The sequence below is a fragment of the Dactylosporangium salmoneum genome, from assembly GCF_039532525.1.
GTDB lineage: Bacteria > Actinomycetota > Actinomycetes > Mycobacteriales > Micromonosporaceae > Dactylosporangium > Dactylosporangium salmoneum.
Window position 1 is genome coordinate 56,812 of record NZ_BAAARV010000040.1, and the last position, 94,009, is coordinate 150,820.

The 94,009-nt window shown below is 73.0% G+C and carries 80 protein-coding genes and 1 pseudogene (1 of these 81 cut by a window edge); 38 read left to right on the forward strand and 43 right to left on the reverse strand.

The window, feature by feature from the left end; translation table 11 throughout:
* The 4 genes from ABD352_RS25375 to ABD352_RS25390 all read left to right on the forward strand — a co-directional run.
* Positions 1-617 carry the 3' portion of a universal stress protein gene (locus ABD352_RS25375; RefSeq protein ID WP_344614976.1) on the forward strand. 202 nt of this gene lie to the left of the window's left edge, so only the last 617 of its 819 coding nucleotides appear in the window; its start codon lies off the left edge, out of view; the stop codon is at positions 615-617.
* Between the two features lie 78 nt (positions 618-695).
* On the forward strand, positions 696-1,343 hold the full coding sequence (locus ABD352_RS25380; protein WP_344614977.1) for a hypothetical protein: 648 nt from the start codon (positions 696-698) through the stop codon (positions 1,341-1,343).
* Between the two features lie 97 nt (positions 1,344-1,440).
* Entirely contained in the window at positions 1,441-5,049 is a 3,609-nt protein-coding gene (locus tag ABD352_RS25385) for a hydantoinase B/oxoprolinase family protein (protein ID WP_344614978.1), read from the forward strand.
* A gap of 155 nt (positions 5,050-5,204) precedes the next feature.
* Positions 5,205-6,170 (forward strand): Acg family FMN-binding oxidoreductase, encoded by a 966-nt coding sequence (locus tag ABD352_RS25390; protein WP_344614979.1) that lies wholly within the window; start codon positions 5,205-5,207, stop codon positions 6,168-6,170.
* A 535-nt stretch (positions 6,171-6,705) separates the two neighbouring features.
* Here ABD352_RS25390 and adhE read toward each other — a convergent pair.
* A complete protein-coding gene (gene adhE / locus ABD352_RS25395; protein WP_344614980.1) occupies positions 6,706-9,360 on the reverse strand; it encodes a bifunctional acetaldehyde-CoA/alcohol dehydrogenase in 2,655 nt (884 codons plus the stop codon).
* Between the two features lie 287 nt (positions 9,361-9,647).
* Here adhE and ABD352_RS25400 point away from each other — a divergent pair, with 287 nt between their 5' ends.
* The 3 genes from ABD352_RS25400 (at position 9,648) to gap (ending at position 12,523) form a co-directional block, all read left to right on the forward strand.
* On the forward strand, positions 9,648-10,481 hold the full coding sequence (locus ABD352_RS25400; RefSeq protein WP_344614981.1) for a universal stress protein: 834 nt from the start codon (positions 9,648-9,650) through the stop codon (positions 10,479-10,481).
* A 194-nt stretch (positions 10,482-10,675) separates the two neighbouring features.
* A complete protein-coding gene (locus ABD352_RS25405) occupies positions 10,676-11,320 on the forward strand; it encodes a hypothetical protein (protein ID WP_344614982.1) in 645 nt (214 codons plus the stop codon).
* A 180-nt stretch (positions 11,321-11,500) separates the two neighbouring features.
* Positions 11,501-12,523 (forward strand): type I glyceraldehyde-3-phosphate dehydrogenase, encoded by a 1,023-nt coding sequence (gap, locus tag ABD352_RS25410; protein ID WP_344614983.1) that lies wholly within the window; start codon positions 11,501-11,503, stop codon positions 12,521-12,523.
* Between the two features lie 27 nt (positions 12,524-12,550).
* On the opposite strand, the gene ABD352_RS25415 is transcribed toward gap, so the two are convergent.
* On the reverse strand, positions 12,551-13,495 hold the full coding sequence (locus ABD352_RS25415; RefSeq protein ID WP_344614984.1) for an NmrA/HSCARG family protein: 945 nt from the start codon (positions 13,493-13,495) through the stop codon (positions 12,551-12,553).
* 105 nt (positions 13,496-13,600) lie between these two features.
* On the opposite strand from ABD352_RS25415, the gene ABD352_RS25420 reads away from it, so the two are divergent.
* The 10 genes from ABD352_RS25420 to ABD352_RS25465 all read left to right on the forward strand — a co-directional run bounded on the left by ABD352_RS25420 (position 13,601) and on the right by ABD352_RS25465 (position 23,816).
* Complete coding sequence (locus tag ABD352_RS25420) at positions 13,601-14,164, forward strand: TetR/AcrR family transcriptional regulator (protein ID WP_344614985.1); 564 nt, start codon at positions 13,601-13,603, stop codon at positions 14,162-14,164.
* Between the two features lie 62 nt (positions 14,165-14,226).
* Positions 14,227-15,420 (forward strand): LLM class flavin-dependent oxidoreductase, encoded by a 1,194-nt coding sequence (locus tag ABD352_RS25425; RefSeq protein ID WP_344614986.1) that lies wholly within the window; start codon positions 14,227-14,229, stop codon positions 15,418-15,420.
* A 166-nt stretch (positions 15,421-15,586) separates the two neighbouring features.
* Positions 15,587-15,874: a hypothetical protein gene (locus ABD352_RS57690; protein WP_425553633.1), complete on the forward strand. Its 288-nt coding sequence runs from the start codon at positions 15,587-15,589 to the stop codon at positions 15,872-15,874.
* Positions 15,875-16,050: 176 nt separating this feature from the next.
* Positions 16,051-16,680, forward strand: a complete 630-nt coding sequence (locus ABD352_RS25435; RefSeq protein ID WP_344614987.1) for a GntR family transcriptional regulator — start codon at positions 16,051-16,053, stop codon at positions 16,678-16,680.
* A gap of 108 nt (positions 16,681-16,788) precedes the next feature.
* The gene (locus tag ABD352_RS25440; RefSeq protein ID WP_344614988.1) at positions 16,789-18,423 is read left to right on the forward strand and encodes an ABC transporter substrate-binding protein; all 1,635 of its coding nucleotides are present in this window, start codon (positions 16,789-16,791) and stop codon (positions 18,421-18,423) included.
* Complete coding sequence (locus ABD352_RS25445) at positions 18,420-19,178, forward strand: DUF1684 domain-containing protein (RefSeq protein ID WP_344614989.1); 759 nt, start codon at positions 18,420-18,422, stop codon at positions 19,176-19,178. The genes ABD352_RS25440 and ABD352_RS25445 overlap by 4 nt, the downstream gene beginning before the upstream one ends.
* Positions 19,162-20,106, forward strand: a complete 945-nt coding sequence (locus ABD352_RS25450; protein ID WP_344614990.1) for an ABC transporter permease — start codon at positions 19,162-19,164, stop codon at positions 20,104-20,106. Before ABD352_RS25445 ends, ABD352_RS25450 begins: the two co-directional genes overlap by 17 nt.
* Positions 20,096-20,908: an ABC transporter permease gene (locus ABD352_RS25455; protein WP_344614991.1), complete on the forward strand. Its 813-nt coding sequence runs from the start codon at positions 20,096-20,098 to the stop codon at positions 20,906-20,908. Before ABD352_RS25450 ends, ABD352_RS25455 begins: the two co-directional genes overlap by 11 nt.
* 20 nt (positions 20,909-20,928) lie before the next feature.
* The gene (locus ABD352_RS25460) at positions 20,929-22,230 is read left to right on the forward strand and encodes a hypothetical protein (RefSeq protein WP_344614992.1); all 1,302 of its coding nucleotides are present in this window, start codon (positions 20,929-20,931) and stop codon (positions 22,228-22,230) included.
* Positions 22,227-23,816: a dipeptide ABC transporter ATP-binding protein gene (locus tag ABD352_RS25465; RefSeq protein WP_344614993.1), complete on the forward strand. Its 1,590-nt coding sequence runs from the start codon at positions 22,227-22,229 to the stop codon at positions 23,814-23,816. Before ABD352_RS25460 ends, ABD352_RS25465 begins: the two co-directional genes overlap by 4 nt.
* Here the strand turns inward: ABD352_RS25465 and ABD352_RS25470 are convergent.
* The 3 genes from ABD352_RS25470 to ABD352_RS25480 are packed head-to-tail and all read right to left on the reverse strand — an operon-like array spanning position 23,813 to position 27,801.
* Positions 23,813-24,247 carry a MerR family transcriptional regulator gene (locus ABD352_RS25470; RefSeq protein WP_344614994.1) on the reverse strand — a complete coding sequence of 145 codons (435 nt, stop codon included), beginning with the start codon at positions 24,245-24,247 and terminating at the stop codon, positions 23,813-23,815. The genes ABD352_RS25465 and ABD352_RS25470 overlap by 4 nt on opposite strands.
* A gap of 7 nt (positions 24,248-24,254) precedes the next feature.
* On the reverse strand, positions 24,255-25,196 hold the full coding sequence (locus ABD352_RS25475; RefSeq protein ID WP_344614995.1) for a zinc-binding dehydrogenase: 942 nt from the start codon (positions 25,194-25,196) through the stop codon (positions 24,255-24,257).
* 58 nt (positions 25,197-25,254) lie between these two features.
* Positions 25,255-27,801 (reverse strand): FAD/NAD(P)-binding protein, encoded by a 2,547-nt coding sequence (locus tag ABD352_RS25480; RefSeq protein ID WP_344614996.1) that lies wholly within the window; start codon positions 27,799-27,801, stop codon positions 25,255-25,257.
* Between the two features lie 161 nt (positions 27,802-27,962).
* Here ABD352_RS25480 and ABD352_RS25485 point away from each other — a divergent pair, with 161 nt between their 5' ends.
* From ABD352_RS25485 to ABD352_RS25495, 3 genes are read left to right on the forward strand one after another with little or no spacing between them, the layout of a single operon-like run.
* Positions 27,963-28,925 (forward strand): MetQ/NlpA family ABC transporter substrate-binding protein, encoded by a 963-nt coding sequence (locus ABD352_RS25485; RefSeq protein ID WP_344614997.1) that lies wholly within the window; start codon positions 27,963-27,965, stop codon positions 28,923-28,925.
* A gap of 2 nt (positions 28,926-28,927) precedes the next feature.
* Positions 28,928-29,956 carry a methionine ABC transporter ATP-binding protein gene (locus ABD352_RS25490; RefSeq protein WP_344614998.1) on the forward strand — a complete coding sequence of 343 codons (1,029 nt, stop codon included), beginning with the start codon at positions 28,928-28,930 and terminating at the stop codon, positions 29,954-29,956.
* Positions 29,957-29,958: 2 nt separating this feature from the next.
* Positions 29,959-30,618, forward strand: a complete 660-nt coding sequence (locus ABD352_RS25495) for a methionine ABC transporter permease (RefSeq protein ID WP_344614999.1) — start codon at positions 29,959-29,961, stop codon at positions 30,616-30,618.
* 175 nt (positions 30,619-30,793) lie between these two features.
* Here ABD352_RS25495 and ABD352_RS25500 read toward each other — a convergent pair whose 3' ends face one another.
* Complete coding sequence (locus tag ABD352_RS25500; protein ID WP_344615000.1) at positions 30,794-31,243, reverse strand: Lrp/AsnC family transcriptional regulator; 450 nt, start codon at positions 31,241-31,243, stop codon at positions 30,794-30,796.
* Between the two features lie 93 nt (positions 31,244-31,336).
* Between ABD352_RS25500 and ABD352_RS25505 the strand changes: the two genes are divergently transcribed.
* Positions 31,337-32,281 (forward strand): PhzF family phenazine biosynthesis protein, encoded by a 945-nt coding sequence (locus tag ABD352_RS25505; protein ID WP_344615001.1) that lies wholly within the window; start codon positions 31,337-31,339, stop codon positions 32,279-32,281.
* Positions 32,278-32,703, forward strand: coding sequence for a nucleoside deaminase (locus tag ABD352_RS25510; RefSeq protein ID WP_344615002.1), 426 nt, complete (start codon positions 32,278-32,280; stop codon positions 32,701-32,703). The genes ABD352_RS25505 and ABD352_RS25510 overlap by 4 nt, the downstream gene beginning before the upstream one ends.
* A gap of 7 nt (positions 32,704-32,710) precedes the next feature.
* Here ABD352_RS25510 and ABD352_RS25515 read toward each other — a convergent pair whose 3' ends face one another.
* Positions 32,711-34,024 carry a M20/M25/M40 family metallo-hydrolase gene (locus ABD352_RS25515; RefSeq protein ID WP_344615003.1) on the reverse strand — a complete coding sequence of 438 codons (1,314 nt, stop codon included), beginning with the start codon at positions 34,022-34,024 and terminating at the stop codon, positions 32,711-32,713.
* A gap of 59 nt (positions 34,025-34,083) precedes the next feature.
* Between ABD352_RS25515 and ABD352_RS25520 the strand changes: the two genes are divergently transcribed.
* The 7 genes from ABD352_RS25520 to ABD352_RS25550 all read left to right on the forward strand — a co-directional run bounded on the left by ABD352_RS25520 (position 34,084) and on the right by ABD352_RS25550 (position 40,024).
* A complete protein-coding gene (locus tag ABD352_RS25520; RefSeq protein ID WP_344615004.1) occupies positions 34,084-34,608 on the forward strand; it encodes a nitroreductase family protein in 525 nt (174 codons plus the stop codon).
* A complete protein-coding gene (locus ABD352_RS25525; protein ID WP_344615005.1) occupies positions 34,605-35,645 on the forward strand; it encodes an LLM class flavin-dependent oxidoreductase in 1,041 nt (346 codons plus the stop codon). The genes ABD352_RS25520 and ABD352_RS25525 overlap by 4 nt, the downstream gene beginning before the upstream one ends.
* 4 nt (positions 35,646-35,649) lie before the next feature.
* Positions 35,650-36,762, forward strand: a complete 1,113-nt coding sequence (locus ABD352_RS25530) for an FAD-dependent oxidoreductase (protein WP_344615006.1) — start codon at positions 35,650-35,652, stop codon at positions 36,760-36,762.
* 179 nt (positions 36,763-36,941) lie between these two features.
* Positions 36,942-37,193, forward strand: a complete 252-nt coding sequence (locus tag ABD352_RS25535; RefSeq protein WP_344615007.1) for a hypothetical protein — start codon at positions 36,942-36,944, stop codon at positions 37,191-37,193.
* Between the two features lie 213 nt (positions 37,194-37,406).
* The gene (locus ABD352_RS25540; protein WP_344615008.1) at positions 37,407-38,660 is read left to right on the forward strand and encodes a condensation domain-containing protein; all 1,254 of its coding nucleotides are present in this window, start codon (positions 37,407-37,409) and stop codon (positions 38,658-38,660) included.
* A gap of 50 nt (positions 38,661-38,710) precedes the next feature.
* Entirely contained in the window at positions 38,711-39,703 is a 993-nt protein-coding gene (locus ABD352_RS25545; RefSeq protein ID WP_425553637.1) for an aldo/keto reductase family protein, read from the forward strand.
* Between the two features lie 9 nt (positions 39,704-39,712).
* A complete protein-coding gene (locus ABD352_RS25550; protein ID WP_344615010.1) occupies positions 39,713-40,024 on the forward strand; it encodes a hypothetical protein in 312 nt (103 codons plus the stop codon).
* Between the two features lie 80 nt (positions 40,025-40,104).
* Here the strand turns inward: ABD352_RS25550 and ABD352_RS25555 are convergent, their stop codons facing one another.
* From ABD352_RS25555 to selA, 3 genes are read right to left on the reverse strand one after another with little or no spacing between them, the layout of a single operon-like run.
* Positions 40,105-40,578: a VOC family protein gene (locus ABD352_RS25555; RefSeq protein ID WP_344615011.1), complete on the reverse strand. Its 474-nt coding sequence runs from the start codon at positions 40,576-40,578 to the stop codon at positions 40,105-40,107.
* A 10-nt stretch (positions 40,579-40,588) separates the two neighbouring features.
* A complete protein-coding gene (gene selB, locus ABD352_RS25560; RefSeq protein WP_344615012.1) occupies positions 40,589-42,322 on the reverse strand; it encodes a selenocysteine-specific translation elongation factor in 1,734 nt (577 codons plus the stop codon).
* A 6-nt stretch (positions 42,323-42,328) separates the two neighbouring features.
* Entirely contained in the window at positions 42,329-43,600 is a 1,272-nt protein-coding gene (selA, locus tag ABD352_RS25565) for an L-seryl-tRNA(Sec) selenium transferase (protein WP_344615013.1), read from the reverse strand.
* Positions 43,601-43,780: 180 nt separating this feature from the next.
* Here selA and ABD352_RS25570 point away from each other — a divergent pair, with 180 nt between their 5' ends.
* On the forward strand, positions 43,781-43,912 hold the full coding sequence (locus ABD352_RS25570; protein ID WP_344615014.1) for a hypothetical protein: 132 nt from the start codon (positions 43,781-43,783) through the stop codon (positions 43,910-43,912).
* A 72-nt stretch (positions 43,913-43,984) separates the two neighbouring features.
* Here ABD352_RS25570 and ABD352_RS25575 read toward each other — a convergent pair whose 3' ends face one another.
* From ABD352_RS25575 to ABD352_RS25675, 21 genes are all read right to left on the reverse strand, one after another.
* Complete coding sequence (locus tag ABD352_RS25575; RefSeq protein WP_344615015.1) at positions 43,985-45,955, reverse strand: oxidoreductase; 1,971 nt, start codon at positions 45,953-45,955, stop codon at positions 43,985-43,987.
* 41 nt (positions 45,956-45,996) lie between these two features.
* Positions 45,997-46,830, reverse strand: coding sequence for an SDR family oxidoreductase (locus ABD352_RS25580; RefSeq protein WP_344615016.1), 834 nt, complete (start codon positions 46,828-46,830; stop codon positions 45,997-45,999).
* 37 nt (positions 46,831-46,867) lie between these two features.
* Entirely contained in the window at positions 46,868-47,629 is a 762-nt protein-coding gene (locus ABD352_RS25585; RefSeq protein ID WP_344615017.1) for an SDR family NAD(P)-dependent oxidoreductase, read from the reverse strand.
* A gap of 1 nt (position 47,630) precedes the next feature.
* Positions 47,631-48,419 carry an SDR family oxidoreductase gene (locus tag ABD352_RS25590; RefSeq protein WP_344615018.1) on the reverse strand — a complete coding sequence of 263 codons (789 nt, stop codon included), beginning with the start codon at positions 48,417-48,419 and terminating at the stop codon, positions 47,631-47,633.
* 29 nt (positions 48,420-48,448) lie between these two features.
* On the reverse strand, positions 48,449-49,201 hold the full coding sequence (locus ABD352_RS25595) for a maleate cis-trans isomerase family protein (protein WP_344615019.1): 753 nt from the start codon (positions 49,199-49,201) through the stop codon (positions 48,449-48,451).
* Between the two features lie 115 nt (positions 49,202-49,316).
* Complete coding sequence (locus ABD352_RS25600) at positions 49,317-50,129, reverse strand: GntR family transcriptional regulator (protein ID WP_344615020.1); 813 nt, start codon at positions 50,127-50,129, stop codon at positions 49,317-49,319.
* 2 nt (positions 50,130-50,131) lie between these two features.
* Positions 50,132-50,449: a hypothetical protein gene (locus tag ABD352_RS25605; RefSeq protein WP_344615021.1), complete on the reverse strand. Its 318-nt coding sequence runs from the start codon at positions 50,447-50,449 to the stop codon at positions 50,132-50,134.
* Positions 50,446-51,330 carry a nitrilase-related carbon-nitrogen hydrolase gene (locus ABD352_RS25610; protein WP_344615022.1) on the reverse strand — a complete coding sequence of 295 codons (885 nt, stop codon included), beginning with the start codon at positions 51,328-51,330 and terminating at the stop codon, positions 50,446-50,448. Before ABD352_RS25610 ends, ABD352_RS25605 begins: the two co-directional genes overlap by 4 nt.
* Positions 51,331-51,332: 2 nt before the next feature.
* Positions 51,333-52,475 carry a DODA-type extradiol aromatic ring-opening family dioxygenase gene (locus ABD352_RS25615; protein ID WP_344615023.1) on the reverse strand — a complete coding sequence of 381 codons (1,143 nt, stop codon included), beginning with the start codon at positions 52,473-52,475 and terminating at the stop codon, positions 51,333-51,335.
* A gap of 1 nt (position 52,476) precedes the next feature.
* On the reverse strand, positions 52,477-53,490 hold the full coding sequence (locus tag ABD352_RS25620; RefSeq protein WP_344615024.1) for a 2,5-dihydroxypyridine 5,6-dioxygenase NicX family protein: 1,014 nt from the start codon (positions 53,488-53,490) through the stop codon (positions 52,477-52,479).
* Between the two features lie 28 nt (positions 53,491-53,518).
* A complete protein-coding gene (locus tag ABD352_RS25625) occupies positions 53,519-54,292 on the reverse strand; it encodes an SDR family oxidoreductase (RefSeq protein WP_344615025.1) in 774 nt (257 codons plus the stop codon).
* 44 nt (positions 54,293-54,336) lie between these two features.
* A complete protein-coding gene (locus tag ABD352_RS25630) occupies positions 54,337-54,531 on the reverse strand; it encodes a ferredoxin (protein WP_344615026.1) in 195 nt (64 codons plus the stop codon).
* Between the two features lie 13 nt (positions 54,532-54,544).
* The gene (locus tag ABD352_RS25635; RefSeq protein WP_344615027.1) at positions 54,545-55,795 is read right to left on the reverse strand and encodes an NADH-ubiquinone oxidoreductase-F iron-sulfur binding region domain-containing protein; all 1,251 of its coding nucleotides are present in this window, start codon (positions 55,793-55,795) and stop codon (positions 54,545-54,547) included.
* A complete protein-coding gene (locus ABD352_RS25640; RefSeq protein WP_344615028.1) occupies positions 55,792-56,448 on the reverse strand; it encodes an isochorismatase family protein in 657 nt (218 codons plus the stop codon). Before ABD352_RS25640 ends, ABD352_RS25635 begins: the two co-directional genes overlap by 4 nt.
* Positions 56,449-56,497: 49 nt before the next feature.
* Complete coding sequence (locus tag ABD352_RS25645) at positions 56,498-57,904, reverse strand: aromatic ring-hydroxylating oxygenase subunit alpha (RefSeq protein WP_344615029.1); 1,407 nt, start codon at positions 57,902-57,904, stop codon at positions 56,498-56,500.
* Between the two features lie 47 nt (positions 57,905-57,951).
* A complete protein-coding gene (locus ABD352_RS25650) occupies positions 57,952-58,500 on the reverse strand; it encodes an aromatic-ring-hydroxylating dioxygenase subunit beta (RefSeq protein ID WP_344615030.1) in 549 nt (182 codons plus the stop codon).
* Between the two features lie 134 nt (positions 58,501-58,634).
* The gene (locus ABD352_RS25655) at positions 58,635-60,206 is read right to left on the reverse strand and encodes a purine-cytosine permease family protein (RefSeq protein WP_344615031.1); all 1,572 of its coding nucleotides are present in this window, start codon (positions 60,204-60,206) and stop codon (positions 58,635-58,637) included.
* Between the two features lie 181 nt (positions 60,207-60,387).
* Positions 60,388-61,221 carry a VOC family protein gene (locus ABD352_RS25660; RefSeq protein WP_344615032.1) on the reverse strand — a complete coding sequence of 278 codons (834 nt, stop codon included), beginning with the start codon at positions 61,219-61,221 and terminating at the stop codon, positions 60,388-60,390.
* Positions 61,222-61,322: 101 nt separating this feature from the next.
* Positions 61,323-61,697, reverse strand: a complete 375-nt coding sequence (locus ABD352_RS25665; RefSeq protein ID WP_344615033.1) for a hypothetical protein — start codon at positions 61,695-61,697, stop codon at positions 61,323-61,325.
* A gap of 206 nt (positions 61,698-61,903) precedes the next feature.
* Positions 61,904-63,493, reverse strand: a complete 1,590-nt coding sequence (locus ABD352_RS25670) for a DUF1593 domain-containing protein (RefSeq protein ID WP_344615034.1) — start codon at positions 63,491-63,493, stop codon at positions 61,904-61,906.
* Between the two features lie 469 nt (positions 63,494-63,962).
* Positions 63,963-64,964: a hypothetical protein gene (locus ABD352_RS25675; protein ID WP_344615035.1), complete on the reverse strand. Its 1,002-nt coding sequence runs from the start codon at positions 64,962-64,964 to the stop codon at positions 63,963-63,965.
* Between the two features lie 19 nt (positions 64,965-64,983).
* On the opposite strand from ABD352_RS25675, the gene ABD352_RS25680 reads away from it, so the two are divergent.
* Positions 64,984-66,069, forward strand: coding sequence for a cellulose-binding domain-containing protein (locus ABD352_RS25680; protein ID WP_344615036.1), 1,086 nt, complete (start codon positions 64,984-64,986; stop codon positions 66,067-66,069).
* A gap of 64 nt (positions 66,070-66,133) precedes the next feature.
* Here ABD352_RS25680 and ABD352_RS25685 read toward each other — a convergent pair whose 3' ends face one another.
* From ABD352_RS25685 to ABD352_RS25695, 3 genes are read right to left on the reverse strand one after another with little or no spacing between them, the layout of a single operon-like run.
* Positions 66,134-67,159: a hypothetical protein gene (locus tag ABD352_RS25685; protein ID WP_344615037.1), complete on the reverse strand. Its 1,026-nt coding sequence runs from the start codon at positions 67,157-67,159 to the stop codon at positions 66,134-66,136.
* An 11-nt stretch (positions 67,160-67,170) separates the two neighbouring features.
* A complete protein-coding gene (locus ABD352_RS25690; protein WP_344615038.1) occupies positions 67,171-67,674 on the reverse strand; it encodes a SigE family RNA polymerase sigma factor in 504 nt (167 codons plus the stop codon).
* Between the two features lie 54 nt (positions 67,675-67,728).
* Complete coding sequence (locus tag ABD352_RS25695; RefSeq protein WP_344615039.1) at positions 67,729-68,454, reverse strand: DUF899 family protein; 726 nt, start codon at positions 68,452-68,454, stop codon at positions 67,729-67,731.
* Positions 68,455-68,533: 79 nt separating this feature from the next.
* On the opposite strand from ABD352_RS25695, the gene ABD352_RS25700 reads away from it, so the two are divergent.
* Positions 68,534-69,187 (forward strand): winged helix-turn-helix transcriptional regulator, encoded by a 654-nt coding sequence (locus ABD352_RS25700; protein ID WP_344615040.1) that lies wholly within the window; start codon positions 68,534-68,536, stop codon positions 69,185-69,187.
* Here the strand turns inward: ABD352_RS25700 and ABD352_RS25705 are convergent.
* Positions 69,178-70,260 (reverse strand): M48 family metalloprotease, encoded by a 1,083-nt coding sequence (locus tag ABD352_RS25705; RefSeq protein WP_344615041.1) that lies wholly within the window; start codon positions 70,258-70,260, stop codon positions 69,178-69,180. The genes ABD352_RS25700 and ABD352_RS25705 overlap by 10 nt on opposite strands.
* 155 nt (positions 70,261-70,415) lie before the next feature.
* Between ABD352_RS25705 and ABD352_RS25710 the strand changes: the two genes are divergently transcribed.
* On the forward strand, positions 70,416-70,835 hold the full coding sequence (locus ABD352_RS25710; RefSeq protein WP_344615042.1) for a helix-turn-helix transcriptional regulator: 420 nt from the start codon (positions 70,416-70,418) through the stop codon (positions 70,833-70,835).
* Positions 70,836-70,844: 9 nt separating this feature from the next.
* Positions 70,845-71,255 carry a VOC family protein gene (locus ABD352_RS25715; protein ID WP_344615043.1) on the forward strand — a complete coding sequence of 137 codons (411 nt, stop codon included), beginning with the start codon at positions 70,845-70,847 and terminating at the stop codon, positions 71,253-71,255.
* Here ABD352_RS25715 and ABD352_RS25720 read toward each other — a convergent pair.
* Positions 71,233-73,536 carry a putative bifunctional diguanylate cyclase/phosphodiesterase gene (locus ABD352_RS25720; protein WP_344615044.1) on the reverse strand — a complete coding sequence of 768 codons (2,304 nt, stop codon included), beginning with the start codon at positions 73,534-73,536 and terminating at the stop codon, positions 71,233-71,235. The genes ABD352_RS25715 and ABD352_RS25720 overlap by 23 nt on opposite strands.
* A 146-nt stretch (positions 73,537-73,682) precedes the next feature.
* On the opposite strand from ABD352_RS25720, the gene ABD352_RS25725 reads away from it, so the two are divergent.
* Positions 73,683-74,342, forward strand: a complete 660-nt coding sequence (locus tag ABD352_RS25725) for an alpha/beta fold hydrolase (RefSeq protein WP_344615045.1) — start codon at positions 73,683-73,685, stop codon at positions 74,340-74,342.
* Here ABD352_RS25725 and ABD352_RS25730 read toward each other — a convergent pair.
* Positions 74,339-74,965 (reverse strand): FMN-dependent NADH-azoreductase, encoded by a 627-nt coding sequence (locus ABD352_RS25730; RefSeq protein WP_344615046.1) that lies wholly within the window; start codon positions 74,963-74,965, stop codon positions 74,339-74,341. The two genes, ABD352_RS25725 and ABD352_RS25730, sit on opposite strands and share 4 nt — an antisense overlap.
* A 227-nt stretch (positions 74,966-75,192) precedes the next feature.
* Positions 75,193-75,852, reverse strand: coding sequence for a hypothetical protein (locus ABD352_RS25735; RefSeq protein ID WP_344615047.1), 660 nt, complete (start codon positions 75,850-75,852; stop codon positions 75,193-75,195).
* Between the two features lie 22 nt (positions 75,853-75,874).
* On the opposite strand from ABD352_RS25735, the gene ABD352_RS25740 reads away from it, so the two are divergent.
* Positions 75,875-76,336, forward strand: a complete 462-nt coding sequence (locus ABD352_RS25740) for a MarR family winged helix-turn-helix transcriptional regulator (RefSeq protein WP_344615048.1) — start codon at positions 75,875-75,877, stop codon at positions 76,334-76,336.
* A gap of 44 nt (positions 76,337-76,380) precedes the next feature.
* Positions 76,381-76,857: a hypothetical protein gene (locus ABD352_RS25745; RefSeq protein WP_344615049.1), complete on the forward strand. Its 477-nt coding sequence runs from the start codon at positions 76,381-76,383 to the stop codon at positions 76,855-76,857.
* On the opposite strand, the gene ABD352_RS25750 is transcribed toward ABD352_RS25745, so the two are convergent.
* The 3 genes from ABD352_RS25750 to ABD352_RS25760 form a co-directional block, all read right to left on the reverse strand.
* A complete protein-coding gene (locus ABD352_RS25750; RefSeq protein WP_344615050.1) occupies positions 76,838-77,305 on the reverse strand; it encodes a hypothetical protein in 468 nt (155 codons plus the stop codon). The two genes, ABD352_RS25745 and ABD352_RS25750, sit on opposite strands and share 20 nt — an antisense overlap.
* A gap of 65 nt (positions 77,306-77,370) precedes the next feature.
* Positions 77,371-80,718 carry a LamG-like jellyroll fold domain-containing protein gene (locus ABD352_RS25755; RefSeq protein ID WP_344615051.1) on the reverse strand — a complete coding sequence of 1,116 codons (3,348 nt, stop codon included), beginning with the start codon at positions 80,716-80,718 and terminating at the stop codon, positions 77,371-77,373.
* Entirely contained in the window at positions 80,715-91,238 is a 10,524-nt protein-coding gene (locus ABD352_RS25760; RefSeq protein WP_344615052.1) for a LamG-like jellyroll fold domain-containing protein, read from the reverse strand. The genes ABD352_RS25755 and ABD352_RS25760 overlap by 4 nt, the downstream gene beginning before the upstream one ends.
* A 260-nt stretch (positions 91,239-91,498) precedes the next feature.
* On the opposite strand from ABD352_RS25760, the gene ABD352_RS25765 reads away from it, so the two are divergent.
* Entirely contained in the window at positions 91,499-91,873 is a 375-nt protein-coding gene (locus tag ABD352_RS25765; protein WP_344615053.1) for a hypothetical protein, read from the forward strand.
* A 12-nt stretch (positions 91,874-91,885) separates the two neighbouring features.
* On the opposite strand, the gene ABD352_RS25770 is transcribed toward ABD352_RS25765, so the two are convergent.
* Positions 91,886-92,449 carry a hypothetical protein gene (locus ABD352_RS25770; RefSeq protein WP_344615054.1) on the reverse strand — a complete coding sequence of 188 codons (564 nt, stop codon included), beginning with the start codon at positions 92,447-92,449 and terminating at the stop codon, positions 91,886-91,888.
* Between the two features lie 101 nt (positions 92,450-92,550).
* Positions 92,551-94,009 (reverse strand): annotated as a pseudogene (locus ABD352_RS25775) (FtsX-like permease family protein); the annotation flags it as partial.

Here is a 94,009-nt window from a genome sequence, read left to right on the forward strand (position 1 = left end):
GCGAGGTTCACCCCGAGCTGTCAGGCCACGTCAGGCTCGAGGCCGGCGACCTCCCCGATGTGATGATCGACGCGTCCCGCCGGGCCGACCTGGTGGTGATCGGCAACGCCGGCGCGCACGCGGCCTGCGAGCGCGTCGCCGCGCATGCCGCCGCACCGGTGCTCATCGCGGGCGCCGATCCCGGCACGCCCGGCGGACCCGTCCTGGTCGGCGTCGACGGCGCCAACCCGTGGCCGGCGGCGCTGACGTTCGCGTTCGAGGAGGCGGAGCGCCGTGGCGCCACGCTCATACCCTTGTACGCCTGGGGCGGCCTTCCGGACACCGCGCTGACCGAGCTCGACCCGTTCGCCTACGACGTCGGGCAGGCGGCGGACGAGGCCGACCGGGTGCTCGCAGAAGCGCTGGCCGGTTGGAACGGGAAGTATCCGCAGGTGCCGGTGCTGCGGCGGGCGGTACTGCACAGCGATCCCGCCGAGGCGCTCGCGCAGGCCTCACGGGAGGCGGCAATGCTCGTCGTGTCGGCCTGCTCGCACGTCGGCCGCAGCGAGCAGCTGCTCGGCACGGTGACCCGGCAGGTAATGCACCGGGCCGCCTGCCCGGTCGCGGTCGTGCACTGACCGGGTGGTTGGTGCCCGGTGCTCGGGGTAGTCGGCGCCATACGACATGGTGCCGCGACCATCCAGCGGGAGCCCGGTGTGTGGAATCCTCAGGAAACGGGCGGGCTCGGCGGTCACCTGGCCGAGGTGACCGAGCGCTCGCGAATCGCGTTGGACCACGTCACCGAAGCGCTGTCCGACCCCGGTCCCTTCGCCGAGGACGCGCTCGCGGCTGCCGAGAAGGCGCTGTACGCGCTGCGCCGGGCCGTCGACGACCAGGCGCTGGCGATCGAGGAGACCCGCGACGGGTCGCCCGCCGCCACGGTGCGGGCGATCCTCGTCGCCGCGCTGGTCAACGCCGACGCGGAGTGCGTCGAAGGACTGGCCGAGCGGCTGGCCGGGATCGCCAGGTCGCGGCCCGCGCGGCCGGCGATACCGGCCGACGTGCACGCCGTCGTGAGCCGCATGGGCCGGGTCTGCGTCGACATGATGGCCACCGCGGGCCGCGCCGGGACTACGCCGCCCGCCGACACGGAGGCGCGGATCGAAGCGGCCGACGCCGACGTACGCCGGCTGCGGCAACGGCTCGACCACCTGCTGCTGCACGCCTCGGATCCGATCGATGCGGACGCCGCGCTGGACGCCTCGTTGGCCTGCCGGTACTACACGCATTGCACTGAGCTCGCGGTTTCCATGGCGCGGCACGCGATGCTGGGCGCGCACTCGTCAGGGCGCGCCCGCCAGTGAGAACTCGTCCAGGCGGCGGCTTCGTGGCCCGCCGGTCCACGGCCGATGACCAGTACCCGCGCGGGCCGGCCCGTGCCGCCGCGAAGGAGGGGGACTCGTGGCGGTAGATGGGCGGTGGCAGTTCTGGATCGACCGTGGCGGCACGTTCACCGACATCGTCGCCAGGAGGCCGGACGGCCGCCTGGTGACCCGCAAGCTGTTGTCGAACAACCCGGCACGCTACGCCGACGCGGCGGTCGCCGGAATCCGGGCGCTGCTCGGCGTTGCCGATGCGGCGCCGATACCGGTGGACCGGATCGAGGCGGTGCGGATGGGGACCACGGTCGCCACGAACGCGCTGCTGGAGCGCCGGGGCGAGCGCACCGCGCTGGTCATCACCGAAGGCTTCGGCGACGCGCTGCGCATCGGCTACCAGAACCGGCCACGGATCTTCGACCGGCACATCGTGCCGCCGGAAGTGCTGTACGAGCGCGTGATCGAGGTGGGCGAACGGATGTCGGCCGACGGCACCGTGCTGCACTCGCCGGATCTCGATCGGCTCGCCGGCGACCTGCGGCGTGCGCATGACAGCGGCATCAACGCGGCCGCGGTGGTCTGCCTGCACAGCCACCTCCACCCAGCCCACGAACGGGACATCGGGACGCTGGCGGAGCGGATCGGCTTCGGCCAGGTCTCGTGCTCCAGCGAGGTGAGCCCGTTGATGAAGCTGGTGCCGCGCGGCGACACCACCGTCGTCGACGCATACCTGTCGCCGGTGCTGCGCCGGTACGTCGAAGCGGTGGCGGAGCAGCTGCGCGGCGTACGGCTGATGTTCCTGCAGTCCAACGGGGGCCTGGCCGAGGCGGGGCACTTCCGCGGCAAGGACGCGATCCTGTCCGGGCCGGCCGGTGGCATCGTCGGCATGGCGCGCATGTCGCAGCTGGCCGGCTTCGACAAGGTGATCGGCTTCGACATGGGCGGCACCTCCACGGACGTGTCGCACTACGCCGGCCAGTACGAGCGGGTCTTCCACACCCAGATCGCCGGGGTACGGCTGCGCGCCCCCATGATCGACATTCACACCGTCGCCGCGGGAGGCGGGTCGGTCCTGCACTTCGACGGCGCCCGCTACCGCGTCGGGCCCGACTCGGCAGGCGCCGACCCGGGGCCGGCCTGCTACCGCAACGGCGGGCCGCTCACCATCACCGACGCCAACGTGATGCTCGGCCGGATCCAGCCCGCGACGTTTCCCCGGGTCTTCGGTCCGGGCGGCGATCAGCCGCTGGATGCCGACGTGGTGCGACGGCGGTTCGCCGACCTGACCGCGGCCATCGCCGGGCAGACCGGCGACGAGCGCACGCCGGAGCAGGTCGCGGAGGGGTACCGGCAGATCGCGGTCGCGAACATGGCCAACGCGGTGAAGCGGATCTCGGTACAGCAGGGCCGTGACGTCACCGGGTACGTGCTCACGACGTTCGGCGGCGCCGGCGGGCAGCACGCGTGCTCGGTGGCCGACTCGCTGGGTATCCGCGCCGTGCTCGTGCCGCCGATGGCCGGTGTGCTGTCCGCGCTCGGCATCGGCCTCGCCGACACCACCGCGATGCGCGAACAGTCGGTGGAGCGCCGCCTGGAGCCCGCGGTCATGCGACGGCTGACCGATGTCGCGGACGCCCTGGAGGCGGCGGCGCGCTCGCAGCTGCTCGACGAGGACGTGCCGGCCCGGCGGATCCGGGTGCACCGGCGCGCACACCTGCGCTTCGAGGGCACCGACACCGCGCTGCCGGTCGAGCTCGCCGGGCTCGACACGATGATGGCGGCGTTCCGGACGGCGTACCGGCGCATGTACGCGTTCCTCATGGACCGGCCGCTGATCGTCGAGGCGGTCTCGGTCGAGGCCGTCGGGCTGACCGAACCCCCGGACCTCTCCCGGCTCGGTGAGCCCGCCGGCGCGCCGGAACGCGCCGCCGCGCAGCCGCTCACGACGACCCGCCTGTACACCGGCGGAGCCTGGCGGGAGGTGCCGCTGTACGAGCGGGAACGCCTGCGCCCCGGCGACACCGTCGGCGGCCCGGCCATCGTGGCCGAGGCGGACGCGACCACGGTGGTGGACGACGGCTGGCGGGCGGCGGTGACGAAGCTCGGCCACCTGCTCCTGGAACGGATACGGTCGAGCGACAAGGCATCCGAGGCGACCACCCAGGTCGACCCGGTACTGCTGGAGATCTTCAACAACCTCTTCATGTCGATCGCCGAGCAGATGGGCGCCCGGCTGGAGTCGACCGCGCAGTCGGTGAACATCCGGGAGCGGCTGGACTTCTCGTGCGCGCTGTTCGACCCGGACGGCAATCTCATCGCCAACGCGCCGCACATCCCCGTACACCTCGGCTCGATGGGCGCCAGCGTCAAGGAGGTCATCCGTCGCCGCCCCGGCATGCGGCCCGGCGACGTGTACGCGATCAACGACCCGTACCACGGCGGCACCCATCTGCCCGACATCACCGTCGTCACCCCGGTCTTCGACCCGGAGCGGCCCGAGGTGCTGTTCTACGTGGCGTCCCGGGGCCACCACGCGGAGATCGGCGGGCTCACGCCCGGCTCCATGCCCGCGACCAGCCGGGACGTCCACGAGGAGGGCGTGCTGTTCGACACCTGGCCGCTGGTCGAGGACGGCCGCTTCCGCGAGGAGGAGACGCTCCGGCTGCTCACGGAGGCGCCGTACCCGTCCCGGAACCCGGCGACCAACCTCGCCGACCTGCGCGCCCAGATCGCCGCGAACGCCAAGGGTGTCGAGGAGGTGCGGCGGATGATCGACCATTTCGGCCTCGACGTGGTGCAGGCGTACATGCGGCACGTCCAGGACAACGCCGAGGAGGCGGTACGGCGCGTCATCGACGCGCTCGGCGACGGCGAGTACCGCTACGAGATGGACTCGGGGGCGACGATCGCGGTACGGATCACGGTGGACCGCGCCGGCCGCGGCGCGACGATCGACTTCAGCGGCACGTCACCGCAGCTGGCAACGAACTTCAACGCACCGTCGTCGGTCGTCACCGCGGCGGTGCTGTACGTCTTCCGGACGCTGGTCACCGACGAGATCCCGCTCAACGACGGCTGCCTGCGCCCGCTGCGCATCGTGGTGCCCGCCGGTTCGATGCTCGCGCCCACCTACCCCGCGGCCGTGGTCGCCGGAAACGTGGAGACGTCACAGGCGATCGTCGGCGCGCTCTACGCCGCGCTCGGCGTGCAGGCCGAAGGCTCCGGGACGATGAACAACGTCACCTTCGGCAGCGACCGGCACCAGTACTACGAGACCGTCGCCTCCGGATCGGGCGCCGGCGACGGCTTCGACGGGGCCTCGGTGGTGCAGACCCACATGACGAACTCCCGGCTGACCGACCCCGAGGTCCTCGAATGGCGCTTCCCGGTGCTCGTGGACGAGTTCGCCGTCCGGCACGGCAGCGGCGGCGCCGGCCGGTGGCGGGGCGGGGACGGCGCGGTGCGCCGTATCCGGTTCCGCGAGCCGATGACCGTCAGCACCCTGTCGGGCCACCGGCGCGTGCCGCCGTACGGCCTTGCCGGCGGCTCGCCCGGCGCGCTCGGCGCCAACCGGGTGGAACGCGCCGACGGCAGTGTCGTCGGCCTCGCCGGCTGCGGCTCCATCGACGTCCAGCCGGGCGACGTACTGGTCGTCGAGACGCCCGGCGGCGGCGGGTACGGCATCCCGTGAGCACGCATGGACGCCAGCCGCCTGGCGCATGACCAGGTTCACGAGGCCGCCCGCAGTGTCGCATGGCGGGTGATTCGGGACGTTCGTCTCTTACCGGCGGCGCCGCCGCGCGGGCAGGGTAGAGAGAGCGGCTCCGTCCGACTGGAGGTGCGGTCATGACGACGATGGCGACGCCGCAAACCTGGAGCCCCGAGGTGTTCACCGATGCGGTCGGTGACGCCGTCTGGGCGCCGTCGATACACAACTGTCAACCGTGGCGGTTCCGGCACACCGGCGACGGTGTGGACGTCCTGCTCGACGAGCACCGCGTCCTCGCCGCCTGCGACCGCTACGGCCGGATGGCCCGGATGTCGTGCGGTGCCGCCGCGTACAACCTGCGGCTGGCCCTGGCCATGGCTGGTCTGCCGGCCCAGTACCGGTTCGGGGCGGGGCGGACACTGCTCCATCTGTGGCCGGATCGGCCGCGGCGGCCGGCACCGCTGGAGAGCCGGCTGTACCAGCAGATCCACCACCGGCACACCAACCGCGGCCCGTTCGCCGACACTGCGGTGGACACCGCCGCGTCGCACCGGCTGTCCGAGGCAGCCCGCCGGGAAGGCGGCTGGCTCGACTTCGTGACCGACGACGCGCCACTCGACGTGGTGGCGGGGCTCGTCCGGGCCGCGGACGCGCAGCTGCGCGCCGACCCGGCCTACACCGCGGAGCTGCGGGCCTGGAGCATCGCGGCGGATGACCGTGTCGAAGGGGTCGGGCCGGCCGCGGCCGGTGCCGCGCCACATCCGGGTGAGCTGCTGACCCGCCGCGACTTCGGCGGCCCGGTCCTCGAAATGACCCGGGATCCGGCGCGGCGGCCGGCGGTGGCCGTGCTGGGCGTGCTCGGTGACGGGTTCGACGACGCCGTCCGGGCCGGGATGGCGCTGCAGCGTGTGCTGCTCACAGCCGCCGACCTCGGCCTGACCACGGCGCTGTACTCGCAGCCGACCGAGGTGCCGGCCCTGCGCGAGCGGTTGCGCCGCACGGTCGACCGCCTGCACGACCCGCAGCTCGTGCTGCGGTTCGGCTACGCGCCGCGGACCTGCTACACCAACCGGCGGCCCATCGCCGACGTCATCGAACCCTGAACCGCAACCGCGTCCGCACCACGCCTGAGGTCCCGGCGATGACGGGACCTCAGTCCTGCACAGCCACCGTCGAAGCCCGGGAGACAGCCAGCGGCTGCCTCCCGGGCTTCAGCGCATGGACGGTCTTCCCGACTCGGCCGCGGGTGCCGGTGGCCATCACCAATCTCGCCCTCCGGGTGATCCGGTATCGGCGAGACCGGCAAGCCCGCCAGGCCGAGGCCGAGCGGGAACGCCGGGCCAAGGTCATCAATGCCACCGGCGAGCACGAAGCCGCCCAGACGCTGCACGACGCGCCAGCCCCTCGGGACTGCACCTGCGCTACCTGCAGACCCTGCTCGAACTCGGCGGGGACCAGCGAACCACCGTCGTGTTCCCCCTGCCGATGGACCTCGTCGAGCCGTTCCTGCACCGCCTGCGCCCCGCGGATCTGGATCTGATCGACGCCGGAGACGGCGCGCCGGCCGAACGGCCGGCCGGAGCCGAACCGCCAGCGGCGGGCGCCCGGGAGCGGGCGCCCGCCGCGGCGTCGTTCCAGTCAGCGCTCGCTCACGACATCGTGGCCGGCTCCGGACGCGGCGCCGTAGTAGGCGGTGCGCATGATCTCGCGTAGGTCGGCCAGCATGGGCATGCGCGGGTTCGCCGGGGCGCACTGGTCGAGGTACGCGTTCATCGCCTGCTGCGGCAGCGCCTCGAGGAACGTGCGCTCGTCGACGCCGGCCGCCTGGAACGAGGACGGGATGCCGACCTCGTCGCGCAGGCGTTCCACCGCCCGGGCGTAGGACTCCACGCCCTGCTCGGGGGTTTCGGCCGGCAGGCCGAGCACCCGGGCGATGTCCTGGAACCGCTGCGGGGCCACGTACCGCTCGTACTTCGGCCAGGCGTTCAGCTTCGCCGGCACCATCCCGTTGTGCCGGATGACGTGCGGCAACAGGATCGCGTTGGTGCGTCCGTGCGCGATGTGGAAGGTCGCGCCGAGGGTGTGCGCCAGGGCATGCACGATGCCGAGGAAGGCGTTGCCGAACGCCATGCCCGCGATCGAGCCGGCGTTGTGCATCTTCTCCCGGGCGACCGGGTCGGCGGCACCGCGGTGCACCGCGGCCGGCAGGTTCTCGAACACCAGCCGGATCGCGTGCAGTGCCAGGCCGTCGGTGTAGTCGCTGGCGTACACCGACACGTACGCCTCGGTGGCATGGGTGAGCGCGTCGAACCCGCTGTCGGCGGTGACGTTCGGCGGCAGGTCGGCGGTCAGCACCGGGTCCACGATCGCGACGCTCGGGGTGAGCGCGTAGTCGGCGAGCGGATACTTCATGCCGGTGGCCGTGTCGGTGATGACCGCGAACGGGGTGATCTCCGCACCGGTGCCCGACGTCGTCGGGATGCACACCAGGCGGGCGAGCTGCCCGAGTGCCGGGAAGGTGAATGCCCGCTTGCGGATGTCGAAGAACTTCTCCCGCATGTCGGCGAACTCGGTCCCGGGGTGCTCGTAGAGCAGCCACATCACCTTCGCGGCGTCCATCGGCGAGCCGCCGCCGAGCGCGATGATGGTGTCCGGCCGGAACTCCCGCATGAGCTCGGCGCCCCGTTCCACGGTGGCCATCGTCGGTTCCGGCTCGATGTTGTCGATGATCTGCACCGTGACCGGGTTGGCGCCGTGGCGCAGGGCCTCCCGGATGCGGTCGACGTAACCCAGGCGGGTCATCGTCGCATCCGTGACGATGCTGACGCGGTGTACGTCGGGCATGTCGGCGAGGTACCGGATCGCGTTGGGCTCGAAGTAGATCTTCGGCGGCACCTTGAACCACTGCAGGTTGTTGGTACGCCGGCCGACCCGCTTGATGTTGAGCAGGTTCGGCGCGGACACGTTGCCCGACACCGAGTTGCGCCCGTAACTGCCGCAGCCCAGGGTGAGCGACGGGACGAACGCGTTGTACACGTCGCCGATGCCGCCCTGCGACGACGGCGAGTTCCAGATGATCCGGACCGCCTTCACCTGCCGGCCGTACGCCTCGGCGACGTCCGGCTCGGCGGCGTGGATGACCGCGCTGTGGCCCAGGCCGTCGAGCTCCACCATCTGCTGGGCCAGGCGGAAGCCCTCCTCCCGGGAGCCGGCGCGCAGCACGGCCAGCACCGGGCACAGCTTCTCCCGGGTGAGCGGCTCGTGCGGCCCGACACCCTCGACCGGCACCAGGATGACCGAGGTGTCGTCCGGGACCGCGAACCCGGCGGCGGCCGCGATCCAGGCCGCCGGACGGCCGACGACGTCGGCGTTGAGCCGCGACCCGTCACCGAAGACCAGCCGCTCCAGCAGACGCTTCTCCTCCGTCGTCGCCACGTGGGCGTGCAGCCGTTCGAACTGGGCAATCGCCTGGCCGGCGATCTCCTCGTCGAGGATGACGGCCTGCTCGGAGGCGCAGATCATGCCGTTGTCGAACGACTTCGACACCACGATGTCGTGCACCGCGCGCTCCACGTCGGCGGTCCGGTCGATGAAGGCGGGCACGTTGCCGGGGCCGACGCCGAGCGCCGGCTTGCCGGCCGAGTAGGCCGCGCGGACCATCGCGGCGCCGCCGGTGGCCAGGATGACGGCCACGCCGGGGTGGGCCATGAGCGCCTGCGTCGCCTCGATGGACGGCTCCTCGATCCACTGGATGCAATGCCGCGGCGCGCCGGCCGCCACGGCGGCGTCGCGCACGATGCGGGCCGCCTCGGCGCTGCAGCGCTGGGCCGACGGGTGGAAGGCGAACACGACCGGGTTGCGCGTCTTGAGCGCGATGAGCGCCTTGAACACGGTGGTGGACGTCGGGTTGGTCACCGGCGTCACGGCGCAGACGACGCCGACCGGCTCGGCGATCTCGACGATCCCGTTGATCTCGTCGCGGGCCACCACACCCACGGTGCGCAGATTGGCCAGGCTGTGCGCGATGTGCTCGGAGGCGAAGACGTTCTTGACCGCCTTGTCCTCGAAGACCCCGCGCCCGGTCTCCGCGACCGCGAGCTCGGCGAGGTCGCCGTGCCGGCTGAGCGCGGCGACGGAGGCCTTCTTGACGATGTGGTCGATGCGCTGCTGGTCCAGCGCCGCGTACTCGTCCAGCGCGCGGAGCCCCTGACGTACGAGGCGATCGATCGACGCGGCGGCGTCCTCGACGGTCACGTCGAGCTCTGCGGGCGACGGGGCGAGAGTCCCGGTCACCGTCATCACATCCCTTCCCAGGGCCGACACGGACCGGATCGGTCCATCTCGCATCCTGGCCGGGACCGGCGGCCGCTCCCAGTGCCCAGGGTCCCGGCCCGGGGTGCTGAAGGTCCCGGTCCCTCGCCGCGAGGGGTCCCACCGCACGGCACAGGGCCCATCGGCACGTCCGCGGGGGGCCGTTGGACACCACGGCACGGCGCCTCCGGCCCTGTCCGCGGGTCCGCGCCGGCGCCTAGCGTCCGAAGTGAACCATCAGGCAGCGACTACGGCGAGGAGGAGCGGCCATGAAGGGCACAGACGTGGTAGTTGGCATTGACGGCACGCCGGCCTGCGGTGCCGCGCTGCAGTGGGCCGCGGACGAGGCCGCGCGCAGCGACGCGCGGCTGCGTGTCGTGGTGGCCTTTCCCCGCGGTGACGAGGACGACCGGCGCGCGGCGGTCGCGGCGGCGCAGGCCGCGGCGGCCGTGGTCCGCGCGAACCGGCCCGGGCTCGACGCGACCGGGTCCGCGGTGCCCGGCGACCCGGCCACGGTGCTGGAGGCCATGGCGGCCGAGGCGGCGCTCGTCGTGGTCGGCAGCCGCGGGCATACCGCGCTGTCCGCCGCGCTCGGCGGCGGGAGCGGCACGCGGGTCGCCCTGCACGCCCGCGGTGGCGTCGCGGTCGTGCGCGGCCGAGCCGGCGCCGCCGGGCCGGTCGTCGTCGGCGTCGACGGCTCGCACCACGACAACCGGCTGCTGGCGACCGCCTTCGAGCACGCGGCCCGGCGTGGCTGCGAGGTCGTCGCCGTCCGCGTGCTCACCCCGCCGGTCACGCCGTGGGGCGATGGCATCCCGGCCCTGATGCCCACGGCCCGCGACCGGGCAACCGTCCTGGCGGAGCTGACCGACGACGTGGGGCGCTGGCACGAGAAGTACCCCACCGTGCCCGCCACGGCCCGGGTCCCCATCGGCGAGCCGGCCAGCGCCCTGCTCGACGCGTCCGGCGAGGCGCAGTTGCTGGTGCTCGGCGGCCGCGCGCACGGCCCTGCCGCCGCGCTGCTGGCCGGCTCCGTGGTCCAGCGGCTGCTGTTCCACGCGGACTGCCCGCTGCTGATCATGCACGGCGAGCGGGGCGGCTGAGGGCCCGAGGCCGACGCGCGCCGGCCGAGCCGGAAGCACTGTCGTCACAGCAGAGCGCGACGGCATCGTGAGCGCGCACAGCAGGGCGAAGGTCCCTGCGGACAAGGGCGTTTGTGCCCTGTGGTGCGTCGAGCGGTGCGGCGCATGCTGTTGGCAGCACAGCGAAACGCCACCGTAGCCCCAGGGAGGGCCCCATGAAGCGCAAGACGCTCGACGCCATCGTCGGCTTCGGCCTGGTCCTCCTGGCCGGGCTCCTGCTGGTCGCCGGTCTGGTCCTGACCAGCAACGCGAACTTCGCCAACAACTACGTCAAGAGCCAGCTCGGCCAGCAGCAGATCACGTTCAAGACCTCTGACACGCTGACCGCCGAGGAGCGGCAGTCCGCGTGCCTGGTCAAGTACGCCGGCCAGCAGCTCACCACCGGCAAGCAGGCCGAGTGCTACGCCAACGAGTTCATCGGGCTGCACCTGAAGTCGATCGCGGGCGGCAAGACGTACGCCCAGCTCGGCGACGTGCAGACCGACCTCAAGGCGAAGCTCGCCGCCGCCCAGAAGGCCGACGACGGGTCCGCCGCCGCCCTGCAGCAGCAGCTCACCGACATCAACACCGCCCGCGAGACGGTGTTCAAGGGCGAGACCCTGCGCGGCCTGCTGCTCACCTCGTACGGCTTCAGCGAGTTCGGCGCCAAGGCCGCCCAGGCCGCGCTGGTGGCCTACCTCGCCGCCGGGCTGCTGTTCCTGGTCGGCGCGGCCGGCCTGGTCCACGCCCTGCGCACGCCGCGCACCCAGGGCTTCGCGGTGCCCGAGCGGCCCGTCGCCAAGGAGCTCATCACCGCGTGACCGACGCCTCGCAGAACCGGTCCCGGGCCACAGGCCCGAGACCGGTTCACGCGCGTCTGCGGCAGTACGCGAGTCGGGGGTCCCTCCACGGCAGGCCTTCCGGCCCATGTGCGCGGTCGCCCGACGGACGAGGGTGAGGGTATGGGGGCCGCTGTGCCCCACCGGGTGAAGGAGGAAGCCATGACGTACCGCGTCGCCATCAACGGTTTCGGCCGGATCGGCCGGGATCTCGTCCGGTGCCTCGTCGAGCGGGACCTGCTCGGCCGGGACATCGCCGTCGTCGCGATCAACGACCTGTTCGACACGGCGACGCTGGCGCACCTGCTCGAGTACGACTCGACCTTCGGCCGGCTGCGCGCCACCGTGGACGTCGACCCGTCCGGTGGCGGCCTGACGATCGGCGGGAACTACGTCGAGGTGGTGCGCCAGCGCGACCCGAGCTTCCTGCCCTGGGCCGATCTGGGCGTCGACCTCGTCATCGAGTCGACGGGCAAGTTCCGCAGCCGCGAGGACGCGATCGCGCACCTCAAGTCCGGCGCCCGCAAGGTGCTCATCTCCGCGCCCGGCAAGGACGTCGACGCGACCCTCGTGCCGGGCGTCAACGACAGCACGTACGACCCGCGGGTGCACGAGATCGTCTCGGCGGCGTCCTGCACCACGAACTGCGCCGCGCCGATGGCCCAGGTCCTGCACCGGGCGTTCGGCGTCGAGCAGGGCTTCCTGACCACGGTGCACGCGTACACCAATGATCAGGTCGTCCTTGACGCCCCGCACAAGGATCTGCGCCGCGCCCGGACGGCGGCCACCAACATCATCCCGACCGGCACCGGGGCCGCGAAAGCGATCGGGCTGGTGCTGCCCGAACTCGCCGGGCGCCTCGGCGGGGTCGCGCTGCGGGTGCCGGTCGAGAACGGCTCGATGACCGACTTCACCGTCCGGCTGTCCGAGGCCGTCACGGCCGACCAGGTCAACGCCGCGTTCGCGGCGGCGGCCGACGGTCCGCTGGCCGGGATTCTGCGCTACAGCGAGGCGCCACTGGTGTCGCGCGACATCATCGGCGACCCCGCGTCGTGCGTGTTCGACGCTGGGCTCACCGCGGCCGACGGGCACCTGGTGAAGGTCTTCGGCTGGTACGACAACGAGTGGGGCTACACCAACCGGCTGGTCGACCTGGCGCTGCGCTTCGCCGCCACCGCCGCGTAACCGGCCCACCGCGTGGCGGCCGGATCGTCACTCCCCCTGTGACGTGATCGTCCGGCCTGCCATGTGTTCCCGCGCCCACTCGTCGAACGAGCTGAGCCGGATGCCGAGCGCGCGCGCGAACTCCGGGCGCGCCGGCTGTCCGGCCACGTTCATCAGCTCCATCGGAAGGCCCGCGTACGCCGGCATGCCCGCGGCGATGGCCTCCGGCTCGGTCATGTCGGGCGCGGTGAGCGGGACGCCGAGGGCGCGGGACAGGATCTCGGCGATCTCGGTCAGCGACAGGTAGTCGCTCGCCAGCTCGAGCTCGACCTCGTGGAAGCGCTCCGGCTGGGCCACGGCCGCGGCCACCGTCGCGCCGATGTCGTCGACCGCGACCAGGGACAGTCGCGTCGACGGCTTCAGCACGGTCACGATGCCGCCCTCGGCGCCGCGGGGCAGCAGATACGCCGCGGAGAGCAGGAAGTTCTCCATGAAGAAGCCCGGCTTGACCAGCGTCCAGAGCGGAAAGCCCGCTTGCCGGACCAGGTGCTCGATGCCGGACTTGGCGGCGTAGTACGGCTCCAGGGGTGCCCATCGACCGGAGTCGGCGCCGGGCGCGGCCGCCAGCCGGCCGGAGCCCGACACGGAGGTGTGCACGAACTGTGGTACCCCCGCGGCGCGTGCGGCCTCGATCAGGTTGGCCGCCTGCCGCAGTTCGCCGTCGAAGTCGAATGCGCCCTCCTTCACCTCTGCCATCTGGACCGAGAACACGGCCCGGACGCCGCGCACCGCCCCGGCCAGCGAGCCGGGGTCTCGCAGGTCGCCCTGCACGAGGTCCGCGCCCAGGGAGGCGACGGACGACGCCCGGTCGCTTTGCGGGTCGCGGACCAGTGCCCGTACGGGAATGCCGGCCGCCAGCAGCGCACGGGCGGACGCTCCGCCCTGCTTGCCGGTGGCGCCGACGACGAGAACGGGAGCGGGAGCAGCAGACATGGGGACCCTCCTGGAGAGCGGTACACAGGAAACGGCGTGCCCCGCCGTTTCGGTCCGTGCTAACATACGGCGGACCCCGCCACTTAGCAAGCGTGTGGAGACCCGATGACCGGCCAGCGCGCAGACGCCCGCCGCAACTACGCGCTCCTGCTGTCCGTGGCCGAGCGAGCGATCGCCGAGCAGGGTGCCGACGCGTCGCTGGAACAGATCGCTCGCACGGCGCAGGTCGGATCCGGCACCGTGCGCCGGCATTTCCCGACGCGGCACGCCCTGCTCGAGGCGGTCTTCCGCAAGCAGGTCGACGCGCTCGCCGACCGGGCCCGAGGCCTGGAAGACCACCCGGACAGCCGCTCAGCGCTCCTGGAGTGGCTGCACGCCGTACTGTCGTTCGCCGCCACCACCCGCGGGCTGGCCGAGGCCCTCAACCGCGACCATGTCGCCGACCCCGGCGAGACCCACGAGCACTGCGCCACCGCGCGGCTGACCGAGGCCGGCGACCCCCTGGTGCGCCGCGCCGCGGCCGACGGCGTCCTGACCCCGGGCGCGACCATCACCGACCTGCTCAACCTGGTCACCGGCATCGCGCTGGCCACCGAGCGCCACCCGGACGCCGCCGCCGAGGCGAACCGCCTCCTCCGCCTGACCATCGCGGGCGTCAGCCCGGCGTAGTACGCCTCCTAATCCTATCTGATAAGTAGACATTCGCCTGACGGGCCTCTATCGTTCGATCAATGAGCGCGACACCCCTGGCCGTCCTGGACCTCATCCCGCGCAGCAGCGGCGTCGACAACGCCACCGCGGTACGCAACGCCATCGACCTCGCGCGGCGGGCCGAGCGCTTCGGCTACCAGCGGTACTGGTTCGCCGAGCACCACCTCAACCCGGGCGTGCTCGGCGCGTCCCCGGCCGTGTCGATCGCGCTGGTCGCCGGGGCCACCAGCACCATCCGCATCGGCTCGGCCGGGGTCCAGCTCGGACACCGGCAGCCCCTCGCCACCGTCGAGGAGTTCGGGCTGCTCGACGCGGTGTACCCGGGCCGGCTCGACCTCGGCCTGGGCCGCTCGATCGGGCGGCAGAAGCCCGCGGCCGCCGAGGGCACCGGCGCGGGCCAGCCGCTGGTCGCGGCGGTCTCGGCGTACACGGCGAACCGCGGTGGCGGCGACCACGCGACCGAGCAGCGGACCGGCAACGGGCTGCTGCTGCCGAAGCAGTACGACTTCGGCCGCCTGCTCGCCACGTCGGCGACGAAGGTGGCCACCCAGCTGGACCTGCTGCAGCAGCCGGGCGCGTACACGCCGAGCTACGACTCGCAGGTCAGCGACATCCTCGCGTTCCTGGACGGCACGTACGTGTCCCCGAACGGGGTGGCGGTCAGCGCCTACCCCGGCGAGGGCACCGCGATCCAGGTGTGGATCCTCGGCGCGTCCGGCGGCTCCAGCGCGACCGTCGCCGGCGAGCGGGGGCTGCGGTTCGCGGCCTCGTACCACCACAGCCCGAGCACCGTCCTGGACGCGGTCGAGGCGTACCGGGCCGCGTTCCGCCCGTCCGCGGAACTCGACCGGCCGCACGTCTCCGTCTCCGCCGACGTCGTGGTCGGCGAGACCGACGAGCACGCCGCGATCCTCGCCTCCGGATACGGCCTGTGGGTCCGCAGCATCCGCGCCGGCTCGGGCGCGATCCCGTTCCCCACGCCCGAGGAGGCGGCCCGGCACGAGTGGACCGACGAGGACCGTGACCTCGTCCGCGACCGCGTCGACACGCAGCTGGTCGGCTCCCCGCAGACCGTGGCCGACAAGCTCGAACAGCTGCGCGACGCCACCGGCGCGGACGAGCTGGCCGTCACCACGATCACCCACGACCACGCCGACCGGGTGCGCTCCTACGAGCTGCTGGCCGGCGAGTGGGCCCGCCGGGGCAACGCATGAGCACGGTGGAGGCCGGCACGCACGCGCGGCGCGGCCTCCCGCCGCGCGACTACCGCCGCACGTTCAGGCCGAGGTGTTCGCGCAGCGTGGTGCCGGTATAGGCGGTGCGGTACACCCCGCGCTCCTGCAACGCCGGGACCAGGCGCTCCACGATGTCGTCCAGCCCGTGCGGGACCAGATACGGCGAGACGTTGAAGCCGTCGAGCGGGCCGTCCGGGTCGTACCCGCTGAGGTCGAGGTTCCGCAGCAGGCTCGCCTGCGCCAGCGCGGTGGCCGGGGTGATCTGCTCGCGGCGGACCCAGTCGGCCTTCTCCTCCGCCTCGGCCGGCGTGTCGCCGATGACGATCGCCGCGCCCGGCAGGATGCGGATGTCGTCCTCCGGGCGGCCGGCGGCGCGCAGGCGGGCGCGGATGTCGTCGGCGAACGCCAGGGCGTCGTCGAACTTGATAGCTAATTGTCGATAACCCCTGCCCCCTTCCCGGACGTGGCCGCCGGCGCCGGTTGCGGTGCGGCGGCGGGCGGAGATAATCGGCGAACTCGGCGGCCATCGCCGGGGTCACGGCCACCCGAGGCCCATCGAGATCGCGGATGCGACAGTATGCGACTGCCAACGCTGCCGAAGGAGACCCGGTGAACCGCGACTCGGCCTCGACCCAGTACGAGCGGCTGCGCGACGAGATCGTCACCGGCCGGATCGCGCCGGGCACGGTGCTGCTGGAGACGGTGCTCGCGGAGCGGCTCGGGGTGTCGCGGACGCCGGTGCGCGAGGCCCTCGCGATGCTGGAACGAGATGCACTGCTGGAGCGGGACCGGCGCGGCTACCGGGTGCGCACGCGCAGCCCCGAGGAACTGCTGGAGATCTACGCGGCCCGCATCGCGCTCGAGTCGACGTGCGCGGCCGCGGCGGCCGGCCGGCGCTCGGCGTTCGACCTGGCCCGGCTGCGGCACCTGACCGGCGAGGCGGCGGCGGCCGACGACCCGGCGCAGCTGCGCGAGCTGCACGCGGCCTGGCACAAGGCCCTGCGCGCCGCGGCGGGCAACGCCACGATCACCGACCTGCTGGAGCGGCTCGACACGCTGCTGGCCGTGTACGACACCGACGAGCCGACCCTCGCCGACCGGGAGAAGGCCGCGGCCGAGCACGGGCAGGTCGTCGACGCGATCGAGGCCGGCGACGCCGAGGAGGCGCGGCGGGCCCTCGTCGCCCACCTGGACCGCTCCCGCGAGGCCCGCCTGGCGAAGCTCGCCGCCGGCTCGTAACACCCCAAGCAAGAAGCATCACAGGTCGAAGCCCCTTGCCCGAGCGTCGACGCGTGTATACGCTCGCGGCGGATTTCCTAGCAATCACGTCTGAATACTGGAGTTACTATGGTCCGCAGGCTTGCCGCGGCGGCAGCGTCGGTGACGCTGCTGGCCGCATGCAGCAGCACCGGTTCGCCCGGCGACGGCGCGGCGTCCGGCGCCCCCGTGCGCGGCGGCGCCGTCGTGTTCGCCACCGACGTCGAGCCCACCTGCCTCGACCCCGCGGCCCCGAGCCAGATCGCCACGCAGATCCTGCAGCGCAACGTGTACGACTCGCTGATCTACCAGGACGCGAAGGGCGCCTTCCACCCCTGGCTGGCCAGTTCCTGGGACGTCTCGGCCGACGGTACGACGTACACCTTCCACCTGCGCGACGGCGTGACGTTCCACGACGGCACGAAGTTCGACGCGACCGCGGCCAAGGCGACCTTCGACCACTTCACCGACCCCGCGACCAAGGCCCCGCTGGCCGGCTCGCTGCCGTTCTCCTCGGCGACCGCGACCGACCCGGGCACACTGGCGGTCAGGCTCAAGTCGCCGTTCGCCCCGTTCCTGCAGCTGGTGTCGTTCTCCGTGCTCGGCATCCAGTCCCCGGCGGCGCTCGCGAAGGGCCAGGCCGCCCTGTGCGCCGGCGGACCGGGCGCGGCCGTGGGCACCGGGCCGTTCACTACGGCCGCGTACACCAAGGGGCAGAGCCTCACGTTCGCGCGGTACGACGCCTACAACTGGCCGCCGGAGGGCGCACCGCACCAGGGCGCCGCATACCTGGACAAGGTCGAGGTCCGCTTCCTGCCGGAGAACGCGATCCGGGTCGGCGCGGTCAGCAGCGGCCAGGCCCAGCTCGCCGCGAACGTGCCGCCGGTGACCGCGGCCGCGTTCGAGGCCGGCGGCGGGGTGCGGGTGCTCAGCGCGACCGCGGCCGGCACGCCGTTCACCGCGTACCTCAACACCAAGCGGGCCCCATTCGACGACGTCAAGGTGCGCCAGGCGTTCCAGCGCGGCATCGACATCGACAATATCGTCAAGTCGGTCTATGCGGGCCGCTTCCCGCGCGCCTGGAGCCCGCTCACGCCGAGCACGCCCTACTCGTACGACAGCACGCTGGAGAACAGCTGGCCACAGGACCTGACGCTGGCCAACCGGCTGCTCGACGAGGCCGGTTGGCAGCAGAAGGACGCGCAGGGGTACCGCACCAAGGACGGCAAGCGCCTGACCGTCGTCTGGGTCCAGAACAGCACCGTCATGCGCGAGCAGCGCGACATCGTCGCCCAGGCCATCGCCGACAACGCCAAGAAGCTCGGCTTCGAGGTGACCGTGCAGGGCCTCGACGCCGGCACGCTCTCGGCCCGGGCCAAGGCCGGCGACTACGACATCGCCGACCAGAGCAACCAGCGGGCCGACCCGGACATGCTCTACAACGTGTGGTCGTCGAAGTTCGCGGCCATCAAGGGCGGCGCCAACTACGCCAACGTCGACGACCCGCAGGTCGACCAGTGGCTCAGCCAGGGCACCACGGCGCTGCGCCAGGAGGACCGGCCGGCCGCCTACGGGCCGCTGCAGAAGTGGGTCATCGACAACGCCGCGGCGGTGCCGATCTACGTCCCGCAGTACCTCCTCGGCGTCTCCAACGCCGTGCAGGGCGTGCAGTTCACCGTCTCCGGGTACCCGGACTCCTTCTACACCGTATGGCGGACCAAGTGAGCAACGACGACTTCGAGGCCTGGCTGGCCGCGCGCGCCGAGGAGGTGGCCGGCCCGGCCGGCCACACCGCCCTGACCGGCACATACCCGGTCACCGAGCCGGTCGTCATCGACGGCGTGCCCGGCACCTGGAGCCTCCGGGACGGCCGGCTCGCCGTCACCGTCGAGCCGGGCGCACCGCTGACCAAGGACGGTGCGCCGGTGACCGGTACCGCGTTCGTCGAGGGCGACCTCGAGGCGCCCGGCGTGACGATCCGGACGTTCGTGCGGGAGGACGGGGCGGTGGTGCGCACCTACGAGCATGCCGCGCCCGGCCGGACGGAGTTCGCCGGCATCGATCGGTACCCGTACGACGAGCGCTTCCGCGTCCCGGCGGCGTTCGAGCCGTTCGCCGAACCCGAGGCCACCCCGATCCCCTACCAGCGCGACGACATCGTCCGCGCGCACGTCGTGCCGGGCGAGCTGACGTTCACCCTCGGCGGCGCCGAGCACCGGGTGCGGGCGTTCGAGGGCCACGGCGGTCTGTGGTTCGTGTTCGCCGACGCGACGACCGGTGTGAGCACGTACCGCCCGGGGCGCTTCGTCGAGGCCGGCCCGGCGCCGGACGGGTACGTGGTGGACTTCAACCGCTCGTACCTGCCGCCGTGCGCGTTCTCGGACTGGTACAACTGCCCGCTCCCGCCCCGGGAGAACGTGCTGACGACCGCGGTCGAGGCGGGCGAGCGGTCGGTGCTGGGCCGTGCCCACCCGGCGTGACGCCGGCCGCCTCGCCCGCCGGGCGGCGATCGCGGTCGTGCAGCTGTGGGGCGCCGCCACGCTGTGCTTCGCGATGCTGCACCTGATCCCCGGCGACCCGGTCGACATCATCATGGGCAACCAGGCGCTGGTCTCGCCGGAGCTCAAGGCCCAGGTGCGCGCCGAATACGGGCTGGACGACCCGGTCGCGGTGCAGTACCTGCGGCTGCTGGGCGACCTGGCCCGTGGCGACCTCGGCACCTCCTACCAGCTGCAGCGGCCGGTGTGGGGTGCCCTGGCCGAGCAGGTGCTGCCCACCGTCCAGCTCGCGGGGGCGGCGCTGCTGCTCGCGGTGCTGCTGGCGGTGGGCGCGGCGGTGCTGGTCCCCGAGCGCAGCCGCGTCGCCCGGGCGCTGTTCTCCGGGCTGGAGATGGTCGCCGTGTCGCTGCCGCAGTACTGGCTGGGCATCCTGCTCATCACGTTCCTGTCGCTGCGCTGGCACCTGTTCCCGGTCATCGAGGCCGGCACCTGGCGCAGTCTCGTGCTGCCGGCCGTCGCGGTCGCCCTGCCGATCGCCGGCACCCTCGCCCAGGTGCTGCGCGAGGAGATGGACACCGCCCTCGCCCAGCCGTTCGTCACCGCGGCCCGGGCCCGCGGCGCCGGTGCGCTGGCCGTGCGGGCCGGGCACGCGCTGCGGCACTGCCTGGTCCCGGCCACCACGCTCACCGGCTGGTTCGTCGGCAGCCTGCTGGGCGGCTCGGTCCTCATCGAGCAGGTCTTCGGCCGGCCCGGCCTCGGCCAGGTCGCTTTGACCGCCGTGACGAACAAGGACCTGCCGATGGTGACCGGCGTGGTCATGCTGGCCGCCGCCGTGTTCGTCGTGGTGAACCTGCTCGTCGAGGCCTCCTATCTCGTCATCGACCCGAGGGTGCGTCGCGATGGGACGTAGGCTCGCCGTCTCGGCCTCGGCGCTCGTCATCCTCGCCGTCGTCGTCGCCGCGCTGTGGCCGCAGCTGCTCACCGGCCACGACCCGAACGCGACCGACCCGCTCGCCTCGTTCCGCCCGCCGGGCGCCGGGCACTGGTTCGGCACCGACCAGCTCGGCCGGGACCTGTTCGCCCGGGCCGTCCACGGCGCCCGGCACTCGCTGCGCATCGCCGCCGGCGCGACGCTCGTCGCGCTGCTCGTGGCCGTGCCGGTGAGCGTCCTGGCCGCGCTCGGCGGCCGGTTCGCCGACAGCGTCATCAGCCGGGTCCTCGACGTGCTGCTGTCATTCCCGGCACTGCTGCTGGCGCTGGTCGTGGTCACCATCGCCGGCCGGGGCGAGCTCAGCCTGCTGCTCGCGATCGGCCTGGCCGACATGCCCGGCTACGCCCGCCTGCTGCGCTCCCGGCTGCTCGTGGTCCGCAACGCCGGCTACGTCGAGGCGGCCACCGGGCTCGGCGTCGGCCCGTGGACCTCACTGTGGCGGCACATCCTGCCCAACGCGGCCGGGCCGCTACTGGTGACCGCGACGCTCGGGCTGGGCGTGGCCGTCATCTTCGCCTCGGGGCTGAGCTTCCTCGGCCTCGGCGCCCAGCCGCCGACCCCGGAGTGGGGCGCGATGCTCGCCGAGGGCCGCTCGACGCTGGCCGTCGCCTGGTGGGCCGGGGTCTTCCCGGGCCTGCTCATCACCGTCACCGCGGTCGCCGTCACCATCCTGGGTCGCGACCTGCGCAACCGCTTCGGCATCGGCTCGGTCCGGCCGTGAGCCACTTTGGAGGTACCCCCGTGCCCACCGACCGCTACGGGCAGCGCGTGTCCACCACGGACCCGCAGGCCGCCGCGGCCTACTTCGACGCCGTCGACGCGTACCTGGCCCTCGACGACACCGCCGCCGACGGCTTCGCCCAGGCGATCGCGCTCGACCCCGGCTTCGCCGTCGCGCACCTCGGGCTCGGGCTCAGCCTGGCCTCGGCCGGCCGCGACACCGAGGCCCGGGAGGCGTTCACCGCCGCCGTCCGGCTGCGCCGCGACCACCCCGACCGGCTCGGCCCGCGCGAGGCCCGCCAGATCGACCTCGTGACCGCGCCGCCCACGCACCTCGCCGCCTACGCCGAGCATCTGGAGGCGCACCCCGGCGACCTGCTCGTCCTCGGGTTCGCCGCCGGGCTGCTCAGCGGCCGGCGGATCGCCGCGGGCACCGGCCGCGACGGCGTGCTCGCGCTGGCCGCGCCGTCGACCGCCGCGTTCCCGGACGACTGGGCCCTGGCCGGGATCTGCGCGCTGGAGCTGGAGGAGGCATGGCAGTTCGCGGCGGCCGAGGCGGCGGCCGAGCGCTCGCTGCTGGACCGGCCCGACAACCGCGCCGCCTGTCACGGGTACGTCCACGTCCTGCACGAGACCGGACGCATCGCCGCCGTGGAGTCGTTCCTCAACGGCTGGTTCGGCACCCGGCACCCGCGCTCGCCGCTGCAGACGCACCTGCGCTGGCATCACGCGCTCGTGGCGCTGGAGAACGACGACGCCGAACTCGGGCTGCGGCGGTACCACGCCGCCATCGACCCCGGCGTCTCCACCCGCCGCACCACGCTCGTCGACGCCGCCGCCGTGCTGTGGCGGCTGCGGATCGACGGCCACACCGCCCTGCCGTGGCGCCCGGTCGCCGAGCTCGCCCGCGCCCAGCTGTCGGCCGCGCGCGGCGCGCTGTTCGACGTGCACGCCGCCCTCGCCCTGGCCGCCGCCGACCGGGAAGGCCTCGGAACCCTCCGCGCCGCCTGGGCGGCCGAGACCGCCCGGCCCAACCGCGATGTCGTCCTCGCCGTCCTCGACGGCATCGCCGCGCACGCCGACGGTCGCTACGACGTGGCCGCACAGCACCTCGGCGGCGTGGTCGCGGCGGTGGCCCTCGTCGGCGGCAGCCGCCTGCAGCAGGACATCGTCGTGGACACGCTGTGCGACGCCCTCGCCCGCAGCGGGGACGCCGCCCGGGCCGCCGACATCCTGGCCGACCGCGAGCACCGGCGCCGATCGCGACGGGACGCGCGCTGGATCGCCGACCTGCGCCGGGCTTCCACGGTGGTACCGCAGTGAGCCCCGACCCCGTCCTGGCCGCCGAGGACCTTCACGTCACGTTCCGCACCGCTCGCGGTACCGTCGAAGCGGTCCGGGGCATTTCCTTCACCCTCCACAAGGGACAGTGCCTGGCCATCGTCGGCGAGTCCGGCTCCGGCAAGAGCGCCACCGCCCGCGCCCTGCTCGGCCTGGCCGGCCCGGCCGCCACCGTCACCGCCGCCGCGCTGCGCCTCTCCGGCCAAGACCTGACCACGCTGTCCGAAGCCCAGTGGCGGCGCCTGCGCGGCCGCGACATCGGGCTCGTCGCGCAGGACGCGCTCGGCTCGCTCAACCCGCTGCACCGGGTGCGCCGCGACGTCGGCGAGCCGCTGCGCCGGCACCGCCTGATATCGCGCGCCCTCCGTCCCGGCCGGGTGGTCGAGGCGCTCGCCGACGCCGGGGTCCCGGAGGCGGCGGTGCGGGCGCAGCAGTACCCCCACCAGCTCTCCGGCGGCCTGCGCCAGCGGGCCCTCATCGCATCCGCCGCCATCGCGAACCCGCCGGTCCTCGTCGTCGACGAACCGACCACCGCCCTCGACGTCACCGTGCAGGCCCAGGTCCTGACCCTGCTGGAGGAGCTCCAGGCCGGCGGCACCGCACTGCTGATGATCAGCCACGACCTGGCCGTGGTGGCCCGCATGGCCGACCACATCCTGGTGATGCGCGAGGGCGTCGTCGTCGAGTCGGGGCCCCCGGCATCGGTGCTCGGAGCGGCTCGCCACCCGTACACGCGCCGGCTCCTCGCCGCGGTCCCCACCGGCCGGCCCCGCCGCGACCCGGACGGCTCCCCCGGCCCGGCGCTGCTCGAGGTACAGGGGGTCAGCAAGCGGTACCGCCGCCCCGACGGCACCGACCACGCCGCCGTGCGTGACGTCTCGTTCACCGTCACCGCCGGCCGCACCCTCGGCGTCGTCGGCGAGTCCGGCTCCGGCAAGAGCACCGTGGCCCGCATCGCCCTCGGCCTGCTGCGCCCCGACGAGGGCGACGTCCGCTTCGCCGGCGCCCCCTGGAGTTCGGTGCCGGAGCGGCGCCGCCGCCCGCAGCGCGGCCGCATCCAGCTCATCCAGCAGGACCCGCTCGGCGCGTTCGACCCCCGCTTCACCGCCGGCCAGGTCATCGCCGAGGCGCTGCGGGCGGACCGCGACCGCGGAGCTCGGCGCCGACGCGTCGCCGAGCTCCTGGAGACCGTCGGCCTGGCCGCGTCGCTGGCCGAACGCCACCCGGCCGAGATGTCCGGCGGCCAGCGCCAGCGCGTCGCGATCGCCCGGGCCCTGGCCACCGGCCCCGAACTGCTGGTGTGCGACGAGCCGGTGTCCGCGCTGGACGTCTCGATCCAGGCCCAGATCCTCGAGCTGCTGGCGGGCCTGCAGGCGCAGCGCGGCCTGGCGATGCTGTTCATCTCGCACGACCTGGCCGTCATCCGGCAGCTCAGCGACGAGGTCCTGGTCATGAAGGACGGCTCCGTGGTGGAGCGCGGCGCGGCCGGCGACGTCTTCGACCGCCCCGCCGACCGCTACACCCGCGAGCTGCTCGCCGCGGTTCCCACCCTTCCGGTGTACCGCTAGCCCGGCGGGTCCGCGGGTCCTTCGGGCGGCACGCCTCGGTGCGCGAGTGCGTCGACGAGGCCGGGACGTGCCGCCGCCGGGCGGTCGAGGCGCGCCGCGAGGCTGTCGTGCAGCTGGGTCAGCGTGTCCAGCCGCTGGCGGATGAGCGCGAGCCGCTCCTCGGCGACGCGCATCGCGGCCACGCAGCCGGCGCCGGCGGCGAACGTCGGCGGCAGCTCCCGGTCGAGCCACGGCAGGAACTCCCGCACGTCGGCGATGGTGAAGCCGAGCGACAGCAGCTCGCGGACGTTGCGCACACGGCGCACGGCGGCGGGGTCGTAGTCGCGGTAGCCGGCCGGTGTGCGGGCGCTGGTGAGCAGGCCCTCCTGCTCGTAGTACCGCAACGTCCTGGTGCTCGTCCCGGCGACCCGCGCCAGTGCCCCGATGCGCATCACCCCATTATGCCAACCGGACCAGGACCGTCCCGGTGTAGCGACCGGCGAACAGGTCGAGCAGGGCCTGCGGCGCCGCGGCGAGGCCGTCGACCACGGTGTGCGGCACCGCGATCCCGAGACCCAGGAACTCCGCCTCGTGGCGCGGCTCGTCGGCCGTGGTGAACCCGTGCAGCGACAGCCGCCGGCCGATGACCGTCGTGAGGTCCAGCGGCGGGTCGGCGGCGCCGCCGAGCTGCGTCGCGAGCGCCCCGCACAGCGCGATGCGGCCGCGCGGCCGCATCGCGCCGACGAGGTCGGCGAGCACCTGACCGCCGACGGTGTCGAAGCCGACGTCCACCCCGTCGGGCGCCGCCGAGCGCAGCGCCTCCGCGCCGTGGCGGAAGCCGGCGTCGTAGCCGAACCGCTCCGTCAGCGCCGCCACCTTGCCCGCGCTGCCCGTGCTGCCGATCACCCGCTCCGCCCCGAGCGCCCGCGCGATCGCGCCGGCCACGCTGCCGATCCCGCCGGCCGCCCCGGACACGTACACCGTCTCGCCGGGCCGCAGCCCCGCGGCACGCAGCCCGGCGTACGCGGTCAGGCCGCCCGACAGCAGCGCGACCGCGTCGCCCGCGTCGATCCGGCGGAACCGCTGCGCCGGGCCGGACGCGTGCTCGCGCCACCCGAGCCCGTGCAGCACGGTCGCGCCCACCGGCAGGGCCGGGCTCGCCGAGGCCACCACCTCGCCGACCGCCCGGCCGAAGAGCGCCGCCCCGACCTCGTAGCCGGGCACCACCCCGAGCCCGCCGGCCAGCAGCGACCGCATCGCCGCGCCGAGCGCCATGAGCCGGTTGCGGACCACCACCTCGCCGTCGCCCGGCTCGGGCAGCTCCCGCACGCCCCGCTCGAAGTCCTCCAGCACGGGCGCGCCGCCCGGCCGCCGGGCCAGCCTGATCTCCTCACTTCGCATGTCCGGCACGGTAGGCCTTGACGTACACGTCAAGGTCAAGCTCGCACGGCCGCCAGGATCACACGGCGGGCCTGCCGGTCGGTGTGTCCCGGGCGGACAGGGCGCTGAGCAGCGTGTCGTCGATGACCTCGCGCTGCGCGTCGCTGCCGCCGAGGCGGACCCACTCACCGGTGCGGCGGGAGATGAGCTCGACCGTCAGCGCGTAGTCGCCACGCACGTAGGCGCTCAGCGCACGCACGAGCACCGCGACGAGGTCGAACGCCGGTTCGGCGCGGCCGGTGGCGTACCGGCGCAGGGCCTCCAGCCGGTCGAGGTCACCGGCGGCGGCCAGCGCGAGGGCGGCGTGCATGGCGATGAACGCCGTCCGGGGCTCGCGCAGCAGCTCGTCCGGCACCGTGCCGAGCACCGCCTCGATCGGCACGGGCTGCGGCGGTGCGCCGAGCACGTGACACCGCCACAGCAGCGACGCCGAGTCGACGAGGGCCCGCACGCCGCCGACCGACCGCGGTGACAGCTGTGCCCAGAGGCGGGCCGCCACGCCGGGCCAGCGTTCGAGGGCGATGTCGTGCAGCGCCGCGTGCCACGAGTAGTGCGCGCCCTGGAACGCGTCGCGTCCCGGGCCCTCGATCCAGGCGTCGAGCCAGGCGAGGCCCTCGCGGTGCTCGCCCGTCTCGTAGTACACGTGGCTGCGGGCGTGGGCCGCGTGGCCCCCGGCCGGGTCGGCGGCGAGGGCCCGGTCGGCCAGTTCGGCGCTCTGGGCCCACCGGTGCTGCTCCTGCCGGACGAACGCGAGCAGCCCGAGGTACCACCAGTCCTCGCCGTACACCGGGGCCAGCCGCTCGACGATGGCCCAGGCGTGCTGCGGCACCTGCGTGGCCCCGCCGAACGCGATCGTCGGGACGCAGGCGTTGACGACGAGGGCGTCGCGCGGGAACTCGTCGATGTGCGCGAGCAGCCCCGTCGGGTCGTTGGCCCGGACGCGGCCGGCGACGGCCCGCAGCAGGCTGCTGGTGCGGGTGTCGGTGCGCGCCTGCGCGGCCCGTTCGGCCTCGTCCAGGGCCGATCGCGCGTCGGCGCCGATGACCCCCTCGACGGCCAGGAGCGCGCGCACCGTGTGCGCGAGCGCGAACGACGGGTCCTCGGCGGTCGCCGCGGCCAGCGCCTCCTCCGCGCCCTGCTGCACGCGCAGGACGCGCCGCACCGCGTCGTCGAAATGCTCGGCGGCCCGCGCGGTCGTGAGCAGCGGCAGGCCGTACTGATCCCGGCGGACCAGGCCGGCCGGGCCCCGGCGCGGGGACGGCGTGTCGCACAGGCGCTCGGCGAGGGCGAGGGCCTGTGCGCGGATCTCCGGAATCGCGGTGGACTCCAGCAGCTGGCCGCGGCGCGTGCTCCCGAGCGTCCACAGCCCCGGCACCCGGTTGCCGTAGGCGTCGCGGAGCTGGCCGTCGCCGGTGGTGGCCCAGCCAATGCCCAGGTGGCCGGTGGTGACGTAGCCCTCGGCGAACAGCTGCTGGATCAGTGGGTTCGTCGAGCCGGCCAGGTCGGGGTCGGGCCCGGTGGTGTTGACGATCCAGGTGCCGGGAGCGGCCGCGGCGATGGCGACCGACGGGTGCTCGGTCGTGATCGCGAGCCGACCCTCGGCCCGCAGGCCGGCGATCGCGTCGGCGACCGCGGGCGCCATGCGGTGCCGGGCGTTGTCCCAGCGCCGCAGGTCCCGGCGCAGGAACTCGCGCCGTTCGGCCTCGGGCAGGCCGGCCCAGATCGCTTGCGTGTGGGGGCGCAGGCCGTCGACGGCCGGCCGCCAGTCCCCGGTCGCCGCGATCGACTCGCGGATGCGGTGATGCACCAGCCGCCGCAGCTGCTTGACCGTCGCGGGCAGATCGGTGTGCTCCAGCGGCATCGGCGGCCGGACCTCGCGCGTGTGGGCGAACGGCAGGAGGCCGTTGCGCGAGGTGGCGATGATCGGCCGCCGGGTGCGGGGCGCGAGCGACACGGCGACGTCGACCGCGGTCAGCCCGGTGCCGACGATGAGGACCGGGTCGTCGGGCCCGACGCCGTCCAGCGCGCCGGGCCGCCACGGGTCGGCGACGAACCGGGGCTGGCCGCGCAGGCGGCGCGGCACCCACGCCTGGGCCGGCGGCTCGATGCCGATGGCGAGCACGACCTCGGTCGCGACCACCGGGGCGGCCCCGTCGATGGTGATCGTCCAGCCGTCGGGGTTGCGGTGCACGCCGTTGGCCCGGCCGTGGATGAGGCGCACGTCCGCCTGGTCGCCGCCGGCCGCCTCGCCGGCCAGCGCGGCCAGGTAGCCACCGAAGGCGGCGCGGGCCACGAAGTCGTCGCCGGTCACGCCGCTCCACCCGTTGGCGGCCAGCCAGCGCGTGAAGTGCTCGGGCCGGTCCGGCCAGGCGCTCATCGCGGCGGCCCGGACGTTGAGCAGGTGCGCCGCGTCCGGCGTCCGGTACGCCACGCCGCTGCCGAGGCCGCCCGGGCCGCGGTCGATCAGCGCGACCCGGAGCCGGCCGGACGCCAGCCGCGACAGATGCGCGAGGACCAGCGCCCCGGCCGCCCCGCCGCCGACGATCGCCACATCGACGTCACTCACGTTCCACCCACCATCTCGACCGAGGCCACAGGCGCAACCCTACTGATCCTTTGCCCTGAACGGGTTCAGGGCCGGATTCCCGCCGGCCCGTGCCCGAGGCTCTCACGCAGTAGACGTATGACACATTTTCCCTATCGGTTTAGTTGGTTATTCTTCACGGCATGACCGAACCGGGCAACGCCCCCGAGCCGAATCCGTCCAACGAACCGCAGCTGCCCACGCGAAGGCGCAGCCGATGGCCCTGGATCACCGCCATCGCCGCCGTCGTGATCGCGGCCGCGGTCGTCGTCGTGGCCGTGACCCGCGGCGGCGATGACGACAACGGAGCCAAGACCGTCCGCATCGGCGTCACCGACGCGTCGCAGCCGTACTGGAAGACCTACGCGGACCTCGCCAAGCGGCAGCTGGACGTCACCGTGCGGTTCGTGAACTTCAACGACTACAGCCAGCCCAACCCGGCGCTGAAGGAGCAGCAGCTCGATCTCAACGAGTTCCAGCACATCCAGTACCTCGCCAACTACAACGCGACCGCGCACGACGATCTGCAGCCGATCGGCGCGACGGCCGTCTACCCGCTGCCGCTGTACTCCCTGAACTACACGTCGCCGTCGGCGATCCCGGACGGCGCGAAGGTCGCGATCCCCAACGACGCCATCAACCAGGCCCGCGGGCTGCTGGTACTGCAGGCGGCCGGCCTGGTCACGCTGAAGAACGGCGGCACCGCGTTCTCCAGCACGGCCGACATCGCCACCAAGAAGGTCGACGTCGTCACGCTCGACGCCTCGCAGACCGCCGGGGCACTCAAGAGCGGCTCGGTCGTAGCGGCCATCGTGAACAACAACTATGCCACCAGCGCCGGGCTGCCCCACACCGCGGCCGTGTTCCAGGACGACCCGGCCAGCGCGAGCGCGGCGCCGTACGTCAACATCTTCGTCGCCCGCGCGGCCGACAAGGACAACCCGACGTACCTGAAGCTCGCCCAGCTCTACCACGACCCGACGGTCGAGCAGGGCGTGCAGGAATCCAATGGCGGCACGGCCATCTTCCGCCAGGTCGCGCCGGCCGAGCTCCAGTCGCTGCTCAAGACCGTCCAGGACCAGGCGGTAGCGGCGGGTAAGAAGTAGCCGTGCCGCACGTACGGCTCGACCGCGTCACGAAGGCGTTCGCCCGGGGCCGCGACGGCGCCCGGGTGAACGCCCTCGACGACGTCAGCCTCGAGGTCGCCACGGGCGAGGTGTTCGGCGTCATCGGCCACTCGGGCGCCGGCAAGAGCACGCTCGTCCGGCTCGTCAACGGCCTCGAGTCGCCGACGAGCGGGCGGGTGTTCGTCGGCGACCGCGAGGTCTCGGCACTGTCCGAAGGGGACAGACGCGGGGTCCGGCGCGACATCGGCATGATCTTCCAGCAGTTCAACCTGTTCCGTTCCCGGACGGTGGCGGGCAACGTGGCGTACCCGCTGAAGGTCGCCGGCGTGCCGAGGGCGGAACGGGACCGGCGGGTGGCGCGGCTGCTCGACTTCGTGGGGCTGCTCGACCGCGCGCACGACCACCCCGAGCAGCTCTCCGGCGGGCAGAAGCAGCGCGTCGGCATCGCCCGGGCACTGGCGACCGAGCCCTCGTTGCTGCTGGCCGACGAGGCCACCAGCGCGCTCGACCCGCGCACCACCGGCGAGGTGCTCGACCTGCTCGGGCGGGTCAACCGCGAGCTCGGGGTGACGATCGTGCTCATCACCCATGAGCTGGACGTGATCCGTGCCGTCGCCGACCGGGTCGCGGTCATGGACGGCGGCCGGATCGCCGAGACGGGCACCGTGTACGACGTGTTCGCGCAGCCCCGCAGTACCGCCGCCGCCGACTTCGTGCGGGGCGCATTGCGGGACCGCCCGTCGGCGGCAACCCTGCGGCGGTTGCGCCGCACGCACAGCGGGCGCCTCGTCAGCGTGGCGATCCGCGACCGTACCGGCTTCCAGACCGCGCTGGCCAAGACGTTCCTGGCGCACAACGTGGCCGCGGACATCGTCTTCGGCGGCATCAGCGAGCTGCAGGAGCGCGCGGTCGGCAGCCTCACCTTCGAGCTGACCGGCCCCGCCGAGGGCATCGAAGCGGCGCTGGCCGCCCTGCGCGCCGACGGCGTCGACGTGGCCGAGGAGGACTGATCGTGGACGAGTTCGTCACCAACCTGCCGGTGTTCCGCGAGGCGATCTGGCAGACGTTCTACATCGTCATCATCTCGGTCGTCGCCGGCGGCGTGCTCGGGCTGCTGCTCGGGTTGACGCTGTACGCCACCCGCCCGGGCAGCCTGCTGTCGAACCGGGCGGTCTTCATCACCGTCAACATCCTCGTCAACGTGGTGCGCCCGATCCCGTTCGTCATCTTCCTCACCGCGATCCAGCCCCTCATGCTGGTCACGATCGGCACGACCATCGGCACGAACGCGGTCACCCTCGCGCTGTCGCTCGCCGCGGCCTTCGCGGTGAGCCGCATCATCGAGCAGAACCTGCTGGCGGTCGAGCCCGGGGTCGTCGAGGCCGCCCGGGCCGCCGGCGCCCGCCCGATCAGCATCCTGCTCACCGTCGTCGTCCCCGAGGCGCTGGGGCCGGTCATCCTCGGGTACACCTTCATCTTCGTCGGCGTCGTGGACATGTCGGCGCAGGCGGGCCTCTTCGGCGGCGGCGGCCTCGGCGACTTCGCGGTCACGTACGGCTCGCAGCGCTACAACTGGCCGGTCGTGTACATCACCGTCGCCACGATCATCGCGATCGTCCAGGCCGGCCAGTTCCTCGGCAACGCCCTGGCCCGCCGCGCCCTGCGCCGCTAGACGACCAGGTCGAGCCACACCCAGGACAACGGGCAGCATTAGGCCGGCTCGGCCTCGACGCGCAGGGCCGGGATGACCTCCCTGGCGATGAGCTCCTGCTCCGCAACCGTGGCGACAGGTCACGCTGGTCGCCGGCCTCGCGCCTCTGGCCGGACCGCGACAACGGTCCCGCCGGTCAGCAGGGGACGGCGCGGTCCACGACGACCTCGTAGACGAGGTCGGTGGTGATGGAGCCGATGCGGGCGAGCTCGGAGGTGATGCGGGCCAGGTCCGGCATGTCGGCCGCGAGGACCTCAGCGACGTAGCACGCCTCCCCGGTCACCCGCACGCACCGCACGATCTGTGGTTCGCGCTCCAGCACCGCGGCGACCTGGTCGTACAGCGCGCCGTGGACCTTCATCCGCACGACCGCACGCAACGGCAGCCCGCACGCGGCCGGATCGACACCGGCGGAGTAGCCGGTGATGACGCCGCGCTCCTCGAGGCCGCGCAGCCGGGCCCGCGTGGCCGACACGCCGAGATGAATGGCGCCGGCGAGCGTGGTCAGCGACGCGCGGGCGTCCCGCTGCACCTCGACGAGCAGCTGACGGTCCACCTCGTCGAGCGGGCTGTGCGGTGCGGCCATCGCCGAAGATTACCGCAGATCCTGCGGCGATCGGCCCCTGATACCGCACGATTCGCCTACTGAGCGGCCGCCGGCGACCGTAGCGTTGTAGCCGTGACCGATTCGCACATCGAATTCGCCTACGTCGACGTCTTCGCATCGGTGCCACTGACCGGTGCGCCGCTGACGCTGGTGCCCGACGCCGACGGCATCACCGACCACCAGATGCGGGCCGTCGCGCGCGAGTTCAACCAGTCCGAGACCACGTTCATCCTGAAGCCCTCGCGGCCCGGCACGACCCGGCGGCTGCGCTCGTTCACCCCGACCGGCGAGGAAGTCTTCGGCGCCGGGCACAACGCGCTGGGGGCCTGGCTGTGGCTCGCCACCAGCGAGCGCCTCGGCCTCGACGGCGGCCTCGACGGCGACGGCGACGGCGACGGGACCACGTTCAGCCAGCACATCGGTGAGGACGTCCTACCCGTCCACGTCCGGCATGCCGACGGCCGCGCGATCGTCACGATGGACCAGTCGCCGCCCGTGTTCGGGGCTGTCGTCACGGACCGGGCCGGCCTCGCCGGCGCGCTCGGGCTGCGCGAGGACGACCTGGTGCCCGACCGGCCGGCCCGGGTGGTCTCCACCGGTGCCGGGCACCTGCTGGTGCCGATCCGCGACCGGGCCGCCGTCGACCGGGCCGCGCCCGACGCCGCCCGGCTCATCGCGGCGCTGCGAGAGGTCGGCGGCGAAGGCTGCTACCTCTACACGGACGACACCGTCGACGGCGGGGCCAGCGCCTACGCCCGGTTCTTCAACCCGGCGATGGGCATCTGGGAGGACCCGGCCACCGGGACCGCGGCCGGCCCTCTCGCGGCGCTGCTCGTCGCCGACGGCATCGTGACGCCCGCGCCGACGGGTCGGGCCACCGTCGTCATCGAGCAGGGGCACGCGATGGCGCGGCCGAGCAGGATCACCGTGACGGTGTCAGGCTCCCGGGTCCAGATCAGCGGTTCCGGCCTGGTCGTCGCCCAGGGCACCATGACCCTGCCGGGGGCCGGCGCATGACGCCCGAGGAGGAACGCTTCCTGCACCGCGCGATCGCGCTCGCCACCCGGTCCCGCGAGGACGGCGACGCACCGTTCGGGTCGCTGCTGGTCGGCCCCGGCGGCGAGGTGCTCGCCGAGGACCACAACACCGTGCTGTCCGACGACGACATCACCGCCCACCCGGAGCTCAAGCTCGCCCGCTGGGCGGCCCGCAACCTGCCGGCCGGGGTCGCGGCCGGCACGACGATGTACACCAGCTGCCAGCCCTGCGGTATGTGCTCCGGCGCGATCGCACGCTCCGGCATCGGCCGGGTCGTCTACGCCCTTTCCGCCGAGCAACTGGACGCGCTCAAGCCATCCGGCGGATCCCCGCCCGTCCCCCAGGAGGGGCCGGCCCTCTTCGCGGCCGCCTGCGCGGCCGTCGAGGGCTACTACACCTGACCCGCGCTCAGCTGCCGAGCAGGAAGCGGGTCAGCACGCGGGTGCCGAACTCGAGGCCCTCGACCGGCACCCGCTCGTCCACGCCGTGGAAGAGCGACGTGAAGTCCAGCTCCGGCGGCAGCCGCAGCGGTGCGAAGCCGAAGTTGCGGATGCCGAGCAGCTGGAAGGACTTGGCGTCGGTGCCGGCGGAGAGCATGTACGGCAGCAGCCGCGCCCCCGGGTCCTCGGCGGAGATCGCCGCCGTCATCGCGTCGACGAGGCGCCCGTCGAAGGTCGTCTCCACCGGCGGGAGCTGGTCCCAGTCCAGCTCGACGTCCGGGCCGAGGACCTCGGCCAGGGTCTGCTCGAAGGCCGCCTCGCGGCCGGGCAGCATCCGCCCGTCGACGGTCGCCTCGGCCAGCGACGGCACCACGTTCGTCTTGTACCCGGCGTTGAACATGGTCACGTTGGCGGTGTCGCGCAGGGTGGCGCCGATGAGCCGGGCCACCGAGCCGAGCCGGGCGACGGCCGCCTCCGGGTCGTCGGGGTCGAACGGCACCCCGGTCAGCTCGGCCACCCCCTCCAGGAACTCGCGGGTCGCGCCGGTGAGCACGATCGGGAACCGGTGGGCGTCGAGGCGGGCCACGGCGGCGGCGAGCTTGGCCACGGCGTTGTCGGTGTGCACCATGGAGCCGTGGCCGGCGGTGCCGCGGACCTTGAGCCGCAGCCACATGATGCCCTTCTGGGCCGTCTCCACGAGGTAGGCGCGCACGCCGTCGGCGAGGGTCAGCGAGAACCCGCCGACCTCGCTGACCGCCTCGGTCACGCCGTCGAAGAGGTCCGGCCGGTGCTGGACGAGCCAGCGGGCGCCGTGGAAGCCGCCGGCCTCCTCGTCGGCGAGGAAGGCGAGCACGATGTCCCGGGGCGGCACCGTCCCCTCGCGTTTGAACTGGCGGGCGACGGCGAGGGTCATGGCGACCATGTGCTTCATGTCGATGGCGCCGCGGCCCCACACGTACCCGTCACGGATCTCGCCGGAGAACGGGTGCACGGACCACTCGGCGGGGTCGGCCGGCACCACGTCGAGGTGGCCGTGGACGAGCAGCGCGCCGCGGCCCGGGTCCGCGCCGGCCAGCCGGGCGACGACATTGCCGCGGCCGGGGCCGGACTCGACGTACTGCGGCTCGAACCCGACCTCGGCGAGCTTCTCCGCGACGTACTCGGCGGCGGCCCGCTCGCCGGTCAGGGTCGCCGGATCGCCGGTGTTCGTCGTGTCGATCCGGATGAGGTCGCTCGTCAGTGCGGCGACCTCGTCCGCGGCGGTGGTCGGGCTCGGCGTCATCCGACCATTCTACAGTGCAACCTAGTAAAGCTATCGGCTAGATATGATATCGTCGGCTCGTGGAAACCTGGGACGCGCTGACGGCGCGGCGCAACGTCCGGCAGTACCGGCCCGAGCCCATTGCCGAAGCCCACCTCAGGCGGATCCTGGAGGCCGGATGGCGCGCCCCGTCGGCGTCCAACCGCCAGCACCGGGACTTCGTCGTGGTCACCGAGCGGGACCAGCTGCACCGGCTGGCCACGGTGTGGCGCGGCGCCCAGCACATCGCCGGGGCGGCGGCCGCCGTCGCGCTCGTCGTCCCCGCGGCCGGCGACGAGCGCACGCGGCTCGTCGACCAGTTCGACCTCGGGCAGGCGGCCTTCGCGATCCTGCTGGCCGCGGCCGACCTCGGCATCGGCACCGGGCACTCCTCGGTCGGCGACCAGGACGAGGCGCGGCGGATCCTCGGCGTGCCGGCGGGACACACGGTCTCCTACCTGATCGGGCTCGGCCACCCCGCCGACCGGCCGCTACGGCCGATCGCGCGGCCGGACCGGCGGCCGTTCGACGACGTCGCGCACCGCGGCCAATGGCGGGCGTCGTGAGCATCCGGACGCTGGCGTTCCTGACGCCGGGGAACTTCCTGGACGACGACCCGTATGCCGGGCTGGAGGCGACGCTGCGGCTGTTCGAGTACGGCGAACGGCTCGGCTTCGACGGCGGCTGGATCCGCCAGCGGCACCTCGAGCACGGCGTCGGGTCCGCGGCCGTGTTCCTCGCCGCCGCCGGGCAGCGCACGACGCGCCTGCAGCTGGGCACCGCGGTCATCCCGATCGGATACGAAAGCCCGTTCCGCCTTGCCGAGGACCTGTCGATGGCCGACGTGCTGTCGCGGGGGCGGCTGCAGGTCGGCTTCAGCGCGGGCGTCCCGCCGCACGCCGGGCTCATCGGCGACCTCGTCTTCGACGGCGACTGGCGCTCGTTCGACCTGTCCTACGGGCGCATCGCCCGCCTGCGCGACAACCTGCGCGGGGAGTTCCTCGGCGACCCGGACACCGTCATCCACTCCCCCGGCAACGTGCAACGACCCCGCCTGCAGCCGTACAGCAAGGGCCTGGTCGACCGGCTGTGGTACGGCGGCGGCAGCCTCCGCTCGGTGCGCTGGGCGGCGTCGGCCGGCCTGAACCTGCTCGCCGGCAACATCGTCTCCGGCGAGCAGACCGACGACTTCGTGGCGGCGCAGCTGGCACACATCCGCGAGTACCGCGCGATCGCCGCCCACCCGGGCCGGATCGCGGTCGGCCGGGTGATCGTCCCGCTGGACAGCGCCGACCGGGCGACCCGGCAGCGGTACCTGCGCTACGCCGAGTCGCGCCGCGAACGCACGCTCAAGCCGCACGGGGAGCGTCGCACCCTCTTCGCCCCCGACGTCGTGGGCACCGCCGAGGAGATCGCCGACCGCCTGCGCGCCGACCCGGTGGTGCAGGCGGTCGACGAGCTGCGCCTGGAGCTGCCCTACGAGTTCGACCGCGCGGAGTACGAGCAGATCCTGCACGACGTGGTCCACTCGGTCGCCCCGGCGCTGGGCTGGTCGCCCGCGCCGCCGGCCGGCGGCTCCGGCGCCGCACGGGTAGCGGGTTGAGGCGATGACGGACACAGCAGACGTGGTCGTCGTGGGCGGCGGCGCGATGGGCTCGGCGGCGGCGTGGCAGCTGGCCCGGCGCGGCGCCGACGTGGTGCTGCTCGAGCGGTTCGCCCCCGGCCACACCAACGGCGCGTCGCACGGCGCGTCGCGCATCTTCCGGCTGTCGTACCCCGATCGGGTCCACATCCGCCTCGCGCGCGAGGCCGAGCGGCTGTGGCGGGAGCTGGAGCACGTCACCGGCGCCCGGCTGCTCACCGTCACCGGCGGCGTCGACCACGGTGACCACCCTTACCTGCTGGAGCTGGCCGAAGGGCTCGCCGCCGGCGGCGTGGCGCACCGCTGGCTCGGGCCCGAGGAGGCGGCCGAACGCTGGCCCGGCATCCGCTTCGCCACCCGGGCGCTGTACCACCCGGACAGCGGACGCCTGCACGCCGACCGGGCGGTCGCCGCGCTGCAGGACGCCGCACGGGCGTTGGGCGCCGTCGTGCGGCACGAGACCCCGGCGACCGCGATCGAGGTGCTCGGCGAGGACAAGGTCCGCGTGCACACCGACGGCGGCAGCTACACCGCCCGCCGGGTGGTCGCCGCGGTCAACGCCTGGGCGGCCAAGCTGCTCGACGGGCTGGTGCCGCTGCCGCCGCTGCGGGTCACCCAGGAGCAGCCCGCCCACTTCGCCGCCCTCGTCCCCGAGGCGCGCTGGCCGAGCTTCGGGCATCGCTTCGCCGAAGGGACGGCGGACGCCGGGCACTTCTACGGCGGCGTCTACGGCCTGGCCACGCCGGGCGAGGGCGTCAAGGTCGGCTTCCACGGCGTAGGCCCCGAGGTCGACCCGGACCGCCGCGACTTCACGCCCGAGCCCGCTCAGCTGGCCGCGCTGCGCGAGTACGCCCACCAGTTCCTGCCCGGCGTCGATCCCGCCGCCTTCACCCCGATCAGCTGCACCTACACCACCACGCCCGACGCGAACTTCGTCCTGGACCGGCACGGCCCCGTGGTCGTGGCCACCGGCTTCTCGGGCCACGGCTTCAAGTTCGTGCCCGCGGTCGGGCGGGTCCTCGCCGACCTCGCCGTCGACGGCACCCGCCCGGACCGCCGATTCGCCTCCGCCCGCTGAGCGGGCCCGGATGAGCACCGGGCTCGCCGTTGAGCCGGGGTCGTGCAATCGAGTGGCCGCAACCGATTCGATCCCGGGCACGCTCCTGGTCGCGCCCGGGGTGCAACCCGCGCCGACCACGCTTGCGCCACAGCGGAAACGAGGCACGGGCGGTGGGTATGCGCAGGCTGGTGGCACTGATGGCGGCGACGTTCGCGGGGGTCGCCCTGATGCCGGGCGTCGCGTCCGCGACCCTGCAACCGGCGGCAGGCAAGGCGACCCTGGCCAAGGCGCAGACGCAGCAGCAACAGCCGCGCGCGCGGGCGATGTGGCTGTGGTCGCAGGCCGCCCTGCAGCGGCAGCTGAGCGTCATCGATTCCGGCGCGCAACGGTACGGCACCTACGACGGCATCGCCGTGCACGACTACGACACATGGTCGCGCATCCGCTGACCGAACGGACAACCCGGGGCCCAGCCGGTCGTGGCGCAATCCTACGACCGGCGCATGGTGTCCGGGGCGGCGCCTTCCGTAGGCTACGACGAACGCCGATGCGCCCTGCTGCGACCCGCCACGTTGTGCAGGCCGCCTCTGCCCGCCGTGCACCGATGCCGGCCGGGTCGGGAGGTCGTGCACTGCCGTCACGGATGGATGGGAGGGCCGGCGATGCCTGCTGCGCCGGATCGGATCAGCGTCGGATTCCAGGGCGACACGTCGGGCGAGGGCCCGCTGTCGTGGGGCCAGCTCGAGAACTGGTCCGCGATCGTGAAACAGCGGACGTGGATCCCGCTCGGCGGGGTCAAGCCCCTGGACGAGGGCACGACGCTGGACGAGGTCGCGGCCGAGCTGCGGTACCTCATGACCCGCTACGAGCCGATGCGCACGCTGTTACGTTTCGCCGGCGACGGCACGCCGACCCAGGTCGTGCACGCCGCCGGCGAGATCGACCTGGAGATCGTCGATGCCGGCGACGCCGACCCGGGCCGGGTCGCCGAGGACCTGTGCGACGCCTGGCGGGCCAAGCAGCTCGACTTCGCCACCGAGTGGCCGCTGCGCATGGCGGTCGTGCGCCAGGGCGACCGGCTCACCCACATGGCGGTGCTGGTCTCGCACTTCGTGACCGACGCCGCCGGGGCGATGACGATGCTGGCCGAGGTCGCCGAGCGGGTCGACACGCCGGTGCCGGGCCCGCAGCCGCTCGCCCAGGCCGAGTGGCAGGAGTCGCCGGCCGGGCTGCGCCACGACGCCGCCGCCCGGCGCTACTGGGCCGGCATCCTGCAAACGGTGGCCCCGGAGCGGTTCCCGCGCCCGGCGGTGGTGGAGTCTCCGCGGTACTGGCACGGCGAGTTCACCTCGCCGGCGCTGGGCCTTGCCGCGCAGCGGTGGGCGGCCGAGACCGGCGTCGACACGACGACGGTGCTGCTGGCCGCGTACGCGGGCGCGCTGACCCGGATCACCGGCGTCGATCCGGTGGTGATCCGCCCGATCGTGTCCAACCGGTTCCGCCCGGGCCTCGCCGGCGTCGTGTGCACGCTCGCGCAGGCCGGGCTGCTGAGCATCCCGGCGGCGGGCACGCCCTTCGCGGAGCTGCTGGAGCGGACCCGGCGGGTGACGACGGCGGCGTACAAGTACGCCTACTTCCACCACACGAGGATGGACCGGCTGATCACCGAGGCGGGCGTCGACATCGGCTGCTACTTCAACGACCGCCGTGGGCCGGCCATGTCCGCGCCGATCGAGCCCGGCGAGTCGTCGTTCCGCTGGGTCGCGGCCCAGGACGCCCCGTCGTTCGAGCCGCTGTTCCTGCACGTGGACGGCGTCCCCGGCACGCTGCAGCTTTCGCTGTACCTCGACGCCGCCCACCTCGCCCCGGCCGACGCCGAGCGCCTGGCGGCGGAGATGGAGCGGATCACCGCCTGAGCCGTTTCTTGTCGTACCCACGGGGTAGTTTCTGCCCCGTGGGCAACGACATGAGGTACCGCAGGCTCGGCCACTCCGACCTCGAGGTCTCCGAGATCTCGCTGGGCGCGTGGCTGACGTATGCGGGTGGGATCGAGCTCGAGCAGACCAAGGCGTGCACCGAGGCGGCCTTCGACGCCGGCATCAACTTCTTCGACACCGCCAACGTCTACGGCCGCGGCGCCGCCGAGACCGCCTGGGGCGAGATCCTGTCCAAGCACCCGCGGGACAGCTACATCCTCGCCACCAAGGTCTGGGGCCAGATGTCGGACACCGACCAGGGCCTGTCCGCCGCCCAGATCGCCAAGCAGATCGACGCCTCGCTCACCCGGCTGCAGACGGACCACGTCGATCTCTACCAGGCCCACCGCTTCGACCCCAGCGTGCCGATCGAGGAGACGATCGAGGCGCTGCAGCTGGTCGTGCGGCAGGGCAAGGCGCGCTACCTCGGCTTCAGCGAGTGGACGCCGGAGCAGATCCGGGCCGCGATCGACATCGCCGGGCCGTCGCTGTTCGCCTCGTCCCAGCCGCAATACTCGATGCTGTGGCAGGCCCCCGAGGCCGAGCTCTTCCAGCTGTGCAAGGCCAACGACATCTCGCAGATCGTGTGGTCGCCGCTGGCGCAGGGGGTGCTCACCGGGAAGTACCAGCCGGGCACCCCGCCCCCGCCGGACTCCCGGTTCGCCAGCGACGCGATGAGCGGCTCCAAGGACCTCGTCTTCACCGAGCCGGCGCTGGAGGCGGTGCAGCGCCTCGCCCCGATCGCCGACGGCCTGGGCGTGAGCATGCCGGTGCTGGCCCTGGCCTGGGTGCTGCGCCGCGGCGAGGTCGCCTCCGCCATCACCGGCGCGTCCCGCCCGGAGCAGGTGCACGCCAACGCGGCGGCCGCGGGCGTCGAGCTGTCCGCCGACGTCCTGCAGGCGATCGACGCGGCCCTGGCCGACGTCCCGGTCCGCCGGCCAACCTTGGCGCCGTTCGCCCAGGAGGGCATCCGCTACCGTTAACATACTTACATGTTTCGACGCCTCGGCGCCCTTGCCGCCGCTTCGCTGCTGACCGTCTTCACCTTCGCCTCCCCGGCCCACGCCTCCACCGTCGACCTCACCTTCGGCCCGCTGTCCATCGGCGAGTACTGCCACGCCCAGGTCAGCGCCTCGGCGCTGGTCGGCCTGTACGAGTCCTCGGGCCTGCGGTGCTACTCCGGCGCCAACGTCTACGTGGGCTCTGGCGACCCGTACCTGGCCTGCAAGTACCTGACCACGGACGTCGTCATGACCGCCCTGCGCGGCCAGTCCGGCGCCCTGATCTGCCGCGTCATCCGCTAGCCGTTCGCACGATCTCACCGAACACGCCGAAACATCGGTCCCGCCCAGCCCGCATGCTCAGCGAGCTGGGCGGGAACGCATCACGACGAAGCCGCGCCGCCTGCGCCGAACCACGCATCGTGGACGGCGTGCAGGCCGTCGTCCGACGAGCCGTTCAGCCGGAAGAACTTCCACGCGTACCCGTACGGGTCCACGAACTCGACGTACCGTTCCCCCCACGGCGCATCCACCGGACCGGCGCTGATGACGCACCCCGCAGCCCGGCAACGCTGCGCCGCCTCGTCGACGTCGCCCACTTCGAGCCCGATGACCACGCCGAGCCCGCGCGGCCCGGACTTCGTCTGGCGTTCCCGCACGCTGTCCGCGAAGGGGATGCCCACCAACGCGTCGACCAGCAACTGCAGCGGGCCCCGGCGGAGGATCGCCATCGCGACCCCGCCGTCCGCACCGGGAACCGTGCCCACCGGGGCGAAGCCGAAGCTCTGGTAGAGCGCCGTGGCCGCGCTCACGTCACTGACCCGCAGCGCTATCCGTACCGGCGGCTCACCGCTCATGACCGCGACGCTACCCTCCCTCGAGCTGGTGGCGGCCGTCCGGGAGCCGGCGGGTGACACCGCGGCGGTGCAGGAACTCCAGCAGCGGCACCGCCACCCGGCGGGTCGTTCCCAGTGCCTGACGGGCCTCGCTCAGCGTGAACGGCTGGGGCAGTCCGGCCAGGCGCTCGGCCGCCACGTCGGCGGCGTCCGGGAGCAGGACCACGCCGTCGGCGACGCGCAGCAGCAGGCCGGCCTTCGCGGCGGCGCCGAGCTCCTTCGGGCCCAGGCCCAGGGCGGTCAGGCGGTCGCTCTCCGGGGCGGCGAACGCGGACCGGCCGAGGTCCGCGCGGACGGTGTCGATGGCGCGCTGGAGGCGTTCGGGCAGGCGACGGCCGGTGCCGATGCGACCCTGATGAATCGCCAGCGGCGGGGTCAGGAGGCGCTGCACCAACCCGCGGTCGGGCAGGGACAGGCGGCGGGCCATGGCGTCGACCGGCGGGTCCGGGTCGACGGGGTGGGCGTCGGCGTAGGCGCGTACCTCAGCGGCCAGCCGGGTCCGCAGGGCGGCCTCGTGCGCAGGGTCCAGCAGCCAGCCGGGGGCGGGTGGGGTGACGCCCATCCGGGTCAGCTCGTCGGCGTGCACGAGCCGGCGGCGGCGCAGTTCGCCCGCGGCGTCCGGGGTGCCGTCCATCGTGGCCAGTTCGGCGGCCCGGGCGGCGGCCGCGCCGCGACGCCGCAGCGGCGGCGGGGAGACGTCCAGGACGGTGACGCCGCCGGGGACCCGGTGCAGGCCCGGGTCGCGCAGCAGCGCGCGGTCACCGACGTGCAGCGGCAGCTGACGGTCCAGGCGCAGGCGGGCGGTGTCGGTGCCCAGCGGGCGCACCCGGGCGGGCACCGCCGCGGAGCCGATGTGCAGCACGACGGTGGACGGCAGGTCGGCCACCGGGTCGCCGTGCACGCGGACGTCGACCAGGTCGGTGAGGACGAACCGGCCGGGGGCGACGAGCGCGTCGCCGCGGGCGATCGCCGAGCGCTCCACGCCGCGCAGGTTCACCGCCACCCGCGCGATGGCGTCCACTGCGGACACGGGGGTGCCCAGCGACTGCAGGCCGCGGACGCGGACCGGGGTGCCGCCGAGCTCCAGGTCGGCCTCCGCGGTCAGGCGGCCGGCGCCCAGGGTGCCGGTGACGACCGTGCCGCTGCCCTTGATGGTGAAAGCGCGGTCGATCCACAGGCGCACCGGGGCGGCCAGGTCGGGCGGGGGCAGGGCGGCGCCCAGGCGGTCCAGGGCGGCGCGCAGGTCGTCCAGGCCGGCGCCCGTCACGGCGCTCACCGCGACGGCCTCGACGTCGGCGGCGGAGGTCTTGGCCAGCTCGGCCAGGGCCTGGCGGGTCGCCGGGGCGGGGTCGGCGAGGTCGGCCCGGGTCACCACGAGCAGCGCGTGGCGCACGCCGAGCGCGTCGAGGGCCGCCAGGTGCTCGGCCGACTGCGGCTTCCAGCCCTCGTCGGCCGCGACGATGAGCATTGCCGCCGGTACCGGTCCCACTCCGGCCAGCATGTTCGGCACGAACCGCTCGTGGCCGGGCACGTCGACGAACGCCACGGTGGCGCCCGACGGCAGGCGGGTCCAGGCGAAGCCCAGGTCGATGGTCATGCCACGACGCCGCTCCTCGGCCCAGCGGTCCGGCTCCATCCCGGTCAGGGCGCGCACGAGCGTCGACTTGCCGTGGTCGACGTGCCCGGCGGTGGCGACGACCCACATGCCGGCTCAGCCGCCCGCCGCGCGCAGCACGGCCGCGGCCACCGTCTTGTCCTGCTCCTCGGGCACGCAGCGCAGGTCGAGCAGCAGCCGGTCGCGCTCGACCCGGCCGAGGACCGGCGGATCGCCCAGGCGCAGCGGGGCGGCCAGGCCGGCCGGCAGGGCGAGGGCGGCCGACGGGAGCTCGACCTCGGGGGCGCCGCCGCCACCCACCACGGCGACGGTGTCCACCACCTCGGCGCTCAGCCCGCCGAGGGAGGCGCGCACCGCCTCGGCCCTGCGGCGCAGATCGGCGGCGTCGGCCCGCAGCGCGCGCCAGGTCGGGGTGTCGCGGGCCAGCAGGGTCGCCTCCAGCGCGGCCAGCGTGAGCTTGTCGACCCGCAGGGCGCGGGCCAGGGGGTGCCGGCGCAGGGACTCCACCAGGTCGGCCCGGCCGAGCAGCAGGCCGGCCTGCGGGCCGCCGAGCAGCTTGTCGCCGCTGGAGGTGACGAGGTCGGCGCCTGCCCGCAGTACCGCCGAAGCGTCAGGCTCATCGGGCAACAGCGGGTCGGCGTCCAGCAGGCCGGAGCCGATGTCGACCACGAGCGGCACGCCCAGCCCGGCGAGGCGCTCGACGGGGACGGCGGAGACGAAGCCACGCTGGTAGAAGTTCGATGGGTGGACCTTGAGCAGGAAGCCGGTCTGCGGGCCGATGGCGGCCTGGTAGTCGGCCGGTGAGGTGCGGTTGGTGGTGCCGACCTCGCGCAGCCGGGCCCCGGTGGAGACGAGCAGGTCGGGCAGGCGGAAGCCGTCGCCGATCTCGACCAGTTCGCCCCGGCTGACCACGATCTCCTTGCCGGCGGCCAGCACGGTCGCGGCCAGCACCAGGGCGGCGGCGCCGTTGTTGACCACGTGCACGGCCCCGGCGGCCGGGACGGCCTCGGCCAGGGCGCGCATCGCGGTCCGGCCGCGCCGGGCGCGCCGACCGGTCTCCAGGTCCAGCTCGACGTCGGTATGGCCGGCGGCGCGGGCGACCGCCTCGACCGCCGCGCCGGACAGGGCGGCCCGGCCGAGGTTGGTGTGCAGCACGACGCCGGTCGCGTTGAGCACCGGTCGCATCCCGTTTTCGCTGTTCAGCCGGTGCAGCGCGGCCTCGGCGACGGCATCGGGGGCCAGCTCGCCGCGGCGGACCCGGTCGAGTTCCTCACGCACGACGGCGCGGGCCCGGTCCCGCGGGAACGCGGCCAGCCGGGGGTCGCCGAGCACGGCATCGGTGCGCGGCACCGAGCGACGCGGATCCATCCCAAAACGGTAGCAGTGTCCGGATCACCAGCCGGAGTTGAAGGTGTACCAGCCGTCGCCGATCGGGGTGAAGTACGTCCTGGCGGAGTCCCACACGGCCGTCATCCTGCGGCCCGGGGCCCCGGATGTCGATCCCCATCACTCACGGGCGCCTTCGATGAGCACACGCCGGCGGAGGGCGTGGATCGCCAGCGTGACCAGCCAGGCGAACCTCAGGGCCTGCTGCTCGACCTCTTCCAACGGATGCGAGTCCTGGCGCGGCAGCAGGCCGAGGAGATCCGCCGCGCCGCCCCCGCCGGCGACGAGTCCTGAACCACCGGACCGTCGTCGGCGGGTAACCGCGTCCAGGGGAAGCTCACCCCGCGTTGCCGGGCCGGACACCGTTCACAGCAGCCGCGCCGCGAAGTAGGCGGAGTGCAGCGCGTCGTAGACCCGGCCCGGGGCCTGCGCCGAGCCGATGGTGACGAACGGGACGCCGGTCTCGGCCAGCTCGTCCTGCAGCGCGACCGGGGCCGGTTCGCGGCCGAGGGCGAGCACGACCCAGTCGGCGCGCACCAGCTCGCCGTCCTGCCCGGACCCGGCCGGCCGGGCCAGGACGCCGTTCGGCTCGATCGCCACGACCTCGCGACCGGTCCGCAGCTCGACCCCGGCCTCCCGGAGCCGCTTGGGCAGGACCATGACGTCGTACTTGACCTCGGGACCGCGCATCAGCGCCTCTCCCCGCTCCAGCACGGTGACCGTCACTCCGGGCAGCTCGGCGAGGCGGAGCGCGGTCTCACAGCCCTGGAACCCGCCGCCGACAACGACCACGTGGCCACTGATCTGCTCGCGTCGCGGGCCGACGTCGCCCGGCCCGAGCAGCCGGTCGGTCGCCGCGATCGGGCCGGTGAAGGCCCGCTGCGGCGCGCCCGTGGCGACGACGACGGAGTCGAACCCGGCCAGCGCGGCAGCCGCGGCCCGCGCACGGCGAACCTCGATCCCGCGCCGCCGCACCTCGTGGACGAGGTGCACGAGCAGCCCGGCGAGGTCCTGCTTGACCGTCGAGCCTCGCGCGTGCAGCAGCGCGCCGCCGAGCTCCGCGGGCTCGAAGAGGACAACCTCGTGACCCCGGTCGTGCAGCGCCGCCGCCATCCGCAGGCCGGCCGGGCCGCCGCCGGCCACCGCGACCCGTTTCGGCGTGGCCGCCGTGCCGAGCGGGAACCGGCCTTCCTCGGCGACCTGCGGGTTGACCGTGCAGCCGACGCTGCGCTTCTGGTCGAGCCCGCGTTCGAGGCAGCCGTCGTTGCACCGGATGCACGGCACGATCTCGAGGACCCGGCCGGTCCGCGCCTTGACGGCCCAGTCCGGATCGGCCAGCATCGCGCGGCCGAGGGAGACGAAGTCCGCGCTGCCGGAGGCCAGGATCTCGTCGGCGATCTCGGGCGTGACCAGCGAACCGGAGGCGATCACCGGAATCGACACCGCCGGCTTGATCTTCTCCCAACCCCAGCGGTGCAGCTGCCGAGGCATGTACCAGGAGCTGGCCTCCCATTCCTGCAGGGCGTGGTGGCCACCGGAGGCGTGGATGACATCGACGCCGTGCTGCTCCAGCAGCCGGCAGAGCGCCACGGTCTCCTCGATCTGGATGCCGTCCGGCTCGTAGTCGGTGACCGAGAGGCGCACGCTGAGCGGGAAGGTCCGCGGCACGTGCGCCCGGATGCTGTCGACGATCTCGAGCAGGATTCGGGCGCGGTTCTCGAACGACCCGCCGTACTCGTCCGTCCGGTCGTTGGTGTGCGGGGACAAGAAGTTCGTGATCATGTAGCCGTGTCCGGCGTGGACCTCGACGATGTCGAACCGGGCCATGTGGGCCCGGGCCGCCGCCTCGCCGAAGCTTCGCACCACGCCGCGGATCTCCTCGGTGGTCATCGGGGTGGGCACGACGCCGAACGCCATCTCCGCCACATCCCAGGACGACGTAGAGGCCGACTTCATCGGGGCGGTGCCGAGGAAGCGCTGGCGCCCGGCGTGCACCAGCTGGAGCCCGACCGCGGCCCCCGTCGAGTGCACCTCGTCGACCAGCCAGCCCATGCCTGCCACGTGGTCCTGCCGGCTCATCCCGGTCTGGCCGTGGATCGACTTGCTCGCGTCGTCATCGACGTAGGTGTACTCCAGCATGACCAGGCCGGCCCCGCCCTCGCCGATGCGGCGGTAGTGGTTCACCGTCCGCTGCGACACGGTGCCGTCCGGGTTGGAGGTCGCCGTCGTGTTGGGCGACTTGACGACACGGTTGCGCAGTCGCAGGCCCGCGATCGCGCCGGGGCGGAAGAGGTGATCGAAGGTGCGGCTGGGGTTGAGCGTGCTCTCGACTGTCACGAGGACCTCCGGAGGGATGGGCGGGGGCGTTGGGTACGGCTTCAGGACGTCGCGACAGCCTCGAGTGCCTCCGCGCTGAGATCGCGGCCGCCGGCCGGGCTGCCGATGCCGCGCACGCCGAAGCCGCTGTCGGTCCACAGGCACTCGCCGGTGGTGAGGCCGGCCGCGGAGGAGGCCAGGTAGACGAACGCGCCCGCGTGGTCATGCGGTTCCGGGATCGCGCCGAGCGGGATCACCTGCTCCGCGCCGGGCAGGACCGCGTCGATCGGTTCCTGGTCGAGGCAGCGCAGCCCCTCCATGCGGGTACGCGCCACGCCGATCGCCACGCCGTTCACGCGGATGCGCGGCGCGAACTCCCAGGCGAGCTGGCGGACGATGCCGAGGTTGGCGTGCTTGGTGGAGACGTAGAGGACGCCGTCGTCGACGGCCCGGTAGCTGGCCAGCGAGCAGCTGAAGATCATGCATCCGCCCGGCGCGCGCAGCAGCGGGCCGAGTGCGGCCCGCGCGCCGAGCAGGTACCCCTTGACGTTGATGTCGTAGATCTCGTCGATCGCCGACTCGAGCCGGTCCAGCGGCACCTCGGCGAGCTTCAGGTTGCCCGCGCCGACGCCGGCGTTGCCGACGAACACATCGAGCCCACCGAAGGCGTCCACGACCTGCGCGACCGCCCGCTGGTTGTCGGCCAGGTGCTCGACCGAGCCCACCGTGCCGACGACGTTGGGGCCCAGCTCCTTGACCAGCTCGGTGAGCCGCTCGGAGTCGCGGTCCAGCACGCCCACGCGCGCGCCGGCCGCCACATACGCCTCCACCACCGCACGGCCGATCCCGGCCGCACCCCCGGTGATCAACGCGACCTTTCCGTCCAGCGCTCCCACGGCGCACTCCTCTCTCTCACTCTGGTCCCGGGACGAGTCACGCGGTGACCGCCCCGCCGTTCACGTCGATCACGGCGCCGGTCAGGAACGCGGCGTCGTCGGATGCGATGCATGGGATCAGCGCGGCGATCTCCCGGGGCCGTCCGAGCCGGCCCATCGGGATGCGCTGTGCCAGCTCCGCCTCGGACACCTGCGGCGATGCCGCGAAGTAGTCCGCGAGGTGTTCGGTACCAACGGTTCCGGGGTTGACGACGTTGGCCGTCACCCCGGTCCCGGCGACCTCGAGGGCCAACTGCCGGGTGAAGCCCACGAGACCGGACTTCGCCGCCACGTATCCGATGGCGTTGCCGAGCTGGGGTGCGGTGGCCGTCACCGAGCCGACGTTGATGATCCGCCCCCAGCCGCGGCCGAGCATGCCCGGCAGCACCGCCCGGCAGAGCAGGAACGGCAGCGTCAGGTTGGCTCGCAGCTGCTCGTCCCACTCCTCGTCGGTGGCGTCCAGGGTCGTGGTGGTCCGCAGGAAGCCGCCCGCGTTGTTCACCAGGATGTCGACCGCACCGGCCGCCGTGAGCAGTTCGGCCCGCGCCTCCGCGGTGTGCAGATCGCCCCCGAAGCCCTCGGCGCCCGCGAAGCCCCGTCCGCGCAACCCGGTGACGGCGGCCTCCACCTGGACGGCGTCCCGGCCGCAGACGACGACCCGCGCACCGGCGGCGAGCAGGGCCTCGGCGATCGCGGCGCCGATCCCACGGCGGGCGCCGCTGACCACCGCCGTGCGCCCCGCCAGGATCCGGGTTCCCACCTCAGACCCGGCCGCCGGGGCGGGCGATACCGCGGATGGACAGCCCGCTGTCCACCGTGACCAGCGAACCGGTCATCGCGCCGGCCTCGGCGGAGGCGAGCAGGGTGAACACGCCGTTGTAGGCCTCCACCCCGGCGACCTCCTGGAGCGGGAGCGCGCGCTCGGTGCCCTCGAGCACGGAGTCGCCGGCCTCCTGTCCCAGCGCGGCGGTGCCGCGCAGCCGGGTCGGGGCCACCCCTGGGGCGACCCCGTTGACGCGGACGTCGGGCGCCAGTTCGTAGGCCAGTTGCCGGATCAGCCCGTGTACCGCATGTTTCGACGCCGTGTAGAGGGCTCCCCCGCCGCCGGCGTTGGTGCTGGCGTAGGAGCCGGTGAGGATGACCGTGCCGCGGGTGGCGATCAGCTGTTCGAGGCAGGCACGTACGCCGAGCATGGGTGCCAGCACGTTGATGCCCATCAGCTCGTCGAACGCCGCGGTCAGCTGTCCGCCCGGGATCTGCTCCAGCGGCCGGGCCCCGTCGGTGATGCCCGCGTTGCCGACGAAGACGTCGATCCGGCCCCACTGCTCGACGGCCGCCGTCGCGGCGGCGACGTTACCCTCCCAGGAGCGCACGTCGGTGACCACGGGGATCACCGCCTCGCCGAGCTCGTCGGCCAGCTCGCTGACCCTCGCGGAGACGTCGACGGCGACGACCCGCGCCCCCTCCGCGACGTACCGGCGGACCACCGCCGCACCGATGCCCGCCGCCGCTCCGGTGAAGACGACGACCTTGCCGTCCAGTGCACCCATCTCGTTCCTCGCCTTCGTCGTTCGTGGGTTCAGTGACCGGCCAGCAGGGCACCGGCGCGCGGGGCGACCGGGTCCAGCCCGAGATCGTTCAGAATCCGCCAGACCGTGGCCGCCGCCGCGGAGACGACCGGGATGTCGAACTGCTGCTGCACGCTGTCCAGCACCGCCAGCGACGGCATCTGCACGCAGGCGCTGAGCACCAGGGCGTCGGCGTCCGCCGTCTTCACCCGCTGCGCCAGGCCGATCAGCTGCTCCGGGTCCAGGCGACCGACCTCCAGGTTGTCCGGGACCTCGAGGCTCAACGAGTCCACGACCTCCACGCCCTCGTGCTCGATGTAGTCGCACACCGTGGCGGTCAGCGGCTTCATGTACGGCGCGATCACCGCGACCTTCTTCGCCCCGAGGGAGTGCAGCCCCTCGACGAGGGCGCCGGCGGAGGACACCACCGGCACGCGGGCCCCGCTCTCGGCCTCGGCCCGCGCGGCCAGCTTCTCCTGCGACGCTCTGTGGTAGCCCAGCCCCTGGGCCATGATCGCGACGAGACAGGCGTAGGCCATGACGTCGACGCGGGCGTCGGCGAGCTCGGCGGCGCAGCGCAGGGAGTCGGCGTCCATAGCGGTGAGCTCCGCGGGCGTCACGTGCTTCATGCGCATCCGGGACGAGTGGAAGGTGAACTGTTCGTCGGGCCTGAGCTCCGCGCGGGCGCGCAGGATGGCGGGTATCTCGGTCTCCATCGTGGTGTTCGAGCTCGGGACGATGAGGCCGACGCGACGGGTGGGCATCCGAATCCGTTCCGCGGGCCGCTGGCCCGCCTGTTCGTGGGCATGCCGCGGAGCGCCACGAGGGCGCTGCGACGTGCTGTGAGCGATGTACTGCAGGATCGGCAGGACTGCGGGTCTAGCCGTTCGCGAGATATTCGAGGTTCGACGTCCTGAGCTCCGGCAGGCCGGGCGGGACCGCCCGCAGCCAGCGCAGCGTGGCCGGCCGGCGGGGTCCGTCCCCGTCGAGCCCGCTCACCTCGATGCCGAGACCGGCCAGGGTCACCGGCAGCGACTCGTACCGGTGGTCGGGCTCCACTTCGGCGATCAGGCCGATCGCCGCGTCCAGCAGATGGAACTCCAGGAGGTGGCGGGCCAGGGCGCCGTCGCGTGCCCGGACGGCGTCGAGGAAGACCCGGTCCAGCCAGGTGAAGTCCGCGACCGCGGGTGGCCGGGAGAAGTAGAGCCGCTGGTGGCGGTAGATGCGGGTGTGCAGGTCTTCGATCAGCTCGGTGGCCGCCGGCGGGTACCGGCTGAGCAGCACCTGGTGGTACTCCAGATGCGCCAGCTGGAAGTCGCGGGTGGACACCCCGGGCCGCTCCATGTCGGCCAGTGTCTGAGCCATCCGGTCGATGTCGGCCTCGGTCACCGAGGCGGCGATCGCGGAGACGATGGCGGGCTCCACGAGCAGGCGGAGCGCGTACGAGCCCTCCACGTCGCTGAGCGACGCCGGCGCGACCACCATCCCCCGGTTGGCCTGGGTCACCACCAGCCCCTCGGTGGCCAGCCGCTGGAGGGCCTCCCGCAGCGGAGTGCGGGAGACCTGCATGTCCTCGGCCAGCTGCTGCTGGGACAGCCGGAGCCCCGGCGGCAGCTGCCCGGAGACGATGCGTTCCCGCAGGGCGGCGACGAGGTCGTCGACGGCCGTGCCCGGACGCTTGATGCTGGTCACTGTCACGCACCCATTTCGTCGGAGCCCAGCTGGCGCTGGAACAGTCGCGTGAACGCCGCCGGGTCCTGCGCCGCGATGATCTCCAGCTGCATCGCGTCCAGCAGGCTGCGGTAGTTGCGCGCCGGAACGTGCAGTTCCAGCCGCTCACCGTTGCGCGTCCACACCTTGCGGATCTGCACCCCGGTGAACTCGTTGCCGATACCGAACCACTCGCCGACCTCGATGATCCCGGCGTCCTTCTCCTCGGCGCCCGGTTCCGCGGCGGCCCGGGCCTGCCCGGCGCGGTCGGGGAGGCCGGCCGGCTGGCCGTGCTGACTCATCGTTGCTCCTCCAGGATCGGGACGCTGATCGTTTGCGGGCTGGTGCGGTAGGCTACCGGCTTCGTGCCGGCGAGCACGGGCAGCGAGGCCCGCACGTCCCGCGCCGCCGCCAGATCGAGTTCGACCACCTCGACCGCGGGGCTGCGCTCTTCCAGGTCGAGCAGCACGTCTCCCCAGGGGGAGACCGCGAGGGCGTGCCCGTAGGTCTCGAACGGGTCGTGACCGGCCCCCGACGGCGAGCGCACCGTCGCCGGCGCGACCACGTAGCAACCGTTCTCGATCGCCCGCGCACGCAGCAACGTGTGCCAGTGCGCCCGGCCGGTGAGGTAGGTGAACGCCGACGGGACGAGCAGCACTTCGGCACCGGCCAGGGCCAGGGCCCGGGCGAGCTCCGGGAACCGCACGTCGTAGCAGATCGTCAGCCCCACCAGCGTCCCGCCCAGGTCGAGGAGCACCGGCTGAGCACCGGCCTGCTCCACGCTGCTCGCCTCGAACGACTGGCCGCCCACCCGCGCGTCGAACAGGTGGATCTTGTCGTAGCGGCCGAGCAACCGCCCGTCGGGGCCGAGGACCACCGCGGAGTTGAAGACGCCATCCGGGGTGGCGTTCTTCATCCCGCCGAGGACGACGGTGACGCCGTGCGCCGCGGCCGCCTCGGCGAGCGCCGTCACCTCCGGTCCGTCCTCGGCGAGCGGCCGCGCCCGCATCTGGGCGTTGGTGCCCAGCAACAGGCCGTTTTCGGGCAGGACGACCAGCCGCGCCCCGTCGGCCGCGGCGCGCCCGACCAGGTCGAGCGCGATCTTCAGGTTGGCCTCGACATCGGCCGTGGCGTGCCACTGGGTCACCCCGACCCGCAGCGAGCCGGCCGCCGCCCCGCCCACCGTCACACCCCCGCCGGGACGGCGGCGCGCCCGGTCTCCGCGCCCGCGTCACGTGCGGCCGCGAGGTCCATGTGCACGACCGTCCAGCCACCGCCCGAGGCCTGCATGGGCTCGTAGGCGTACACCTCGCCACGCACGCCCGGGCCCACGATGCCCAGCATAATCAGCCAGTTGAGGAACTCGTACTGGCCGTGATCGAGCAGCGGGTACGGCTCCAGCGCCGACACGTCCAGCCCTCGACCGGTCTGCAGCATCCGCAGCAGGTACGCGTCGAACTCCACGTCCACGGCCCCGAACTTGCCCGGGTCCAGCCAGTGCGACAGACCGCCCGTGGCCAGCATCGCCACCCGCAGCCCCGACTCGGTGATCACCCGTCGCAGCGCCTGCCCGAAGGCGCGCGCGCCGAAGGGCGAGAAGCTGCGGGCCGGCTGCGTGATGATCGGGATGACCGGCAGGTCGGGCCGCGGCAGCAGCAGACGGAGCGGGACGATCAGCCCGTGGTCGAGATCGACCCGGTCGGCGAGCTCGACCTCCTGCCCCGCCGCCTGCACCGCGCCGGCCATCGCGGCGGCGAAGTCGGGGTGGCCGGTCAGCTGCAGGTCGAGGTCCGGGCGCTTGAAGAACTCCATCGAGCCGCGGTGCGCCGGCCCGGTGCCGATGACGAAGTGCTGCGTCGCGAAGCTCTGGAAGTGGCAGTCCGCCGTGACCAGGACGACGTCCGGCCGGGCCGCGGCGAGATCCGCCGCCAGCCGGTGGTAGCCGTCGAGCAGCCGCCCGACCGCTTCGGCCGGGTCGATCTCCGGCCGGGCGAGCAGGTCGGGCACGTGCGAGCAGCCGCCGGCGAAGACCAGTCCCTCGGGGACGTCGGCCGCCGGCAGCGGCATGGACTCGTCCACGACGAATGCGCCGCGGCTGGCCGAGTCGCCCAGGTCGTCCTTGAACCACCGGCTGACCAGGATCGTGATCCCATCGTTCACTCCAGCGGAGCGCAGCCGGTCCCGGTCGCCGTCGACGATGGCGCGGGCCCAGGTCGCGTCGAGGCCGAGCGCGCCGGCCGCGTCGTCCGGGTTGGCCCGCACGCGCTCGAGCAGCTCGGGGTCGCGGGCCAGCGTGAGGATCGCGTTCTCGAGGATTGTCCGGTCCATGTCAGCCCTCCACGAGCGTTCCGTCGCGCACCACGGCCACGCCGTCGATCTCGACGGTGCAGCCGCGCATCGGGACGTCGAGGTGCGCGGGGGTCTCCCGGTCGGCGAACCGGTTGGACCCGGTGGACCACATGAAGTTGCCGGCGGTGGAGCGCAGCTCCTGACCGTAGAGGCTGCGCGGGTCGTACACGTCGAAGGCCGACCAGCGTGCCTGCGGCAGGAGGCCCCAGCCCATGTGCGACAGCGCCCATACCTCCGGGTCCTGCCAGCTGTCGAAGTAGTCGCGCAGCAGGTGGGCGTCGGCGCCGTCCCCGACCACGGCGGTGATGAATCCCTTGCTGACCTCGATGGTGACCGGCTCGCGCACGTAGCGCTGCCAGGGGATGAGCGCGTCGCCCGGCTGCAGGACGATCCGTCCCTCGGCGGTGCGGTCCTTGGGGAAGCAGGCGACGAAGCCGCTGGGCCAGTGGTCCCACCGGCCCGGCTCGTCGACGTACCCCCACTGGTGCGTGATGGGAAGGTTCTCGCCGGAGATGTCGGCGGTGAGGTCGGTGCCGGCGGCGCTGGAGACACGCAGGGTGCTGCCGGCCTTGAGCTTGCGGCCGCCGGACTCGACGACGGCGCGCAGCTCGGGGCCGCCCATCAGCCGCTCGAGGACGTCGTTGGGCTCGGCGACGAACAGCATCCGCTTGCCGTTGCCGGTGATCCGGGTGCGAACGTCGGAGTGGATCAGGCCGCCGACGGTGACGTCGACGACGAAGTCGCATTCCCCGGCGGCGGCGAGCAGCGCGGGGACCTCGCGGCCGTCGGGAGCGTAGGGCGGCAGCATCGGGTTCGACAGGCTGGATGCGTGCAGTACCAGCGCGCTGGCACCCAGCTGGCGGGCGGCCGCGACCGCGGCGTCCACGTACCCCTGCTTCTGGCCGAGCTCGGCGATGATGCCGATGGTCTCGTTCGGCTGTACGTTGCAGAGCCGGAACTGCTCGACGAAGTTCTCGGTCAAGGTCCTGGGCATGGGGTTCCTCTCTCGAAGGGTGGGGGATTCAGTAGGTTGCGCGGACCGCGCCGCCGTCGACGACCAGGGATGAACCCGTCATGAAGCCGGCACGGGGCGAGGCCGCGAAGGCGACGACGTCGGCGATCTCGCGCGCCTGCGCCCAGCGGCCCAGGGGGATGTCGCGGACCACGGCCTCGATCTCCTCGTCGCGGGTGGTGCCGTTCCTGGCCGCCTTCGTCTCGACGATCGCCTGCATCCGGTCCGTGCCGGTGGCCCCGGGCATCACGTGCACGACGCGCACCCCGTGCGGGGCGAGTTCCCCGGCGAGGGTCTTGATGAAGGCGGCGGCGGCCGACCGGTAGGACGCGGAGAGGACGCCGCCGGGGGCCGGCTGGCGGACCCAGGTGGAGCTGAGGAGCACGATCGTGCCGCTGCCCTGCTCGCGCATCCGCCGGCCGCCGGCCACCGCGAGCTGGACCACCGGCCGGAGCAGCAGGTCGTGCGCGGCGGCCCAGTCCTCCCAGCCGGTGTCGAGGGCCGGCACGATCCGCGGCCCGGGGGTGTTGAGCACGAGCACGTCCAGCCGGCCGTGCCGGCTCAGCACGGTGTCGACCAGTCCTCCGGTCTGCTCGGCGTCGGCGAGGTCGCTGACGAGCGGCACGATGACTCCGCCGCCGACCTTCTCGGTCCCCCGGGCGGTCGTGCGGGCGCCCGCGACGACCGTCATGCCTTCCTCGGCCAGCCGCTCGCTGACCGCACGTCCGATGCCTCGGGACGCGGCGGTGACCAGGGCGGTCCCGCCGGTGAGTTCCAGATCCACGGATGTCCTCTTCGTCGTGTGTGCTCGCTGTGGGCCGGCGTCGCTCAGTCGGCGACGGCGATCGCGTCCTCGGGACAGGCCGCGGCGGCCGCCCGGGCGTTCTCCTCCTCGCCGGAGGGCACCGTGCCGTCGCCGATGACGGAGCCGTAGCCCCACTCGTCGAGCTGGAACACGCTCGGGCAGTGCTCGGCGCAGGCTCCGTAGGCCTCGCATTTGGTGGCGTCGAGAACGACTCGCATCGCTTGTCTCCGTTCAGTGGTGCCGTGCGGTGGTCAGGTCGGCGGCGACGCTGCGGGCGAGCGTCGCCGCCCCGTCGAGGAAGGCGCAGGCGCCCCGGCCGGGCAGCGTGGTGCCCCAGCGGGCGAGCTTCTCCCGGTGCTCGGGATGGGTGTCGCCGTCCCGCATCGCGGTCAGCGTGGTGGAGATGGCCTGGGTACCGTTGCGGCAGACCCCGCACTGCCGGGATGACTCCGCGGCATACCAGCCGCCGAGCTCGGCGGCGACCGCGAGGACGTCGTCGTCCGGGCCGAGCGCGGTGATCGCGGCACAGCCGAGGCCGCTGCCGGCGGCCGCGACCTCGGCGTGGGCGCAGCGCAGGCCGGTCAGGTCGCCGGTCAGCATCCCGCCGAACCAGCCGCCCATCAGCAGGCCGGTCGGTTCCCGCAGCGTGGCGCCGGCGGCGGCGAACAGCTCCCCCACGGTGGTCCCCAGCGGGGCCTCCACGACCGCGCCAGCCATCCCGGCGCCGGTGAGGGTGAACAGGGCCGTCCCCGCGGAGCCGGCGGTGCCGACACTGCGGAAGGCGGCGGCGCCGTGGCGCGCGATCCACGCGGCGTGCGCCAGCGTCTCCACATTGGACACCAGCGTCGGCCGCTTGTCGACGCCGCTCTCGAAGGGCCGGGGCGGCTTCGCGAGCGGAAGCGCCGGGCCGCCGTTGATCGCCCGGACGGCGGAGGTCTCCTCGCCGGCAACGTAGCCGTCCGCCGTCCGGAAGATCTCGAGGCTCACGCCGGGCGGTACGAGACCGGCCGCGGTCACGTCGGCGATCGCCCGTGCGGTCGCGGCGACGCTGTCGGCCGCGGAGGCGTAGACGACGGCTCGATCCGCGCCGACCACGCGGGCGGCCAGCAACAGCCCGTCGAGCACCAGGTGCGGGCGGCGGGTCAGCAACCAGCGGTCCTTGGCCGACGCCGGCTCCCCCTCGTGCCCGTTGGCGACCACCACGGTCGGCCCGGGGGCGTCGGCGACCCCGCGCCACTTGACGTGGGCGGGGAACCCGGCGCCGCCGCGGCCGCGCAGGCCGGCGTCCCGTAGCGCATCGACGATTCCCTCGGCGTCGGCGCCGGCGAAGTAGCCGAGCCGCCGCTCGTCGGCCAGCCCCCATTCGGGCGCCTCCGCCGCGGCGATCACCAGTCGTGCCGGGGCGCCGGGCAGCACCCGGGCGGCACCCAGCTCGGCCGGCACCCGATACAGCCTGCTGATGGGGGCGACGGGAGTGCTCATCGGACGGCCCCGCTGACCGACGGTCGAGCCAGCAGCGCGAGGGCCTCGTCGAGATGGACGACGTCGCCGTACTTGGCGTCGATGTCCAGCAGGGCGGCATCGTGCGGCCCCGGCTCCCGATCCCCGGCACACTCGCGGACGACGAAGGCCGGCAGGTCGGCGGCGCAGGCGTCGACGACCGTGGCGCGCACGCACCCCGATGTCGTGGCGCCACACACGAGCAAGCTGTCGGCGCCGAAGCCGGCGAGCACGGCGAGCAGGTCGGTGCCGGCGAACGCCGAGGCGTTCCGCTTGGTCAGCACCGGCTCCTCGGGCCGCCGGCCCAGCCGGGGGTCGATCCGCTCCCACCCGCTGCCCTCCCCCAGCTCGGCGAGGACGGGCATCTTGCGCAGCCAGGTGCTGCGCGCGCCGGGCGGGAACGCGATCGTCGTGAAGAGCACCGGCCGCCCCGCCGCCCGGGCGGCGTCGAGGACCCGCCGGGTCCCGGTCACGACCTCGTCGAGGTCGAATCCGGGGCCGCAGGCGGGGTCGGTGAACCCGGTCTGCAGGTCCACGACGATCACGGCCGGCGACTCGCCGGGGCTCAGGCGCCCGGCGAGGCCACCGGACCGGTACCGGTCCAGGACCCCGGCGGTCCAGTCCGTGCTGCTCATGCGCCCCTCCATGCTGGTGATTCGTGATCGTCGTGCGGCCCGCGCCGGCTCACTCGAGCGGCACGTCCGGCCACTCGCCGGCGCGGGCCCGCATCATCGCGGTGTAGTAGCGGTACAGGTTGCGCTGGACGCCCTCCTCGTAGCGGGTCCAGTACGCGACCCCGGGCCCGGGCCAGTCGGCCACCCGGGTGGAGATGCCGATGCCGGGCATGCCCATCTCGTAGTTGAGCTGGAAGTCGAGCAGCTCCGCCGCGACCGAGCGGCCGGTGCGGCCGACGGTGATCCACGGCTCGGTGTCGTCCATCTCGAAGGCGCCGCCGACGGAGAAGGTGCCGAGGCCGGCGCGGTACGCACGGTCCTTCTGCTCCGGCGTCATGCGCTTGTAGCCGAGGAACCAGTTCCAGATCTCGATCTGCCCCGGGCCCTTGGGTTGCCACGTGCGGATGGTGATGATCCCGGTCGGCGGGAAGTGGCTGCCGTCCTCGGTCATCGGCAGGGCGAGGATGGAGAAGTTCGGGAAGACGTTGCCGACGAACACCCTCGACCGGCGGGCGATGCTGAGCTGGTGCTCGCTGATCCGGCTGGTGTCGAAGCTCGCCGCGAGGCCCTCCGGGAAGCCGAAGAACTTGGGCCCCGGCTCGTTCTCGTCGGGCGCCATCGAGAATGACAGCGAGTGCCCCGGGGCGGCCTGGATGTGGTAGCCCATCATGTTCTCGCGGAAGGGCACCGGGAAGGCGCCGATCTCCCAGACCGAGCGGTGCAGCGTGCCCAGGTGGTAGTCGTCGCCGGAGAAGTTGTCCGCGCCGGACTTCCAGTTGGCGTCGACGACGAACCGCTGCGGCGCGCCGAGCACCTCCAGGCCGTCGGCGTCCAGGCCGAAGAGCAGGTCGAGGTACCAGGACATGCCGCCGAGGTACTCCTGCAGCGGTGGGGCGCTCGGGTCCAGCGTGGCGAAGATCAGGCCGAGGTACGTCGACACCTGCGCGGCGGGGACCAGTCCGTTCTTCGCCTTGTCCATGCCGCCGAAGGCGTTGCGCCACAGCGGGGCTCCGACCAGGGAGCCGTCCGTGGAGTAGGTCCAGCCGTGGTACGGACAGCGGAAGTGCGAGGTGTTGCCCGAGTCGGCGCGGCAGACCTGCACGCCGCGGTGGCGGCAGGCGTCGAAGAGGACATGCAGCGCGCCCCGCTCGTCCCGGGAGACGATGAAGTTGTCCTCACCGATCTTCCGGACGACGTAGTCGCCGTTGGCGGCGACCTCGGACTCGTGGGCCAGAAACACCCAGCAGCGCCCGAAGACCTGGCGAAGCTCATGCTGGTACACGTGCGGGTTACCGAAGATGCCGGCCGGCACCTGCCCGTTGGGCAGGCCTGTCTCCAGCTTGGCGAGCAGGCTGTCGACCTGGGGGTGCAGGTCGGGCGTGGCCGGTGCGGTGGGCCGGTCAACGATTTCCGTCATGACGTTCTCCTCGGAAGCCGCGCGAGTCGGTGGAGGGTTCAGAAGAATCAGAAGAAGAGGGACAGGTTGTGCGTCCCGATCACGGTCAGGTCGAGGTACACGACCCGCTCCAGCAGGCGCAGGCCGTCCTCCTCGCGCCGCAGCACGTCGTGCCGTTCACCGGCGAGGATCTGGGGGACGGTGTGGTCCTGACGGGTGCGGTAGATCAGCACGTTGCTGCGCACGGCGAGCTTGTCGGCGTCGCCGTGCCGGCGGACCCGGACGTTGGTGACGAAGTGCCGCAACCGGGACGGCGGGTCCTCGGCCCAGGCGTACTTGGTCTCGTTGCGAGCGACCTTGCTGCTCAGCGAGCCGTAGTTCTCGTTCAGGTGGAACGTGCCCTCGATGAAGCCCCGGCCGCGGGCCCGCTCGACGGTCTCCCGGATCGGGAGCTGGTAGACGACGTCCTTGCTCACCATCGTCTCGAGCCATTCGCGCTCCCGCAGGTCGTCGAGCAGCTCGGCCTCCAGCAACAGGAAGTCGGTCGCCTCGACGTACTCCACGCTCGCCACCGAAAGCGGCTTCTGATCGGCCATCGGGAGGCTCATCGCGGTCATCGCCCTTCTTTTGCATGCATTTTTGTATGTACGAGTCTGGCACGGATAAGAGCCGCAATACAAGGGTGCCCGGGGGTCCGGATCGGCCGCCCCACCTGCGCGTCGTACTGCCGGCAGGGCGACCTGGCGGATGCCTAGCGGCGGTACTTGCGCGCCGTGGCGCAGGCGTCGCAGACCGGCGCCCCGCCAGCGTTCACGTCACGGTCCATCTCCACCGCGATGTAGGACTTCGTGCAGGCATGGCACTCGATCCAGGTGGCTTTCGGATCGGCGACCTCGGTGCGCGGGTCCAGGGTGTGCGTCTGCCTCCGCGCCGGCAGGCCCTTCACGACCACGGCGTAGAGGACGACGCTGATGACCAGAGCGGCGACCGGTGCCGTGCTCGACAGCAGCGGTGGAACGGACGGCGCCTCGGCCAGGTAGATGCCCACGGCCGCGGCCAGCGCCCAGACCCCCAGGCCCCACGTCACCGCGGGCAGGCGCTGCGCCCGGAACTCCGGGCCACCCTCGCGGTCGGCGGGCACGAGCGCGTAGTGCGTCAGGGCGATGCCGACCCAGGCCACCAGGAACACGCCCTGCCAGATCAGGGCCTGCTGCAGGTAGCTGAAGACGTCGGTGAGCATGAGCAGGAAGGCGACGAGCGTCGTCGCGGCCACCAGCACGGGACGCCGGACGCGGAGGCCGAACAGGTTGTTCAGCACCCGCCCCCAGTTGGAGGAGGCCTGGTAGTAGTTCAGCGTGTTGATCCGGGTCTGCGAGACCACGATCACCAGCAGGCCGACCACGCCCAGGGTGGCGAGTACCGCCTGCACCACGCCGGTCTCGGCGGTGGGCTCGTCCGGGATCACGGCGCGGACGAGGAAGATGCCGGCGGCCCCATTGAGGGCGAACAGCCAGACGTAGAAGAGCCAGCCGAAGGTGATGTTGCGGTGGAAGCCCTCGTCCTCCCGGCGGCCGAGCCGGGCGAAGTCGACGGTCGTCGGCATCGTGAGCCAGATGCCCATGTAGAGGACCGCACCCAGCAGCCAGCCGGGCAGCGGACGGGCCTCGGGCGGGACGACGCCGCCGAAGCTGAGCCAGCTGGGCCCGTCGGCGAACTTCACCGCGGCGACGATGACGGCGGCCAGCATGCCGAGGGTGTAGAAGGGCAGGAGCAAGCCGTTGAGCTTGCCCATCCACGTCTGCACGCTGCCGAGCATCAGCGGCAGCATCACCAGCGCGATGATCGCGTACCAGATGCGGATGTCCATCTTCGGCGTGTAGTGCTGGAACGCCACCGCCAGCGTGCTGCTCTCGAAGACCGCGTAGTACGTGGTGTTCGCCGCGATGAGCAGCGCGGTGAGGGTAGCGCCCAGCACGCCGAACATCCGGCGCGACAGCAGCGTGCTGTTCAGCCCGCTGCGCATGCCCCAGCGGGAGAACAACGCATTGATCAGGGAGTAGCTGACCACCGAAATGCCGATGGCCACGAGCGCGTCGGTGGTGCCGTACAGGCTGGCCGCGAGGGCGCCGTAGAACAACCACACCATCGCGCTGAGCAGCGACCAGAAGGACATCGTCAGCTGCCACCGCCCCACACGGGCGGTCAACGGGACAACATGGTTGCTGTAGTCGTCGGCGAGCTGCTCGGCAACCACCTTGGGGTCATCGGTGGAGGCCGTCTTCAGCTGGGGCGGGGTGGTCGAGATGTCCGGCGCGAGTGCCATGGGGCCTCCCAAGAGGACGACTGCACACACAAGTGCATGCAAAAAGATGTGGCACAGGCAACACTGGAGGCCGTCTTCTTGTCAAGACCCCAGGCGTCCCCTGCCCGAACTGGCCCAGGACCGGCGACAACGCCAGATACCCCACACTCGATCGAGTGCGGGGTGACGACCCTGGAATGCCCTATGGGCGCAGGCGGGACCGGGTGCGGGCCCGGACCTCCTTCTCCTCGTCGGGCAGCACGAAGAGGGTGAGCTGCTCCCCCTCCTGGTCCGCCATGCGCAGGCAGGTCTGCTCCCACGGGGTCCTGGTGACCTGGCCGGTCGTCTGCGCGCCGGCGGCCTCGAGCCGGTCGGCGAGGGCGCGCAGCCGCTCGACGTCGGAGACCTCGACCCGCAGGCCGTGGTCCCGGTGGAGCCTCGTGCCGGTCTCCGCGTCGTCCACGAGGTCCCACTGCGCCTCGTCGAACAGCTCTACGGCGGCGTACACCGCACCGAACAGGACGCCGCGCTGTCCGCCCGGATGCGTCCACTCGTCGACGACCCGCATGCCGAGCCCGTCGCGGTACAGCCGCACCGCCGCGTCGAGGTCGGACACCCGCACGCATATCCGCAGCTCGTCGAACGCGGCCGGATGCGGCTCGGGCTCCAGCTCGGGGCGGCTCACGAGCACGTAGAGGTAGCCATCCGGAGCCCGGAAGTGCGACCAGGCGGTTGCCCACGAGTCCTCGACGCCGTCGTGGACGTCGCCGATGAACTCGACGCCGCCGGCCTCGAGGTGCGCGCGGACCTCCCGTACGTCGTCGACGAGGATGCCGGCGACCGGGTGTTCGAAGAAGTCATGCGCCGAGTCGGACGGCTTGAAGACCTCGAAGCCGCTGCCGTCGGGGAACCGGAAGACCCGCGCCCCGTCCTGCTCCCGCTCGACGGGCAGACCCAGCTGCCCCATGAGCAGCTGCGTCATCTCCTCCAGCCGGGGACTGCTCGATCCGAGCCACGCCAAACCAAGAACCTTCACCAGGACTCCCTTTGCATGCTCTTTTGCATACACTCACCCTAGGACTTCCCGAGGAGTTCGCTCAAGGGTCCGGGCGTCACATCCCCAGCGACGGCCTCAGGTCAGGCGCTCGGGGAGCGGCCCGGCGGTGAGCAGGGCGACGATGCTGAGCAGCGCGGCCGCAGCGCGTCGTTCGACACGCCGGCGTTGAGACCGATCCGCACGCCGTGCGCCGGCGCCGCCCGGCTGGCGGCGTAGTCGTCCCCCGCGAGAGCAGCACCCCGAGCTGGCGGGCCGCGGCGACCAGCTGCCCGGAGGTCCACGGCTCGGGCAGCGGCAGCCACAGGTGGGGCGCGCGGGTCCGCCGCGACCGCGTACGGCGCGAGCAGGCTCGCGGCGACGGCGTGCCGTGCGGTGGCCGCGGCCACCCGGGCGACGGCCACCCGGGCGACGGCCACCCGCGCCGCGGTGCCGTCGGCGACCCAGCAGGCGAACACCTCGCCCGCCGTCGCGGCGGCCGTTGTCCCGTTCGCCGCCGTGCCGGTGCTGCTGTCGGCCGTGAGGCGGCTGCGGGCGATGCCATCCGAGCCGCTCGCCGGCGGTGGAATACCCCGGCGTCATCGCGGCCTGGCACGACGGGCCCGCTGCGACTGATGCGCAACGTTTTCTGGGGCCCATCGTGCCAGGCTGCTTGCCGGATCCGTCAGCTGGTGACGGTGAGCACGACGCGCTGGTACGAGGTCAGCGCCGGGGTTCCGTTGTCCGTGACCTGGAGGATGAGGTGGATCGTCTGACCGGGTGCGGCGTCATCCGGGATACGGATCCGCACGACGTTCTGGTGCTGCCCGCGGGAGATCGGGCTGATCGTGACGGTCCCCGGGTAGGTGTCGGCGTCCGCGTACTGCCACCAGCTGCCGGTGACCTCGTTCCCGTCCGGGTCGCCCTCGATGCCGGTGAGCTCAACCGTCTGACCGCGCGAGACATTGCGGTTGAGCTGACCGGCCACCTTGGCCGTCGGCGCGTGGTTGGCCTTGGCGTACTGCGAGGTCACGGTCCACTGCATTCTGGCGGCGAAGTCCTGCTGGGCCGCGCCGAACCAGCGGCTGGAGGCGTAACTGCTCGACGGGACGCCGTTCGGACCGGTGTCGTTGCCCTTGCGTCCGCCCCAGCCGCCATAGGTGGCGTCGACGTATCCGCGCAGACCGTTGTCGATGAGGTTCATGAAGATCGAGGTGTCGCCCTCGGAGATCCAGGAGCCCTGTTCTTGCGGGGGTGTCCAGACGACGTACCCCATCGCCTTGAGCTGCGCGGTCGTGAGACCGGAGAAGCCGAAGTGGTCGAAGATGTCGCCGGGGACCATCTGCTTTCCGTCGCCCCAGACCCGGTAGAAGGCGCCGAACGGTCCGACGGTGGACACGTTCGCCTTGGTCCATTCGGCGGACAGGTACTTGGCGTCCTGCGGGAGCACGGCGTTGCGGGCGCCGTAGCCCCAGATGCTGGTGGACATCTGACGGAACTCGATGCCGGGCCAGTTCGGGCCGATGTAGCTGGCGTAGGCGCCGTCCTGGTCGCCGAACGACTGGATGATGGCCTTCTGCGACACCTTCTTGGAGATCGCCGGCCAGCTCGGCGTGCTCCCGTACTGGTCCTTGATGGACTTCAGAGCCCGGGCGATCGTGCTCTGGCCGGCGCCGGTGAGCAGGTAGACGGGACCGGGTCGGTTGTCCAGCAGGCTCTGCTTGATCAGGTTCGAGCCCGGCGAGTCCTTGGAGATGTCACCGTCGAACTCGATGTTGCCGTTGTAGATCTTCGACCGCAGATCGGCCGGCGAGGGGTAACCTTCGGCGTGCCGGCGCAGGTTGGGGTACACCTGTCCGTAGATGTCGACCGCGTCGTTGATGAACCGCTCGCCGGGCTTCCAGCGCCACGACGTGCACGGGCAGATGTTGAGTCCGAACCTGGTGTACTCGCGTCCGGGCACGAACCACGTCGTACCCTTGCCGTCGCCGGCCCAGTGCACGCCGCTGCTGGCGTAGACGAGGCCCTCGGTGTCGAACTCGTTGCTGTACAGCAGGTAGCGCACGAGCGTGTTCTGGTCGTCGAGCTCCGGGTCGTTCATGAGGATGACGCGGGGCTTGTGCTGGCCATTGTCGGAGTGGTCGTCCGGCTGATCGGCGAACGCGGACGCGCCATTGGTCGTGATCATGATTCCCGCGAGCAGTGCCGCCGTCATCGCACGCAGCCCGCGCCGGCGCACGGACCGCCGGACGGTCGGACCGGGAAGTAGTCGCATAGATCCTCCTCGGCGTCCAGAGGGATGCACCCCTGGAACGTTCATCGGCCCTCGGCGCCACGCGGCCGTGAATATATATTCAGATCTGACTTGATATATAGCGTTAATGAGTGCGACACAAAAGTCAAGAGCGTCGCTGCCACCGGCTTCGAATCGCGAAAGGTTCGTCCACTTAGGACAACGGGATGTGGTGCCCGCGCCGTTCTCGGGAGCGGCGCATCATGACCCCATGCAGGATTGCGGGCCGTCATACGCCGACGGAGGCCCCACCGGCTGGACACCGCCGCGCTGGACCGTGTGCCGCTTCAACGACGTCTGTTGAGGTCCGGCTTCGCGAAATCCGCGCGACGGATGGATTCCGGATCGGCACGATTGGACGTCATGAGCATCGCCGCCCCCGACTATCTCGTGCTGCCGCCGCGGCCCGACAGGACCGCGGAACTGCTGGCCTCCGCGGCACAGCGCCGGGCTAGTCAACGTAATTGGGGGCGGCCAGCGGCAACGACGCCAATTCATCGGTGCTGGCCGGCCGCACGCGGATGCCGTCCGGGGCCGACCATTGGCCCGCCGGGATCCCCACCGCCACGATGTCGAGTTCGAAGCTCCCGTCCACGACGGTCAGGGCGTGGGCGGTGTGTTCCTGCCGGACGGTGCAGTCCCGGCATCGCCATACCGACACCCGCAGGTCTGCCGGTCCACGCATGTCGACCTCGAGCGCCGGCCCGTCGGCCCGCGCCGCGGCCACGGTGTAGCCCGGAACCACCGGCAACACGTGCGGCGCCGACGCGTAAGTGGCCTTGCGCCACCGGTACTGCGAGGCGTCGTCGTAGGCGATCATCAGCGGTGCGGCCGCGACGGCGACGACGCTCGCGAGCACGCGCACCCTCCGCGACGCGCCCCGGCCGAACCCGACGCCGGCCGCGCCGTACATCAGCAGGACGACCAGCGCCCAACCCAGGCGCTGCTCGGTCGTCGATCCGGAAGGTCCGCTCGTGATCGCGCCGACCAGCAGCACGACCCACATGGCGAACGGCGCGGCGAGCACCCAGGAAAGCCGCCACCGCTGCGCTCGCTGCCTGACGAACTCCCAGAGCGCGATGCAGGAAACCGCCGCGACGGCGATCACGATCACCGGGCCGTACCCGAGGAACACGACGATGGCGCCAAGGCCGTCCGCGGAGGCCACGTCGGCCGTGAAGGCCCAGACCGCCCAAGCGATCGGCACTCCCGCAGCCATGCCGAGCAGGCCCGGCCGCCACCACCTGACAGGCGCCGCCGCCCCGTCATCCATGGCGCCAGCCTGCCATTCGCCCGTCCGGCCGCGCGATAGCCGAACCAGTACCTTCACAACATCACCACCCGCCCCGGGCGGTTTGAAACTTTCGCGGTGCACGCTCGCCGGGTTTTCGGATTGTTGCTTCCACCTTGCCGAAAAGGTTTTCGGCGAACACAGTGACTCATCCGTGAACACGAATGGAAGGAGATGAGCGTTGCGCCGTCAACAGATCCGCAGCCTCGTGGCGGTCGCCGCCACCGTCGGCCTCGCCGCGGGCGGGGCGGCCGTCGCCACGGTGGCCAGTGCCGCCACCGCCGGTTGCCAGGTGTCGTACACCATCAGCTCGCAATGGCAGGGCGGCTTCGGCGCCAACGTGGCGATCACCAACCTCGGCGACCCCGTCAACGGCTGGACGCTGACCTGGAGCTTCGCCAACGGCCAGACCGTCACCCAGGCCTGGAACGCCACGGTCGTGCAGAGCGGCTCGTCCGTGTCGGCCACGAACGTGTCGTACAACGGCGCCCTGGGCACGGGCGCGAGCACGTCCTTCGGCTTCAACGGGGCCTGGAACGGCACCAACGCGGTGCCGACGGCCTTCCGGCTCAACAACGTCGCCTGCACGGGCAGCGTCAACCCCACCACGAGCGCGTCGCCGACCCGGTCCGCCACGCCGTCGCCGACGCCGAGCAGCACCGGGTCCACCGGGCCGGCGCTGAAGACCGTGCGGGTCTTCTGGCTCAAGCCGACCGATGTGGCCTTCGACCAGCGCTACCCCGACGGCATCGCGAGCGTGATGCGGGAGGCCCAGCGGTACTACAAGCAGGAACTGGGCAAGACGTTCGCGCTGAACTCCACCGTCGTCGAGGTGGTCAACGGCGAGCACAACGCCCAGTGGTACATCACCACGAACTGCAACACGAGTGACCATTACTGGTGCGTGGTCGAGAACATGCAGGCGGAGCTGATGCGCCGGTTCGGCATCGCGGGCCAGGACAGCCGCTGGCTGTGCGTCGGTGAGATCAGCGCCGAGGAGGCCGGCAAGTCCGGCGGCGGCGGAGGCCCCGGCTGGGTCATCCTCAGCGGTCACGACGCCGACGGCGCGGCCGGCATCAACGGCGCCATGAACCGCTGGTACGGCGGCATGGTCCACGAGCTCGGCCACGGCTTCGGCCTGCCCGACTCGACGTCGACGGACGGCACCCCGATGTCGGCGTCGTTCTACAGCTACCCGAACACCCACTTCAGCCAGGCCCAGAAGAACGCGATCCTGGCCGGCCCGTACGGCAGCCTCCTCTCCTGACCCGAACCCGGCCCGCGGTCACCAGGCTCACCTGGTGACCGCGCGTCGTGCCCGAGGCGGACCGTCATCCGGTCACGGTCACGTCCAGCCCGTCGGTGGCGAGTTCGGCGATGGCCACCTTGCCGTCGCTGAAGACCGCCATCCAGCGCAGCCGCGCGACACCCGGTTGGGCCGGTGCCGATATCCGCATCTCGAACGTCGTGCGGGTGTGCGCGCCGAGGCGTTTCGGCGCGCAGTTCAGCAGATATGTGCCCGCACTCGTGCCGAGACTCTGCCGTACCTGCGGGCACGGGGTCAGCTGCACCGCCTGGTTCATCGTGTTGATGATCGTGACAAGGTAGACCAACTGCTCGCCTACCCGCACGGTCTTCGGCGCCGTCATCTGCACGGTCAGCGCCATGTTGAGCAGCGGCGGCTGCACGTACCACCCGGACATCTCGAGGCCGCACGACGGATCGACGCCGTCGAGGGGATATGTGCGGCCCGCAACCTCGAGCATCACATCGCGGTAGCGGCCCGGCGAGCATGCGGAACCCGTCCGCAGATCCACCCGCACCGGCTCTCCCGCGCCCACGGTGGCCGGGAACTGCCGGGCCGGGTCCGCGGGCAGCACCAGATCGGCGGCGTCGGCCGTGACCCGCACCCCGGTCGTGCTGTCGACCGCCGTCACCCGCGGGCGGCCGCTCAGCGTGCACCGCTCCGCCCTGATGTTGCCGATCAGCAGCGTCCGCAGGCCGTCGCCCGGCTCGCTCCACATGTCGCCGAGGTCTTCGGCGGTGCAGGCCTGTCGGTCGGGCCGCGGACTGCGCCGGGCGACGTCGTACCGCTGCGCGACCGTCTCGCCGACCCACGGCACCGCGCCGCCGGCCCCCACCTGCCCGCCGCCGTCTCCGCCGAGCCGGCCCGATATCAGCGCCGCGCTCACCAGCACCGGCAGCAGTACGCCGACCGCCGCCAGAGCCACCATCCCGGCCCGCCGCCGACGGCGTCGCCGCACCCCGCCGCCGACCCGCTCCACGGCGTCGTCCCAGCCCGGCAACGCGTGCCGATCGTCGGCGAGCGTGTCCCGCAGTCGCGTCTCCAGATCCACGGCCGCCTCCCTCATGCCTTCTCGGCGCGCGCCATCGGGTCGCCGCTCATCGCGGCACGTAGCTTGGCCAGCGCCCGGGCCGCGTTGCTCTTCACGGTGCCGACCGCGCACCCGAGTACGTCTGCGGTCTCGGCCTCGGACATGTCGGCGTAGTAGCGCAGCACGAGCGTCGCGCGCTGCTGCCGCGGCAGCGTCCGCAGCAATGCCCAGAGCTCGTCGTCAGCGTCCGGCGAGGGCGGCACCGCCCCATCGGGCGGCGAGGCGACCAGCCGCTCCCGCCGGCCGCGCCGCAGGCCGTTGAGATGCCGGTTGACGATGATCCGCCGCACGTATCCCTCGGGATCGTCGGCGTTCTGAATCCGCCGCCAGGCGACGCCCGCGCGCTCCAGCGCGTCCTGCACGAGATCCTCGGCCGCGTGGCGATCCCCCGACAGCACGTGGGCGAAGCGCAGCAGAGCGACGTGTCGGCCGCGGACGAAGTCCTCGAACCCCAGCGGCGCTTCCCACCTGGTCATACCCCAAGGACACGATCGCCCGCGGAAAGGTTGCATCCCATCCGGCGCCGCGGCTCAGTGGCGGCCCAGGTCGTCGTCCCGGCCGGCGGCCAGGCGCGACCACTGGGAGGTGGGCCGCCCGTCGAGCCGGAACTGGTCGCCGTCGGTCCGGAAGGGCTGCGGCCAGCCCTCCGGCGAGTCCTCCCAGGCTTCCTGGCGGCCGTGGACGGTCATGTCGAGCAGCCCGTACGACGGTGCCATCGCCTCGACGCCCCGGCCGGTGGTCCAGTAGGTCTCGAACACCCGGTCGCCCCGGCGGAGGTAACACGCCTTCATCCCGAAGGCGCGGCCCGCGACGAGGGCGTCGAGCGACTCCGCGGGCACCGAGTACCAGGGCGCCCGCCAGCCCATGAAGTCGCGGTAGCGCGAGGATTCCTCGAAGGGCCCCTGGCAGAAGACGGCGAACGTGACGTCACGCGAGTGCAGGTACGACAGCTCGAGCACCTGACCGGTGAAGAACGTGCAGCCCTCGCACTGGTCGGCGGCCGGCCTGCCCGTGTGCCACATGTGGTACGAGGCGAACAGCTGGGTCCTGCCCTCGAAGACGTCGAGCAGCGGCACCGGTCCGTCGGCGCCGATCAGCCGCGTCGCCGGATCGACCTCGACCATCGGCAGCCGGCGGCGGGCCGCGGCGATGGCATCGCCCTCGCGGGTGTGCGCCTTCTCGCGGAGCCGGAGCTCGTCGAGCTGCTGCTGCCAGGTCTGACGGTCGGTGATCGGGGGTACCGGTGGCATGGACATGGGCTCCTCCTCGCGTCGGCCACTATGACGCTAATAGTGAGTACTATGGTCAGGCAAGCGCAACAGGGGGAGGTTGTCCATGCCGGCTCAGCGGGGCTATCGGCAGGCCTGCGGCGTCGCCCGCGGCCTCGACATCGTGGGTGAGCGGTGGTCGCTGCTGGTCGTGCGGGAGCTGCTGCTCGGGCCGAAACGGTTCACCGACCTGCAGCAGGCGCTGCCGACCGCCAGCCCGAACGCACTCTCCGACCGGCTCCGCGAGCTCACCGACGCGGGTGTCGTCGTGCGCCGGCAGCTGCCCCCGCCGAGCGGCGCGCGGGTCTACGAGCTGACCGCGTGGGGCCGCGGCCTCGAGCCGATCGTGATCGCGCTCGGCACCTGGGCACTGGCCGCCCCGCCGACCGCGGAGCAGCGCTTCGTGAGCGCGGACAGCGCCATGCTCGCCATCCGGACCTACTTCGTGCCGGCGCCGGAGCGGCCCGCGGCGACGCTGCGGATCGAGCTACGGGACCACGGTCCCGCCGGGGTGTTCGGCGTCCGCTGTACGCCGGCCGGGGCCGAGGTCGGTCACGAGCCGCCCGAAGCGCCGGACGCCGTCCTGATCACCACGACGGACGCCCTCCTCGCCGCCTTCGGCGCGGAGGACCTCACCGGCCTCACCATCGTCGGCGATCCCGAGACCGTACAGCGGATGCTCGTGGCCGTGCGCGTCCCGGCGCACGGCGGCTACGCGTAGGCGGCGTCGGCGGCGCGCAGGCGGTCGAACCACGGGGCGAGTTCGGCGTCGATGCGCTCCGCCTCGGGCTCGGACATGGTCACGGCCGGCGGGTGGTCGCCGTGGACCCCGACCATGTGCGCCCGGCGCCCGGTCGGCGGGTGGGTCGCGCGCAGGGACGCCTCGACCCGCAGCGACCGCTGGCACAGCTGGTCCAGGTCCCGGCCCCGCCGGGCGGCCTGGCCCGCGGTACGCCAGTCCGCGGGGCGATCCGGTCGGCCGTGCATCGCCTTCAGTGCCGAGCCCAGCGCGGGGCCGACGAGCAGGAACTCGATCAGGGCGGCCACGGCGGCGGTGCCCGCGGCCTCGGCGGCGATCTGGTCGGCGAGGTACTCGGCCCGCTGGCCGTCGCGCCGGGCCGCCACGAGCACGGCCACGTGCAGCAGGTACAGCGGCAGCAGGACCACGAAGGCCAGCGGGCCGAAGACGCGCAGCAGCGCCGCGCGCAGCGTGTCGATGATCGTGGCGAGGGTGTTGAGCGCCGTGGCGACCAGCCGGCCGTCGCGCACGTCCTGGTTGACGAAGTGGCCCAGTTCGTGGCCGATCAGGCCGGCGCGCTGCTGTGCGGGCAGCGCGGCCCACAGCGGCAGGCCCAGGCAGAGCACCCGCCGCCGGCCGAGTCGCATGGTCCAGGCGTTGACGCCGTCCTCGACCGCCACCACGTCGGGCATCGGCGCGCCGGTCGCCGCGGCGACCCGCTCCAGCGCCGCGAACAGGGTCGGCGCGGCCTCCCGCGAGACCTCCCACGCTCCCGCCGGGAGCTTGCGGACGAACCGGGGCCGCCCCGCGACGGCGAGCAGCAGGAGGATCAGGCCGAGCACGGGCGTGAAGCCGATCAGGTACAGGCCGAGGAGCAACAGCACCGGCGGCACGGCGACGACCAGCGCGGCCAGCGCGAGCACGAGCAGCCGGCCGACCCCTGGGCCGCGACGGGGCACGCCGCCGGACGCGCGGGCGAAGGCGCGCGCGTCGAGGAAGAACGCCAGCCGGTGGGCGAGGCGGTCAAGTAGCGGATTGCCCCATTCCGACGGCATTGTCCGGCGGTCGTACGCCGCCAGGTGCCACTGGCACGCGGGGCACCACGGCCGCTCCGCCGGGGGCGCGGACAGCTGCTGTGAGCAGCGGGGACATACCTCACTCCGAGGGGGCATGGCTGCACATTGTGCGGCATCCGTGCCATGCTCGGGAGGTGACCCCCGAGGATCTCAAGCACCTGCGCCGGGCCCGCGACCTGATCGACCGGGAGTACGCCCGCCCGCTCGACGTGCCCGCGATGGCGCAGGCGGCGCTGATGTCCCCGGCCCACTTCTCCCGGCAGTTCCGCGCGGTCTTCGGCGAGACGCCGTACACGTACCTGATGACCCGGCGCATCGAGCGGGCCAAGGCGCTGCTGCGCCGGGGTGACCTCTCCGTCACCGAGGTGTGCCTGGCCGTGGGGGCCACGTCGCTGGGCTCGTTCAGCACCCGGTTCACGGAGCTGGTCGGGGAGAGCCCGAGCGCGTACCGCTCCCGCAACCACAGCGCCACCGCGGTCATCCCGGGGTGCTGGGTCAAGCTGGTCACGCGTCCGAGCCGTCACCCGCAGGCGCAGGCCGGCACAGCCGGGTAGGTTCGTGGCATGGAGCTGACGCTGCAATGCACGTTCCTGGAGGTCGACGACCACGAGGCGGCGATCGCGTTCTACTGCGACACGCTCGGCCTCGAAGTGCGCCAGGACGTCAAGATGGACGACGCGCGCTGGCTGACCGTCGGGCCGAAGGACCAGCCCGAGATCGGCATCGTGATGCAGACGGCCGGCGCGGGGCGCTCCCCCGACGACGCCCAGTCGATCCGGACCATGCTGGCCAAGGGGTCGCTCGGCGGCCTGGTCTTCCAGACCGACGACGTGGACGCGCTGTTCGAGCGGGTGGCCGCCAGCGGGGCCGAGGTGCTGCAGGAGCCGATGGACCAGTTCTACGGCCTGCGCGACTGCGCGTTCCGGGATCCTTCGGGCAACATGGTACGAATCAACCAGAAGCCAAAGGCGTAGCCGCGCGCTCTTCCAACACGAGCGCGCCCGGCGGGGCCACCAGGTTGAGCGGGGCGGAGACGCCGTAGCGGTGGCCCTGGCCGTACCGGCAGCCGAGCGCGGCCATCGCCGCCGCCTGCCGGTCGGTCTCGATGCCCTCGGCGACGACGGTGACGCCCATGCCGGTGCAGATCTGCACGATCGAGCGGCAGATCGCCTCGCTGCGCCCGCCGTCGGCGAGGGTGAACGAGCGGTCCAGCTTCACCTCGTCGACCGGCATGGCGTGCAGCTGGGCCAGGGCGTTGTAGCCGGTGCCGAAGTCGTCGAGGGCGAAGCGCACGCCGAAGCGGCCGAGCCGGTGCACGGCGCCCGCGGCCGCGCCCAGGTCGGGCAGCGGGGCGGTCTCGGTGAGCTCCAGCAGCAGCCGGTGCGGTGCCAGGCCGTGGCGGAGCACCGCCGCGCGGACCGTCTCCTCGTGCTCGGGGAGGCCCAGCCGGGCGGCCGAGGTGTTGACGTGCACGGCGATGCTCGCCCACGGGCCGCGGAAGGCGGCCGCGTCGCGGCAGGCCCGGTCCAGCACGAAGTCGTCGACCAGGCGGATGAGCCCGATCTGCTCGGCGGTGGCGATGAACAGGTCGGCCGAGACCGGGCCGAGGCTCGGGTGGGTCCAGCGGGCCAGCGCCTCGACGGCCACCACCGTGCCGTCGTGCAGCCGGACGATCGGCTGGTAGTGCACGTCGAGGCCCGGCGCGGAGCCGTCCTCCGAGCGCAGGGTGGCGGCCAGGGCCTCGGCGAGGTCGGAGGTGCCCGTGCCATCGGGGAGGTCGACGCGGTACCGCACCAGCCGCCCCTTCCCCCGCCGCTTCCCCGCGTACATGGCGGCGTCGGCGCGGCGCAGCAGGGCGTCGGCCGACGGCACCGCCCCGTGCGCGCCCGCCTCGACGAGCCCGACGCTGACGCCCACGGCGATGGTCTCGCCGTCGAGGTCGAAGGGGCGGCCGATCTCGGCCATCACCCGCTCGGCCGGCCCGCCGGGGTCGCCGCCCCCTTCGAGCAGGATCGCGAACTCGTCGCCGCCCACCCGGGCCACGGTGTCGCCCTCCCGCACGGCGCCGCGCAGCCGGTCGGCCACCTGGCGCAGCAGCCGGTCCCCGGCGTGGTGGCCGTGCCGGTCGTTGACCGCCTTGAAGTCGTCGAGATCGCAGAAGAGCACCGCGAGCGGCCGGCCGTCGCGCTGGTGCAGGGCCAGGGCGTGGCCGAGCCGGTCGTGGAACAGCACCCGGTTGGCCAGGCCGGTCAGGGCGTCGTGGAACGCCTGGTGGGCCAGGCGGGCCTGGCTCAGCGAGAGCCGGTCGAGCAGCACGGCGTTCTCCAGCAGCGTGATCGCCTGCCGGATGATGAGCAGCGAGATGACCGCGGTCTCCACCGCGATCTCCACGCCGTCCATGGACTCGCCGCGGGCGAGCTGGACGATGAACAGCACGCCGGTGAGGGCGACCGGGACGTACGGCAGCAGCATGAACGCCCACCGGGTGCCCGGGCGGGCCGGGGCCGCGTCCTCGGACCGGGCGGAGGTGAGCGCGGCGACCGCGACGAGGGCCTGGCCGGCAACGAACCCCGCGTCGGCGGCCGGCGGCATCGAGGTCGCACCCTTGGAGACGAGGTACGCGAACGCGCTGTCCGACAGCGACAGGGACAGCAGCCCGGCGCCGAGCAGGGCGAGCTGACCGCGGTTGGCCGGCGCGGCGGTGGCCAGCAGCAGGATCACGATGATGGTCAGCACGAGGTCGGTGACCGGGTAGGCGATGGCGACCGTGTAGGCCAGCGGGGTGGCGGCACCGGCCGCGACCACCGAGCCGAGCGCGGTGGCCCAGGTGAGCACGAAGAGGGCGCCGACCACGATCAGCCCGTCGAGCACCATGAGCAGCTGGCCGGGGCGGCGGCGCGGCGACCCGGCCGGCGGGCGGGCCGAGGCCAGCGAGACGACGGCGGGCAGGGCGAGGACCGGCAGGGTGAGGTACCCGGCGTCGGCCAGGGACGGCGAGGGCAGCGCGTCGGCGCCGGACAGCTGGTACCAGCTCCACAGCGCCTGCCCGCCGGTCCAGCCCAGCGCCGCCCCGCCCATCCAGAGCCGCCACCACCGCTGGGCGCCGCCGTGCCGGGCCGCGGTGAGCCAGCAGGCCAGGATGGCGGCGACGCCGGCGAGGAACTGGCCGACGTCGTCGACCAGCTGGGACCACCACGGGGACAGCAGCCCCGAGCCCCCCAGCGTGACCACGACGGCCACGGACAGGGCCGCCACCAGGAGCGGTTTCGACGCGCGCGGCAAAGGCGGACCATCCTCACCCGAGGTGATCAGGACGATACGCGGGCTACCGTACCGCATCGGCCGACCCGACTGCGGCGGATCGCCGACGATCCCTGGAACGCCGGTTCTAGGGTCGTGGTGTGGAGGCCGTCTATCTGCTCGTGCACAGCCCGCTCATGGGCCCGGCGACCTGGGCCCCGGTGGCCGCACGCCTGCGGGCGGCGGGCGCGGCCGTCGCGGTGCCGTCGCTCACCGGCGTGCGGCCGCCGTTCGCGCCCGGCATCGCCGCCGCGGCCACCGCGGCCCTGCCGCCGGGACGGCCGGTGGTCGTCGTCGCGCACAGCAGCGCCGGCCTGTTCGTCCCGGTCATCGTGGAACGACTGGCCGGCGCCGCGGCCGCGGCCGTCTTCGCGGAGGCGGCGCTACCGGCCCGCGACGGCCCGAGCCGCCCCGCCACGCCCGAGCGGCTCGCCCAGCTGCGGGCCATGGCCCCCGACGGCGTGCTGCCGCGGTGGACGGACTGGTGGGACGACGTCGCACCGCTCTTCCCCGACGCGGCCACCCAGCGGGTGGTGACGGACGAGCAGCCCCGGCTGCCGCTGAGCTACTACGAGCAGCCGGTGCCCAACCCGCCGGGCTGGGCCGGGCTGCCGTGCCGGTACCTGCTGTTCAGCCCGTCCTACGAGCGGGTCGCCGCCGACGCCCGCGAGCGCGGCTGGCCCGTGGTCCACCTGCCCGGCGGGCACTTCCACCAGCTCGTCGACCCCGGCGCGGTAACCGCCGCCATCCTCGCCGCTTAGAAGTTCTTGGCCACGTCGACGGCCTCGGCGTGGGCGCGGGCGCGGCGCTGCTCGACCTCGGTGGCGGCAAGGTTGGGCCGGAACGCCACCTCGGCGACGTCGGTGATGCCGGCCCAGCGCAGCCAGTCGTTGAAGTACGGCGCCTGGAAATCGGAGCCGAACGCCGGGCCGCGCCCCTCGCCGTACACGGCGCCGGTGTAGATGACGGCCGCCTTGCGCCCGGTGACGAGGCCGCTGTAACCCAGCTCCGCGTCGAAGCCGAACACCAGCCCCGGCTGGCTGACCACGTCGATGAACTGCTTGAGGATGTACGGCACGGAAGCGTTCCACATGGGCACGCTGAACAGGTACTTGTCGGCGTCGGCGAACCGGCGGAACGTCTCCCCCGCCGCCTGCCAGGCCTGCGCGCCCGGCCCGGTCGGCTCCAGCCCGGCGAACACGTCCATCTTCGCGGCCGTGGCGGCGGGGCCGAACTCGGGCAGCGAGCCGTCCCACAGGTCCCACTCGAGGACCTCGTCTTCGGGGTGCTGCTCGCGGTACACCTGCAAAAAGGTCCCGGCAAGGGCCAGGGACTCGGACCGCTCCCCCCGCGGCGACGCCGAGATGTGCAGCAGCTTGGACATGTTCCGCCTCCTCTTTACATGCGTGCGCACGCACGCTGTTGAGAGGAACGGTAGCCAAGATGCGTGCGCACGCACAAGAGCGTGTGAGCCGCGAGACCCTCAGGGGCCCGGGGTCACCCTGAGATCTCGACCACCAAGTCGGCCACCGGACCTCGCATCCGGCACCGCTGTCCTCGAACAGCTACGCCGAGAACGAGCAAGAGCCCCGAAAGCAACCTGATCACCACTCAGGGGCGCAGGGCCGCGATCCGCGCGGCGATCTCGCCGGCCCGTTCCACGAGGACCTTGGTGCCGGCGACCGCGGCCCGGTACCTCGCCATCGCCGCGAGGGCGCCGTCGCGGTCGCCGAGCACCGCCCGCGTGGCCGCCAGGACCGGCAGCGACTGCTCGTCGGGCTCGGGGTAGAGCACCCCGCGGCGAGCGACGGCGGGACGGCGCTCGAGGAACTCCGCGACACCGGCGGGAGTCGACATCATCGTCAGGAGCGAGCGCAGCGGCCCCCCGGCGAGCCACCCGGTGATCCGCGCGGCCAACTCGTCCACCGGCTGCTCCCGCACCTGCCACCACAGCCGGTTCGCGAGCCCCATCCCGCTGCCCGGCAGGAGCAGCAGCGTGAGCGGGCGGCGCTGCTCGGCCAGGCTCCCCGCGTCCCCGCTGACGATCCGCTCGTCCTGCCCGGCGCCGATCAGCGCGGCCGCTCCGGGCACGACGACGCCCCACTCGACCCGGAACACCCCGGCCCCGTACGCCGGTTCGGAATGCGCCTCGACGACCCATCGCACGCCGTTGCCCGAGGCCACCCACTTCCCCGCCCTGACCCGCGCGAACGGCAGGTCCGCCGCCCCGCGAACCCCGCGGTCGAGGGCGTCCCGGATATGTGCGCGCACACGGAAATGCTACGGTACGGCGATGGACTCCACGGCGGCCTGGGCGGCCCTGCTGCGCGTGCACGCGGCGCTCATGCCCGTGCTCGACCAGGAGCTGCAGGCGGCACACGGGCTGCCGCTCACGTGGTACGACGTGCTGCTGGAGCTCAACGCCGCCCCCGGCCGCCGCCTGACCATGTCGGCGCTCGGCGCGGCCGCCGTGGTCAGCCGCAGCCGGGTCAGCCGGGTCGTCGACGAGCTGGTGCGGGCCGGCCTGGTCGAGCGCGAGGCCAACCCCGACGACCGCCGCTCGGCGTACGCCAAGCTCACCCCGTCCGGCCGGTCCCGCCTGCGGGCCGCCTCCCCCACCTACGTGGCCGGCATCGAGCGGCACTTCACCGGCCGGATGACCCGCACCGAGGCCCAGGCGGTGGCCACCGCGCTGGGGAAGGTCCTGCGGGCGCACGAGGCATCCACGGTGGTACCGCTGGAGCCCCGCCGGTAACGGGATCGTGCGCCGGCCGCGGGCGCGATAGGGTGGCGGCCATCATGATGCGCGTGCTGCCGCCCCTGCTCGTCATCGGCGGCCCGGCAGGTGCCGGCAAGACGAGCGTCGCCGAGGCCGTCGCCAAGCTCGTCGAGGCGCCGGTGGTGAGCCTGGCCGACAGCGGCGAAGAGGAGCAGCACGGCGCGGACCTCGCCGCCCTGCAGTCCCGCCTCGACGTCCACGAGGACGCCCCGCTGGTCGTCGTCGAGGGCGTCTTCGCCCTGGCCCTGCCGCCGATCCGCTGGGCCGCCCGCTGGACCGTGTACGTCGACACCCCGCTGGACATCGCCCTGGCCCGGCACGCCCTGAGCCGCCCCGACCCGCGGGCCGAGCTGCGTGCCTACCTGGACGGCGGCCGCGACGCCCACGCCCGCCACGTCGCACCCGGCCGTCAGCTCGCCGACCTGGTCGTGGACGGCTGCGATCCCCTGCCCGACCTGGCCGCGAGGATCCACGGCTTCATGGCGTCGCGGCCCTGACCCCGTCGGCGACCAGGCGGACGATCTCGTCGTGCGGTGCGGCGGCGTTCACGGTCGAGATGTTGGCCGCGGCCGTGCCGCCCAGCGTGACGAAGCGGCGGTCCGGGAAGGTGGCCGCGCCCTTCGCCACGGCCTGCACGGGCAGCGGGCCGGCGGCGAAGATGAGGTCGCAGCCCGAGGCGGCCAGGGAGTTGACGAACGTCAGGGCGTTCTCCAGGGTCTGGGGGCCGCTGATCGCCAGGTACTGCACCTTCGCCCGCGTGCTGAGCGAGACCTCCTGCAGCGCCGACCAGGCCGGGGCGGCGTCCGGGTCGGCGACGCCGTTCGAGGGGGTCAGCAGGCAGGCGGTGTAGGCGAGGTAGGCGCGCTCGCGTGGCGGGGGCGGGGTGTCGCGGAGCCAGAGCAGCACCGCGACGACCACCGCCACCACCAGGACCGCCGCCGCCACCGCGACTGGGCGCCACCGTGGCGACCTGGGGGAAGGGGGCGCGATGGGACGGCGACGGGCCATGTCTAGGACACCACTTCGAAGGGGAGGCGGACGGAGGTCACCGGACCGAGGTCGGTGTTGTTCGTGCGGACGTCGTCGAGCTCCGCGTCGGTTAGCGACCGGCGGAAGATGCGGAACTCGTCGAGGGCGCCCTTGAACGGGTCGGCGCCGCCCGGCTTGGCGCCGAGCTGGAAGCCGTCCACGGCGAAGGTGTCGCCGTAGGTCGGGGCGCCGGCCGGTGCGGCCGTGGTGGCCAGGACGGCGCCGTCGACGGTCAGGGACAGGGTGCCGGCGGTGCGGCGCAGGGCGACGTGGTGCCACTGGTTGTCGCCGAAGGCCACCGCGGCCGACGGGTCGGGCGCGGTCAGCATCGCGGTGCCGGTGGTGGTCTCGAAGGCGGCCGTCAGGGCGTCCTTCGACGGGGTGGCGCGCAGCCACAGCTGCCGCGCGGAGGCGCCGACGCCGTACGCCCACAGCAGCACCTGGTCCGCGGTGGACCCGGTCGCGGCGTAGCGCACCCACGTCGCCACCGTGAAGTCGCCCTCGTCGAGGGCGTTGGCGGGGCCGTAGGGCAACTGCACCGCGTCGTCGACGCCGTCGAAGGACAGCGCGGCGCCGAAGCGGCCGGACGTGGCCGGGGTGGCGCCGCCGCGGACGAAGGCGTTGTTGCAGTGCACCGAGGCGTCATAGGTGACGGGGCCGGCGGCCGGGCGCACCACGTTGTGCGCCTGGGTGTAGCCGCTCTCGAAGGTCCAGCGCACGGCCGGGATGTCGGACGGGTACGCGCCCCCGGCGATGCTCGCCACCTCGGCGGTGGTGAGGGCGCGGCGGTACAGCCGGAACTCGTCCAGGTTGCCGGTGAGCACGTCGGCGCCGTCGGGGCGGGAGCCCAGGCGCAGGCCGGCGACGCCCGTGCCGGTGGTGACCGAGCCGGTGAGGCCGGTCGCGGTGGCCCCGGCGCCGCCGTCGACGCTGAGCCGCAGCTGGCCGCCGGTGCGGGTCAGCGCGACCAGGTGCCAGGCGTTGTTGCCGAACGCGACGGCCGAGGACGGGTCGGGCAGGGCGACGCCGACCGGGCCGGCGGCGGTCTCCACCCACGCGTAGAGGCGGTCCTGGGACGGCTGGGCGCGCAGCCAGACCTGCGGGGTGCCGGCGCCCATGCCGTACCCCCACAGCAGCACCTGGTTGGGCGAACTCGCCGTCGCCGAGTACTGCAGCCAGGTGGTGAAGGTGAAGTCGCCCGACCCGACGTCGAGGGTGGGCAGGAACGGCGCCTCGACGCCCGGGTGCGCGGCGCTGACCGCGAGGGCCTTGTCGTCGACGTGGCCGGTGGCGAGGCTGGGCGTGCCGCCGAGGAGCGTGGCGGCGGCGCAGTGGCCGGACATGTCGTCCTCGACGGCCACCTTGACCCGGGTCGGGACGGTGGCGGCGTCGATCACCTGGAAGGGCAGGCGCACCCCGAGGCCGGCGCCGGGGACGTCGGCGTTCGTGGTGCGGATCTGGTCCAGTTGCGTGGTGGTGAGGGCGCTGCGGTACATCCGGAACTCGTCGAGGCCGCCGGCGAACGCCTCGGTGGCCGTCGCGTCGGGCCGGGAGCCGAGCCGCAGCCCGTCGACGCCGTCGTGCGGGTCGCCGGTCACCGAACCGGCGACGCCGGATGCGGAGGCACCGGCCACGCCGTCGACCACGAGGGAGGCCGTGGCGCCCGAGCGGACCAGGGACAGGTGGTGCCAGGCGCCGTCGCCGAACGCGGTGGCCGCAGACGGGTCGGGCAGGGCGACGCCGGTCCCGCCGGAGGTGCCCTCGACCCAGGCGTAGAGCCGGTCCTGGGCCGGCTGGGCGCGCAGCCACACCTGCGGCTTGCCGGCGCCGAGGGCGTAGCCCCACAGCAGCACCTGGTTCGGGCTCGCGGCGGTGGCGTCGTACCGGAACCACAGCGAGTAGGTGAAGTCGCCGGCGCCGGGGTCGATCGGGCGGGCGTAGGGGATCTCGGCGTAGTCGCCGGCGCCGTCCAGGACCAGGCCCTGGCCGAAGCGCCCGGCGCCGAGGGTGGCGTTGCCGCGCAGCAGGGCGTCGTTGGCCTCGCCGGTGGCGTCCGGGGTGCCGGCCGCCGCGGCCGGGGTGGCCTGGGCCCACGGGGCGCCGGTGAAGGTGCCGGGCAGGCCGATCTGGGCCGGGGTGAAGCGCACGAACCGGATCTCGTCGGCCGAGAAGCCGGTGCCGCCGAGCTCGTCGGTGTTCGCCCCGCCCTCGTACAGCACGCCGATCCCGCCGTCGCTGAGCTCGGCGAGGTCGGAGTAGCCGGATCGCTCGTCGGTGACGAGGCCGTTGGAAGGGCTCTTCCAGGTGGCGCCCTTGTCGGTGGAGTAGCGGATCTTCAGCTGGGCCCGGCTGGTCGGGTCGGACGGGCCGGAGAAGACCATCGTGTCGCCGGGGCTGCTCTGGTACGTCGAACGCAGCGTCAGCACCGCCCCTTCCACGTCCGGCGTGACGAGCGACGGCACCTGGGCGAAGGCCGGCATGGTCGTGCCGCCGTCGGTGCTCACCGCCTTGGCCCGGTGGTTGCCGCTGCTGCCGATCTGGTTGCGGGCGGCGGCGTAGACGCTGCCGTCGGGCAGTTCGGCGACGGAGATCTCGCCGGGGTTGGTGACGCCGTCGACGAAGGAGTTGGCGGCCTGGCCGGCGTGCCAGGTGGCGCCGTGGTCGTCGCTGTAGAGCGCGCCGGCGTAGACCACGCCCTTGGTGGGCTGCTGGTGCGCGCCGACGACCAGCCGGCCGGCGTGCGCGCCCTTGGTGAGCTGGATGCCGTGGGACGGGCCGGTGGCGAACCAGCCGGCGTCGCTGCCGCTGAAGTTGACGTTCATGGCCCGGGCGGCGGACCAGGTGAGCCCGTCGTCGTCGCTGTCCTGGATCCAGGGCAGCCGCTTGCCGGAGATGGTGGCCGGGTTGGAGGTGGTGACGAGCATGACCCGGCCGGTGCTCGCGTCCTGCAGCGGCACCGGGTTGCCGCGGGTGTAGGGGGCGTTCGGGTCGGTGTCGCTGCCGGACAGCACCAGGCGGATCGGGCCCCAGGTGCGGCCGTTGTTGGTGGAGCGGCGCACGACGAGGTCGATGTCGCCGCGGTCGGCGCACGAAGGGGACTTGCGGGCCTCGGCGAAGGCCAGCAGGGTGCCGGCCGTGGTGCGCAGCAGTGCGGGGATGCGGAAACAGCCGTAGCCGTCGGTGCCACCGCGGAAGAGGACCTGCTGGACGCCGACCTTGGCGCTGGACAGGCTCACCGACGCCCCGGCCGGGCCGGCCGCCGTGGCGGTGGCGAGCGCCACCACCACGGCCAGGCCGGCCCGCGAGGAGTACTGCACAGGCTTCCTCACTTCTTGCGAACCCTGCGGAGGGCGTTGCGCAGGCCCACCCCGACGGCGGCGACCACCATGGCCACGGAGCCGATCGGGTCACCGGAGAAGGCCCCGGCGGCGGGACCGCCGTGGATGACCGAGCTGACCGCCTTGCCGACGGTGCCGACGTTGGCGATGGCCTCCTGCCGGGCCTGGTCGAGCTCGGCCGCGTTCTTGAAGTCGGTGCGGTGGTTCTCCTGCCGCTCCTCCGACTCCGACGCGGCCGGCCTCTTCTTCTTGGGCGTGTAGCCGCCGTTGTCGGGGTTGGGGTTGTTGTTGCCCTCCCCCTCGCCGCAGTTGTGCACCAGGACCGGGGCCCCGGCGGTGACAACGTAGTAGGTGTGCACGCCCTCGACGGTGAGGTCGTCCATGTCCTGCGCGCCGCCGAAGCTCGCCACGGCGGCGACCTTCAGGGTGCGCCCGTCCGGGCCGGTCAGCGTCGACACGCCGGGCCGCAGCCGCGCGGCCTCGGTGAAGCGGCCGGCGGTGGCGTCCCAGAACGGGTGGTGGCTGGTCGTGTGGATGACGCTGACGCGGCCGCCGTCGTCGACGGTGACGTCGGTCAGGTCGTGGTCGGTGTTGCGGTGCAGCAGCTGGACCGTGCGGGCCGTGGTCTTGCCGGTGGCCGGGTCGGTGGCCACCACGCGGTCGCCGGTCTTGACGTCCTCGATGGCCTTGGTGGTGCCGTCGGCCATGAGGACCCGGGTGCCGGGTGCGAAGGAGTGCTTGCAGCTCGAGACGCCACGCTCGGGGTTGCCCTCGGGCTCGGGCTGGCCGCGCTTGCCGCCGGACCCGCCGCCGCCGAAGCCGCCGAACACCGCGCCGATGCCGGCGCTGGTGACCACGCCCTTGGCATTGACGTGCCCGGTGAGGAGCAGCTGGCTGACCGCGTCGCCGGTGCCGCCGCTGAGCGCCCCGGAGAGGGTGCGCCCGGCGAACGTGGCGGCGAACGGGCCGACCTTGCTCATCACGCCGGTGGCGAGCCGCCCGCCGACCGCGCCGCCGACGCCGCCGGCGAGGCCTTGCAGGGCGCCGGTGCCGGCCGAGCGGGCGAGGTCGCCGACGTCGTGGATGTTGCCCTCGGCGGCGTCCTTGGCCACGTTGATCACCGCCGCGGCGCCGACCATGCAGGCCACCGCGCCCGCGCCGGCCGTGGCCGCCGTACATGCCAGGGCCCCGACGATGCCGACCCCGATCGCGGCGATCTCGATGATGGCGTTCTTGTGGTCCTTCACGAACTTTTCGGTGGCGTGGTAGGCGTCCCGGACGTGGGTGACGACCTTCTTCGTCACCCGCACCACCCGCGCGGCGATCGCCCGGCCGGCCTGCTTGACCCGGTGGTAGATGTGCCGGACCTTGCGTTTGACCTGGGCCACCTTGCGGGCCACGTAATGGCGGATCTGCCTGACCTTGCGGGTCACGTACTTCTTGACCCGGTGGTAGACGTGCTTGACCGCCTTGACCACCTTGTGCACGACCTTGCGGACCGCGTGCACGACCTTCTTGACGGCCTTCTTGACGGCGTGCACGACCTTGTGCACGACCTTCTTCACCACGTGCACGACCTTGTGCACCACGTGCTTGACCGCGTGCTTGACCTTCTTGAAGATGCTGCCGATGCCCCAGTTGCCGGTCGGGTCGGTCTCGGTCAGCGGGTTGTCGTCGGCGTAGGCGAAGCGGTTGGCCGTCACCGAGTCCGGGATCGGGTCGAGGTCCGCGCTGTCGCGGCTGTCGAACTGGCCGGTGTCGGTGTTGTACCAGCGGGCCTGCATGTTGACCCGGCTGGTGAGGTTGTCGGTCCACTCCGACTGGTAGCCGAGGCTGCCGATCATGCCGGCAGCCGCGGTGGCCTTGCCCATCGGGTCGTACGTCATCGAGCCGGCGAGGGTGGTGCCGGTGGGCAGGAACTGCCCGACGACGTCGTCGTGCTGGTCGGTCCAGGCGACCCGCTTGATCGTGCCCGAGGTCTCGGCCATCAGGTCGCCGTCGGCGTCGCGCACGTAGGTGCTGGTGCCGTCGGCGGCCAGGTCGTTGTCGGTGCCGGAGTAGGTGAACCCGGGCCGCAGCGCCCGGCCGAGCGCGTCGTAGGTGTAGGTCTCGTGCACGCCGCCCGGCGCGTCCTGGCTCAGCGCCTGCCCGAAGGCGTCGGACTGGGTCGGGACGGATCCCTCACCCGGCATCACGGTCGCCTTCAGCGTGCCGCGGGCCGTGTACTGGTACACCGTGCCGTCGCTGGATCCGGTCAGCTGGTTGCGCTGGTCGTAGCTGAACGTGCGGGTGCCGACCTGCGTGCGGTTGCCGGACTTGTCGTAGGCGTAGCCCGTGGTGACGGTGCCCGCGGTCCACGATGCCAGCCGGTCGGCCAGGTCGTAGGTGTAGGTGTTGGCCGCCGCTCCGGTGAAGCCGGTGGTCGTCTTCGACGTCAGGTTGTCGTTGACGTCGTACCCATAGGTGATCTTGGCGACGGAGGCGCTGCCCGCGGTCGTGAGCTCGTCGCTGACCAGCCGGTGCAGCGTGTCGTAGCCGAACGAGCGGGTGTTGCCGCCGGTGCCGTACAGGATGCTCTTGACCTGCGAGAGGTTGTTGTAGCTCAGCGTCGCCGACAGCCCGGCGCCGGTGTTGGCGACCGAGGAGAGCCGGTCGGACGCGTCGTAGCCGTAGCTGGTCGTGCCGGCCGCGTCGTTGCGGGTGGCCATCAGCCCGTCGGCGTTGTAGGTGAAGGTGGAGTTGCCCGACGGGCCGGAGGCCGACAGCAGCAGGTTCCGGTCGTCGTAGGTGAACGTGTTGGTGCCGTCGACGGCGGTGGCCGATGTCAGGCGCCCGGCCAGGTCGTAGCCGTAGCTGCGGTCGGCCGTGGCCGCCTCGGCGCCGGCGCCGGTCTGCTTGACCAGGTTGCCGACGTTGTCGTACTGCAGCGACACGCTCGCCCCGCCCGGCAGGGCCAGCTTGGCGGCCTGCCCGTTGGCGTCGTAGGTGACGGTGAACGTCCGGTCGGTGAGGTTCGGGTACGCCGTCGTGGAAGGCTCCACCGTGGACTCCGGCAGGTTCCACGGGTTGTACGTGGTCGTGAACGCGTTGCCGCGCCCGTCGGTGAACCGGGTCCGGTTGCCGCCGAGGTCGTAGCCGAAGCTGGTCGTGATGGAGTCGGTGGCCGAGATCGGCTGCACCTCGGAGGTGGGCAGGCCGGTCGGGTCGTAGGTGAACGTGGTGGTCGTGCCGCGGGCGTCGGTGCTGGAGACCACGTTGCCGGCCGCGTCGTAGCGGCTGGAGGCGCGGCGCAGCAGCGTGCCCGTGGCGTCGTAGTCGGCGTCAGCGAGCTGCCGGCCGACCAGGTCGTAGGTGGTGATGCTGTACGTGCCGTCGGGCAGCGTGGTCCTGGTCGGCCGGCCCGCGCCGTCGTAGGTGTAGGTGGTGGTGTTACCCGCCTCCACGCTGGTGATCGGCTCCCCGGCGGCGTTGTAGGTGGTCGACTCGACCGCCCCGCCGGGCGACTTCTCGCTGGCCAGCAGGCCGTTGGTGCCGTACGTGTAGGTGGTGGTGTAGGCCGAGCTGGTCTGGCGGACCGCGTCGGTCTTGGTCACCACCCGGCCGAGGTAGTCGTACGTGCTGGTGTCCTTGGCCCCGGTCGGGTCGGTGTCGGACAGTTCGTCGCCGACCAGGTCGTAGGTGAACGACCGCACGCCGGTGTTGGGCTCGGTGACCGACGCGAGCCGGCCGAGCTGGTCGTAGGTGTACTTCGTCACCCGGCCGAGCGGGTCGGTGGTGCTGACGAGCTGGCCGAGGGTGTCGTAGGTGTTGGTGGTGACCGGCGTGATCGCCGTGCCGCCGCTCGGTGGCGTGTACGCCGGCAGCTTCGTCGAGATCTCGCGGCCCTCGGCGTCGTAGCCGGTGACGACGGTGTTGCCGTTGGGGTCGCGCTCCTCGACCTGCTCGCCGAAGGTGTCGTAGCCGACCGAGGTCACCGGCCGGGACAGCACGGGGCTGCCGCCGGTGCGCTCGGCCATGACGGCCGGGCCGGTGGTGACGGTCAGCTGGCCGTTCTCGTCGTAGTCGTAGTTGGTGACGTTGCCGTTGGGGTCGGTCATCGACCGGGCGAGGCCGTCCTGGTCGAGCTGGTAGCTGGTGCGCACCACCCCGGCGTCGGCGGCGGGCGCGGTGCCGGCCACCACGGCCGAGATCTCGGTGGCGCTCAGCACCCGGGAGTACACCTGGACGTCGCTGATGCCGCCGGACCACGGGTTGCCGCGGGTCCCGTCGGCCAGGCCGGTGCCGATGAGCAGCGGCCCGCGGGCGCTGAACGCGGCGGCGGTCGTGCCGCTGGACTGCAGCGTGCCGTTGACGTACAGCCGCATCGCGCCGCTGCTCGCGTCGTAGACGGCGACGAGGTTCGTCCAGGTGTTCAGGGCCGGTGCGGAGGTCGAGGCGACCGCGGCCGTGGCGGCCCCGGCGGTGTCCGCGCCCCGCATGACGAACTTCCAGCGGTTGACGTCGTTGTCGTACCGCAGCTCGAAGGCGTCCTGCTGGGCCCCGGAGGCGCTGACGGCCTTGCGGACCGCGGTGCTGTCGGCGAGGTTGACCCACGCCGAGACCGTGAAGCTCGCCGCCGTGTCGGCCACCGGCCCCGCGGTGGCGATGGCCGCCGTGGTGCCGTTGAAGGTGGCCGCGCCGCCGCGGTCGGTGCTCCACGTGACGCCGGTCGCGGTGCCGGCGTTGTTGCCGGCGGAGTCGGCCGCGTTCTGGTTGAGCCGGTAGCGGGCCACCGGCGTCATCGCGCTGGCGTGCATCGTCTCGGCGGTCACCCGGCCCATGGGGTCGTACATGGTGTCGACCGAGGCGACGGTGCCGGACGGGTCGGTGAGGGTCTCGTTGATGAGCCGGTCGTCACGGCTGAACGTGTACGTGCTGGTCCGCTTGAGCCCCGTCGGGTCGAACGTCGAGGAGGCGGGGCGCCCGGCCGCGTCCACGACGTACGTGGTCTTGGCGGTGCCGTTGCCGGTCACCTTCGCGATGAGGTTGCCGGCCGCGTCGTACGTGTCGTCCTGCAGCACGAACGACGCCCCGGTCGCCGGGTCCTTGCGGACCTGCTTGGCCGGCAGGCCGTTGTCGGTGTAGGTGTACGACGTCACCCAGCCCATCGCGTCGGTCTCCGACGCCAGCCGGCCGGCCGGGTCGTAGGCGTTGCTCTCGATGACGAGGTTCTTCGCCGGGCTCGGGCTGTTCGGGTCGCCGGTGAAGCCGACGATCGTGGTGGTGAGCAGGTTGCCCTCGGAGTCGAAGGCCGAGTCGACCTCGCTGCCGTCGGCGTCGAACTCCTTCACCGGGTTGCCGTAGACGTCGTACTCGTAGCGGGTCACCTTGCCGGTGGCGTCGGTGACCGTGGCCGGCTGGCCGATCGCGTTGTACGTCGTGGTCTGGCCGCGCGCCGCGTCGCCGCCGGTGGTGTCGGACAGCACCACCGAGGTGGGCAGCCCGTCGACGTCGTACACGGCCGTGGTGACCTGGGTGTGCACGGCGCCGGTGACCCGGTTGGTGGTCGCCGGGTCGCTCTGGCGCACCACCCGGTCGAGCTTGTCGTACTGGTACGAGGTGACCAGGCCCGACGGGTAGCTGTCGGTGGTCTCCTTCTTGGTGAGCGCCCGGCCGAGCGTGTCGTAGGTGTACTCGGTCACCTTGCCCGCCGGGTCGGTCACCTTGGCCACGTCACCGCTGCGGTAGTACTGGATCGTCTGCACCGCCCCGGCCGGGGTGGTCACCGTCATCGGCAGGCCCGCCGGGGCGAAGCCGCCGTCGACCGCCGCGACCGTGGTGCCGTCGGTGTACGCGGTCCGCGTCACCCGGCCCAGCGGGTCCGTGGCCGCGGTCCGGTTGCCGGCCGCGTCGTAGGTGTAGGTGGTCAGGTACGTGTTGTCGGTCGCCGAGGCGGACCGGCCGTCGCGCATCGTCAGCATGACGTCGTTGCGCGGGTCCGGGGTGAGTACCTTCGTGGTGGCGTCCGGGTAGTAGGTGTAGTAGACCGTCGAGCACTTGTTCGCCGAGCGGTCCTGGCAGGTCGTCGACGAGACGGTGTTGCCGCGCACGTCGTGCTCGGTGGTGGTGACGTCGCCGTTGGGGTCGGTCACGGTCCGCAGGAAGCCGCCCTCGTCGTAGCCGTACTTCGTCGTGCCGCCCAGCGTGTCGGTCTCGCTGAGCTCGCGGCCGCTGTCGACGTCGTAGACGTGGGTGATGGTCTTGCCGGTCGGGTCGGTGATGGTGACCGTGCGGGCGGGGATGCCCGCGGTCGCGTCCCGGGCCGTGTACTGCGCCGTCACCTGGGCCTGGGTCAGCTGGCTGCGGTAGAAGGCGACCTCGGCGACCTGGCCCTTGAAGTACGTCGGGTAGGCCGTGTTGGTGGTGCCGGTGGTGTTGAGGTTCTGGTCCGGCCACTTGCCGCCCAGGAACCCGGCGCCGATGTAGGCGTAGGGCTGGCCGGTGATGCCGACCGTGCCCGCCTTGGTGCCGACGAGGGCGCCGTCGAGGTACATCGACTGGCTCGTCGTGCCGCCGGCGAGGACCACGTGGTGCCACTGGTTGTCGTTCACCGCCTTGGTGGAGGTGAACATGCCGCTGTCGGAGTGCCAAATCTGGCCCAGCAGCTTGCCGGAGGTGCCGATGTACAGCGCCGGGGTGAAGTTCGTCGGCGTCGAGCTGCTGGTGATCGGGTCACCCGAGTAGCCGAACAGGGTGCGGTTGGTCGTGGCCGTCTTGAACCACAGGCTCACCGACACCGGGCCGGCGGCCGGCATGTAGTTCTGGGCCAGGCTCAGGTACGACTTGGTGCCGTCGAAGCCCGCGACCGTCGCGTCGGGGAACGGCCCGCCGGTGACGCCGAGCGAGACCGAGCTGTACGTGGCGACGGTGCCGTTGACCTCGTTGATCGCGTCGGTCGTGCCGGTCTCCCCCAGCCGCCAGTAGTCCGACGCGTTCGCGCCGAGCACGGTGCTGGCGTACACCTTGCTGGATCCCGAGACCTTCGGCGGGTTGAGCTTCCACGTGCCGCCGTTGGCGTCGGTGACCTGGGTGACCGCGCCACTGCTCGGGTCGTAGGTCACGACCGCCGACGCGTTGCCCGAGGGCCGCACGATCGAGGTGAGCGGGTGGGCGGCGGCGGTGGCGGTGCTGTACAGCGCGGCCACGTCGGCGGCGGTCAGCGACCGGTCGAAGTAGACGCCGTCGCTGATCGCGCCCTTGAAGAAGGAGGCGTAGCCGGTGTTGACGGTCGGGCTGGTGTGCGCCTGGTCCGGCCACTTACCGCCGAGGAAGCCGGCGCCGAAGTACTCGTTGGCGGCGCTGAAGCTGTTGACGGTCTGGATGACGCCGTTCTTCGTGGCGACCTGGGCGCCGTCGAGGTACAGCCACTGCTGGCTGCCGGCCCCGGAGAGCACGACGTGGTGCCACTTGCCGTCCGCGACGGAGCCGCCGGTGGCCATCGGGTTGGCCCCGGCGCTGTCCCAGAACTGCCCGTAGAGCTTGCCGCTGGCGCCGATGTACAGCGCCGGGGTGTAGTTGCCGGTCGTGGTGGGGTTGTCGATCGGGTCGGCCTGGTAGGTGAACAGCGGGCCCTGGTCGCCGGCGGCGGCCTTGAACCACAGCCCGACGGTCAGGTACGTGGCCGTGCTGACCAGCTCGGCCGGCAACCGCACCGCCGAGCTGGTGCCGTCGAACGAGGCCGCCTGGGCCGCCGAGCCCGGCAGCGGGCCGGCCTGGCCGAGCGTGACGTTGCGGTAGGTGGCCACGTCGGTGCCGTAGTTGTCGAGCACCGCGCTGGCCGCCTGGGTGCCGGACGGCTCGGCCATGCGCCAGTAGGAGCGCGGGCCGGCGTTGAGCACCGTGGTCGGGAACTGGGAGTTGGTGCCGTACGTGTAGGTGGTGCAGGCGGTGGACGACGTCGGCGGGCAGACCTTCGTCAGCAGGTCGCCGCTGTAGCCGTACGTCCACGTCTGCGCCGTCGCCGCGTCGCCGTCGGTGTAGACGGTCGCGACGTGCGCCGCGGTCGCCCCGGCCGGCGTCTGCCAGGTCAGGTGCAGCGAGCGCCCGGCCACGCCGGTGATCGTGGACAGCCGCCCCGACGCGTCGTAGCCGAACGTCTCGGTGCGGCCCTGCGCGTCGGCGATCGACGTCAGCCCGAACCGGCCGGTGACCCCGGTCGCCGCGGTGAACGTGTACGTGGTGCCGTCCTTGTCCACCAGCTTGTAACCGCCGGTGATCGCGGTGAAGGTGGCGAAGCGGCCCATCGGCGGCGAGTAGCTGCCGTCGGGGTTGCGCCCGAACACCACGTCCTGGCCGCCCGGGTACGTCACCATCACCGTGCGCAGGGTGCCGCCGACGTCGCGCTGCTCCACCGCCCGCGTGTCGGCGATGCTGGACCAGCCGGCGCCGAAGGCCGACGCGGTGCGCGGGTCCTGGCTGTTGTACGAGCGGGTGATGTCCAGGTCCGGGCCGACCGTCTCGACGGAGGCGTCGGTGGCGCTGGTCGTGTAGTTGGCGACGCTGGGCTCGAAGCCCTGGCCGCCGTTCTGGGCCAGCTCGGAGGTGACGAGCGGCTGCGGCACCGGGGTGCTCAGCGCGTTGACGGTCTGCGAGGAGCTGGTCGAGTAGCCGTCGTTGGCCACCACGGTCCAGTTGTAGGTCTGGCCCCAGGCGAGGGTGCCGGCGGGCACGACCCAGCTGCGGGAGGAGATCCAGCCCGACTCGATGATCTTGGTGCCGTTCTTGTCGTAGACGGCGAAGTCGTACGTCAGCGGGTTCGGGAAGGAGTCCGGGTCGTGCGCGGCGACCAGCAGCTCCGGGGTCAGCGTCGGCACGCTGTAGCCGCTCGGCGGGAACTGCTCGTCGACCTGCGGGGACATGCCGGCGGTGTAGGTCACCTGGAGGTACGGCCCGAGGTTGGCCGGCCCGTTGAGCGAGGTGAACCGCTTCCACTGGGTGATGTCGGTCTGCGACGCGGTGATCGCCAGACCGTTGTTGGTGCCGCCGAGCGCCCAGCTCTGGAAGGTGTCGGTGGACAGCGGAACGGTCATCCACGTGCCGACGCTGCGGTTGCCGGCGGTGTTGGTGCAGGCCGCGCCCGGGTTGGCGGTGACCGAGCCGATCGAGGCGCCGAACGACGGGCCGGGGTAGGACGTCACCTGCGCGTTGGTCCACGCCTTGGTGATCGGGTTGACCGAGAACGGCTCGGGGGTGCAGGTCGCCGCCCACGAGTCGAAGATCTTCAGCGAGACGCCCGACATCTTGGCGCCGCCGAATGTGGTGCCGAAGGTGTCGAAGTGGATGAAGGAGTACGCCTTCGCGGTGCTGCTCCAGCTGCCGGCCAGCAGCTCGTTCTCGCCGCTGCTGTCGCCGGTGCGGTTGGTGTACGCGTACGTGTCGCCCGAGCCGTCCAGCGACACGGTCGGGTCGACCGTCACCGGGAACACCCGGTCCTTGTCCTTGAGCCACTGCCCGTCGATGGTGATCCGCAGCGCGGGCCCGTCGACCAGCTCGTAGTGCACGCCGTCGGACCGGGTGAACGCCCCCGACGCGTTGTCGAACTTCGAGTCCGTCATGAACCCGGCCGGGATGACGGCCCGGACGGTGCCGCCGCTGTCTGACAGCGCGACCGACCCGTCGGCCCGCAGCTGCGGGGTCAGCCCCTGCAGCTTCAGCGGGAAGGTGTACGACGTCGGCGCGTCGGCCGAGTGCAGGACCAGCGACTCCTTGACCCCGGTCGCGCGGGACTCGAAGCGCAGGTCGACGCCGGGCATGACCCCGGCGTAGGTGGCGGTGTCGCCGTTGACCTCGGGCTTGACGCTCGCCGCGCCGGCCAGGGCGTAGGAGACGGCGTGCTCGCCGTCGACGCGCAGCTCGACCAGGCTCGGGTCGGACGCGGCCGGGGCCAGGTCGGTGGCGATCGAGTTGGCGTGCTGCCGGTAGCGCCCGTCGCCGCCCTTGGTCAGGGTCGAGTCGATCGGCGCCCACACCCCGCCGGCGGCCTTGTAGTTGACCGCCTGCTGGAACACCTTGCGGGTGTAGGACCCGTCGGGGTTCTGGTAGACGTCGGAGTTGGCCTCGGCCGCCGCGGCGATCCGCTTGCTGCGCTGCGGGTCGAAGCTCGCGTCGTCGGACATTGTCTGGGTGACGCCCGCCGCGCCGCGCTTGGCCCCCGGCGCGATGTACTCCGGGAGCGCCCCGATGCCGTGGCCGGGCGCCTGCCCGGAGCCGCGGTGCGCCCGCGTGTCCTCGCCGGAGACGTGCGACGGACCCGGTGGCCCGCCCGCCTCCTGCGCCGGAAGACCACCGACGACGGGCAGCGCAGTGTTGCGCCAGTCGTCGAGGAACGATTTCAGGCCACCGAGCGGAAACCCGCTCCCCGGCCGGCGCGGCTCAGAAACGCCGCCCACCATCAGCACCATCGCCGCAGTTACGGCAAGGGCGATCCAACGCTTCGCGCGCTCGCCCGTGCGGCCCCGCCCTGGAAGCTCCACGGCCGTCAGCCTGGTGGACGTCCTACGTTGAAGCTATTGAATGTCGAGATTCTTGAGGATTCCTGGAGGGTTGCTGGAAACCGGTCGAATCCGGACAGACGATATCGACATGGGACGTTGGATGTCCGATCACCACCCCGCTCCTGCCAGGGCATGGACGGGCTTCGGCCGTCCGCCGACCGATGGACGCTGCGTTCAGCCCCAGCCGCGGGTGATAACGACTCGCGTCGCACCGGGCTCGGATGGGACGCTGACGTTCCATGAAACTGTTGTACTGCGCCCACTGCGGTGACATCGTCCGGCTCTTCCCCGAGAAGCGGTCCTGCCTGTGCGGGAAGTCCTGGGGGCACTATCTCGAGGATGGGGCCACGACGGTACAGACCTGGCCGGGGTTGTCCCTCGGCATCGCCAATCCGGACTTCACCCAGGCGCAAGCGGCCTTCGGCGACGACGTGACGCGGTTCTCGCCGTTGCTGGCCATGCGTTGCTGGATCAATCCGGTCTCGGAGCCCGACGTCAAGTTCGTCATCGGCGTCCCGTTGCAGGACAGCGGCGAGGACGGCGATGCGGACGGTCCGGCCGAACCCGGCGGCGCGCCGGACGCCGGACTGGACGAGGAGGAGCAGCGGCGATGATCCCGGCCGCCCCTACGGTGTCGTGTCCTGACACGAGCGGCGCGACGGTTCGGCCGTGATGGTGAGGTAGATGCCCCCGGGCTCCTCCTGCCACACCGGAGCCGTTGGCCTGTCCCCGTCACTGGGCCGGACATCCATCCGGCGGACCGGCTGCGATTCGATGGCCAACACACTGGTGACGTCCTGCACCCTGCGGCAGTACTGGAGCAGGACATGGCCCGGCGGCATGGGCCCCGGCGGCGGCTCGTCGACGAGCCAGTCCTGCTTCCGCACCGCGGGTTCGTAGGTGCGGCGCAACGCGGCCGCGTCGTAGTCGCGGGACAGCTGAAACTGCAAGGTCACCGACGTCCACGAGACGTCCTCCCGGCTCATCTGGGCACACGCCTTGATGCGCTTCGGCCTGCCGACCCGGGTCGCGCCGTCGGGTTGCACGATCCACACCGGATCACGTGCGTACTCGTCGAGCAACCCGTCCTCGTGGGGCGGCGGCACGCACCCCGGCGCACGCGGCGTCGACTCGCAGGCGGCGACGGCCGGCAGCAATGCCAAGACCATCACAACGCTCAATGCCCTCATGCGGGCACTGTAACCGCCTCCCAGCACGGCGCGTGTGCCCTGCTACCGCGGGCATCCTTGATCCGACACCGAAGACGCGTCGACGAAACTCCAGCCGGGCATCAGCGCCTCCGGGCGGTGGTCAGCGCGGCGACCACCGCCAGGGCGAGGACCGCGGCGGCGAGGGCGAGCGCGGGCGGACCCGTCGGTGGCAGGCCGGTCAACGGCGGTGGCACCGCGGCGGCCCACGCGGCGGCGGCCGCGGGCACCGCGATCAGGCCGGCCACCACGACGAGGAGCACGGCGGCGACGGGCTCCACGGTCGCGGCCCGCCGAGCCGCCAACCCCTGCGCCCGCAAGGCTTTCAGGTCGCCGGATGAGGCTTCCACGGTACCGCTGAACAGGGCCGCCGCCGCCAGCACCACGGCGAGCACCCCGGCCACCAGGTAGAACCGCAGCCCCAGCGCCGAGCCCTCCCCGGCCAGCCGGGTCCGCAGGTCGGCCACGGTGCGCCGGGCGTCGACGGTCAGGCCCGCCGCGGCCAAGGCGTCGACCAGGGACGGCGGCGCCGAGGACGACAGCCAGACCTCGGCGGCGGGCGCGGTGCTGCTGGTGGCGAGGCGGTCGGCGTAATCGAGGTCGACGAGCGTCCCGGTGCGGCCGAGCCGCGGCAGGCGGGCCACGGTGGCGGCGACCGTGGCCGGGACCGGACGCTCGAGGTCGAACGGGGCGAAGAGCCCGTCCGGCGGCAGCGGCCCGGTGCTCACCACGGGCAGCACGGCCGGGCCGTCGGCGGGTCGCAGGATGCCCGCGCCGGGGCCGGCCCCCGGCGGGAAGGTCACGGACAGGTCGCTACCGCTGACCGTGCCCGTGGCGCCCGGCGGGTACTGCCACGCGGCGGCCGGTGCACTGCGGACGGTGAGTGACACGGGCTGGGTGCCGTACGGGGCCAGCCGCACCGCGATCTGCAGCAGCCGGCACCCGGGCTTGCACGGCATGGGCACCCGGTACGTGTGCGGCCCCCGGACCAGGGCGCCGAGCTCGGCCGTGAACGTCGGCCGGCCGTCCAGCGGGGCGAGCGCCACGGCCAGCGCGACGTCGGTGCGGTCCAGCTGGGTGGCGTCGATGTCGAGGCTCAGCGTCGTCCCGGTGACCAACGCCTGCTCGCGGGGCGCCGCCGGGTGCAGCAGGGCCGCGAGGGCCGCCGCGTCCGGGTGCGGGCCGGTCGGCCACAGCGCCGTGGCGGCCAGCGCCCGGGCGTCGACGGCCAGGCCGCCCGGCAACGGGACCACCGCCATCGCGTAACGCCCGTCCGGATCGGCCGCCCGCACCGCGTCGAGCAGCTGCCGGCGGCTGTTGGCCCCGACGGACAGCACCACCGGCGCGCCGGCCTGCGCGTCGGCCCGCTCCCGCTGCTGACGCTGCGCGGTGGCGGTGGCCGCGGCGGCGAAGGCCAGGGACGACAGCGCCACGACGAGCACGGCCAGCAGCCGGGCCCCCGACGGACGGCGGGCCAGCGACAGGCCGGCCAGGGCGGTGGTCAGCCGGCCGCGGCGCAGCGCCAGCCGGCCGAGCCGGCGC

Bases quoted from the DNA above. Each gene is read 5' to 3' on its own strand.
- ABD352_RS25615 (WP_344615023.1), bottom strand. From the start codon at position 52,475: ATGGACCGGACAATCCTCGAGAACGCGATCCTCACGCTGGCCCGCGAC.
- ABD352_RS25455 (WP_344614991.1), top strand. From the start codon at position 20,096: ATGGGACGTAGGCTCGCCGTCTCGGCCTCGGCGCTCGTCATCCTCGCC.
- ABD352_RS25770 (WP_344615054.1), bottom strand. From the start codon at position 92,449: ATGAGGGCATTGAGCGTTGTGATGGTCTTGGCATTGCTGCCGGCCGTC.
- ABD352_RS25475 (WP_344614995.1), bottom strand. From the start codon at position 25,196: ATGCGAAGTGAGGAGATCAGGCTGGCCCGGCGGCCGGGCGGCGCGCCC.
- ABD352_RS25700 (WP_344615040.1), top strand. From the start codon at position 68,534: ATGCCGGCTCAGCGGGGCTATCGGCAGGCCTGCGGCGTCGCCCGCGGC.
- ABD352_RS25635 (WP_344615027.1), bottom strand. From the start codon at position 55,795: ATGAGCACTCCCGTCGCCCCCATCAGCAGGCTGTATCGGGTGCCGGCC.
- ABD352_RS25400 (WP_344614981.1), top strand. From the start codon at position 9,648: ATGAAGGGCACAGACGTGGTAGTTGGCATTGACGGCACGCCGGCCTGC.
- ABD352_RS25555 (WP_344615011.1), bottom strand. From the start codon at position 40,578: ATGAGCGGTGAGCCGCCGGTACGGATAGCGCTGCGGGTCAGTGACGTG.
- ABD352_RS25425 (WP_344614986.1), top strand. From the start codon at position 14,227: ATGAGCGCGACACCCCTGGCCGTCCTGGACCTCATCCCGCGCAGCAGC.
- ABD352_RS25730 (WP_344615046.1), bottom strand. From the start codon at position 74,965: ATGTCCAAGCTGCTGCACATCTCGGCGTCGCCGCGGGGGGAGCGGTCC.
- ABD352_RS25765 (WP_344615053.1), top strand. From the start codon at position 91,499: ATGAAACTGTTGTACTGCGCCCACTGCGGTGACATCGTCCGGCTCTTC.
- ABD352_RS25690 (WP_344615038.1), bottom strand. From the start codon at position 67,674: ATGACCAGGTGGGAAGCGCCGCTGGGGTTCGAGGACTTCGTCCGCGGC.
- ABD352_RS25540 (WP_344615008.1), top strand. From the start codon at position 37,407: ATGCCTGCTGCGCCGGATCGGATCAGCGTCGGATTCCAGGGCGACACG.
- gap (WP_344614983.1), top strand. From the start codon at position 11,501: ATGACGTACCGCGTCGCCATCAACGGTTTCGGCCGGATCGGCCGGGAT.
- ABD352_RS25740 (WP_344615048.1), top strand. From the start codon at position 75,875: ATGGACTCCACGGCGGCCTGGGCGGCCCTGCTGCGCGTGCACGCGGCG.
- ABD352_RS25670 (WP_344615034.1), bottom strand. From the start codon at position 63,493: ATGCGACTACTTCCCGGTCCGACCGTCCGGCGGTCCGTGCGCCGGCGC.
- ABD352_RS25645 (WP_344615029.1), bottom strand. From the start codon at position 57,904: ATGACGGAAATCGTTGACCGGCCCACCGCACCGGCCACGCCCGACCTG.
- ABD352_RS25590 (WP_344615018.1), bottom strand. From the start codon at position 48,419: ATGGGTGCACTGGACGGCAAGGTCGTCGTCTTCACCGGAGCGGCGGCG.
- ABD352_RS25550 (WP_344615010.1), top strand. From the start codon at position 39,713: ATGTTTCGACGCCTCGGCGCCCTTGCCGCCGCTTCGCTGCTGACCGTC.
- ABD352_RS25715 (WP_344615043.1), top strand. From the start codon at position 70,845: ATGGAGCTGACGCTGCAATGCACGTTCCTGGAGGTCGACGACCACGAG.
- ABD352_RS25705 (WP_344615041.1), bottom strand. From the start codon at position 70,260: ATGCCGTCGGAATGGGGCAATCCGCTACTTGACCGCCTCGCCCACCGG.
- ABD352_RS25655 (WP_344615031.1), bottom strand. From the start codon at position 60,206: ATGGCACTCGCGCCGGACATCTCGACCACCCCGCCCCAGCTGAAGACG.
- ABD352_RS25695 (WP_344615039.1), bottom strand. From the start codon at position 68,454: ATGTCCATGCCACCGGTACCCCCGATCACCGACCGTCAGACCTGGCAG.
- ABD352_RS25745 (WP_344615049.1), top strand. From the start codon at position 76,381: ATGATGCGCGTGCTGCCGCCCCTGCTCGTCATCGGCGGCCCGGCAGGT.
- ABD352_RS25440 (WP_344614988.1), top strand. From the start codon at position 16,789: ATGGTCCGCAGGCTTGCCGCGGCGGCAGCGTCGGTGACGCTGCTGGCC.
- ABD352_RS25415 (WP_344614984.1), bottom strand. From the start codon at position 13,495: ATGTCTGCTGCTCCCGCTCCCGTTCTCGTCGTCGGCGCCACCGGCAAG.
- ABD352_RS25510 (WP_344615002.1), top strand. From the start codon at position 32,278: ATGACGCCCGAGGAGGAACGCTTCCTGCACCGCGCGATCGCGCTCGCC.
- selB (WP_344615012.1), bottom strand. From the start codon at position 42,322: ATGTGGGTCGTCGCCACCGCCGGGCACGTCGACCACGGCAAGTCGACG.
- ABD352_RS25390 (WP_344614979.1), top strand. From the start codon at position 5,205: ATGACGACGATGGCGACGCCGCAAACCTGGAGCCCCGAGGTGTTCACC.
- ABD352_RS25620 (WP_344615024.1), bottom strand. From the start codon at position 53,490: ATGCCCAGGACCTTGACCGAGAACTTCGTCGAGCAGTTCCGGCTCTGC.
- ABD352_RS25545 (WP_425553637.1), top strand. From the start codon at position 38,711: ATGAGGTACCGCAGGCTCGGCCACTCCGACCTCGAGGTCTCCGAGATC.
- ABD352_RS25630 (WP_344615026.1), bottom strand. From the start codon at position 54,531: ATGCGAGTCGTTCTCGACGCCACCAAATGCGAGGCCTACGGAGCCTGC.
- ABD352_RS25530 (WP_344615006.1), top strand. From the start codon at position 35,650: ATGACGGACACAGCAGACGTGGTCGTCGTGGGCGGCGGCGCGATGGGC.
- ABD352_RS25470 (WP_344614994.1), bottom strand. From the start codon at position 24,247: ATGCGCATCGGGGCACTGGCGCGGGTCGCCGGGACGAGCACCAGGACG.
- ABD352_RS25535 (WP_344615007.1), top strand. From the start codon at position 36,942: ATGGCGGCGACGTTCGCGGGGGTCGCCCTGATGCCGGGCGTCGCGTCC.
- ABD352_RS25605 (WP_344615021.1), bottom strand. From the start codon at position 50,449: ATGAGTCAGCACGGCCAGCCGGCCGGCCTCCCCGACCGCGCCGGGCAG.
- selA (WP_344615013.1), bottom strand. From the start codon at position 43,600: ATGGATCCGCGTCGCTCGGTGCCGCGCACCGATGCCGTGCTCGGCGAC.
- ABD352_RS25405 (WP_344614982.1), top strand. From the start codon at position 10,676: ATGAAGCGCAAGACGCTCGACGCCATCGTCGGCTTCGGCCTGGTCCTC.
- ABD352_RS25500 (WP_344615000.1), bottom strand. From the start codon at position 31,243: ATGGCCGCACCGCACAGCCCGCTCGACGAGGTGGACCGTCAGCTGCTC.
- ABD352_RS25640 (WP_344615028.1), bottom strand. From the start codon at position 56,448: ATGAGCAGCACGGACTGGACCGCCGGGGTCCTGGACCGGTACCGGTCC.
- ABD352_RS25650 (WP_344615030.1), bottom strand. From the start codon at position 58,500: ATGACCGCGATGAGCCTCCCGATGGCCGATCAGAAGCCGCTTTCGGTG.
- ABD352_RS25595 (WP_344615019.1), bottom strand. From the start codon at position 49,201: ATGCCCACCCGTCGCGTCGGCCTCATCGTCCCGAGCTCGAACACCACG.
- ABD352_RS25485 (WP_344614997.1), top strand. From the start codon at position 27,963: ATGACCGAACCGGGCAACGCCCCCGAGCCGAATCCGTCCAACGAACCG.
- ABD352_RS25515 (WP_344615003.1), bottom strand. From the start codon at position 34,024: ATGACGCCGAGCCCGACCACCGCCGCGGACGAGGTCGCCGCACTGACG.
- ABD352_RS25420 (WP_344614985.1), top strand. From the start codon at position 13,601: ATGACCGGCCAGCGCGCAGACGCCCGCCGCAACTACGCGCTCCTGCTG.